This window comes from Pseudochrobactrum lubricantis, from assembly GCF_041929865.1.
GTDB classification, from domain to species: domain Bacteria; phylum Pseudomonadota; class Alphaproteobacteria; order Rhizobiales; family Rhizobiaceae; genus Pseudochrobactrum; species Pseudochrobactrum saccharolyticum.
In genome coordinates this window covers 173,853-289,195 of record NZ_JBHEEE010000003.1, presented here as the reverse complement: position 1 = coordinate 289,195, position 115,343 = coordinate 173,853, and the positions used below count along the sequence as shown (strand labels likewise).

The 115,343-nt window shown below is 51.5% G+C and carries 95 protein-coding genes and 1 tRNA gene (2 of these 96 cut by a window edge); 56 read left to right on the top strand and 40 right to left on the bottom strand.

All coding sequences use genetic code 11. The annotated features are described in order from the left end of the window. The 5 genes from ertB to JNC80_RS08430 form a co-directional block, all read right to left on the bottom strand. Window positions 1–841, bottom strand: the 5' portion of a protein-coding gene (ertB, locus tag JNC80_RS08450) for a thiourocanate hydratase (protein WP_376710053.1). Its footprint begins 806 nt before the window's first position; 841 of the gene's 1,647 nt are visible here — the first part of the coding sequence; its start codon is at window positions 839–841; its stop codon lies off the left edge, out of view. A gap of 24 nt (window positions 842–865) precedes the next feature. Further along, window positions 866–1,954, bottom strand: coding sequence for a thiohydantoin desulfurase (ertC, locus tag JNC80_RS08445; protein WP_376710052.1), 1,089 nt, complete (start codon window positions 1,952–1,954; stop codon window positions 866–868). Window positions 1,955–1,966: 12 nt separating this feature from the next. Continuing rightward, a complete protein-coding gene (gene ertE / locus JNC80_RS08440) occupies window positions 1,967–3,253 on the bottom strand; it encodes an N-carbamyl-l-glutamate amidohydrolase ErtE (protein ID WP_376710051.1) in 1,287 nt (428 codons plus the stop codon). Beyond that, a complete protein-coding gene (gene ertD / locus JNC80_RS08435; RefSeq protein ID WP_376710049.1) occupies window positions 3,253–4,614 on the bottom strand; it encodes a hydantoin-5-propionate amidohydrolase in 1,362 nt (453 codons plus the stop codon). Before ertD ends, ertE begins: the two co-directional genes overlap by 1 nt. A gap of 66 nt (window positions 4,615–4,680) precedes the next feature. Further along, a complete protein-coding gene (locus tag JNC80_RS08430; RefSeq protein ID WP_376710048.1) occupies window positions 4,681–6,363 on the bottom strand; it encodes an HAL/PAL/TAL family ammonia-lyase in 1,683 nt (560 codons plus the stop codon). Window positions 6,364–6,774: 411 nt separating this feature from the next. Between JNC80_RS08430 and JNC80_RS08425 the strand changes: the two genes are divergently transcribed. Beyond that, entirely contained in the window at window positions 6,775–8,370 is a 1,596-nt protein-coding gene (locus JNC80_RS08425) for an amidohydrolase (protein ID WP_238481594.1), read from the top strand. A 55-nt stretch (window positions 8,371–8,425) separates the two neighbouring features. Here JNC80_RS08425 and JNC80_RS08420 read toward each other — a convergent pair whose 3' ends face one another. After that, window positions 8,426–9,103 carry a helix-turn-helix transcriptional regulator gene (locus tag JNC80_RS08420; RefSeq protein ID WP_376710047.1) on the bottom strand — a complete coding sequence of 226 codons (678 nt, stop codon included), beginning with the start codon at window positions 9,101–9,103 and terminating at the stop codon, window positions 8,426–8,428. A 157-nt stretch (window positions 9,104–9,260) separates the two neighbouring features. On the opposite strand from JNC80_RS08420, the gene JNC80_RS08415 reads away from it, so the two are divergent. Next, window positions 9,261–10,685 (top strand): MFS transporter, encoded by a 1,425-nt coding sequence (locus JNC80_RS08415; protein ID WP_376710046.1) that lies wholly within the window; start codon window positions 9,261–9,263, stop codon window positions 10,683–10,685. Window positions 10,686–10,733: 48 nt separating this feature from the next. Here JNC80_RS08415 and msrQ read toward each other — a convergent pair whose 3' ends face one another. From msrQ to gltX, 4 genes are all read right to left on the bottom strand, one after another. Then, a complete protein-coding gene (gene msrQ, locus JNC80_RS08410) occupies window positions 10,734–11,408 on the bottom strand; it encodes a protein-methionine-sulfoxide reductase heme-binding subunit MsrQ (RefSeq protein WP_376710045.1) in 675 nt (224 codons plus the stop codon). A 13-nt stretch (window positions 11,409–11,421) separates the two neighbouring features. Then, complete coding sequence (gene msrP / locus JNC80_RS08405) at window positions 11,422–12,375, bottom strand: protein-methionine-sulfoxide reductase catalytic subunit MsrP (protein WP_376710044.1); 954 nt, start codon at window positions 12,373–12,375, stop codon at window positions 11,422–11,424. A gap of 226 nt (window positions 12,376–12,601) precedes the next feature. Further along, window positions 12,602–13,894: a citrate synthase gene (gene gltA, locus JNC80_RS08400; protein ID WP_022712432.1), complete on the bottom strand. Its 1,293-nt coding sequence runs from the start codon at window positions 13,892–13,894 to the stop codon at window positions 12,602–12,604. Window positions 13,895–14,275: 381 nt separating this feature from the next. After that, entirely contained in the window at window positions 14,276–15,694 is a 1,419-nt protein-coding gene (gene gltX, locus JNC80_RS08395) for a glutamate--tRNA ligase (RefSeq protein WP_376710043.1), read from the bottom strand. 257 nt (window positions 15,695–15,951) lie between these two features. Here gltX and JNC80_RS08390 point away from each other — a divergent pair, with 257 nt between their 5' ends. After that, window positions 15,952–18,495 (top strand): ComEC/Rec2 family competence protein, encoded by a 2,544-nt coding sequence (locus JNC80_RS08390; protein WP_376710041.1) that lies wholly within the window; start codon window positions 15,952–15,954, stop codon window positions 18,493–18,495. A gap of 221 nt (window positions 18,496–18,716) precedes the next feature. On the opposite strand, the gene lexA is transcribed toward JNC80_RS08390, so the two are convergent. From lexA to JNC80_RS08360, 6 genes are all read right to left on the bottom strand, one after another. After that, the gene (lexA, locus tag JNC80_RS08385) at window positions 18,717–19,439 is read right to left on the bottom strand and encodes a transcriptional repressor LexA (RefSeq protein WP_376710039.1); all 723 of its coding nucleotides are present in this window, start codon (window positions 19,437–19,439) and stop codon (window positions 18,717–18,719) included. A gap of 206 nt (window positions 19,440–19,645) precedes the next feature. Continuing rightward, window positions 19,646–20,866: a molybdopterin molybdotransferase MoeA gene (locus JNC80_RS08380; RefSeq protein WP_376710038.1), complete on the bottom strand. Its 1,221-nt coding sequence runs from the start codon at window positions 20,864–20,866 to the stop codon at window positions 19,646–19,648. Between the two features lie 32 nt (window positions 20,867–20,898). Beyond that, window positions 20,899–21,375, bottom strand: coding sequence for a cyclic pyranopterin monophosphate synthase MoaC (gene moaC / locus JNC80_RS08375; protein ID WP_225687705.1), 477 nt, complete (start codon window positions 21,373–21,375; stop codon window positions 20,899–20,901). Window positions 21,376–21,378: 3 nt separating this feature from the next. After that, on the bottom strand, window positions 21,379–22,176 hold the full coding sequence (trpC, locus tag JNC80_RS08370) for an indole-3-glycerol phosphate synthase TrpC (protein ID WP_376710037.1): 798 nt from the start codon (window positions 22,174–22,176) through the stop codon (window positions 21,379–21,381). A 1-nt stretch (window position 22,177) separates the two neighbouring features. After that, window positions 22,178–23,200 (bottom strand): anthranilate phosphoribosyltransferase, encoded by a 1,023-nt coding sequence (trpD, locus tag JNC80_RS08365; protein WP_376710036.1) that lies wholly within the window; start codon window positions 23,198–23,200, stop codon window positions 22,178–22,180. Window positions 23,201–23,253: 53 nt separating this feature from the next. Then, the gene (locus tag JNC80_RS08360; RefSeq protein ID WP_376710035.1) at window positions 23,254–25,143 is read right to left on the bottom strand and encodes a SurA N-terminal domain-containing protein; all 1,890 of its coding nucleotides are present in this window, start codon (window positions 25,141–25,143) and stop codon (window positions 23,254–23,256) included. A gap of 292 nt (window positions 25,144–25,435) precedes the next feature. On the opposite strand from JNC80_RS08360, the gene tpiA reads away from it, so the two are divergent. From tpiA to kdsA, 5 genes are all read left to right on the top strand, one after another. Next, window positions 25,436–26,200, top strand: a complete 765-nt coding sequence (tpiA, locus tag JNC80_RS08355; protein WP_376710034.1) for a triose-phosphate isomerase — start codon at window positions 25,436–25,438, stop codon at window positions 26,198–26,200. Between the two features lie 112 nt (window positions 26,201–26,312). After that, the gene (gene secG, locus JNC80_RS08350; protein WP_022712421.1) at window positions 26,313–26,696 is read left to right on the top strand and encodes a preprotein translocase subunit SecG; all 384 of its coding nucleotides are present in this window, start codon (window positions 26,313–26,315) and stop codon (window positions 26,694–26,696) included. A gap of 240 nt (window positions 26,697–26,936) precedes the next feature. After that, the gene (locus JNC80_RS08345) at window positions 26,937–27,587 is read left to right on the top strand and encodes a L,D-transpeptidase (RefSeq protein WP_122093222.1); all 651 of its coding nucleotides are present in this window, start codon (window positions 26,937–26,939) and stop codon (window positions 27,585–27,587) included. 359 nt (window positions 27,588–27,946) lie between these two features. Further along, the gene (gene pyrG, locus JNC80_RS08340; protein WP_022712419.1) at window positions 27,947–29,575 is read left to right on the top strand and encodes a CTP synthase; all 1,629 of its coding nucleotides are present in this window, start codon (window positions 27,947–27,949) and stop codon (window positions 29,573–29,575) included. A 176-nt stretch (window positions 29,576–29,751) separates the two neighbouring features. Beyond that, window positions 29,752–30,594: a 3-deoxy-8-phosphooctulonate synthase gene (gene kdsA / locus JNC80_RS08335; protein ID WP_213597632.1), complete on the top strand. Its 843-nt coding sequence runs from the start codon at window positions 29,752–29,754 to the stop codon at window positions 30,592–30,594. A gap of 83 nt (window positions 30,595–30,677) precedes the next feature. On the opposite strand, the gene JNC80_RS08330 is transcribed toward kdsA, so the two are convergent. Together JNC80_RS08330 and JNC80_RS08325 are read right to left on the bottom strand one after the other, a co-directional pair. Further along, window positions 30,678–32,999: a TonB-dependent hemoglobin/transferrin/lactoferrin family receptor gene (locus tag JNC80_RS08330; protein WP_376710033.1), complete on the bottom strand. Its 2,322-nt coding sequence runs from the start codon at window positions 32,997–32,999 to the stop codon at window positions 30,678–30,680. A 154-nt stretch (window positions 33,000–33,153) separates the two neighbouring features. After that, on the bottom strand, window positions 33,154–33,591 hold the full coding sequence (locus JNC80_RS08325; RefSeq protein ID WP_028233989.1) for an Lrp/AsnC family transcriptional regulator: 438 nt from the start codon (window positions 33,589–33,591) through the stop codon (window positions 33,154–33,156). A gap of 172 nt (window positions 33,592–33,763) precedes the next feature. Here JNC80_RS08325 and rocF point away from each other — a divergent pair, with 172 nt between their 5' ends. The 3 genes from rocF (at window position 33,764) to JNC80_RS08310 (ending at window position 36,402) form a co-directional block, all read left to right on the top strand. Further along, window positions 33,764–34,687: an arginase gene (gene rocF, locus JNC80_RS08320; RefSeq protein WP_376710032.1), complete on the top strand. Its 924-nt coding sequence runs from the start codon at window positions 33,764–33,766 to the stop codon at window positions 34,685–34,687. 103 nt (window positions 34,688–34,790) lie between these two features. Next, on the top strand, window positions 34,791–35,858 hold the full coding sequence (gene ocd / locus JNC80_RS08315) for an ornithine cyclodeaminase (protein WP_022712413.1): 1,068 nt from the start codon (window positions 34,791–34,793) through the stop codon (window positions 35,856–35,858). 103 nt (window positions 35,859–35,961) lie between these two features. Then, a complete protein-coding gene (locus JNC80_RS08310) occupies window positions 35,962–36,402 on the top strand; it encodes a DUF1489 family protein (protein WP_376710031.1) in 441 nt (146 codons plus the stop codon). Window positions 36,403–36,415: 13 nt separating this feature from the next. Here JNC80_RS08310 and JNC80_RS08305 read toward each other — a convergent pair whose 3' ends face one another. Both JNC80_RS08305 and JNC80_RS08300 read right to left on the bottom strand, forming a co-directional pair. Then, entirely contained in the window at window positions 36,416–36,703 is a 288-nt protein-coding gene (locus JNC80_RS08305; protein WP_022712411.1) for a hypothetical protein, read from the bottom strand. 222 nt (window positions 36,704–36,925) lie between these two features. Then, window positions 36,926–38,515: a D-alanyl-D-alanine carboxypeptidase gene (locus tag JNC80_RS08300; RefSeq protein ID WP_376710030.1), complete on the bottom strand. Its 1,590-nt coding sequence runs from the start codon at window positions 38,513–38,515 to the stop codon at window positions 36,926–36,928. Between the two features lie 757 nt (window positions 38,516–39,272). On the opposite strand from JNC80_RS08300, the gene clpS reads away from it, so the two are divergent. Both clpS and clpA read left to right on the top strand, forming a co-directional pair. Beyond that, on the top strand, window positions 39,273–39,623 hold the full coding sequence (clpS, locus tag JNC80_RS08295; protein ID WP_376710029.1) for an ATP-dependent Clp protease adapter ClpS: 351 nt from the start codon (window positions 39,273–39,275) through the stop codon (window positions 39,621–39,623). Window positions 39,624–39,629: 6 nt separating this feature from the next. Next, window positions 39,630–42,089: an ATP-dependent Clp protease ATP-binding subunit ClpA gene (gene clpA, locus JNC80_RS08290; protein WP_376710028.1), complete on the top strand. Its 2,460-nt coding sequence runs from the start codon at window positions 39,630–39,632 to the stop codon at window positions 42,087–42,089. A 65-nt stretch (window positions 42,090–42,154) separates the two neighbouring features. Here the strand turns inward: clpA and scpC are convergent, their stop codons facing one another. Beyond that, entirely contained in the window at window positions 42,155–43,648 is a 1,494-nt protein-coding gene (scpC, locus tag JNC80_RS08285; protein WP_376710027.1) for a succinyl-CoA:acetate CoA-transferase ScpC, read from the bottom strand. 527 nt (window positions 43,649–44,175) lie between these two features. On the opposite strand from scpC, the gene JNC80_RS08280 reads away from it, so the two are divergent. Both JNC80_RS08280 and JNC80_RS08275 read left to right on the top strand, forming a co-directional pair. Continuing rightward, window positions 44,176–44,844, top strand: a complete 669-nt coding sequence (locus tag JNC80_RS08280; protein ID WP_225688412.1) for an AzlC family ABC transporter permease — start codon at window positions 44,176–44,178, stop codon at window positions 44,842–44,844. Continuing rightward, window positions 44,841–45,188: a branched-chain amino acid transport AzlD family protein gene (locus JNC80_RS08275; RefSeq protein ID WP_225687730.1), complete on the top strand. Its 348-nt coding sequence runs from the start codon at window positions 44,841–44,843 to the stop codon at window positions 45,186–45,188. Before JNC80_RS08280 ends, JNC80_RS08275 begins: the two co-directional genes overlap by 4 nt. Window positions 45,189–45,218: 30 nt before the next feature. On the opposite strand, the gene JNC80_RS08270 is transcribed toward JNC80_RS08275, so the two are convergent. The 4 genes from JNC80_RS08270 to JNC80_RS08255 all read right to left on the bottom strand — a co-directional run bounded on the left by JNC80_RS08270 (window position 45,219) and on the right by JNC80_RS08255 (window position 48,168). Beyond that, window positions 45,219–45,641 (bottom strand): HIT family protein, encoded by a 423-nt coding sequence (locus JNC80_RS08270; RefSeq protein ID WP_376710026.1) that lies wholly within the window; start codon window positions 45,639–45,641, stop codon window positions 45,219–45,221. A gap of 10 nt (window positions 45,642–45,651) precedes the next feature. Then, the gene (locus JNC80_RS08265) at window positions 45,652–46,821 is read right to left on the bottom strand and encodes a GNAT family N-acetyltransferase (protein ID WP_376710136.1); all 1,170 of its coding nucleotides are present in this window, start codon (window positions 46,819–46,821) and stop codon (window positions 45,652–45,654) included. A 136-nt stretch (window positions 46,822–46,957) separates the two neighbouring features. Continuing rightward, window positions 46,958–47,698 (bottom strand): glycerophosphodiester phosphodiesterase, encoded by a 741-nt coding sequence (locus JNC80_RS08260; RefSeq protein ID WP_376710025.1) that lies wholly within the window; start codon window positions 47,696–47,698, stop codon window positions 46,958–46,960. A gap of 2 nt (window positions 47,699–47,700) precedes the next feature. Further along, on the bottom strand, window positions 47,701–48,168 hold the full coding sequence (locus JNC80_RS08255) for a RidA family protein (RefSeq protein WP_022712400.1): 468 nt from the start codon (window positions 48,166–48,168) through the stop codon (window positions 47,701–47,703). 305 nt (window positions 48,169–48,473) lie between these two features. On the opposite strand from JNC80_RS08255, the gene JNC80_RS08250 reads away from it, so the two are divergent. The 15 genes from JNC80_RS08250 to lpxB all read left to right on the top strand — a co-directional run bounded on the left by JNC80_RS08250 (window position 48,474) and on the right by lpxB (window position 65,464). Next, the gene (locus tag JNC80_RS08250) at window positions 48,474–49,316 is read left to right on the top strand and encodes a cell envelope integrity EipB family protein (RefSeq protein WP_225687736.1); all 843 of its coding nucleotides are present in this window, start codon (window positions 48,474–48,476) and stop codon (window positions 49,314–49,316) included. Between the two features lie 186 nt (window positions 49,317–49,502). Continuing rightward, on the top strand, window positions 49,503–50,603 hold the full coding sequence (locus tag JNC80_RS08245; protein ID WP_376710024.1) for an alkene reductase: 1,101 nt from the start codon (window positions 49,503–49,505) through the stop codon (window positions 50,601–50,603). 283 nt (window positions 50,604–50,886) lie between these two features. Then, entirely contained in the window at window positions 50,887–51,654 is a 768-nt protein-coding gene (gene rpsB / locus JNC80_RS08240; RefSeq protein ID WP_028233986.1) for a 30S ribosomal protein S2, read from the top strand. A gap of 356 nt (window positions 51,655–52,010) precedes the next feature. After that, entirely contained in the window at window positions 52,011–52,934 is a 924-nt protein-coding gene (gene tsf, locus JNC80_RS08235) for a translation elongation factor Ts (RefSeq protein ID WP_022712396.1), read from the top strand. Between the two features lie 418 nt (window positions 52,935–53,352). Continuing rightward, on the top strand, window positions 53,353–54,075 hold the full coding sequence (pyrH, locus tag JNC80_RS08230) for a UMP kinase (RefSeq protein WP_022712395.1): 723 nt from the start codon (window positions 53,353–53,355) through the stop codon (window positions 54,073–54,075). Between the two features lie 199 nt (window positions 54,076–54,274). Further along, the gene (gene frr / locus JNC80_RS08225; RefSeq protein ID WP_022712394.1) at window positions 54,275–54,835 is read left to right on the top strand and encodes a ribosome recycling factor; all 561 of its coding nucleotides are present in this window, start codon (window positions 54,275–54,277) and stop codon (window positions 54,833–54,835) included. A 317-nt stretch (window positions 54,836–55,152) separates the two neighbouring features. After that, a complete protein-coding gene (locus JNC80_RS08220) occupies window positions 55,153–55,917 on the top strand; it encodes an isoprenyl transferase (protein ID WP_376710023.1) in 765 nt (254 codons plus the stop codon). Window positions 55,918–56,084: 167 nt separating this feature from the next. After that, a complete protein-coding gene (locus JNC80_RS08215) occupies window positions 56,085–56,897 on the top strand; it encodes a phosphatidate cytidylyltransferase (RefSeq protein ID WP_075655422.1) in 813 nt (270 codons plus the stop codon). 54 nt (window positions 56,898–56,951) lie between these two features. Further along, window positions 56,952–58,091, top strand: a complete 1,140-nt coding sequence (gene rseP, locus JNC80_RS08210; RefSeq protein WP_022712391.1) for an RIP metalloprotease RseP — start codon at window positions 56,952–56,954, stop codon at window positions 58,089–58,091. A 260-nt stretch (window positions 58,092–58,351) separates the two neighbouring features. Further along, complete coding sequence (bamA, locus tag JNC80_RS08205; protein WP_151159256.1) at window positions 58,352–60,697, top strand: outer membrane protein assembly factor BamA; 2,346 nt, start codon at window positions 58,352–58,354, stop codon at window positions 60,695–60,697. 67 nt (window positions 60,698–60,764) lie between these two features. Further along, window positions 60,765–61,811, top strand: coding sequence for a UDP-3-O-(3-hydroxymyristoyl)glucosamine N-acyltransferase (lpxD, locus tag JNC80_RS08200; RefSeq protein ID WP_033316251.1), 1,047 nt, complete (start codon window positions 60,765–60,767; stop codon window positions 61,809–61,811). 1 nt (window position 61,812) lies between these two features. Beyond that, window positions 61,813–62,274 carry a 3-hydroxyacyl-ACP dehydratase FabZ gene (gene fabZ / locus JNC80_RS08195; protein ID WP_022712388.1) on the top strand — a complete coding sequence of 154 codons (462 nt, stop codon included), beginning with the start codon at window positions 61,813–61,815 and terminating at the stop codon, window positions 62,272–62,274. Window positions 62,275–62,370: 96 nt separating this feature from the next. After that, entirely contained in the window at window positions 62,371–63,201 is an 831-nt protein-coding gene (lpxA, locus tag JNC80_RS08190) for an acyl-ACP--UDP-N-acetylglucosamine O-acyltransferase (RefSeq protein ID WP_376710022.1), read from the top strand. A gap of 1 nt (window position 63,202) precedes the next feature. Beyond that, window positions 63,203–64,081 (top strand): LpxI family protein, encoded by an 879-nt coding sequence (locus JNC80_RS08185; protein ID WP_376710021.1) that lies wholly within the window; start codon window positions 63,203–63,205, stop codon window positions 64,079–64,081. 207 nt (window positions 64,082–64,288) lie between these two features. After that, window positions 64,289–65,464, top strand: coding sequence for a lipid-A-disaccharide synthase (lpxB, locus tag JNC80_RS08180; RefSeq protein ID WP_376710020.1), 1,176 nt, complete (start codon window positions 64,289–64,291; stop codon window positions 65,462–65,464). 182 nt (window positions 65,465–65,646) lie between these two features. Here the strand turns inward: lpxB and JNC80_RS08175 are convergent, their stop codons facing one another. The 8 genes from JNC80_RS08175 to moaA all read right to left on the bottom strand — a co-directional run bounded on the left by JNC80_RS08175 (window position 65,647) and on the right by moaA (window position 73,229). Next, window positions 65,647–66,462, bottom strand: a complete 816-nt coding sequence (locus JNC80_RS08175) for an ABC transporter permease (RefSeq protein WP_245257358.1) — start codon at window positions 66,460–66,462, stop codon at window positions 65,647–65,649. Between the two features lie 14 nt (window positions 66,463–66,476). After that, window positions 66,477–67,211: an ABC transporter permease gene (locus tag JNC80_RS08170; protein ID WP_022712383.1), complete on the bottom strand. Its 735-nt coding sequence runs from the start codon at window positions 67,209–67,211 to the stop codon at window positions 66,477–66,479. 102 nt (window positions 67,212–67,313) lie between these two features. Next, window positions 67,314–68,096: a transporter substrate-binding domain-containing protein gene (locus JNC80_RS08165; RefSeq protein ID WP_374828081.1), complete on the bottom strand. Its 783-nt coding sequence runs from the start codon at window positions 68,094–68,096 to the stop codon at window positions 67,314–67,316. A gap of 530 nt (window positions 68,097–68,626) precedes the next feature. Then, a complete protein-coding gene (locus tag JNC80_RS08160; protein ID WP_022712381.1) occupies window positions 68,627–69,436 on the bottom strand; it encodes an ABC transporter substrate-binding protein in 810 nt (269 codons plus the stop codon). A 323-nt stretch (window positions 69,437–69,759) separates the two neighbouring features. Continuing rightward, entirely contained in the window at window positions 69,760–70,269 is a 510-nt protein-coding gene (gene mobB / locus JNC80_RS08155; protein WP_225687748.1) for a molybdopterin-guanine dinucleotide biosynthesis protein B, read from the bottom strand. Then, a complete protein-coding gene (gene mobA, locus JNC80_RS08150; protein ID WP_376710019.1) occupies window positions 70,266–70,967 on the bottom strand; it encodes a molybdenum cofactor guanylyltransferase MobA in 702 nt (233 codons plus the stop codon). Before mobA ends, mobB begins: the two co-directional genes overlap by 4 nt. A 32-nt stretch (window positions 70,968–70,999) precedes the next feature. Then, window positions 71,000–71,932, bottom strand: coding sequence for a DMT family transporter (locus JNC80_RS08145; RefSeq protein ID WP_213597673.1), 933 nt, complete (start codon window positions 71,930–71,932; stop codon window positions 71,000–71,002). Between the two features lie 259 nt (window positions 71,933–72,191). Beyond that, entirely contained in the window at window positions 72,192–73,229 is a 1,038-nt protein-coding gene (moaA, locus tag JNC80_RS08140; RefSeq protein ID WP_376710018.1) for a GTP 3',8-cyclase MoaA, read from the bottom strand. 157 nt (window positions 73,230–73,386) lie between these two features. Between moaA and JNC80_RS08135 the strand changes: the two genes are divergently transcribed. Further along, a complete protein-coding gene (locus tag JNC80_RS08135; RefSeq protein ID WP_113943225.1) occupies window positions 73,387–73,755 on the top strand; it encodes a gamma-butyrobetaine hydroxylase family protein in 369 nt (122 codons plus the stop codon). Window positions 73,756–73,851: 96 nt separating this feature from the next. Here the strand turns inward: JNC80_RS08135 and JNC80_RS08130 are convergent, their stop codons facing one another. After that, entirely contained in the window at window positions 73,852–75,471 is a 1,620-nt protein-coding gene (locus tag JNC80_RS08130) for a fumarate hydratase (RefSeq protein ID WP_075655406.1), read from the bottom strand. Window positions 75,472–75,763: 292 nt separating this feature from the next. Here JNC80_RS08130 and JNC80_RS08125 point away from each other — a divergent pair, with 292 nt between their 5' ends. From JNC80_RS08125 to JNC80_RS08075, 11 genes are all read left to right on the top strand, one after another. Beyond that, complete coding sequence (locus JNC80_RS08125) at window positions 75,764–77,842, top strand: L,D-transpeptidase family protein (protein ID WP_376710017.1); 2,079 nt, start codon at window positions 75,764–75,766, stop codon at window positions 77,840–77,842. A gap of 295 nt (window positions 77,843–78,137) precedes the next feature. Then, window positions 78,138–79,415: a phosphopyruvate hydratase gene (eno, locus tag JNC80_RS08120; RefSeq protein WP_075655404.1), complete on the top strand. Its 1,278-nt coding sequence runs from the start codon at window positions 78,138–78,140 to the stop codon at window positions 79,413–79,415. A gap of 317 nt (window positions 79,416–79,732) precedes the next feature. Then, entirely contained in the window at window positions 79,733–80,062 is a 330-nt protein-coding gene (locus JNC80_RS08115; protein WP_022712372.1) for an FtsB family cell division protein, read from the top strand. Window positions 80,063–80,193: 131 nt separating this feature from the next. Beyond that, a complete protein-coding gene (gene pdhA, locus JNC80_RS08110) occupies window positions 80,194–81,234 on the top strand; it encodes a pyruvate dehydrogenase (acetyl-transferring) E1 component subunit alpha (protein ID WP_022712371.1) in 1,041 nt (346 codons plus the stop codon). Window positions 81,235–81,246: 12 nt separating this feature from the next. Beyond that, window positions 81,247–82,656: a pyruvate dehydrogenase complex E1 component subunit beta gene (locus JNC80_RS08105; protein WP_022712370.1), complete on the top strand. Its 1,410-nt coding sequence runs from the start codon at window positions 81,247–81,249 to the stop codon at window positions 82,654–82,656. A 14-nt stretch (window positions 82,657–82,670) separates the two neighbouring features. Further along, entirely contained in the window at window positions 82,671–84,029 is a 1,359-nt protein-coding gene (locus JNC80_RS08100; protein ID WP_376710016.1) for a pyruvate dehydrogenase complex dihydrolipoamide acetyltransferase, read from the top strand. Window positions 84,030–84,088: 59 nt separating this feature from the next. Next, window positions 84,089–84,727, top strand: a complete 639-nt coding sequence (locus JNC80_RS08095; protein WP_376710015.1) for an SGNH/GDSL hydrolase family protein — start codon at window positions 84,089–84,091, stop codon at window positions 84,725–84,727. A 118-nt stretch (window positions 84,728–84,845) separates the two neighbouring features. Further along, window positions 84,846–86,309: a dihydrolipoyl dehydrogenase gene (gene lpdA, locus JNC80_RS08090; RefSeq protein ID WP_376710014.1), complete on the top strand. Its 1,464-nt coding sequence runs from the start codon at window positions 84,846–84,848 to the stop codon at window positions 86,307–86,309. A gap of 125 nt (window positions 86,310–86,434) precedes the next feature. Beyond that, window positions 86,435–86,632, top strand: a complete 198-nt coding sequence (locus tag JNC80_RS08085) for a hypothetical protein (RefSeq protein WP_028233977.1) — start codon at window positions 86,435–86,437, stop codon at window positions 86,630–86,632. Window positions 86,633–86,811: 179 nt separating this feature from the next. Next, complete coding sequence (gene lipA, locus JNC80_RS08080) at window positions 86,812–87,780, top strand: lipoyl synthase (RefSeq protein ID WP_022712365.1); 969 nt, start codon at window positions 86,812–86,814, stop codon at window positions 87,778–87,780. 12 nt (window positions 87,781–87,792) lie between these two features. Continuing rightward, window positions 87,793–88,266, top strand: coding sequence for a type II toxin-antitoxin system RatA family toxin (locus JNC80_RS08075; RefSeq protein WP_376710013.1), 474 nt, complete (start codon window positions 87,793–87,795; stop codon window positions 88,264–88,266). A 6-nt stretch (window positions 88,267–88,272) separates the two neighbouring features. Here JNC80_RS08075 and JNC80_RS08070 read toward each other — a convergent pair whose 3' ends face one another. Both JNC80_RS08070 and JNC80_RS08065 read right to left on the bottom strand, forming a co-directional pair. Then, entirely contained in the window at window positions 88,273–88,770 is a 498-nt protein-coding gene (locus JNC80_RS08070; RefSeq protein ID WP_376710012.1) for a CinA family protein, read from the bottom strand. Window positions 88,771–88,840: 70 nt separating this feature from the next. After that, window positions 88,841–90,070, bottom strand: a complete 1,230-nt coding sequence (locus tag JNC80_RS08065) for a bifunctional 2-C-methyl-D-erythritol 4-phosphate cytidylyltransferase/2-C-methyl-D-erythritol 2,4-cyclodiphosphate synthase (protein WP_376710011.1) — start codon at window positions 90,068–90,070, stop codon at window positions 88,841–88,843. Between the two features lie 282 nt (window positions 90,071–90,352). Between JNC80_RS08065 and dusB the strand changes: the two genes are divergently transcribed. The 13 genes from dusB to lon all read left to right on the top strand — a co-directional run bounded on the left by dusB (window position 90,353) and on the right by lon (window position 108,043). After that, window positions 90,353–91,372, top strand: coding sequence for a tRNA dihydrouridine synthase DusB (dusB, locus tag JNC80_RS08060; protein ID WP_376710135.1), 1,020 nt, complete (start codon window positions 90,353–90,355; stop codon window positions 91,370–91,372). Beyond that, window positions 91,372–92,493, top strand: a complete 1,122-nt coding sequence (locus tag JNC80_RS08055; RefSeq protein ID WP_376710010.1) for a two-component system sensor histidine kinase NtrB — start codon at window positions 91,372–91,374, stop codon at window positions 92,491–92,493. Before dusB ends, JNC80_RS08055 begins: the two co-directional genes overlap by 1 nt. Before the next feature lie 48 nt (window positions 92,494–92,541). Beyond that, window positions 92,542–94,008 (top strand): nitrogen regulation protein NR(I), encoded by a 1,467-nt coding sequence (gene ntrC / locus JNC80_RS08050; protein ID WP_510186704.1) that lies wholly within the window; start codon window positions 92,542–92,544, stop codon window positions 94,006–94,008. Window positions 94,009–94,086: 78 nt separating this feature from the next. After that, window positions 94,087–94,491: a UCP034077 family protein gene (locus JNC80_RS08045; protein WP_022712358.1), complete on the top strand. Its 405-nt coding sequence runs from the start codon at window positions 94,087–94,089 to the stop codon at window positions 94,489–94,491. A 93-nt stretch (window positions 94,492–94,584) separates the two neighbouring features. Beyond that, complete coding sequence (locus JNC80_RS08040; RefSeq protein WP_376710009.1) at window positions 94,585–96,837, top strand: sensor histidine kinase NtrY-like; 2,253 nt, start codon at window positions 94,585–94,587, stop codon at window positions 96,835–96,837. A gap of 93 nt (window positions 96,838–96,930) precedes the next feature. Next, window positions 96,931–98,292: a nitrogen assimilation response regulator NtrX gene (gene ntrX, locus JNC80_RS08035; protein ID WP_022712355.1), complete on the top strand. Its 1,362-nt coding sequence runs from the start codon at window positions 96,931–96,933 to the stop codon at window positions 98,290–98,292. 2 nt (window positions 98,293–98,294) lie between these two features. Then, window positions 98,295–99,671 carry a Trk system potassium transporter TrkA gene (gene trkA, locus JNC80_RS08030; RefSeq protein WP_075655375.1) on the top strand — a complete coding sequence of 459 codons (1,377 nt, stop codon included), beginning with the start codon at window positions 98,295–98,297 and terminating at the stop codon, window positions 99,669–99,671. A 29-nt stretch (window positions 99,672–99,700) separates the two neighbouring features. Further along, a complete protein-coding gene (locus JNC80_RS08025) occupies window positions 99,701–100,504 on the top strand; it encodes a glycosyltransferase family 32 protein (protein ID WP_028233973.1) in 804 nt (267 codons plus the stop codon). Between the two features lie 362 nt (window positions 100,505–100,866). After that, window positions 100,867–101,103 carry an RNA chaperone Hfq gene (gene hfq / locus JNC80_RS08020; protein ID WP_022712353.1) on the top strand — a complete coding sequence of 79 codons (237 nt, stop codon included), beginning with the start codon at window positions 100,867–100,869 and terminating at the stop codon, window positions 101,101–101,103. Between the two features lie 263 nt (window positions 101,104–101,366). Continuing rightward, the gene (gene hflX, locus JNC80_RS08015; protein ID WP_376710133.1) at window positions 101,367–102,788 is read left to right on the top strand and encodes a GTPase HflX; all 1,422 of its coding nucleotides are present in this window, start codon (window positions 101,367–101,369) and stop codon (window positions 102,786–102,788) included. 182 nt (window positions 102,789–102,970) lie between these two features. Then, entirely contained in the window at window positions 102,971–103,597 is a 627-nt protein-coding gene (locus tag JNC80_RS08010) for an ATP-dependent Clp protease proteolytic subunit (protein ID WP_022712351.1), read from the top strand. A 345-nt stretch (window positions 103,598–103,942) separates the two neighbouring features. Further along, a complete protein-coding gene (gene clpX / locus JNC80_RS08005) occupies window positions 103,943–105,217 on the top strand; it encodes an ATP-dependent Clp protease ATP-binding subunit ClpX (protein WP_075655371.1) in 1,275 nt (424 codons plus the stop codon). A 402-nt stretch (window positions 105,218–105,619) separates the two neighbouring features. After that, window positions 105,620–108,043 carry an endopeptidase La gene (gene lon / locus JNC80_RS08000; RefSeq protein ID WP_075655370.1) on the top strand — a complete coding sequence of 808 codons (2,424 nt, stop codon included), beginning with the start codon at window positions 105,620–105,622 and terminating at the stop codon, window positions 108,041–108,043. Between the two features lie 51 nt (window positions 108,044–108,094). Here the strand turns inward: lon and JNC80_RS07995 are convergent, their stop codons facing one another. The 3 genes from JNC80_RS07995 to JNC80_RS07985 form a co-directional block, all read right to left on the bottom strand. Beyond that, window positions 108,095–108,499 (bottom strand): hypothetical protein, encoded by a 405-nt coding sequence (locus JNC80_RS07995; RefSeq protein WP_376710008.1) that lies wholly within the window; start codon window positions 108,497–108,499, stop codon window positions 108,095–108,097. Between the two features lie 262 nt (window positions 108,500–108,761). After that, window positions 108,762–109,991 (bottom strand): hypothetical protein, encoded by a 1,230-nt coding sequence (locus JNC80_RS07990; RefSeq protein WP_376710007.1) that lies wholly within the window; start codon window positions 109,989–109,991, stop codon window positions 108,762–108,764. Between the two features lie 209 nt (window positions 109,992–110,200). Beyond that, window positions 110,201–111,718: a VOC family protein gene (locus JNC80_RS07985; RefSeq protein WP_376710006.1), complete on the bottom strand. Its 1,518-nt coding sequence runs from the start codon at window positions 111,716–111,718 to the stop codon at window positions 110,201–110,203. A gap of 688 nt (window positions 111,719–112,406) precedes the next feature. Here JNC80_RS07985 and JNC80_RS07980 point away from each other — a divergent pair. Then, window positions 112,407–115,199 (top strand): autotransporter family protein, encoded by a 2,793-nt coding sequence (locus tag JNC80_RS07980; protein ID WP_376710005.1) that lies wholly within the window; start codon window positions 112,407–112,409, stop codon window positions 115,197–115,199. 125 nt (window positions 115,200–115,324) lie between these two features. Here the strand turns inward: JNC80_RS07980 and JNC80_RS07975 are convergent. After that, window positions 115,325–115,343, bottom strand: a tRNA-Lys gene (locus JNC80_RS07975) (it continues 157 nt past the right edge of the window).

The window sequence follows — 115,343 nt, the reverse complement described above, 5'->3', positions numbered from 1 at the left end:
TGCGCATCGCGCGGGCTTCAGCCAGAGAGCGGGTTGCCGGTACATAGCCGTAAACCAGATCATGGGCGGAAGTCTGGTCAGTCACGATATCCGGAATGATATTGCGTGCCAGAATTTGCTCATAAAGATCAGCGGCATTGCCGTAAACGCCGATGGAGACAGCGCGTTTCTCGGCCATTGCTGTTTTGACCTGCGCCAGCGCATCGTCCAGATCTTTGGCAATCACGTCAAGGAAGCCGATATCCTTGCGTTTCTGAATGCGTTCCTGATCGATTTCAACGCAGAGGGTTACGGCACCGGCCATACGGCCTGCCAGCGGCTGTGCGCCGCCCATGCCGCCAAGACCGGCGGTGAGGATCAGACGACCGGCCAGATCATTGTTGAAGCTCTGTTCGGCAATGCGCATGAAGATTTCATAGGTGCCCTGAATAACGCCCTGCGAGCCGATATACTGCCAGTCACCGGCAGTAAGACCACCCCAGCAAATCAGGTTCTGCTTTTCCCATTCATAGAAATTTTCAGCCTTCGCCCACTGACCAACCATATTACAGTTGGCCATAATCACGACCGGTGCCTGTTTATGGGTTTTCAGAATGCCGATCGGCTTGCCGGACTGTACGACGAGCGTTTCGTCTTCTTCAATCTTGTGCAGGCTTTCAACGATCTTGTCATGGGATGGCCAGTCGCGTGCAGCTTTACCGAGTGCAGCATAGACCACCAGATTATCCGGGTCTTCACCCACAGCCAGCACGTTTTCCATCAAACGCAGCAGGCCTTCAGCGCGCCAGTTCTTACAGCGCAGCTCGGTGCCGGATGTGACGTTAAATTGTTTCTTGGACATAATAATACTTTCTAAACCGCTAACTCAGGCCAGTGCGTAATCGGCAAGCGAGATACCGAGTGCCTTTTCGACGATCGGATAAACGCTCGGATCTTTGACCGAGGCGCTGAGCGGGATTTCTGTCTTGTTGATGTGGAACACCAGAATTTCCATGCCTTCATGGACATTGCCGACACTGACAGGGCTGCCATTGGTATCGAGCGTGGTGATCACGTCAGGGAAGGTGGCAAGACGCTGACCGTCACCGTCATCCACGGCCATATATTCGTTCATCACATGCAGGATCACATCGCGGTTGCCGTCACGCACGGTGATGGTACCGATGTCGAAAGCTTCCTGCGTGTAATGCACATTCTTGGCGGTGACTTTGCCCTGCGCGAGAATACTGCCATTGGTGGTTTTGCAGATCGCATCAATCACCGCAGCCGCGCCTTTGTTCCGGGCAGCGCGAATAGCTTCACCAAGGGTCAGAGCGCGGGAAATACCGCCGAGCGCTGCATTCTTGCGCACATAGGAAGCACGCAGCGGATTGCGGCAGCTGGCGATGAAACCACCGGACATATCGGAGGCTTTGCGCAGGATCGGTGAGATTTTGGCTGTCGCGCCGCGTGTGACCAGCTCGATATAGGAGTTGGAATCGCGGTGACCGCCAACAGCTGTCTGGATCATCTGCTCAGGGCTGTTGGCCATGCCGATGGAGCCCATGTCACCGGTCGGATGCGCGCGGATATCGCCCACAGCATCAATCACTTTGGTGCCGAGAACAGCAGAAGGCAGCCATGCATTCATGGTGCTGGACATGCCGTTCTGGCCGATCATCAGGCCATAGACTTCGTCGCCCAGCTCATATTGCAGCAGTTCAACGGCTTTTACATAGTCGATGCCGAGCATTTCCCACTGGGTAGTGCTGGCCGGTGCACCGATCGCAGCGGCTGTGGCAATCCATGCGTCATCGGATACTTCTTCCATATCCACCAGTTCAGGCCGGCCAATGGTGACCGCGGTGGTGCCCAGCATACGGCCATGCTCGACCCAGCCGCCGCCACCGGCTGCAAAGACCGAACCGCCTGCAATTGCGGATTCCACGTCATCCAATGTTAAAATACGCCCCATAATGGCCTCCTCTTAAATGCTGTTATGCGTTTGATTGGTAACCGGAGTGCGCTCGTCAAAACGGCGCACTGCCGCAAACATTGCTGCAGCACCTGCTGCAATGTCGTATTTTTCTGCCCATTCTTCCGGTGTGTGGCTGCGTCCGCCAAGACATGGCACAAAGACCATGGCTGCCGGTGCCAGCTGACCGATAAAGGCCGCATCATGTCCCGCACCGCTGGCGAGTTGCAGATGGCTATGGCCGAGTGCATCGGCGCTTTTTGCCAGATCATCCAGCAGGCCTAAGTCACAATCCATCGGCATGGTATCGGAAAGGGTCTTGAAGTTGCTGCGTTCCACATTGGCTTTCGCGGCAGCAAGTTGTGTTACCGCATCAATGCTTTCCAGAAAGCGCAGGGTCTTTTCACGCTTGCCGGTGCGGATATCAACAATCACCTTAGTCTGTTCCGGCACCACATTGGCACCGCCCGGTTCTAGGGTGAGAATGCCGACAGTGGCAACAAAATAGCCGTCCGGTTCAGATGCCAAGGCTTCTGCTTGTTCACGGATTGCAGTGACGGCTTGCGCTGCCGCATAAAGCGCATCGCGGCGCATATGCATCGGCGTGGTGCCTGCATGGTCAGCAGCACCCTGAAAAGCGATTTCCAGACGGGTGATGCCGACAATACCGGTCACCAGACCCAAATCCGTTTTGCTCTGTTCCAGCACAGGGCCTTGTTCAATATGCAGTTCCAGATAGGCGGCAATATCCTGACGTACAGCCTCTGGAAGCTTGGCCGGATTACCGCCGACACGGATCAGCGCATCGCCGAGACGCTCATCCTGCGGGCCGGTAAAGTCGAGCATGGCATTGGTCAGCTGACCGCTCATGCCACGGCTGCCGACACAGGATAGACCATATTCACTCGGCTCTTCAGCGAGAAAATCCACCACTTCCAGATTGTGCTGCAATTCAATACCGGCATCGCGCAGGGCGCGGGCAACTTCGAGTGCCGCCACCACACCGGCAATGCCGTCAAAGCGCCCGCCGGATGGCACAGTATCACTATGCGAACCCATCATAATGGTTTTGGCGTGCGGCTTGGCACCGGCACGGCGGCCGATCAGATTGCCTGCGGTATCAATGCGCACCTCAAGACCGGCGGCTTTGAACTGCTCAATCAGATAGGCACGGCCAGCCAGAAAACGCGGCGTAAAGGAACGGCGTGTGTAAGGCTTGCCCGGCTCGGTAATATCGGCCAGCGCCATAATATCCTGCCAGAGCCGGTCACTATCGACGAGCGTGTTGGAGGCCGCCATTACGCGGCTCCTTTACGCAGAGCAGGGCGTACAAAGCGACCGGAACCTGGTTCAGCTGTGACCACACCTTCAGCCATGGCACATTCACCACGCACAAATGTATGGGTGATGCGGAACGGCAGCTTGATGCCGTCATAAGGGCTCCAGCCAACAATATTATTGCCGCTTTCTGCCGCTTTGTAAGTGTATGGATCACGGCGTGCCAAGACGATATCGGCATCAAGACCGGCACCGAGCGCGCCCTTGGTTTGACCGAGACGGAACAGGTTCGCCGGATTATGCGCCAGCAGGCGGGCAGCATGGCTGAGCGACAGACCGCGTTCATCCAGACCTTTGAGCAGCAGCGCATAGAGCGCTTCCAGCCCCGGAACACCGGATGCGTTTTTCAGCATATTCTCATCGTTTTTACGATCAAGCGACCAGCTCACATGATCGGTGGAAACAATGGTCACATTACCGGCGGCTAGTTGCTGCCAGATGGCTTCACGCTCGGCGCGATTGCGTACCGGCGGGTTGATCTTGGCGCGGCCGATCAGGCGGCTGACATCATCTTCTTCGCACAATGTCAGATAGTGGATGCAGGCTTCAACCGTTGCCGCATAACCTTGTGCGCGATAACCCGCAGCCAGTTCATAGCCACGGCCAACGGAACAATGCACCACATGGGTGGCGCAACCGCTCATCGCGCCGATTTCATAGACTTCAGCCATCGCCAGAGTTTCAGTCACCGGCGGGCGGCTCATGCTGTGGGTCAGATAATCAGTGCGGCCGCTTTTCTCCACCTGATCGATGTAATAGCGCACCATTTCATCATTTTCATTATGAATACCGGCAATCAGACCGTGACGGGCAATCGCCGAGAAACACTCATAAAGCATCTGCGGGGTGATGCGCGGAAAGCGCTCCGGATGCGTACCGAAGGTAGAGAATTTGAAACCGGTCGCACCGGCCTCCACCAGACCGTCAATATGTTTGGTGCCGTCTGCCGGATGCGCCGTGGCATAAAGCGCGAAGTCCACGCGCGCTTCCTTGCCAGCGGATTCCACCTTGCGGGTGAAGCGCTCCGGCGTGGCGATCAGGTCGCCGTCGTCATAGGGCATATCGACAATCGTCGTCACACCACCTGCAGCGGCCGAACGGGTCGACCAGATAAATTCTTCCTGATTTTTCTGGCTGCGGCTGTGTACCTGACCGTCAATGGCACCCGGCAGCACCAGATAATCCGCACCGCCGTGGCTTTCACCTGCAGGGGCTGTGCCCTGACCGGTCTGGACAACGCGGCCGTCGCTGACCAGCACCCAGCCATTGTCAATGACCTGATCGGGCAGAACCACTTTACCTTTGAAGACTTTATCCTGCATTGCGGCATTTCCTCATTCTGGCTGCCTGCATCACTTTGCAATGCAGGCAGTTATGCGATTTAAAAATTACTTGGTGGCTGGCTGCGTGAAAGCGTGCAGCACCTGCACACCGGCTGCAAAATCCGGCGTGTATATGCGATCCTGATCGACGAATTTGACCTGTGCGCGATAGGTTTCCAGCAGTTTTGCGGAGGTTTTTCCGAGTGCAACTTTACCACGCAGATCAACCGCCTGAGCCGAATGCAGCAGCTGAATGGATGACAGGCTGTACATATTGCCGAGAATGCGCTGCAGGTTGCTCACGGCCAGCGGGGCATTATTGCCGGTATCTTCAATATTGCCTGCCATGGCGAATGTATCGAGCGAGACTGGCATGGCCAGCTGACGGTTTTCCGCATAGAGCGCAACAAGCGGCTTCTGCATGGCACCGAAAGCATGGCCTTCATTCTCAGGACCGGCAAGGAAGCGCGGCAGTTTGGTGAAATCCGGATTTTCCGTGCGGATGGTCTGCATCACAATATTCTGCGCCAGACGGGTGAGGGCGACATTCAGATTTTCCACACGAGTGGCAACTGGCAGCATGTCGAAATTGGCGGTCGGATAAATCGCGCCATGTACATCGCCTGCCACCTGATATTTATGCAGCTGGTTATGACTGTCAGCCGCTTTTTCCGCAGGCTTGTCGGAAGCCACAGCGGCCGGATTGTCATCGCTGGCATTGATATGGATATGCAAAGCTTCTTCGAGTGCGGCCTGCGCTTCCCATGCATTGCCGAGCGCATAGGCCATCGTGCGGTAAGAGAGCGGATCCTGTAAAGCGCGGCCATCAGACTGCTGCCAGAGATAGGAGCCATCCAGCGCTTCACGAATATCTGCTGCCGCCTTCACCATACCCGGAAACGGGCGCAGTTCGGTTGTCTCAGCCAGGAAAGGCGCGACATTGCCGTTATAACCTTCAAGCGACAGGGCGAAAACGGCTGTGGCGGCTTCCAGATAATGGCGGGTTTCTTCAGCAAGCAAAGCGGCCTGACCGGCAGTCAGTGCATTGGTGCTGAGAATGGAAAGGAAGTCTTTGCCGACCGGTTCAATCGGCTTCAGACCGGCCAGTTTCAGAGCTTCTGCCGCAGACATACGCTTGCCCTGATAATCCACAAACCATTCGCCGATCATTGCCAGACCAATATGGGAGGCGAGCGTAATATCAGCTTCACCGACAGAACCTTTTTCCGGCACAACGGGGATGATGTCGTGATTGAGGAAATCGCGATAGGCTTCTACCACGCTCAGCTGCGTTCCGGTTTCACCGCCGAGCATTTCATTGAGGCGGATCAGCATACCGGCGCGCACTGCCTGCGCAGGCATAGCCTCGCCAATACCGCCACCATGGGCATGAAGCGAACTGGTGTTGAAGCGGCGGGAAAGTGCCAGCAATTCTTCATCCAGCGTGCGGCGGCCTTTAACCTCTTTGAAAACCGGCTTGTCCTTGTTCCAGCCCACGCCGACATTCAGCCCGTAAACGGCGGTGCCTTGCAACGCGGCTTCCATTACCAGTTCAAAACTATGGCTGACTTTTTGTGCAGCTTCCGGAGCGATTTCGACTTTTTCATTTGTGTTCGCTGCGAACTTTGCCACCTGCGCAGTGGTGAGCTGCGTACCGTTAAGCTGCAAACTTTCAGCATAGGCGGCAGAAGACGACAGGAGGGCAAGTGTCAGAAGGCTGAGTTTGGACAGGCGGTTGAGCTTTTTCATACTGGGTTCCCGTTTGCCTTTTCCCTCTGAATGAGGGTGCTTATGGATGCGGCAAATTATGGGTCAGTATAGAAATTGCTTGAAAGGCTGAAACGGCGAAAGTTGCGAAACCGGCAATAACAAAAAGCTAAATCCTGCCGGTATCAGAGAATAGTTTTCTGAACAGTCCGGATTGTGGCCTTACGCATACCGGCTTTCATTTCGCAGCGTAATGAAAAGGATTGCGTGTAACTGAAAGGCTGGTTTTGGGAAATGAAACTCGATATTCAGTGATTGTTAAAATGACAATAAATACTGTAAAATCAAAAGCTTGTTATTGTTATTTTAAGGGTTGTGTATGGCGTTTTTATGATGAATTGTCTGCGGGTAACTGTCACATAATCTCAGGCAAATTCAGTAACGGAGTTCTACATGTCTTGTACTCTCTCGTCTAAAATTGCACTCAGCCTTATGATGTCGGCCTCTTTGCTCAGTCAGGCCGCAGCACAAAAATCAGAACAGGATGTCAAAGCCTATAAGCAGCAAGTAACAGCGGGTGTGGAGAGCCGCGCCAAGCTTGCGCAGGAGATGACGGATTCAATTTTCAGCTTTGGTGAGCTGGCCTTTCAGGAAGTGGAAACTTCAAAATACATCACGGATATTCTGGAAAAGAACGGCTTTACTATTGAGCGCGGCGTTGCCGGTCTGCCGACCGGCTGGGTAGCACGCTGGGGTTCCGGTAAGCCTGTGATTGCACTGGGTAGTGATATTGATGGTCTGCCAAAAACGTCCCAGATGCCCGGCGTTGCCTATCGCAAGCCGATGATTGAGGGCGCACCCGGTCACGGGGAAGGACATAATTCAGGACAAGCTGTGAATGTGGTCGCAGCCTTGGCGATGAAAGACCTGATGGAGAAGGAAAAACTCTCCGGCACGCTGGTGCTCTGGCCGGGGGTGGCAGAGGAGTTGCTGGGCGGCAAAGCCTATATGGTGCGTGACGGCGTGTTCAAGGATGCGGATGTGGTGATGTTCACCCATGTCGGCAATAATCTGCAAACCTCGTGGGGCGCAGCCAATGGCACCGGTATGGTCTCGGTCAAATATACATTTGCCGGTGAGTCTGCCCATTCTGCCGGTGCGCCGTGGCGCGGACGCAGTGCGCTTGATGGCGTAGAGCTGATGAATATCGGCTGGAATATGAAGCGGGAGCATTTGCGGCCTGAACAGCGCTCGCATTATGTGATTCCTGACGGCGGCGATCAGCCGAATGTGGTGCCGTCTGTTGCCAGCGTGTGGTATTTTATCCGCGAAACGGATTTTGAGAATATCGCCAAGAATTTTGCGATAGCCAATACAATGTCTGAAGCAGCGGCAAAAATGTCTGACACGGCAGTGGAACGGCAGATTATCGGCACCGCAGCACCGCGCCATTTCAACAAGCCGATGGCAGAGGCAGCCTATGCTAATATTTTGGAGGTTGGCCTGCCGAAATGGACTGACGATGAAAACAGCTTTGCCAAAGCTGTGCAGAAGGCTGTGAAAGGCAAGGAAGACGGGCTGGCGACAGAGCTGAAGAAACTGGCACCACCGCCGGAAAAACCTGAAAGCGGCGGCTCGGATGATATCGGCGATGTGTCATGGATTGTGCCGACAATCACGCTGAACTATCCGTCGAATATTCCGAACCTTCCGGGGCATCACTGGTCGAATGCCATGTCTATGGCCACACCGATTGCTCATAAAGGTGTTGTCGCCGGATCGAAGGTCATTGCTATGACCGGCGTTGATCTTCTGACCAAGCCGGAACTGGTATCTGCGGCACAGGATTATTTTACCAATGTGCAGCAGAAGGATCAGAAATATCTGCCGATGCTTGGTGCGGATGACAAGCCGCAAATTCAGCTGAATACGGAGATTATGCAGCAGTTTCGCCCTGAAATGCAGAAGCTCTATTACGATGCTGAGAAATATCCGACTTATCTCGATCAGCTCGGCGTCAAATTTCCTGAGTTGACTGCGCCACAATAGCAGAACTGTATAAACATGATGAAGGCGGTTCGGCATTTAGCCGGATCGCTTTTGTTTATCCGGTTTGAGTTATACGATAGGCGCAGCGTCGTGCGCCGAGTAAAATATGCTCGCAGCGCTCGATCTTGCAATTGTCACCGAGAATGGCCTGAAAAATATTGAGTTCGGAACGGCAAAAGCCGCGGCAGGCTGTGGCCGCAGCGCAGATAGGGCAGTGGTTCTCAATCAACAACCATGAACCGTCCGGCTGCTTTGTCCATTCCGACATATAGCCTTCCTGACTGCGTAATCGGGACAGACAGTCTATACGTTGTTCCAGCGCTGTCATATCCTGCATGGCTGTGCGGTAGTTATTGAGTATTTCCTGTTCGCGCAAGCTGATCACGCGCTCAGTCAGATCTTCACCCAGACTGCTCATATGGCGCAATAAACTAACGGTCAGCTCCGCATGACTGTCAGGAAACCGGCTGTTGCCTTTCTCCGTCAGATGCCAGAACTGCACAGGTCGTCCGGCTTTTGGTTTTTTTTCTGTGGCATAGGGTTCAATCAGGCCTTCTGTCACAGATTTTTGTAATTGCTGGCGTATATTTTCCGCACCCGTGCCTGCGAGTCGTGCAAGTTCCGATATTGTTTGCGGGCCACGGGTTTTAAGAATAAACAGCAGACGATCAGCGGTGCTTTGTTGTGCAGCGCTGTTCATTTCATCCGAAGTGATAATGTCAGAACTTGACATTTGATCTCCTGCTGAATATTCCAAGTTTATGCTTGCATAATTAACGGCTCCCTCAGGGATTTGCAACCCGACCGGTATGTTCCGGTTAAAATTGATGAGAAACACAGGCGCATTCCCGCCGGAACTCATGGTTTTTGATAGCTGTCCGGAGATTGAAATGTCTGACCCGGCATCGCTCACCAGCTACCACAAAGTTGGCTGGGGAGATTTGTTGACTGGCAAAAATGCCATTCGTTCCATGGCGCTCGCAGGTGGCGTCGCGCTTCATGCTGTTAATGTTTACATTGCTACAACCATTCTGCCTTCCGTCGTTTCGGATATTGGCGGGCTGGATTATTATGCGTGGAACACCACTCTTTTCGTCGTTGCATCCATTATCGGCTCAACGCTGGCTGTGAAATTGCTGCGTAAAACCGGCCCGCGCAAAGCCTATGCCATTTCGGCCAGTGTTTTTGCTCTCGGCACCCTGATTTGTGCTGTTTCACCGACAATGCAGGCTCTGCTGGTCGGTCGTTTCATTCAGGGCTTCGGCGGTGGTTTCATGCTGGCTTTGTCCTATGCCATGATCCGTATCGTATTTCCCGAAGCGCTGTGGCCGCGCGCTATGGCGCTGATTTCCGGCATGTGGGGTGTTGCCACACTGGTAGGCCCTGCTGTGGGCGGTATTTTCGCTGAACTCGGCGAGTGGCGTGCTGCTTTCTGGTCGGTTGTTCCTGCAGCGCTGCTTTTTGCTGTAATGGCGCTGTTTGTGTTGCCGGATGTACGCCATGAAGAGGAAGACACAAATCGTCTGCCTTTTGCGCAGCTCGGCCTGCTGACACTTGCAGTCTTTGCGGTATCGCTTGGCAGTGTCAGTTCTGAAGTGATCTGGAATGTGATTGGTATCAGCACGGCGATCCTGTTGATCGGTCTGATGATCCGTCTGGAAGCCACCAGTAAAAATCGTCTGTTGCCGCGTGGTTCTTTCAGTTTCAGCCAGCCGCTGGGGCCTGTGATCGTAACCATGTCTTTGCTGGCGCTGACGGTTACATCGGTGGAAGTGTTTATTCCGCTGTTCCTGCAGGTGCTGCATAATCAGTCACCATTGGTTGCCGGCTATCTGGCTGCGCTGATGGGCGCAGGCTGGACACTCGGCTCAATCATGAGCTCGGGGATTTCATCGCGCCGTGTGCGTGATGTGATTATTATCGGCCCGCTGGCCTCTTTTGCCGGTATGGTTTTGTTGCTGCTTCTGCTGCCATTTTCCAGCAATGGTACCTATCTGGAATTGCTGCCGCTCTGCGCCGGTTTCATCGCTGTGGGCTGTGGCGTGGGTATGACATGGCCGCATCTGCTGACACGGGTGCTGAAAGTTGCACCGACTGATGAGAAGGATCTGGCATCAACTGCGATTACCACTGTGCAGCTGTTCTCTGCCGGTCTCGGTGCGGCAATGGCCGGTATGGTCACCAGCCTTGGCGGTTTGACTGTGCCGGGTGGTATTGCCGGTACATCCAGTGCTGCATTCTGGCTTTTCCTGAGCTTTGGCGTGGGGCCGTTACTGGCTTTCCTATGCGCTTCACGCATGGTGAAACGCTGGTAAAATCAGCTGCTTACGTTAAAAAGATAGAGCTGCCCGGTTATTGTCCGGTCAGCTTTTTTTATAGGTGAGATAGGGCTGGCGTACAAAGCGCCACAAAACCAGTGTAATGATAATCAAGCCGTAAATCAGCGGCTCAGGTGGCCAGCTTTTAACCGACATCAGAAAGTGCAGGCTACCGGCGAGAGCGATGACATAAATCAGCCGGTGCAGGTTCTGCCAGTTATTCTTCAATTTGCGAATTGACCATTGGTTTGAAGTTATTGCCAGCGGAATCAGCATGACAAAGCCGATAAACCCGAAAATAATAAACCAGCGTTGTGTTACATCTTTCACGATATCCGGCCAGTTCAGGCCACGGTCGAGAATGATATAAGTCGCGAAATGCATGGCCACATAATAAAACGCCAGCAGACCAAGAGCGCGGCGATAGGGCAGGAAATTCAGCCGGAACAAATCGCGCAGCGGTGTGACGAGCAAGGTTAGGATTAAAAAGCGCAATGCCCATATGCCAAGAAGATGCTCGAACTCTTTGACCGGATTCGCGCCGAGCTGATTGGTAGCAGCCAGCCAGAATGGCCATGCTGCCGGTGCAAGGCCGACAACATAAATACCCCAGCGCAGCCAGGGATTATTGGGGATTTTGACCGGCGGCTTACGCGCGGCTGTTTGTTTACCGGTTGTGCGGGGCATAGCGATGGTTTGCGCAGCGATATCTGGTTTCATGCCGGTTCCCGCTCTAATAATTCTTGGTCAGATCCATACCGCTATAGAGCTGGGCAACATGCTCGCCATAGCCGTTAAATGGAAGCGTATCGCGTCTGTCAGGCGAGAAGAAACTGCCGCTGCCAATCCGTGTTTCAGTCTTCTGGCTCCAGCGCGGGTGATCTACTGCCGGATTAACATTGGCATAGAAACCATATTCCGAAGCGTTCTGCATTTTCCATGCAGTCACCGGCTCTTTATCTGTCAGTGTGATTTTGACAATCGATTTGATGCCTTTAAAACCATATTTCCACGGCACAACAAGGCGCACCGGTGCACCGTTCTGATTGGCAAGGTTCTCACCATAGAGGCCGGTTGCCAGCAATGTGAGCGGGTTCATCGCTTCGTCAAGACGCAGTCCTTCACGATAAGGCCAGTCAAGTACCGCAAATGCACCGCCGACACCCGGCATTTCTTTTGGACGTAGAGCTGTTTCAAAGGCCACATATTTGGCAGATCCCAGCGGCTCAACACGTTTCAGCAATTCTGACAGCTGAAAGCCCTGCCAGGGAATAACCATCGACCATGCTTCAACGCAGCGCATCCGGTAGATACGCTCCTCAATGCTCATCGTCTTAATCAGGTCATCAATGTCGAAAGTCGCAGGCTTTGCTACCATGCCGCCGACTTCGATTGTCCACGGGCGCGGTTTGAAACCGCCGGAATAGCTGGCAGGGTCGGATTTGCCTGTGCCGAATTCATAGAAATTATTATAGGTCAGCACTGAGTCTTTTGGTGTCAGCGTCTCATCGGTTTTAAAGCCGTCAGCACTGTCTTTGGCTGAGGCAATATCCGGCAGCAGGCCACCGAGAGACAAACCAATACCGGCAGCAATGCCTGTCTTGATAAAATCCCGTCGCCGCAAATAAAATGACTGACTGGTGATTTCAGAGGATGCGATACCGGATTTAAAAAATGACTTAGACATAGCACTTGCTCCCTGCTGACTTATGTCAGTGCAATTATAGGGGAATAGGGCGGAATTAATATCGGGTAATATATTAGAGAAAATCTGTGGTGGAATTTAGTTTATAAAACGCGCTTTGTGAGATTTGAATATTGTGAAACAATAAAAAAGGCTCCCGAAGGAGCCTTTTTTATTCGTAAGAACCGAATATTGATCTGAGATAGCGCTCTCAGATATCCGGCACAGATTATTTGCGTTTTGCCAGCGGTACGAAATCGCGCTGTGCGTAGCCTGTGTAAAGCTGACGCGGACGGCCGATTTTCTGCTGCGGGTCTTCGACCATTTCTTTCCACTGGGCAACCCAGCCGATGGTACGGGCAACGGCGAACAGAACTGTGAACATTTCTGTCGGGAAGCCGAGAGCCTTCAGTGTGATACCGGAATAGAAGTCGATATTCGGATAGAGCTTCTTCTCGATGAAATATTCATCGGTCAGTGCAATATTTTCCAGTTCCATCGCAACATCGAGCAACGGATCATCTTTGATGCCGAGTTCACCGAGAACTTCATGCGTGGTTTTCTGCATGATGCGGGCGCGCGGATCGTAGTTTTTGTAAACGCGGTGACCGAAGCCCATCAGACGGAACGGATCGTTCTTGTCTTTTGCCTTGGCGATATATTCAGGAATACGGTCAACCGAGCCGATTTCAGCCAGCATGTTCAATGCAGCTTCGTTGGCACCGCCGTGAGCAGGACCCCAGAGGCAGGCAATACCGGCAGCGATACAGGCAAACGGGTTCGCGCCCGAAGAACCGGCGAGACGAACGGTCGAAGTCGAAGCGTTCTGCTCGTGGTCCGCATGAAGGATGAAGATACGATCCATAGCGCGTGCCAGAACCGGATTGACCTTATATTCTTCGCAAGGCACGGCAAAGCACATGCGCAGGAAGTTGGAAGCCAGATCAAGATCATTCTTCGGATAAACGAAAGGCTGACCGACATGATATTTATAGGCCATTGCAGCCAGTGTCGGCATTTTCGCCAGAAGGCGGATCGAAGCAACCATACGCTGATGCGGGTCAGTAATGTCGGTTGAGTCGTGGTAGAAGGCGGACATGGCGCCAACGCAGCCAACCATAATGGCCATCGGATGCGCATCGCGGCGGAAGCCGGTAAAGAAGCGCGACATCTGCTCATGCACCATAGTATGGCGGGTCACGCGGTAGTCAAAGTCTGCTTTCTGGGTCTTGGTTGGCAGTTCGCCGTAGAGAAGCAGGTAGCAGGTTTCAAGGAAATCGCCCTGTTCGGCGAGCTGTTCGATCGGATAGCCGCGATGCAGGAGAACGCCTTCGTCACCGTCAATATAAGTGATTTTGGATTCGCAAGAAGCGGTTGAAGTGAAACCAGGATCGTATGTGAAGGAATTTGTATTCTTGTAAAGCGGGCCGATTTCGACGACATCTGGTCCGATTGTACCTTTGCGGACCGGCAATTCGGTCGAATTGCCATTTAGCGTGATTGTCGCTGTCGTATTAGACATACTGGTTCCTTTCATCATCGCGCTCACTGCTCGTGGATAGCAGTAAATTTGGAGCATAATGCCGAAAACGGGTGTTTCGGTTTAGTCTTATGCATAGAAACATACAGTTAGGGTATTTTTACCGGCGCTGCCAGTTTGAAAAATATCCTTAAGCCGCTGTCACTCAAAATTCATGATATTTGTGAATGACGGCCTGCAAAATTTATGGCTCAAACTATCGTAAATGTTGGAGGTTGCAATGTGGAAATTTGCGTTTTTCTGAACAAATTTCTGTCAATTAGCCATTCTTACGACAGAGGCGGGTTTTTGAAAATCACACTCCTGTGTTCAGGGCGTGTTTGAAGCCGTATTCTGTTGAAAGAACACGGCTTCTGACAGGCTTTATACGGCCTGATCCTGAATACGTCCGAGCGCTTCTTCGCGACCCAGAACCACCAGAACGTCAAAAACGCCCGGTGAAGTGGCGCGACCGGTGAGGGCAGCACGCAGAGGCTGGGCAATTTTGCCAAGTTTCAGGCCGGTTGATTCCGCATGAGCGCGGACAACGGTATCCAGCGCATCAGCATTCCACTCGGCAGCTTCCAGCTTCGGCAATACATCTTTGAGGATTGCGCGGCCTTCATCATTGAGCAGGCTGGCAGCTTTTTCATCCAGCGGCAGCGGGCGGGAGACGAACAGGAATTTCGCGCCGTCAGCCAGCTCTACCAGTGTTTTTGCACGATCTTTGAGACCCGGCATTGCTGCAACAAGCTGTGCACGGCGTTCATCGGTCAGCAGAGCCTGCAGTTCCGTACCGCCTTCAATATAAGGCAGAACATCGATCAGTGCTTTGGTAAGCGTTTCTGAATCACTGGCGCGGATATGATGACCGTTAATGGCTTCCAGTTTCTGGAAATCGAAACGAGATGCGCCTTTGTTGATGTCTTTGGTATCAAACCATTCAATCATCTGCTCGATGGTCATGATTTCATCATCACCATGGCTCCAGCCAAGACGAACCAGATAGTTGCACAGTGCTTCAGGCAGATAGCCCATTGCACGATAGGCCTCAACGCCGAGCGCACCGTGACGCTTGGAGAGCTTGGCACCATCCGCACCATGGATCAGCGGGATATGGGACATTTTAGGCACATCCCAGCCCATTGCCTGATAGATAACTGTCTGGCGGGCAGCATTGGTCAGATGGTCATCACCACGGATAATATGGGTAACGCCCATATCATGATCGTCGACCACAACCGCATGCATATAGGTTGGCGCACCGTCGGAACGCAGAATGATGAAATCATCCAGATCCTTGTTCGGGAAGCGCACTTCGCCCTGCACATCGTCCAGCACAACGGTTTCGCCTTCGCGCGGGGCTTTAATGCGGATAACCGGTTTCACACCTGCCGGTGCTTCTGACGGATCGCGGTCACGCCAGCGGCCGTCATAGCGCGGCGGGCGGCCTTCTGCACGCGCCAGTTCACGCATCGCATCCAGTTCTTCCGGTGAGGCATAGCAATAATAGGCTTTACCGGCTTTCACCAGTTCTTCAGCAACTTCGCGATGGCGCGGTGCGCGTTCCCACTGGGAGATGGCATCGCCGTCCCATGTCAGGCCGAGCCATGTCAGACCTTCAAGAATAGCTGCCGTTGCGGCCTCGGTGGAACGCTCGCGGTCGGTATCCTCAATGCGCAGCAGCATCTTGCCGCCGGTATGTTTGGAATAAAGCCAGTTAAACAACGCTGTACGTGCGCCGCCGATATGCAGATAGCCGGTCGGTGAAGGCGCAAAGCGGGTAATAACGGGTGATGACATCGGTCGCTCCGTATCTGCGGCAAGGTTACAGGATCTTACGCTTATATCCGAATATATCGGCTAAAGAATGTAACTGGCCGCCTCTCGATTTCTTGTGCTGTTCATGTAGCATAGGCAGCACAACGTGCAAGACTTGATGCAAAAATCAAAGCGCAGAACCGGTGTTTAACGCCGCTCGATGCAAGATTCCTGCGTGAAATAGGCTGTTTTGGACGTATAATTGTGCAGCTGTCAGGTGCGGGGGCAATTCAGACAGCATGGCGAATGGTTATGGCGGTGAATGTGGCCATCAGGCAAGCAAGACTGAGTCCCGTCACGATGATGGCGGGTCAGGGAGCACGGCTGACCGGACGAAACATAGCAGCGGATTAACTGCCGAGCAATTCATGCTCGGTTTTGCTCCGGTGCCGGATGCAGAGATTATCCCCGATGATGGTGCTGTTTATAGCGGACGAAAGCGAGCACGGATCATCTGGCTCAATCTGCGGGAATATTGGCAGCGTTTTCTGGATAATATCTGTGATGCTCTGCTGTTTGAATATGAACGCGGGACGGTTTTCCTGTTGTTGGCCGTTGCGAGTGGAGCAGGGGCGGTTCATTATTTTTCCCTGAAGGCCGAACCATACTGGATAGAGCTGTTTGCACCGGCAAGCCTGTTCGGCTGGCTGCTGTTTTTGCTGCGTGACACGCTGATAAGGCGCATCAGCCTTATACTGATATTAGCCTTTATGACCGGTATGCTGGCTGCGAAATGGGAGACGCAGCGTTATGCAACACAAATGCTTGGCAGTTCTGTTTCAACCACTTTGACAGCGCGGATTGTCTCGCTCGAGCAGGAGGCTGAAGACAATGGCAAAGCCGGACGCTGGCGTATTGTTGCCGATGTGCTGACAACGGAAAAACCGCATCTGCGCTATGCGCCGCAGCGGTTGCGGCTCTCTGCCCGTGACTTACCTGCACAGGCTGAAACCGGTTCTGTTCTGAAAGGGGCGGTGCGATTGCGTCCCCATGGCGGGTCGGTACGTTCCGAGCAATATGATTTCGCATTTCATGGATATTTTCGCGGTATTGGCGGTAATGGCTTCTATCTCGGCGTGCCGAAACTGGTCGATGATGAATTTTCCGGTGATGCAGTATCAAAGAACTGGACTGCATCCGTTGAGGCGCTGACCGGTCAGTTGCGGGCGATGATCGGCGGGCGGATTATGCAGGCACTGTCCGGCGAAGAAGGGGCGGTGGCTGCAGCGCTGATCTCCGGCCAGCGGGCAGGGATCAGCGAGACAACCAATGAGGCGCTGCGCATTGCAGGATTGGCGCATATTCTTTCAATTTCCGGCCTGCATCTGGCGCTGGCAGCAGCTATTGTTATGGTGAGCCTGCGTGGCATTGCCGGACTATTCCCTTCTTTAGCGCTCTATTATCCGGTGAAGAAAATCGCCGCACTGATTTCGCTGTTTTATTCGGGTTTTTATCTGGCTTTGTCGGGTGCAGATGTGGCGGCACAGCGTAGTTTTATCATGCTGGCCGTGATGCTTTGTGCGGTGATTTTAGATCGTAAAGCTCTGACCTTGCGCAATCTGGCGATTGCAGCGCTGTTCAGTATTCTTGTGACACCGCATGAAATTCTGGGGCCGAGTTTTCAGATGTCCTATTCTGCGACCGGCGCGCTGATTGCAGGCTTTGCATGGTGGAAATTACGCAAGAGACAAAGCAATGAACAAGCGACGCGGCAGACGACATTGGGGGGTAAGCTCAGGATTTGGCTTGGCGGGATTGCGGCGACTTCGCTTTTAGCCGGTACGGCCAGCGGGCTTTTTGCAGCCTTTCATTTTAACAATATGGCACCGCTTGGCATGTTGGGAAATGCACTGGCATTACCAGTGATCTCGGTGCTGATTATGCCTTTTGCTGTGCTATCTCTGCTGCTGATGCCTTTAGGACTGGAATGGCTGCCTTTACAGGTGATGGGGAAAGGCATTGAACTGGTTAAATGGATTGCACATTTTGTTGCCGGACTTTCCCCTGATCTGATCCCCGGCCTGGTGCCCGTGCCGGTATTGTTGCTTTGGACGGCGGCAATGCTTTCGGCGATGATCTTTACCAGTCATTTGCGACTGATATCGCTGTTCTTTCTGATCCTTGGCGGAATTGTACTGAGTATGAACACTTTGCCGGATATTATTATCTCGGAAGATGCCAGACTGGTTGCAGTCCGCCAGAACAACAGTCTCTATGTAAACCGTGCACGACCGGCTGCCTTCACAATCGATAACTGGCGCAAAGCCTATAGAATCCATGAGGTTAAAACGCCGGATAATAGCAGCGCGACAGGTTCAGAAGGTTTTGTCTGTGAGGACGGGTTATGCAGCTTTGATCTGCAAAACGGGCAGGTGTTGGCCTATGCCGAGAACCGGCCTGCGGCAGATGTCGCCTGTACTATCGGTGATATTATTATTCTCGCTTATGCAGGAAACCTGTCTTGCCCCGATAGAAAAGCCAGCAATATTACAGGCACAGTAACGCAAAATGCCCCTGCCATCATCACCCGCCAGCAGCTGGCACTACGAGGCGTGGCAGAGATTTATCTGGAACCCGATAGCCGCAGATATACAGATACAGCACAAAGTCTTTTTCCGGCTATGCTGCAAAGCGCGACTATAAAGGCGCAAGAGCATCAAACTGGTTTGGCATATCGGCCGGAACAGACTCAGGTCGTGTTTGCAGTGGGAGAGCCGCAACGACCATGGCATAGCTACCGTCTCTGGTCCCGTGCTGCCCGCAATCTGGAAGATCCGAAATAAGAGCCGTCGTACTTTTTGATGATCGTAGCTAATATGAATGTGTAGTCACAGCATAATAGTGCAGCGAAACATAGGCTTGTAGGGCGTTTGCTGTATTGTCTTGTCGGGAGACGCACTACTTAAATGACCCGTTATTGCCCATGCAAGAATATGCAGCAGGAGCAATAAACTGCCTGAGGTCGAAAAACGGCAGTAATGCCGGTTTTCGCTCCGAAGGCATATTAGTAGCGGCGTACCAGACCAACCAGCTTGCCCTGAACACGTACGCGGTCAGGACCGAAAATACGGGTTTCATAGGCCGGATTGGCTGCTTCAAGCGCAATAGATGCCCCTTTGCGGCGGAAGCGTTTCAGTGTCGCTTCTTCATCATCGACCAGAGCCACAACGATTTCACCGGCATTGGCGGTATCACCACGGCGGATAATCACTGTATCGCCGTCGAGAATACCGGCTTCGATCATCGAGTCGCCTTTGACTTCCAGCGCATAATGCTCACCGCTGCCAAGCATTTCCGGCGGCAGGGTAATCATATGGGTCTGGGATTGGATCGCAGAAATCGGTACACCGGCTGCAATACGCCCCATCACAGGAACGCTGATACCGGCAGGTGCATCAGATTCTGCTGCTGGAGCAGCCTTTTTAGGCAGTTCGGTGACATTCTTTTTGCCGAGATCGCCTTCAATGACACTTGGTGAGAATTTCTTCTGGCTGTTGAGACCTGGTGCAATCGAGTCCGGCAGACGCACAACTTCCAAAGCACGCGCTCTGTTTGGCAGGCGGCGGATAAAGCCGCGTTCTTCCAGAGCAGTAATCAGACGGTGAATACCAGACTTGGAAGCGAGATTGAGCGCTTCTTTCATCTCGTCAAACGAAGGGGGAATGCCGCTTTCCTTCAGGCGGTCATGGATAAACAGCAATAATTCATGTTGTTTACGCGTCAGCATTATACGCTCCCAAAGCCTTTATATTATCTGCCGGTTACTGAAATTATGGTGGCAGATAATGAAGTCGTGCGGACTAAACGCATTACCGCATGCACGGGGCGCGGTTGCGAGAATCAATTTTTAAAACAAACCCAGAACGAACACTATATGTTCCAGTATTGTTCTGCAAGGCTTTAAAAGTGATTAATCCGATTGTTTAAAGGATTTCAGCGTATCATCAGGATTTGACAGCGATCACCGGCTTTGGCTGCCTCAGCAAAAGGCTCACGGATCAGCAGAGCATCCGCACGGGTAATCACGGTCAGCATGGAAGAATCCTGCACCGGCAGGGGCGTTGCCAGTAACTCGCCATCGCTGTTGCGGGTTAGTGCTGCGCGGGCATAATCGCGGCGGTTGCCATTGGCAGCCATGTCCTGTGCCAGTCTGGCGCCGGCAATATAGGTGGTCGCGGCTTTGCCTGCCAGACGCGCAACCAGCGGCGCCAGAAACACATAGGAACAGACGAGACTGGAAACCGGATTACCTGGAAGACCAAGAACGAGCAGGGGCGATTTGCCTTCGCGTTCCAGTTGGCCGAACATCAGCGGTTTGCCCGGACGCATGGCGATTTTGTAAAAGCCGAGTTCAACGCCGCAATTGGTCAGTGCTTTATGCACCAGATCATGATCGCCAACGGATGCGCCGCCCAGCGTAATCAGAATATCGGCATCCGAAGCTGCAACATTGCGAATGGATTGTTCGATAAGTGCCAGATCATCCGGCACAATACCCAGATCATCTGCCGTGCCGCCATTGCGCCGTACAATTTCTGCGACACCATAACTGTTGGAGCTGACGATCTGATCTGCCGCAGGAACAGTCCCCGCAGGCACCAGCTCATTGCCGGTAGCAAGAATAGCTGTTTTAGGGCGTTTATAGACCTGCAATTGCGCATGGCCGGACGCTGCAGCCAAAGAGAGCGATGCCGGATCAAGCAGATGGCCGGTTTGCAGCAAGCATTCTCCGTCTTTGAAATCCAGCCCGCTGAAACGGATGTGACGGTTTTTGTCCACATCCCGTAACAATGTGACCAGATTGCCTTCCTGCAGCGTGTCTTCCTGAATGACAATCGTGTCGGCACCGGCAGGCATTGGCGCACCTGTGAAAATACGCACAGCCTCACCGGATCGGACTGTGCCATCAAAGCCTTTGCCAGCTGCAGATTCACCGATGACTTTCAGTGTCACCGGCAGCTGTTCTGCATCGGCAAAGCGAATGGCATAGCCGTCCATAGCCGAGGCATCAAAGGGCGGTTGATTGAATGAGGCAAAGATTGACGTGGCGAGAACACGGTCACCGGCTTCATGCAGAGCGACTTGCTCATGGCCGGAAGGCATTTTATCCGCCAGCAAAAGCCGCAATGCTTCATCAACCGGTAATAATGCCATGAAACCTACCCCGTAAAAATAAGAGCGATCTGCTAAGAGCGCTGCCAGTCGCCGGACTTGCCGCCGGTTTTGCTGTCGACGGCGATATTGCCGATGATCATGCCTTTATCGGCAGCTTTTGCCATATCATAAATCGTCAGGCAGGCGACGGAGACAGCCGTGAGTGCCTCCATTTCCACGCCGGTTTTGCCGGTGAGTTTGACGGTTGCACTGACCCGCAAGCCGGGCAATGTCTCATCCGGCTCAATATCAACCGAGACTTTACTCAGCATCAGCGGATGGCAAAGCGGAATAAGATCAGAGGTCTTTTTCGCAGCCATAATACCGGCAAGACGGGCGGTGCCGATCACATCGCCTTTGGCAGCATTGCCGGAAAGGATCAGCTCAAGCGTCTGCTTTTGCATCGTGACACAGCCCGAAGCCGTGGCAATGCGCACAGTCTCGGCTTTGTCGCCGACATCGACCATATTCGCAGCGCCGCTTTCATCGAGATGTGTCAGCTTGCTCATAGCTTACTCTTTGCCGGTCAGGAGTTTGCGGGTTGCACTGGCCACATCCTGCTGGCGCATCAGGCTTTCACCGATCAGGAAGGTGGAGATGCCGGATTTCTGCAAACGCAGGCAATCATCATGCGTGAAGATACCGCTTTCACCAACCAGAAGACGGTCATCCGGCACCATGGCTGCCAGACGTTCAGAAACTGCGAGATCGACTTCGAAAGTACGCAGGTTACGGTTGTTGATGCCGAGTAGACGCGAGGACAATTTGAGCGCCCGTTCCATCTCAGCTTCATCATGCACTTCGATCAGTGCATCCATACCAAGCGAAAAGGCGGTTTCTTCCAGCTCTTTAGCCATAGCATCATCAACGCTTGCCATGATGATGAGAATGCAATCCGCACCCCAATGACGCGCTTCATAGACCTGATAAGGATCAAACAGAAAGTCTTTGCGTAGCGCTGGAAGGGAGCAGGCAGCGCGTGCCAGTTGCAGGAATTCCGGAGCACCCTGAAAGCTCGGTGTATCTGTCAGAACAGAAAGACAGGCAGCGCCGCCATCTTCATAGGCTTTTGCCAATGCAGGCGGATCAAAATCCGGACGGATCAGACCTTTGGACGGGCTGGCTTTTTTGATTTCCGCAATCAGACCGAAAGAACCGGCAGCCTGCTTTGCTTCCAATGCTTTAAGGAAACCACGGGCAGGTGACTGATCGGCCGCAGCTTTTTTCACGTCTGCCAATGGCAAACGGACTTTGGCTTCTGCAATTTCAACAAGCTTATAGGCTTCGATCTTTTTGAGAATATCGGTCATTTTATTCACTTGTTTTGCTGTTCGATACAGCAATCAGCTGATCGAGTTTGGCTTTGGCCGCGCCGCTGTCAATCGACTGTGCAGCAAGGGCAATACCTTCTTTGATATCTTTGGCCTTGCCGGCAATCACGAGTGCAGCACCGGCATTGAGCAGCACGATATCGCGATAAGCACCGGCTTCACCGCCAAGAACGCGAAGCAAAGCCGCAGCATTATGCTGCGCATCGCCGCCTTTGAGAGTGTCAAAAGCAACGCGCTTCAGGCCGACTTCTTCCGGTGTGATTTCAAATTCGGTGATTTCACCATTATGCAGCGCTGCAATATTGGTGGTGCCTGCGGTGGTCATTTCATCCAGACCATCGCCATAAACAACCCAGACATGATCTGATCCGAGCTCTTTCAGCACTTTGGCGATCGGCAGTACCCAGTCGCGGGAGAAAACGCCGACGAGCTGATGTTTAACACCAGCCGGATTGGCGAGCGGGCCAAGCAGGTTGAAAATTGTACGGGTGCCAAGCTCTACACGGGCAGGGCCGACATGGCGCATTGAAGAATGATGCATCGGCGCGAACATAAAGCCAAGACCTGCATCATGAATGCAGCGGCTGATTGTTGCCGGATCGGCCTCAATATTAATGCCCAGTTCTGCCAGTGTATCTGCTGCACCGGAGCGTGAGGACAGAGCGCGGTTGCCGTGTTTGGCAACGATAACGCCTGCGCCCGCAGTCACAATGGCTGCACAGCTGGACACGTTATAGGAGCCGGACTGATCGCCGCCGGTGCCGACAATATCAATTGCACCGGCAGGTGCATCGACGGGGATCATTTTCGCACGCATTGATTCCACTGCGCCTGCAATTTCCGCAACGGCTTCACCGCGCATGCGCAGAGCCATCAGAAAACCGCCGATCTGGGCAGGGGTGGCGGAACCGGACATCATAATGTCAAACGCTGCTTTGGACTCCGCCTGAGTTAAAGGTGTGCCTGTAACAGCTTTGGCAATGTAGCTTTTGAAATCTGACATAGTGTACTCGAATCTTTAGTGAGGCTCCGCCTGCCTTCAAAGGTGAGAAGGCGTTAGAAGGAAAGAGCCTGATCCATCAGGGTCTGATTGATTTTAACCGGATATTCGCTCTGCAGACGGCCGACGAGCTGTTCCAGCAGGTCGTCGCCAATGCGTGAGGAAATCGCATCGCGTGTGCCCTGAGGCAGGCTTTCCGCGCTGACACCGGCAGGCTCAGTTGTCTCAATCACTTTGAACAGGATCTGGGTTTCTTTATTAATGCCGCTTGCAACGCCTGTGAGATTGTCCGCGCCGCCGAAGATCTGCGCAACCGCAGCCTCGGCCAGTTCAGAATCTGTAGCAGTACGGGTCAGGCCGCGTTTGGTCTGTTTTTCAACGCCGGCTTCCTGAGCAAGAACATCCAGAGTTTCACCGGCTTCAAGACGCTTACGCAGCTCTTCAGCTTTGGCTGTCAGGCGCTTTGCTGCTTCATCCTGTTTCCACTCGGCTGCAACCTGATCTTTGACTTCATCAAATGTTTTGTCGCGGGCAGGTGTCACGCCATCCAGCTGATACCAGATATAGCCACGGGTCGGGGTTGGCAGTGCATCATTATCAATGCCCTGATCCGACTGGTAAACAGAAGTCAGGAAGGAAGGCAGCTGCGGCAGATCGGCAACCGGCTTACCGTCCGGAGCATTGCCGTTCACATCAACAGCTTCAACAGTTTTAACTTTGAGCTTCAGCTTTTCAGCAGCCTGCGCCAATGTTGCGCCATTACCGCGTTCTTCTTCAAACGAGTCATGAACCGCATTCAATGAGGTCAGCGCCTGTGTCAGAGCCAGAGTTTTGCGGATTTCCGGTGCAACTTCTGCTTCTGTTTTCACAGCTGCAGGCTCAATTGCGCTGACATGCAGCAGTACAGGGCCGAATGCGCCTTTTACAACATCGCTTGTGCCATTGGCAGGCAGAGCGAAAGCCGCATCAGCAATCACTGCATCCGGCAAATCGCCTTTTACAAATGTTCCGAGTTTAACATCTTCTGGCTTTTTGCCGCTCTGGGTAACGAGATCAGCAAAGCTGGTGCCGGACTTGATTTTATCCGAAGCCGCTTTTGCTTCCTCTTCATTGGCGAAATTCAGCTGTTCAAGAGTACGCTTTTCTTCAGTCGAGAAACGGGCAATGTTCTTTTTGTAATATTCCTGAATCTCTTCCGGCATAACATCGGCTTCGTTGACAATGTCCTGCGCTTCAAGCGGCACATAGCTGACTTTGCGATATTCCGGTGCGCGGTAATTGCCGAGATGCCCATCATACCATTTTTTCAGTTCAGCATCATCAGGTGTCGCGATTGTGTCGGCTTTTTCCTGAGTTAGGGTAATGTAATCAACCGTGCGGCTTTCACCGTCATAAAGCGCCAGCGCCTTGAACAATGTGTCCGGTGCGCTCATGCCGTCTGACACAGCTTCAACGATCTGCTGACGCAGCGCATATTTGGTGCGGCTGTTGAAATAGTCCTGTGCGCTCATACCGGCCTGACGCAGCACTGCGTTAAACTGGTTATTGGAGAAGCGGCCGCTGGAATCCAGAAATGCCTGATCTTCACCGGTGAGGCGGGCGAGGTGATCTTTCGACATGCCCAGTCCCATCTGACGCGCCTGTTCATCAAGCAGAACGCCTGCAACCAGCTGGCCGGTTACCTGTGACGGTATACCGAGCGCTTTAGCCTGATCGCGGGTCAGCTGCTGACGCAGCTGGTTGGAAACAGCAATCACCTGACGGTCATAGGCCAGACGATATTCAGTCGGCGATACGGATGAGCCTCCGGCTTCCAGAACAGCATTGCCGCTGAAACCTTCACGGAACACATCTGCGATACCCCATGCGGCAAAAGAGAGGACGAGAAGACCGAGAAAGAATTTCGAGACCCATGATTTGGATGCAGTGCGCAAGCTGTCAAGCATAGAAGTACCTTTGTGGAGTAAACTCACTTTGTTAAATAAGGGGATAGCCGCCGATGATAATGCAGTCAAACGGAAACCTGCCTTCAGGGCACTAAGAACGAAAAGAATTGTGGCATTATTGCCGTTAAAGCCATGTTGAGCGATGCGTTTGGGGATTTGCTTTCAGGTCTGAATTTGCTAGAGCGGTTTCAGTTTTGGGCACGAACCGGCTCTGCCGCACCGGTCTAAACCGGCGAGGCCGTGTCAGAAGCCGCTATGCAATGCGGCTGAAATCATTGGTGAGGAGGGTGTAATGACCCCGGAAATACGTCCGCTTGTTGCGGGTAACTGGAAGATGAACGGCACCGGCGAACAGCTGGGTGAACTGCGCGCAATCGCTGCCAATCTCAGCACGGATATCGGCCGCAAGTTCGATGTGGTGATCTGCGTACCTTCCACTCTTATTTCGCGTGCTGCGGCTACACCGGAAACCGATGCTATCGGCGTTGGCGGTCAGGATTGCCATGCAGCAGAATCAGGCGCGCATACCGGTGATATTTCTGCACTGATGCTGAAAGAAGCAGGCGCAAGCCATGTGATCCTCGGTCATTCCGAGCGCCGCACAGATCATCATGAGACCAGTGAAGCCGTTTGCGCCAAAGTACAGGCCGCTTGGAAAGCCGGCCTGACTACGATCGTCTGCGTTGGCGAAACCGCTGAACAGAAGCAGGCCGATCAGACACTCGAAATCGTTGGTCAGCAGATTGCAGATTCGCTGCCTGAAGGTGTGACACCGGAAAATACCGTTGTTGCCTATGAGCCTGTCTGGGCAATCGGCACCGGTCTGACACCAACCGTTTCGGATGTGCGCACTGTACATGCTTTCATCCGCTCGAAGCTGATTGAGCGTTTCGGTACCAAAGGCGCGCATCTGCGTCTGCTCTATGGTGGTTCGGTCAAGCCGAATAATGCTGTTGAATTGCTCGGTGTTGCTGATGTGGATGGCGCGCTTGTCGGCGGTGCCAGCCTGAAAGCCACAGATTTCCTCGCAATTTGCGACGCCTATCGCGTGCTCTGAATTTGAATAAATATCAATCCCTTGCAAGCATTCGGTTGCAGGGGGTTGGATTGTCGGATAAATCCGTGTAGAAAGCCGTTTCTACTCCTATAAGAAAGCAGTCCGGAAACCCATGCAAACCGTTCTTATTGTTATACATCTCCTGATCGTTCTCGCACTTGTCGGCGTTGTGTTGATTCAGCGCTCCGAAGGTGGTGGTCTTGGTATCGGTGGTGGTTCAGGTTTCATGACTGCGCGCGGTGCAGCCAATGCTCTGACCCGCACAACTGCAATTCTGGGTGCAGGTTTCTTTGCAACTTCGCTGCTTCTGGGCATTATCGCTATGAACGGCGAACGTCCGACAGATATTCTCAATCGTATCCCTGCCGGCAGCTCACAGACTGCACCTGCAGGCGGCAACGGTATTCTGGATCAGCTTGGCGGTGGTACAACAACACCGGAAAGCACACCGGCACAGCCTGCCGCACCTGCAAGCCCGGTTCCGAGCTCCCAGTAAGAGCCGGATTTATGCCGGATTTACGAATGATAAAAAGCCTCCTTCGCGGAGGCTTTTTTATTTTAAAGGTTTTGCAATAAAAGTGTTGCAGGCTTGCCATAGACGACGGGATTAGCTTGTGGGTAACATATTGCCCGTTGAGAGATCAGTGAGTTTGGCCTATCAGCAAGCAACCTGTTTACACCTCATCTTCGGCTCATCGTGCTGATGAGACATAAAAGAGTGTTTTGAGAAAGCCCCATGATTTCATCCCGTGTTCTCATCGCCGGTTTTGCCGGTTTGTGCTTAAGTTTCTCCGCTCTCACCGGTCAGGCTGCCGCCCAGACGGCTGCTGCGGCCGCATCAACGGATACGACGGCTAAAGCCGCCAAGCCGGAGAAGAAGAAAGCCACAACCCAGAAGGCTGCCAAAGGCAAATATAATATTGATCCGAGATATCAGGCACAGACAGTTGCCTTCTCGGGTTATCCGGTAGGGACAATCGTTGTCGATCCGGCAAAATATTTCCTTTATCTGGTAGAAACACCAACCACAGCCCGCCGTTACGGTATTGCTGTCGGTAAAGTCGGTCTGGAATTCAAAGGCAGCGGCACGATCAACGCGAAGCGGGAATGGCCGCGCTGGATTCCGACCGCAGACATGGTCAAGCGCAGCCCTGAACATTACGGCCGTTTCAAAAACGGTATGGACGGTGGTCTGGGTAACCCGCTGGGTTCACGCGCGCTCTACCTGTTTCAGGGCAATAAAGACACCTATATCCGTATTCACGGCACGGTACAGCCTTGGACAATCGGCAGCTCGGCTTCAAATGGCTGCTTCCGTATGACCAATGAAGATGTCATGGAACTCTATGAGCGTGTAAATCTTGGAGCGACTGTCGTCGTTCTCTGATTATGCCGACATAAAACAAAAGCCGGCTCAGGCCGGCTTTTTGCGTTTTTGTGAAGTAAATTTAGTTTTACAAAAAGTTTTTCAGGACAAGCGAATAAGCAGTGGCAATTTGTTTGTCGAAGCACTATCTGTTTGCTCAGAGCTGCGGAGCAGATTTCCGTAGCGCGTTTTCAACGCAGGTTTTGTAATTTCCGCACTGTCAGGAAAATTCCTTACGGTGGTGTTGTTGCGTGAAATTGGGTTTTACCAAAAAATCCCTCATGGATTTGACGGTTAAATGTTAAGAATAATGAAAAATCCGTTACGAAAGTCATTTTTTAGTGGCGGAATCAATCAGGAGAGTCTAACGACATAAGCCCATGGCGCGATATGTATTCATCACAGGCGGCGTGGTCTCTTCCCTTGGAAAAGGCATAGCTGCAGCAGCACTGGCGGCTCTTCTTCAGGCACGTGGTTACCGCGTGCGGATCAGAAAGCTCGACCCTTATCTCAACATTGATCCGGGCACGATGTCTCCTTACCAGCATGGTGAGGTATTTGTGACCGATGACGGTGCGGAAACCGATCTTGACCTCGGTCATTATGAGCGTTTCACCGGTCGTTCTGCGACAAAGCAGGACAATATCACTACCGGCCGCATCTACCAGAACATCATCGAGAAAGAACGCCGCGGCGATTATCTCGGTGCGACGGTTCAGGTCATTCCGCATGTAACGGATGAGATCAAAAACTTCATTACGGAAGGTAATGAAGATTATGATTTCGTGCTTTGCGAAATCGGCGGCACAGTCGGCGATATCGAAGCAATGCCGTTTCTGGAAGCCATCCGTCAGCTCGGCAACGAATTGCCGCGCAACACAGCCGTTTATATTCACCTGACATTGATGCCGTATATTCCGGCAGCGGGTGAGCTGAAAACCAAGCCGACACAGCATTCGGTGAAAGAACTGCGTTCTATCGGTATTGCACCGGATGTTCTGCTGATCCGTGCGGATCGTGAAATTCCGGAATCCGAGCGCAAGAAGCTTTCGCTGTTCTGTAATGTCCGCCCGAGCGCGGTTATTCAGGCGCTGGATGTTAAGTCGATTTATGATGTGCCGATGGCTTATCATAATGAGGGACTGGATTCAGAAGTTCTGGCTGCTTTCGGCATTGAACCGGCACCAAAGCCGCAGATGGAACGCTGGGAAGAAATTGCCAACCGTATCCATAATCCGGAAGGTGAGGTTACTATTGCAGTTGTCGGTAAATATACCGGCCTGAAAGAAGCCTATAAATCGCTGATCGAAGCTCTGACCCATGGCGGCATTGCCAACCGTGTGAAAGTCAATCTCGACTGGATCGAAGCGGAAGTGTTCGAGAGCGAAGACGCTGCACCTTATCTCGAAAAAGTTCACGGCATTCTGGTGCCGGGCGGCTTTGGCGAGCGTGGTGCCGAGGGCAAAATTCTCGCGGCAAAATTTGCCCGTGAGCATAAAGTTCCTTACTTCGGTATCTGCTTCGGTATGCAGATGGCATGTATTGAAGCCGCGCGTAATCTTGCCGGTATCAAAGATGCTTCTTCTACAGAATTCGGTCCTGCGAAGGAACCGGTTGTCGGTCTGATGACGGAATGGCTCAAAGGCAATATGCTGGAGAAGCGTTCTGCGTCCGGTGATCTCGGCGGTACGATGCGTCTGGGTTCTTATGAATCCATGCTGAAAAGCGGCACCCGTATTGCTGATATTTATGGCTCGACAGATATTCATGAGCGTCATCGTCACCGCTATGAAGTCAATATTGACTACATGGAAAAGCTTGAAAAAGCCGGTCTGACCTTCTCCGGCCTGTCACCTGACGGTGTTCTGCCGGAAACCATCGAATATGCTGATCATCCGTGGTTCATTGGTGTGCAGTATCATCCGGAGCTGAAATCGCGTCCGTTTGAGCCGCATCCGCTGTTTGCTTCCTTTATCGAGGCAGCGGTCACTCAGAGCCGTCTGGTTTAAGATCTGAAGCGGGCACTTTAACAGTGCCCGTTTTGCTTTTATCAAAAGGACTGGATATTGCGGTTTGCAATGTCCATATGCTGAAAATGAAACCGCGCTGCGGTTTTCTGCGCAAATTTACCTGCGCCATTATTTATTGGGAAAAGTCAGGTACTTTTCAATTTTGAGGAACAGATATGACTGCCAATCCTGTTGTTGAGGTTAAGGCGCCGTCAGGCAATGTAGTGTTTTCCAACAAGGGCGCATTGTCGATCATTGCCGGCCCGTGCCAGATGGAAAGCCGTGAACACGCCTATGATATGGCTGGTGCCTTGAAAGAAATGACAGATAAGCTCGGCATTGGTCTGGTTTATAAATCGAGCTTCGACAAAGCCAATCGTACTTCGCTGAAAGGTCAGCGCGGTATCGGCCTCGAAAAGGCTCTGGAAGTTTTTGCTGATCTTAAAAAAGACTTCGGCTTTCCGGTACTGACGGACGTGCATACTGAAGAACAATGCGCTGTTGTCGGTGAAGTTGTTGATGTGTTGCAGATTCCGGCATTCCTCTGCCGTCAGACTGATCTGCTGATTGCTGCGGCTAATACCGGCCGTGTGGTCAATATCAAGAAAGGTCAGTTTCTGGCACCTTGGGACATGAAAAATGTCATGGCCAAAGTCGTGGAGAGCGGCAATCCGAATGTGATGCTGACCGAGCGTGGTGCATCTTTCGGCTATAATACACTCGTGTCGGATATGCGTTCCTTGCCGATTATGGCGGGTCTTGGCGCACCGGTAATTTTTGACGCGACTCATTCGGTTCAGCAACCGGGCGGTCAGGGTGGCAGCACCGGCGGTCAGCGTGAATTTGTTGAAACACTCGCCCGTGCATCGGTCGCGGTCGGCGTTGCCGGTGTTTTCATTGAGACGCATCAGGATCCGGACAATGCGCCTTCCGACGGCCCGAATATGGTGCCTTTGAAAGATATGCCGCGTCTGCTCGAAACGCTGATGGCTTTCGACAAACTGGCAAAATCCCTTTGATCTTGCCGGTTGCCAATTAGCAAAAACTCTCTGAGATAATTACCCAATAAAAAGCCCCGCATTATGCGGGGCTTTTTTGTGTCTCAGAACTTCTTGCTAAGGCTGACTTTGAAATTACGGCCAGGCATGGCGGTAATGCCGTCGCTCAGATAAGGTTCGTATTTCTTGTCAAAAATATTGTCGAGACCGATATCCAGCTTGGTATCTTTCATCATACCGCTTTGCGGTGCCCATGTCAGAAACAGATCATGGATACCATAGCCTGCGCTTTCAGGGCGGGCATATTCGCCGCCATTCTGATTATGCGGTGTCTTGGACTGTCTGGCGACAAAAGTCCCTGTCCAGCCCAGCGTCAGATCATAATCAGGTACTTTCCAGACCAGCGTTGTCACCAGTGTCGCCGGTGCCAGATCTTTGAGATAGGTGTTATAGCCATAGATATTATTCAGCGCACCATGACGGCTGCCATGCATTGTAGAGAAGGCCGCATCGGCAAACATATAAGTTGTGTCGTAATGGGCTGAAATCTCGATACCGGCAGAGTAGTAGGACGGCATGTTCCAGTAAGTGTCACCATCTCCGCGTTTTTCAGGCATGTTTTTAGTACCAAAGCGCCGGTTAATCGGATTGGTAACATGGTTATAATAAGCTGTTGCCCGCACTTTCAGCTGATCATCACTGGTGAAAAGCTGGTTGTGAATGGTTTCAACGCCAATCTGGAAGTTGTTGTTGCGTTCCACTTCAAGGTCACGGCTGGTGCGTGGCAGGCTGCTGCTGGCACTTTGTGTGGAGTAGAGCTCATCAATATTCGGCATACGCATTGCATAGGCCCAATCAGCAAACAGACGGAGATTTGAGGTTGCGTCATAGGTCATGCTCAGACCCGGTGTCAGGCCGTCATGGCTGACTGCGCTGTAATCATGACCGGCAGCAGGATTATTATAGGTCTTTGCTGCGTTAGGCTTGCCTGTTGATCGCACATAATCATAACGCAGACCCGGAATAATGGTCAGCTGATCGGTCAGGGCAATCTTATCAATCACAAAAGCGCTGAAAGTTTCCTGCTTGCCTTCAGGCATATTATACGGAGCAAAATAGCCGTAATTGTAATTGGCATTATTTTTGTAAGTATCGGCATACATGACAATATCACGGTTGTGACGCTGTAGCTGAATGCCGTAATTCAGGCTGTGATTAAAACCGCCAAGCGTGAAATTGGATGTGTTTTCCGCTTCGATCCGCAGGTCGGAATATTTGGATTCGTTCCACTTGCCGCCAAGCGATGCAGACGTGCTCACACCATCAGGGCGCTCGGCATAAAGCGATGTAAAGGCATAACTCACCATCAGGCGCGTATTGACCAGATCGCTGTCACCGGAAAATTTATGCTCAACGGATGAGCTGAAATCTTTCAGATCGCGCCAGGCGAGGCGGCGGCGGATCGCTTCATAATAACCGTATTTTTTGACATCACTGCCAATCGGTTCAACCTGTCCGCGAATAGCTGCGGGCGGACCCCAGTTCTCGCTCATGCCGTAGCTTGCAGTCGCTTTCAGCTCATGGCCGTCAGCGCTGGCACTGCCTTTGGCAGAGAAGGATGTGAGCTTGCTGTCGGAGAAATTATAACGCTCACCTCCGCCGATACGCATGTCCTCAGTCTTGCGCCATGTGGCGGCTGCAAGACCGTCAAAATTGATGCCGCTATAATTTGTGCGGCCATAAATAGCGCCGCTCTGTACCCAGCCTTTATTGGCTGTCTGATAGCCGGTCTTGGACCAGAGACCCCAGTTCTCACCTTCGCGCAACATATCGGCTGCGTCTTTGGTTTCCATCTTGATAGTGCCGCCGAAACCGCCATTCCCATATTTGATGGAAGTCGCGCCTTTTTCGATCTCAACGCTTTTAAGCAATTCCGGCTCGATAAAGACGGTTCCCTGATCGTAGCGCTCGAAATTCTTCTGCGCGCCGTCCATGACAATACGCACATCGGTCTGACGGGCGAAACCGCGAATGGCAATGCTCTGACCCTGAATACGCACACCGCCGAGCATGGTCACTCCCGGTGTCTGTTTTACCAGTTCCGGCAGGCTGGCAGCCTGAACACGGTCAATCGTCTCGCGGTCGATGGTGACAATATTCGGGGCATCTGTGCCGTAGCTGCCGGAGCCGACTGTGCCGGTGCCGACAGTAATTGTGTTCAGCTGTAATGTGCCGCATGCATTATCCGCCTGCTGTTTTTCCGTTTGTTTTTTGGGCTGTGCCGTTTGGGCGAGAGCCGCAGGCGTAAGGTTCAGAAATGCAGCAGTGCTTAAAACCGTTGTTGTAAGAAAGAAAAGTGAAAATTTATGCAGGCATGAAAAATTGCGTGCACCGGTGGCAGAACCACCAGCAGCATAAGCAGACATCAGCGCAACTCCTTGGGAGGATGGTTGTTTAAGCTTTGTTAATAGATATGCGCTGCCATAGGAGGATTTATCGTATTTTGCAAATATGTAATTTAATAATTGAGTAAATTAATCATATTTAATCAAAGATCGGATTGATACTGTGTCTGTGTGGTTACAGCCGTGCTCTGGTACTGCGCGGTGTGGCCAGCAACAGATTGGTTTCGCTATTGGTAATGCCCGGAACCAGACGGACACGACGCAGCACACTGTCGAGGTCGCTCAACGTATCGGCATTGATTTCGGCAATCAGATCCCAGCGGCCATTGGTGGTGTGAATTTCTGAAATCTCGGAGAAGCCGCCCAGCGCTTTCACCACGCGTTCTGTCACATGGCCTTCAATTTCGATCATCATAATGCCGCGAACAGCCTGCTCAACAGTGTCCGCACGCAGAATAACTGTATAGCCGAGAATATGGCCGTCTTTTTCCAGACGCTCCAGACGGGCACGGGCAGTGGCACGTGAGACACCAGCATCAAGGGCGAGATCAGAGATGCTGCGGCGTGCATTATGACGGAGCAGGGTGATGAGTTTCTGGTCGAGTTCGTCCACTGTGTTACCATTTTGTTCATTTAACTGCGCAATCTGATAAAGCATCTGTGGAGATTTGCCAATCTTCTCTGTCCACTCTGCCAATGTTTCGTGGTTTTATACCGGAAAATCACCGCTCTGATTGCGCTTTGCAGTCATGGCGGCAGACAATTTACAGTCGTGAGGAACATATATGCATTGTAAGCTGATTGGTGCACCTGTGCAGGACGGAACCGGACGTATGGGCTGCGAAATGGGGCCGAGCGCGTTTCGCGCCGCCGGACTGACACAGGCTCTGGAAGAGCTGGGTCATGATGTTACCGATCTGGGCAATGTGGAACCGTCTGCAAAACGCAATCTGACCCATTCCAATCCGGTTCTGAAAAATCTGCCGGAAATCGTGGCATGGATTGAGGCGCTGGATAAAGCTGCCTATGACGCCAGTGCTGATGGTTTCCCGATTTTCCTCGGCGGCGATCACGCTTTGGCTGCCGGAACGGTTTGCGGTCTGAGCCGTCGCGCCAAAGAGCAGGGACGTCCGCTTTTTGTGCTGTGGCTTGATGCCCACACGGATTTCCACACGCTGGAAACCACCACAAGCGGCAATCTGCATGGCACGCCTGTGGCCTATTATACCGGCCAGAAGGGTTTTGAAGGCACTTTCCCTGAAGTGCTGGCTCCGGTTGATCCGGCCAATGTCTGCATGATTGGTATCCGCTCGGTTGATCCGGCAGAACGTACAGCGATCCGCAAGACTGAAGTGACTGTCAATGACATGCGTATGATTGACGAGCACGGCGTTGTTGCACTGCTCAACCGCTTCCTGAAGCGCGTTGAGGAAGCCAATGGCCTGCTGCATGTCAGCCTTGATGTGGATTTCCTTGATCCGAATATCGCACCGGCCGTTGGCACCACAGTTCCGGGCGGCGCGACATTCCGTGAAGCCCATCTGATTATGGAAATGCTTCATGACAGCGAGCTGGTGACAAGTTTTGAGGCGGTCGAACTCAATCCGTTCCTTGATGAACGTGGTCGTACAGCCTTCCTGATGGTCGATCTGATCGCCAGCCTTATGGGGCGCAGCGTGATGGATCGTCCGACCCGCAGCTTTGCATAAAGCTGACAAGATTTACAACCAAAGCGCTTCAATTGTTCCTGATGGGCATGAAGCGCTTTTCTTAGTTTAACAGGTTCCGGCAAGACCGGAGGGAGAAAACCTGATGCGTGACAGAACAACTTTGAACCTCGTACCATTTGTCAGTGTTGACCACATGATGAAGCTGGTTCTGAAAGTCGGTATTGAAGAATTCCTGAAAGAACTCTCTGCCTATGTGGAAGAAGATTTTCTGCGTTGGGAAAAATTCGACAAGACCCCGCGTGTTGCTTCCCACTCCCATGACGGCGTGATTGAGCTGATGCCGACCAGTGACGGTGCGCTTTACGGCTTTAAATATGTCAACGGCCACCCGAAGAACATGAAAGACGGTCTGCAGACCGTTGCTGCATTCGGCATGCTGTCCGATGTGGATACCGGCTATCCGATGCTGTTGACCGAAATGACCATTCTGACAGCGCTGCGCACTGCTGCGACTTCAGCCGTTGTTGCCAAATATCTGGCACCGGAAAATGCGCAGACCATGGCGATCATCGGCAATGGTGCACAGTCCGAGTTTCAGGCGCTGGCATTCAAGGCGCTGCTCGGCATTAAGTCCCTGCGTCTCTATGATATTGATCCGTCTGCCACTGAAAAGTGCAAGCAGAATCTTGCAGGATTCGGTTTTGAAATCGTCACCTGCACCAGTGCGGAAGATGCAGCGCAGGGCGCTCAGATCATCACCACTGTGACCGCAGACAAGCAGAATGCCACGATCCTGACCGACAATATGATTGGTAGCGGCATTCACATCAACGGCGTTGGCGGTGACTGCCCGGGCAAGACAGAAATGCACAAAGACATTCTGCTGCGCTCCGATATCTTCGTTGAATATCCGCCGCAGACCCGTATTGAGGGCGAAATCCAGCAGCTCGATGCCGATCATCCGGTTATCGAAATGTGGCAGGTGATGAACGGTACTGTTCCGGGTCGCCGTGACCAGAACCAGATCACCCTGTTTGACTCGGTTGGTTTTGCGACCGAAGATTTCTCGGCACTGCGCTATATTCATGACAAGCTGAAATCCACAGGTCTCTATGAAAATCTCGATCTGCTGGCAGATCCGGATGAGCCGCGCGACCTGTTCGGCATGTTGCTGCGCTGCGAAAAGAAGCTTGCAGGCGAAGCAGCTTAATTCGTAAAATATCTGAGAGACGGGCAGGAGCAATCCTGCCCGTTTTTGTTTGTGCAATCGCTGAATGCTGGACATCGCTAAAACAACGGAGTAATTGCCGCTCATGGCTCTGCATCTTGTAAAACTCTGTGTGGGATGTGATTCCCTTGAAGATCTGGCAGCGTGGATTGATTTCCGCCTTGAGGAATGCCGTGCAAACGGCGTGGTGCCGGAGCAGTTTCATACAACACGAATGGTACCGAAACGACAGGCAGAGCTGCTTGACGGTGGTTCACTCTATTGGGTGATCAAGGGCAATATTCAGGCGCGTCAGCGTTTGCTGGAAGTGCGCACATTTACCGGTGAAGACGGTATCGGCCGTTGTCATCTGGTGCTGGAACCGAAAGTGATCCCGACTGTCTGGCAGCCACGCAGAGCGTTTCAGGGCTGGCGTTATATTGCGGATGAAGAAGTGCCGCAGGATGACAGAGCCGGAACGGGCGGCGGTATGCAGGCTTTGCCTGTGGAGCTGCGCCGCGAACTGGCGGCGCTGGGTCTTATTTAATCAATAAACAATATCAGCGCAGTTTAAGGCGGATTGCTGTGCGTCCGTTTACATTGCCTGTCGCAATGCGCAGGGATGCTTCCGGCAGGCTGATACGACGGCTGCGCTGTGCATTGCAGACCAGAAGCCCTACAAATTCACGCGTATTCAGGGATGCGCCGTCAGCGCGCAGATCGGCAAGACGGGCAGCAGCACTACGCAGGGCGTGGACGCTGAGCAAAGTGGTTTTGCCTGGCTTTTGTGAGTCGGATTCCACCGGATCAACATTGGTGAAACCAAACAGATTGAGCATATTCGACATTGTAAACCCTTTACACAATACTCATTGGGTTTGCAGATGGCCTGCCTGAACTATACCGGCGAAACACAAAGCCGGATAATATCGGATATTAAGGTCTTAGAGCGCCATGCGCCCCATTGGGTGCATAAAGGTCGCTCTAACACTTTGAAATTAGAGCATAGTTTTAACTTAAACTGATTCAAATTTAAGAAATTATGCTCTAAACGGTGCGAACCGCGCGCATTAGCGCGCAATTGCATAGCAGCTGAAGTTCTTTTTCTTCAGGGCAGCACAGGCATCCCATGCGGCAGTTTTGGTGTCAAAACCAACAAAACGTGCACGGTAGAATGTGTTGTTACCCTTGTTGAAAGTCTCAGTCATCGGGGAGGTTGCACGCAGGGTGCTGCCTGCCTGCTGGGCGGCTTTATTCAGCATTTCCTGTGCCTGATTTTCGCTCGGCAGGGAGCCGATCTGAATAGCCCATGCACCGGAAACATCAGCTGCGGCGGCCATGGCAACGGCAGTCTGTTGCGGCTGCTGCTGGCGGGTATTTTCCTGCGGTACAGCAATCGGTTCATTGCGCACAGCAGCAACAGGCTTTGGTGCCAGACCCATACGGGAAGCAGCTGTATTGGCGGAAGCTGTGGTAACCGGATCAACATTCGGGATCGATGCTTTAGGCGTTGGAATAGCCACAAGCTGGGAAGATACCGGAGCGGAAGGACGCGGTGTCGGTGCTGCCAGAGCCAGCATTTCAGGCTGCTGGGCAGGAACCGGCTTCTGACGGGCGATTACTGCGCTGATTGCATCCTGTGCGCTGCCTGCGGAGCCGGAAGCATCAGCAACCAGAACCGGCTGGTCGGCACGTTCAGCCGGCAGCGGAACCGCACGCGGCAGAGGAGATGGTTCAGCCGCAACTGCAGGGCCTGCAGGTGCATCATTGCGGGCAATCAGCAGGGCATCACTGCCACGACGCGATGGTGTTGCTTTTGGCAGATGCGCCTGAATAAGGCGGGTCATTGCTGCGTCACGCGATGCACCACTGCTGCCGCCCATTACAACGGCGACGATGCGACGGCCGTCACGGTTGACGGAAGTGACAAGATTATAGCCGGATGCGTTTACATAGCCGGTTTTAATGCCGTCAACGCCTTCAACGCGGCCGAGCAGACGGTTGTGACCATTGATCGTGCGGCCACGGAACTGGAAGCTGGAGCGGCCGAAATAGCCGTAATATTGCGGGTAATGCTGACGCAGCGCGATACCGAGAATCGCCATATCGCGGGCAGTGGTCTGCTGGTTCGGGTTTGGCAGACCGGAAGCATTACGGAATGTGGTGGAGCGCATGCCGAGACGACGTGCCTTGGCTGTCATCATCTGTGCAAAACGTGGCTCGGAACCGCCGAGATATTCACCAAGAGCAGCTGCAGCATCATTGGCTGAGCGGGTAATCAGCGCCATAATCGCATCTTCAACGCTGATTGTCTGGCCTGCCGGCACACCGATTTTTGTCGGCGGACGGGTTGCTGCATATTTGGAGAACGGAATTTTGGTGTTTTTGTTGATGCGTCCGGCCTGCATCGCCTCGAAGACCATATAAAGGGTCATCATTTTGGTGAGGGAAGCGGGAAAACGCTTGGCATCTGCGCTTTCTGCAAACAGGGTTTTGCCGGTATTGGCATCAATCACAATCGCGGCATGACGCGGGTTCTTTGCTGCCTGAGCGGAACCTGTCGTGATGGTAAGAGTGAGGGCGCCGGCCATTGTTACTGCTAACAATGAGCGGGCCGCAATCTTGATGCCGGATGCGGCGTGACGGAACGCATGATACACGGTGACTTACCTACCTGGACTGCCAATTTTCAGGTGTGGCGCAAAGGACACGCCACGAACATTTCCGTGATCATATTGCCAACAGCCTTACCAATCCGTTTATAGACGGGCAAATCATGATCTTTTTTTGATTTTTATGATGCTTTTTTAGCTGGCGGGCATGTCAGAACGGCCATCCGGTCTGTCTGCAACGTGTTAAGTACCTGCTAATAAATAAAAAATTTATGAGGTGTTTCTTTTCAAGCCAGCTTCAAGAAAATGTGAGTCTTATGAAAATTTTGCTCTGCAAAAGCGTATTTTCCTGTTTGTAACGCATCTTCTGTCCTGAAACTGTTAACAATCAGAGCTAAGGGACTAAGGCATTACGGGCTGCAATTTACCGGCCCTGATGAGAGTGATTTGGTTGAATCACTTGCCAGTCTTCAGGCCGATATTGAGACTGGTATTTAAAATGCAGAAACGGGGACAATTTTGCGTGCTTAATTAATTTACCCCTGTGCGGTTTGCGGAAATCTTTTCTTAAATGATGTGTTTCATGCTGGTTTTTTCCTGCAGGCGCGATACTCTGGACGTGAATGAGGACGTGTCGGGCTTTGTGTTCTGCGGGGCTTAACATTGCCGCGTTTCAACCTACATAATAGGTCTACGATGTGTGGTTTCCCGCCATACAGCGTGACTTCAGAAAATACAGATACGATCAGGACGGATACGATCAGGAATGTGTGCAGCAGACCATTTTTTACAGGTTACTCCTTTTATGCAGGCCAAGTCTCCTGCGATGGGGAGTGACGATGGTGACCCGAAGGACCCGGGTAATGGTACAGCTGTTATTACGCGGACGAAAACCCGCTTAAAACGGCCAAGCCTGTACAGGGTGCTGCTGCTGAATGATGACTATACGCCGATGGACTTCGTTATTCATGTGCTGGAGCGTTTTTTCCAGAAAAACCGTGAAGATGCGACACGCATCATGTTGCATGTCCATAATCACGGGGTCGGTGAATGCGGTATCTATACTTATGAAGTTGCCGAAACCAAAGTGACGCAGGTGATGGATTTCGCCCGTCAACATCAGCATCCGCTGCAATGCGTGATGGAGAAAAAGTGAGGTACAATGCCAACATTCTCCCAAAGCCTTGAAAAAGCACTTCATCAGGCGCTGACCATCGCCAATGAACGTCATCACGAATATGCCACGCTCGAGCATCTTCTGCTTGCTCTGATTGATGACAGAGATGCCGGCGCGGTTATGCGTGCCTGCAATGTCGATATTGCGCAGCTTAAAAAGACTGTCACCGACTATATCGACCGCGAGCTGGATAATCTGGTGACCGGTTATGATGAGGATTCCAAGCCGACAGCCGCTTTCCAGCGGGTGATTCAGCGTTCGGTAATCCATGTGCAGTCGTCAAACCGCGATGAAGTGACCGGCGCCAATGTGCTTGTCGCAATCTTTGCCGAGCGGGAAAGCCATGCGGCTTATTTCCTGCAGGAACAGCAAATGACCCGCTATGATGCGGTCAATTATATTTCTCATGGTATTTCCAAGCGTTCGGGTGTCAGTGATGATCTGACCGAAGGCAAGGCGCATAGTGCTGAAGATTCAGCGCAGCCTGAGAATGAAGAACAGAGCAAAAAGAAAATTGATGCGCTGACCGCCTATTGCGTCAATCTCAATGAAAAAGCCAAGGCCGGTAAAATCGACCGTCTGGTTGGACGCGAAAGCGAAATCAACCGTACTATTCAGGTTCTGTGCCGCCGCTCCAAGAATAACCCGCTTTATGTGGGTGATCCGGGCGTGGGTAAAACCGCGATTGCCGAAGGTCTGGCCAAGCGCATTGTTGACGGCGATGTGCCGGAAGTTCTGCTCAATGATACGATCTTCTCGCTCGATATGGGCAGTCTTCTGGCCGGTACCCGTTATCGCGGTGACTTTGAAGAGCGTCTGAAGCAGGTCGTTAAGGAGCTGGAAGATTATCCGGGTGCCGTGCTGTTTATCGATGAAATCCACACCGTTATCGGTGCGGGTGCCACATCCGGCGGCTCAATGGATGCGTCCAATCTGCTGAAGCCTGCTTTGTCTTCCGGTCAGATTCGCTGCATCGGCTCAACGACTTACAAGGAATTCCGCCAGTTCTTTGAAAAGGACAGGGCACTTGTGCGTCGTTTCCAGAAAATTGATGTGGCCGAGCCCACTATTCCGGATGCCATTGAAATCATGCGCGGTCTGAAGCCTTATTTTGAAGACTTCCATAAAGTGAAGTTCTCCAATGATGCGATCACTGCCGCAGTAGAACTGTCTGCCCGTTATATCACTGACCGTAAATTGCCGGATAAGGCGATTGACGTGATTGATGAAAGCGGTGCCAGCCAGATGCTGCTGCCGGAAGCCAAACGCAAAAAGGTTATCGGCATCAAAGAGATTGAAGCGACCGTGGCGACCATGGCGCGTATCCCGCCGAAGACTGTCTCCAAGGATGACGAGCAGGTGCTTGCCAGTCTGGAGAAAGATCTCAAGCGCGTGGTCTATGGTCAGGAACTGGCGATTGAATCGCTCAGCTCTGCGATCAAACTGGCGCGTGCGGGCCTGCGTGAGCCGGATAAGCCGATTGGTTCCTATCTGTTCTCCGGTCCGACCGGTGTGGGTAAGACGGAAGTTGCCAAACAGCTTGCCAGCACATTGGGCGTGCAGCTGCTGCGTTTCGACATGTCCGAATATATGGAGCGTCATACCGTATCGCGCCTGATCGGTGCACCTCCGGGTTATGTCGGCTTTGAGCAGGGTGGTCTGCTGACTGATGGCGTGGACCAGCATCCGCATTGCGTGTTGCTGCTCGACGAAATCGAAAAGGCCCATCCGGATCTGTTCAACATTTTGTTGCAGGTTATGGATCATGGCCGCCTGACAGATCACAATGGTAAGCAGATTGATTTCCGCAATGTCATTCTGATTATGACCACCAATGCCGGTGCGGCAGATATGGCGAAAGCAGCAATCGGCTTTGGCTCCACCCGTCGCGAAGGCGACGATATGGAGGCGATCAACCGTCTGTTCACGCCGGAATTCCGTAACCGCTTAGATGCGATTATTCCGTTTGGCCCGCTGCCTGTTCCTGTTATCCATAAAGTGGTGCAGAAATTCATCATGCAGCTGGAAGCCCAGCTGGCTGATCGCGGCGTGACCTTTGAACTGGATAAGAAAGCTATCAACTGGCTGGCTGACAAGGGCTATGATGAACGCATGGGTGCACGCCCTCTGGGTCGTGTTATTCAGGAATATATCAAGAAGCCTCTGGCCGACGAGTTGCTGTTTGGCAAGCTCAAAAATGGCGGCACGGTCAAAGTCACAACCGGCGAAAAACCGGATGGCAAGACTGGTCTGGTGATGTATGTGGTGAAGGCCAAGCCGGTCAAGCCGCAGAAAGAACAGCCTGATGAGGAGGTTGCGGAAGCTGCAGCCAAGCCGGAAAAGAAACCGGCCAAAGTTGCAGCAGATAGCAGCTCTGCTCCGGAGACGACGGAACCGAAGCGTAAATCGGCTTCTGTGCCGAAGGTTCCAAGAACGAAGGAATAAAATAAAAAGCGCCCGTTTCAAACGGGCGCTTTTTTATTAGAGAAATCTATGTGCTGAAAGCCGGATCAGCTTTTCAACATCGTACCGGTTTTCTCTTTCAACGCATACCATGAGATGGCTTCTTCAAGAATATGCGGGGTTTGACCGCCACGCTCACAGGCGCGGGCAAAGTAGTCGCGCAATTGCGGGCGGTAATCCGGATGGGCACAATTCTCGATAATCACGGATGCGCGTTCACGCGGAGCAAGGCCGCGCAGATCGGCAAGGCCGTGTTCTGTCACCAGAATATCCACATCATGTTCCGTATGGTCGACATGCGGCACCATCGGCACGACTGAGGAAATCGCACCATTCTTGGCAACCGATTTGGTGACGAAAACCGACAGGAAGGCATTACGTGCAAAGTCGCCCGAACCGCCGATGCCGTTCATCATATGTGTACCGGCCACATGGGTGGAATTCACATTGCCGTAAATGTCGAATTCCAGCGCGGTGTTGATACCGATAATACCAAGGCGGCGGATAACTTCCGGATGATTGCTGATTTCCTGCGGACGCAGCACCAGCTTGTCTTTGTAGCGGTCGAAATTACCGAAAACGCGCTCGCCGCAAGCCTGACTGAGTGTGATCGAAGAGGCCGAAGCAAAGCTGAGCTTACCTGCATCCATCAGATCGAATGTGCTGTCCTGCAACACTTCGCTATACATGCGCAAATGATGGAAGGGACTGTCCACGAGGCCGGTCAGAACCGCATTGGCAATCGTGCCGATACCGGCCTGCAACGGGTTAAGAGACAGGTCAAGGCGGCCTTTTTCTACTTCACTTTCAAAGAAATGAATCAGGTGTCTGGCAATGGCTGATGTTTCGCTGTCTGCCGGTTCAATCAGTGAAGCACTGTCCGACTGTTCCGTGATGACAATCGCTGCGATTTTTTCAGGCGGGATCGGAATATAAGGCGTGCCGATGCGGCTTTCACAGGACACAACCGGAATCGGATCGCGGGACGGGCGCTTGGTCGGAATATAGACATCATGCAGCCCCTCCAGTGCCAGAGAGTGGCTGAGATTGATCTCAACAATCACTTTCTTTGCCAAAATGGCGAAACTGGCCGAATTACCAATAGAGGTTGTCGGGATCACACCGCCGTCTTCATTGATGGCAATGGCTTCAATAACCGCATAATCAACCGGCCCGATCTGATTGGAGCGCAATTGCTCAACAGTTTCAGAAAGATGCTGGTCGATAAACATCACTTCACCGCGGTTGATGGCGGCGCGCAAAGTGCGGTCAACCTGAAACGGCATACGGCGGGCAAGTACACCGGCTTCGGTGAGGATTTTATCGACATCATGGCCGAGCGATGCACCGGTAAGCAGGGTGATTTTGAATGGTGTGTCTTTAGCCTGCGCAGCCATGGCAACCGGCACGGCTTTGGCATCGCCGGCACGGGTAAAACCGCTCATGCCGATTGTCATCCCGTCTTTGATAAGGGCTGCGGCCTCGGCAGGTGTCACAACTTTATCTTGCAAGGAGGAATTGCGGATACGATCTTCTAGCATGGGAAACCTATATTCGAAGGATCTCTGACAGGGAGGAGTCAGAGAGTTAGTCGCATATGTATTGTATGCTGTTAATACGCAGTATCGGCGTAAGAGCAGAAGTTGAAGATTAACCTAAACGTAAACTGCTCTGCCAAAAGGGCTTATCTCTTACCGGAGGCTTTTGCCAGCTTTGTCTTTGATAAGGTCATTCTGTCGCGATTTTACATTCATGTGTCTTGAACGGACTATGCATAACAGGCTTGACGATAAGAACTTCATGCCTGTTACGAATGACTGCTTTTGACAGCATTGCAAAGCACATGGGCTGGGTCTAACAATAATGTCATATATGCTGACATTTATATGTAAGATAGTTTCCCATGCCAGATCATCAGCCGCCTGTAAGCCAGTCTGCGCCGCAGTTACTAAAAGCGCATCATAATGCAAATGGCTATAATGCGGATGCCGTTTCATCCTTTACGGAGCGGTTGCAATGGTTCGGACGTGGTGCGCGCAACATATTCAGCATACCGGCGCTGCTGCTGATCAGCTCATTTATCGGCTTTTCCGGTCTGGCCATTGAGAGCGGTATTACCATGGGGCAGGCAGTGTTTATGACGCTGACGATCTGGGCTCTGCCCGCCAAAGTGGTTCTGATCGGTGCGATCTCTGCTGGAAGCTCAATGGCTGCCGCTGCATTGGCTGTGGCACTGTCCTCCGTGCGTCTGATGCCGATGGTTGTGGCCTTGTTGCCAGAGCTTAAAGGGCCGCGTTCGCGCAAGATCACTTTGCTGTTTCTCTCGCATTTTGTGGCGGTGACCGCATGGGTCATGGCAATGGAACAGTTGCGCCATATTCGCCGTGATCTGCGCACCAGCTATTTTGCCGGTATCGGTGTAACACTGGTGCTGACCAATGCGGCTGTTGTAGCGCTGATTTATCTGCTTTCTGCCAGTTTTCCGCCGCTGCTCTTTGCAGCGCTTTTCATGCTGACACCGATGTATTTTCTCACTTCGCTCTGGCGCTCATCGCGTGAGCAGGCGGGCAAAGCGGCCTTGCTGAGCGGCTTGCTGATCTTTCCGGTGATGCATGCCATTGCACCGGGATATGATCTGTTGCTCACCGGCCTGACCGGTGGTGCGATGGCCTTCGGCTTTCATCTCTATGTGCAGAATTTGCGCCGGAAAGAGGCTCAGAAAGAAGTGCTGTCATGAATTTCGCAAGCTTTGATACATGGTGGTGGCCATATTTATTCATCCTGATCGCCGGTGCGCTGGCGACGGATATCTGGCGCTTTCTCGGCGTGTTGGTTGGCGGCAAAATGCGCGAGGATTCGCAAGCTCTGGTGCTGGTGCGCTGTGTGGCGACAGCCTTGGTGGCGGGCGTTATTGCCCAGCTTATTCTCTATCCGACGGGAGAACTTGCGAATTCGCCGATGTGGCTGCGGGCTGGTTCCGCCATTCTTGGCTTCATTGCGTTTCTGCTGGCGGGGCAGCGTATTCTGGTCGGTGTGCTGACCGGTGAAGCCCTGCTGCTCGCAGGACTTCTTATTTTATAATGCTCTGTGCAGAGATATAAGTCTTATAGATTAAAGGCTTGCGATAATCTTCTGACAGTTTTCAGCAAGCACAGCCTGATCTTCCATCTTGCCGGTATGACCGGTCAGGGCAACGCCTTCAAAACGCGGAATGACATGGAAATGCAGATGGAAAACGGTCTGACCTGCCGCCGGTTCGTTAAACTGCATGACGGTTACACCATCAGCATCAAAAGCCTTCTTCACCGCAACGGCTATTTTCTGCGTGGCAGCAGCCAGCTTGGCCAGCACGGCGCTGTCTGCATCGAGAAGGTTGCGTGAACCCTGTTTCGGGATGACAAGGCTGTGGCCTTTGCCCTGCGGCATCACATCCATAAATGCATAGACATCATCATCTTCATAGATTTTATGGCTCGGAATTTCGCCGCGCAGGATCTTGGCGAAAATATTGTCGCTGGCATAAGGCGTGGTCATGGATGGCTCCCTATTCAGATTGATGGAATTTGCGGAACGGACTGTGTTCCGCATAATAGCTGTTATTCATTTCGACTTCGCGGACCTCGCGGCGCAAATATTGCGCCACAGCATCACGAAAGCCGGGATGGCTGATATAATGGGCGGAATGGGTGGTCACAGGTTCATAGCCGCGTGCCAGCTTATGTTCACCCTGTGCGCCAGCCTCTACCACTGATAATTTATGTGCAATCGCATAATCAATTGCCTGATGATAGCAGACTTCAAAATGCAGAAACGGGTGATCTTCGATACAGCCCCAGTGACGGCCGAACAGCCGGTCACCACCGATGAAATTGATCGCACCGGCAATATAGTGCCCGTCGCGCTTGGCCATAATCAGCACAATATCATCGCCCATGCGCTCGCCGATCAGCGAATAGAATTCACGGTTGAGATATGGACGCCCCCATTTGCGGCTGCCGGTATCCATATAGAATGCGTAGAACTGATCCCAGATGTCTTCTGTCAGATCGGAGCCGGTCAGCCAGTCAATGGAAATGCCATTGCTCAGAGCTTCGCGGCGTTCGCGCTTTAAGGCTTTACGTTTGCGGGAAACAAGTTCTTCCAGAAAATCACTATATTCCTGAAAGCCATTGTTTTTGAAATGAAACTGCTGATCCTTGCGATGCAGGAAGCCGGTCTCAGTCAGAGCCTGAATATCCGGCACTTCAGCAAAGGTTACATGTGCGGATGACAACTGGTTCTGATTGGTGAATTGCGCAACGGCACTGGCAAGCAGGCGGCGCAGTTCAGGATTATTCTCTGTAGTCAGCAGGCGTGCGCCCGTTGCCGGAGTGAACGGAATACCCAGTTGCAGCTTGGGATAATATTGACCACCGGCACGCTCAAAGGCTTCAGCCCAGCCGTGGTCAAAAACATATTCACCCTGACTATGGGATTTCAGATAGGCAGGAGCTGCGGCCAGCAATACGCCCTGTTGTGTTTCAAGGCGCATATGGCAGGGCAGCCAGCCGGTATTTTCACCGACGCAGCCGGAATCTTCCAGCGCGGAAAGATAGGCATAAGAGAGAAACGGATTATAGGATTTGTTCGCAGCAATACCGTCTGTGGACGTGGCTGCGGAATGTTTGCTGGTTTCAGAAAATTGCGCCCATGCCTCAGGGCTGAAACCCTGCATGGAGCTGACGTTACGCAAAATAATGCTGGTTTCTTCCTCTGCTTCCTCACGCATAGCAATCAACCATTCCCACCCGTTTTGTCATGCCTGGTTTTTACCGGCGCATCACATTATGCGCCGGTAAGATATTGTTTTATCAAGCAAGAACGCTATCCGGTACAAAGCCTTCAAATGTAATCTGCTGTGCATGCATGTCGCTCACGGCCTTTTCCTCCGCGCTACGCACTGTCCATGTGATGACAGGACGGTTGAGCACGGTGCGGAAGAAGCTGATGAACGGGTTTGGCAGATGGTGGAAATTGTAAGAAACAAAATCCACATCATGCGCGAGCATGGCAAAGTGCTTTTCCATATCGGCGGCACTTGTACCTTCTGCCGTCAGACCGGCAACAACACCCGGTGCATCGCTGCGGAAACGGCGGATGAGGTGATGGTCGAAGGACATGATCGCCGCTTCGCCCTGATAGGTTTTCAGCTCTTTGGCAACGGCGGCAACCAGACCTTCATCCTGACCTTCAATGCCTTTGAGTTCGATAACCAGCGGCACGCGTCCGGCAACCAGATCAAGCATCTGGCGAAGCGACGGAGCGTGATCCTGTGTGGTGCCGATGGTCAGTGACTGAGCCTCGGCCAGTGTCAGATCACAAATGCGGCCTTCGCGGCCGGCAAGGCGATCCAGCACATCATCATGAAACACGATGACTTCACCGTCTTTGGTCAGATGCACGTCACATTCAATGGCATAATTGCCTGCAATGGCTGCACTGAAGGCCGGGAGAGTATTCTCCCAGACCTTTTTATTCATATCGTGCAACCCGCGATGGGCAATCGGCCGGCGGGTAAGCCATTTCAGTTCATCACGAGGCGCAGCGCTCATAATCAGGCAACCTCAATCACGGCTTCGATTTCAACCGGTGCATTCAGCGGCAGACCAGCCATGCCAACAGCGGAGCGGGCATGTTTGCCTGCATCGCCGAGAACGTCGATGAATAGCTGAGAACCGCCATTGGCAACAATGTGCTGATCGGTGAAATCAACAACAGACGCAACAAATACAGTGATTTTAACAATGCGCTTGATGCGGGAAAGATCGCCGCCAAGAGCCGCTTTTGCCTGTGACAGCACATTGATCGCGCAATATTTTGCAGCTTCCTGTGCTTGTTCAATGGTCAGGTCGCGGCCAACCAGACCGGTGGAAACGAGCTTGCCGTCTTTCAGTGGCAGCTGGCCGGAGGTGAACAGCAGATTACCGCTCTGGGAAAAAGGCAGATAGGCTGCAGCCGGTGCTGCGGATTCTGGAATTGAAATGCCGAGATCTTTGAGGCGGGTTTCGATTGTCGAGGTCATGGCGCTCTTTCCGGTTTTATTTTATCGTCACATCAGAGTGGACGGCAAACAATAAGGTCATTTTGGGGCGGTTTATATTCCGCAGGGATTCTTTAACAGTTTGCCCTTCATTGTCGGTTCCGAATGTCGGCCCTGAATTGTTGGGATGAATGTTTATGCGTGATCTGTGTGTTTTAGGTGTCATGCATATACAAAAATAAAGTTCAAACTGACAGAATCAGTGGAGCATAGCAAAAGCTGTGATTTTTGCCTCGCTTCCGCCATGAGTTATTTTAACATGGCGATAAATTTATCGGAGAATCTTTATGCGTTTTTTGCAGGCCCCCATTTTGCAGGCCCTTGTGTTCGGATCTGGTTTTGTTGTTCCTGCAGTGCTGAGCACCGTAGCTTATGCAGGAAGCACACTTCTGCCGCATCGCGCAGTTTATGATCTGACACTGGAACGCGCCGATGAAAAATCCGGCATTGCCGGTGTAACCGGACGTATGGTCTATGAGTTCAACGGCTCGGCCTGCGAAGGCTATACAACAAATTTCCGCTTCGTGACCCGTATCGATATGGAAGGGCAGGATCAGCGGGTTACCGATCAGCAGACCACTACTTTTGAAGCCGGAGACGGCAGCCGATTCCGTTTCGTCAATAAAACCTTTGTCGATAAAGAGCTGATTAAAGAAGTGCGCGGGAATGCGGCGCTTGGCGACAAGCAGATGGATGTGGCACTGACCAAGCCTGAAAAACAGGATTTGAAACTGGCACTCTCGCAGTTTCCGACCCGTCATATGGAAGAACTGCTTGTTCGCGCGCAAAAGGGCGACACTTTTTATCAGACGACAATTTTTGACGGTTCCGATGATGCCAATAAGATTATGGCGACCACAGCCGTGATCGGGAAAGGGCAGGTGCTGCCTGAAGACACCGAAACGAAAGTCATGGGTGAGGTGGCCAAGCAGGAAAGCTGGCCTGTGACCGTCGCTTATTTTGATGATGAAGAGAGCGACGAGGGGCTGCCGGTCTATCGCGTGAATTTCAAACTCTACCGCAATGGTGTGACCCGTGATCTGAACATGGATTACGGTGATTTTTCCATGAAAGGCACCTTGGTCAATCTGGAAATGTTTAAACCGGCAGCGGCGGCAACCTGCGAATAATCCGGCATAATTCTACAGGTTTCGATGACAAGGCGGCACTTCCGGAAACGGATTTGCCGCTTTTTTCATTTTATTGAATTTCCGTGCCTTGTATTCTGTAGTCTTGACTATAAATATCTCTGTGACTGAGATTGATCCGTGCGTGCTGCGGCGGCGCGGATAATTTTTACAAGCAAAGGTATTATAATGTCCGATCTTTTTTCTTCCTATGACCTCAATGGCCTGCCGCTTAAAAACCGTGTGGTGATGGCGCCTATGACACGCGCACGTGCCGTTGATACGGTGCCGAATAGCGACACGGCATTATATTATGCCCAGCGTGCCGGAGCAGGCCTGATTGTGAGTGAAGGAACGCCGATCTCTGATGAGGGGCGCGGCTATCTCTATACGCCCGGTGTATATTCTGCCGAGCAGGTTGAGGGCTGGAAAAAAGTAACGGATGCCGTTCATGCGCAGGGTGGTAAAATCTTCTCACAAATCTGGCACGTCGGACGTGTTTCCCATGTTTCCGTACAAAAGAACGGTATTGCGCCTGTTGCGCCGGTTGCTGAAATTGCAAAAGACTCAAATGTTTTTGCCCTTGGTGAGGGCGGAACACCGGGGCTGGTTGCCCCCAGCGCACCGCGTGCATTGAATGCTGACGATATTGCCCGCATTACCGGAGAATTTGCCGATGCCGCGGATAATGCCGTTAAAGCCGGTTTTGATGGTGTCGAAATTCACGGTGCAAACGGCTATCTGATTGAGCAGTTCATCAATGCCGGTTTCAATAAGCGTGAAGATGGCTATGGCGGCGCGACAATTGCCGGACGTATCCGCTTTGCGCTGGAGGTTGTTGATGCGGCCGTTGCACGTATCGGCTCTGCCCGTGTCGGTATCCGCCTGACACCTTTCAGCCGCCTGTTTGATCTTCATGCCTTTGACGGGGAGGAAGAAACATGGCTGACACTGGCTGCTGAACTCTCCGCCCGCAAACTGGCTTATATTCATATCGGCAATGCCGGTGGTTTGCTGGCAAAAGAAGAAGGCCGTGAATTCCTGAAGAAGTTCCGTGAGGTTTATCAGGGCACATTGATCTTTGCCGGCGGCTATACGCAGGAAACGGCTGAGCGTGTTCTCGATGAAGGGCTTACAGATCTGGTGGCTTTCGGCCGGCCATATATCTCAAATCCTGATCTGGCCGAGCGTATGCAGCGCGGCTGGCCGCTGGCACCGGCCGATCACACAACTTTCTATGGCGGTGCGCAAAAGGGTTATACCGATTATCCGGCCTATGAAGCTGTTTAAACGCAGATAAGGGCAGGGATGTTTCCGCCGCAGAACAAGAGTTCCGGCGGGAATGTCCCTGTGCTATAGTCTTATGGCTGTGTAATATCTGATAATGAAGGCTGCGTTCCGGCTTCCGGCGGTTTTTGACCGTTCAGGGCTTGCATTTTCTTCATTCATCGTTTACCAGCCGCATTATTCCACACACGGGATTTGGGTTATGGGCGGGAGAAATCCGCACAACGCCTCCGGTGGCACATTTGTGCCTCAGCCCGTGGAGGTTCAACCGGAAAAGGAAAATACAATGGCATTGCCTGATTTCAGCATGCGCCAGCTTCTGGAAGCTGGTGTTCACTTCGGTCACCAGACACATCGCTGGAACCCGAAAATGGCACCTTTCATCTATGGTGCACGTAACAACATCCACATTCTTGACCTGGCTCAGACCGTTCCTCTGCTGCACAATGCACTGAAGGTTGTTTCGGATACTGTTGCTCGTGGCGGCCGCGTTCTGTTCGTTGGCACCAAGCGTCAGGCTTCGGAAATCATTGCTGACGCTGCTGGCCGTTCGGCTCAGTATTACGTCAACTCCCGCTGGCTCGGCGGTATGATGACCAACTGGAAAACCATTTCCAACTCGATCCAGCGTCTGCGCAAGCTTGACGAACTGCTGTCGAGCGAAGCTCAGGGCTATTCCAAAAAGGAACGCCTGACTCTGGAACGCGAACGCGAAAAGCTGGACCGCGCTCTCGGTGGTATCAAGGATATGGGCGGCGTTCCTGACCTGATGTTCATCGTCGACACCAACAAGGAATCGATTGCAATTCAGGAAGCCAAGCGTCTTGGTATCCCTGTTGTTGCTGTTATCGACAGCAACTGTAATCCAGACCAGATCGATTTCCCGATCCCAGGTAACGATGATGCTGCTCGCGCAATCTCGCTCTATTGCGATCTGATTGCTAAAGCTGCTCTGGACGGCATTATGCGTCAGCAGGGCGCTCTGGGCATCGATATCGGTGCGCAGGCTGAAGCTCCTGTTGAGCCAGCTCTGGAAGCTGCTGAAAACGCTTAATTCGTTTTTTTGTCTGCCGGATCTGTTTTCAGATCCGGCAGATATTCTGCTTAAAAGACACAATTTGCCGTGTTTGCAGAGCTTCAAAAAACTGAAGTTTTAAACCGGTAAATATCTGAAACGGGTGAGTCGTTTCTGATTCCGTCTGCGCACGGTGAAATCTGTGTCTTATTTAATTCGAGCCTTTTCGGCTCCTGCTATCCCGTATGTATACAGTTGACGCTTTGCAGAAATTGCAATGCGGGCTGTAATGATTAATCGGTCATTGGATAAAAGACAGGTCCGCTGTCTGAACAATGATCCATAGCGGGCATGCCGCTTTGCCGGATGTCTGCTGCTTTCTCTGAGAGGCGACAATGAGCATTACCGCAGCAATGGTTAAAGAACTTCGTGAACTCAGCGGCGCAGGCATGATGGACTGCAAGACCGCTCTGAACGAAAATAATGGCGATATGGAAGCTGCCATGGACTGGCTGCGCAAGAAGGGTATCGCTAAAGCTGACAAGAAAGCCGGCCGTACAGCTGCTGAAGGTCTGGTAAGCGTTGCCAGCGAAGGCAAAAAAGCTGTTGTTGTTGAGGTTAACTCCGAAACAGACTTCGTTGCCCGTAATGCTGCTTTCCAGGAAATCGTTCTGAACGTAACCAAGGTTGCTCTGGGCACCGACGGTTCAACTGATGCCGTTGCAAACGCAACCTATCCGGGTTCGGAAAAGACTGTAACTGACACCATTAAAGATGCTGTTGGCACCATCGGTGAAAACATGGCATTCCGTCGTTCCGCTGCTCTGAGCGTGGAAAACGGTGTTGTTGCTTCTTACATCCACAACGGCGTTGCAGACGGCCTCGGCAAGCTGGGCGTTCTGGTTGCTATCGAAACAACCGGTGATGCAGAAGCTGCTGCCGCTATCGGTCGTCAGATCGCTATGCACGTTGCTGCAACCAACCCGCTGGCTCTGACTTCTGCTGAAGTTGATGCTGCTGCTGTTGAGCGCGAAAAAGCAATCTTTGCTGATCAGGCCCGTCAGTCCGGCAAATCGGAAGAAATCATCGCCAAGATGGTTGACGGCCGTATGCGCAAGTTCTTTGAAGAAGTTGTTCTTCTGTCGCAGGCTTTCGTTATCAACCCAGACCTGAGCGTAGAAGCTGCGCTTAAAGAAGCAGAAAAAACAATCGGCGCGCCTGCTAAGGTAACCGGCTTTGTTCGCTTCGCTCTGGGCGATGGCATTGAAAAAGAAGAAACCGACTTCGCTGCTGAAGTTGCTGCCGTAAACAAAGGCTAATTCTTTACAGGCGCCTCCTGAATTGCGATGCGCCTTTCAGAATGTGGGTTTACTGCCCGAATTTAAAATGCCGGTCTGACTCTGTCAGGCCGGCATTTTTACGACATGCGTAAAACAAGAAAACAGAGCGGGCGCTAAGCATTCCATAAAATGCAACAGGCTCTAAAAACTTGTCAGTTATGAAAGGGCATCGCGTGACAATGCGATGCCCTTGATGTATGCGAAACATATTCATGCTTTTTCTTGTCATCTGCACCGGTCATGCAATTATGCTTGGCGACGGTTGCTCGCGGCAGAAAATCATTCTGTGTTCCGGCTAAAAATGTGAATATCTGCAAGTTCATGTGCACCGGACTATTTAAAAACCATGTCCGCTTGCCGGTGGGGAAGTTCGGACCGAAATCAAAAAAGGGATCCCATGGCTGGTAAGACACTGTATAAACGGGTTCTCCTCAAAGCGTCAGGTGAGGCGCTGATGGGTGAGCAGGGATTTGGCATTGACGTGTCCGTTGCTGACCGCATTGCAAGTGATATTGCCGAAGCGCGTGCGCTCGGCGTTGAAGTCGGCGTGGTTATCGGCGGTGGTAATATTTTCCGCGGGCTGGCTGTTGCCTCCAAAGGCGGCGACCGCGTAACCGGCGATCATATGGGTATGCTGGCTACAGTGATTAACTCGCTGGCTCTGCGCACCTCTCTGGTCAAGCAGGGCGTTGATGCAGTTGTGCTTTCGGCGATTGCTATGCCGGAACTGTGCGAGAGCTTCTCGCAGCGTCAGGCAACCGCCTATATGGATCAGGGCAAGGTTGTAATTTTTGCCGGTGGTACCGGTAATCCGTTCTTCACAACCGATTCTGCGGCTGCTTTGCGTGCTGCTGAAATCGGTGCGGATGCCTTGTTTAAAGGCACGCAGGTTGACGGTATTTACAGTGCTGATCCGAAGAAAGATCCGTCTGCCACGCGTTTCGACCGTCTGACCCACAAGGAAGTGCTGGATAAAGGTCTGGCTGTGATGGATGTGACGGCAGTGGCTCTGGCACAGGAAAACCGCATTCCGATCGTGGTTTATTCCATTCATGAAGCAGGCGGCTTTGCGCAGATTTTGCAGGGCAAAGGCCGCAGCACGGTTGTGACAGACGCCTGATAAGCACCGGTTCCTGAATTGAATCTGTGTGTGTACACAGATTCAATTCAGCAAAGCTTTGATTTTGTGCTTATCATTTGCGTCAAGCTGTTCTAAACAAAAAGCGAATTGTGTGGTCTGAAACCTGTTTCCGACTATCAGGCAGTATTATGCGCTGTAAAAGCGCAAGATGTTTGGTGTACGCCCAAGGAGAGATATTATGAGCGACGCTCTGGATGTAAATGATCTGAAACGCCGTATGGATGGTGCGATTCAGTCCTTCAAACATGATTTGGGTGGTCTGCGTACCGGACGCGCTTCAGCAAGCCTTCTGGAGCCTCTGACGATTGAAGCCTATGGTTCGACCATGCCGATCAATCAGGTGGCGCAGATTACTGTTCCTGAAGCCCGTATGCTGTCTGTTTCCGTTTGGGACAAGAGCATGGTCGGTGCGGTTGAACGTGCAATCCGCGACAGCGGTCTGGGTCTGAACCCGATTACTGACGGTATGACACTGCGTGTGCCGCTGCCGGAACTGAACGAACAGCGCCGTAAGGAACTGGTTAAAATTGCGAACCAATATGCCGAAGGTGCTAAAGTTGCCGTTCGTCATGTGCGCCGCGATGGTATGGATCAGTTGAAGAAACTGGAAAAAGACGGCACCATCAGTCAGGATGACAGCCGCACCCTGTCTGACAAAGTGCAGAAAATGACTGACGAAACCATTGTGGAAGTTGATAAGCTTCTGGTTTCCAAAGAAGCGGAAATTATGCAGGTCTAAGGCACCATTCGCCCGATCGGGGGCATAAAGGTCGCTCTAAACTGTAAGAACAGGCATCAGAGTGGTTCAGTATCAATTAACCACTCTGATATCTGAGACTGCCGTATATCTCCGGTGAAAAGAATATATCCGCGAATACGCATAGTGAATGCCGGAGTGGCCGTGCAAAAGACATTTTGCGGATTCTATTATAGTACAGAATAATTATGCATGTTGTTGCTGGTTGCAGTCTGATGCTGATAATTCTCTAAGTTCTTAAACCGGATAAGCATGGCGCCTGACGGCAGCCGTTTTGTCAAAAAAAGGAATATGCCTGAATGTCCGATCCGCGCCACATCGCCATTATTATGGATGGCAATGGTCGTTGGGCTAAAGCACGCGGTCTGCCGCGTGTTGCCGGTCATAAAGCGGGTGTGGATGCTCTGCGCGGCATTGTGCGTGCTGCAGGGGATAAAGGGCTGGAATTTCTTACCCTCTTTGCATTTTCTTCCGAGAACTGGTCGCGTCCGAATTCCGAAGTCACGGAACTGATGGGATTGCTGAAGCTGTTCATCCGCCGCGATCTGAATAAGCTTCACAGTCAGAATGTCCGTGTACGTATTATCGGCGCGCGTGATGACCTTGCCTCCGATATTTGTGTGCTTCTGAATGAGGCCGAAAAACTGACCGCAGCCAATAGCGGTCTGACGCTTGTTATTGCCTTTAACTACGGGGCGAGGGACGAACTGGCGCGCGCAATGCGTCAGATTGCCGAAGCTGTTGCGGCAGGGCAGATGAAGCCGGATGCGATCACGGCTGAAATGATTTCTGAAAGGCTTGATACAGCAGATATTCCGGATCCTGACCTGATTATCCGTACCAGCGGCGAAATGCGGCTGTCCAATTTTCTGCTCTGGCAGGCTGCTTATTCAGAATTTCTGTTCGCTCCGGAATATTGGCCGGATTTCAAGCCTGCGCATTTATTTGCTGCGATTGATGAATATCGGAAGCGGGTTCGCCGCTTTGGCGGGCTGGAAGCTGATGACATGCAAAATTTGTCCGGTGAAACGGACGTGGTACCTTTGCGGCATAATGCGGGTTAGGTTCGTGCTGTGCGTTTCAGCTTGGCCGGATCATAAATAGACAGACTTAGAGCGCATCCCGAAAAGTGCGAAGCGGTTTTCGGAGCAAGATGCGCGTAAAATCAAACAGATAGAGCATTTGTAATGATTCAATCTAAACTAAAAATGCTCTAGGGGCGAGGGTTTTCGTGTCCAATCTTCAATTGCGTATCATGACGGCAGCAGTGCTTGCGCCCGTTACAATTCTGCTGATCTGGCTGGGCGGTATGAGTTTCCGTGTGCTGGCTGTGGTGATTGGCTTCGCGATTTTCTATGAGTGGACAACGCTGAGCGCCTCGAAGCAGACACGCTCCGGCCTGACGGCAGGCTGGGCGGTGCTCTCGGTTGCTGCGGGTCTTATGCTGATACAGGTTCCGGCAATTCAGATTCTGGCCATTCTTGCAGCCGGTGCGGTTTTCCTGATCCAGCGCTCTAACTGGACTGCGGCAGGGCTGATCTATGCCGGTGTGCCGATGGTCTGTCTGGCGGTTTTGCGCGGCGAAACCACCTCAGGTCTGATTGCAATTATTTATCTCTTCGCACTGGTCTGGGCGACGGATATTTTTGCGTATTTCACCGGACGCAGCCTCGGCGGGCCGAAGCTGGCTCCGCGCTTTTCTCCGAATAAAACATGGTCCGGCGCAATTGGCGGTGTTGTGGCAGCAATGATTGCTGCAGCGGCGGTCAGCTATTTCAGCTTTGACCGCGTGAAATATCCGATGGTTATTCTGGCTATTGCGCTCTCGGTTGCCTCACAGATGGGCGACCTCGGAGAATCATGGGTCAAGCGCCGCTTCGGAGCCAAGGATTCCGGCAAGCTGCTGCCGGGGCATGGCGGGGTGATGGATCGCGTGGATGGCCTGATTGTGGCGGCTGTCATGCTCTATATTATCGGTGCTCTGGTGACAGGGCCGGATTCACCTTCAGCAATGTTTATCGGCATTGTTTTGCAGCCTTTGTAAGTAGCGCTGCGGTAAAAGCATATTTTGAGACTTTGAATTACGGGAGTTAGAGTTTTGGGTGATCCCCTTGCATATTTATTCGGCGGCGACAGCCTGCTGGTTGGCACATTACTTCCGTTTATTCTCGTTCTGGCTGTTGTTGTTTTTGTTCATGAGATGGGACATTTCATCGTCGGCCGTCTGTGCGGTATCGGCGTTCAGGCCTTTTCTATCGGATTCGGACCGGAGCTGATCGGTTATACAGCGCGTAACGGTACACGCTGGAAGCTCTGTGCGATTCCTCTTGGCGGCTATGTGAAGTTTGCCGGTGATATGAATGCCGCCAGTGCGCCGGACGGCGAGGGTCTGTCCGCCATGACTGAAGCCGAGCGCAAGGTTGCTTTTGCGACGCAGCCGGTCTGGAAGCGTGCTGCAACCGTTTTTGCAGGCCCGGCATTCAATTTTCTGCTGACAATTGCCATTCTGAGCTTCTTCTTTGCCAGCTACGGACGCCTTGTTGCTGATCCGACTATTGCAGAGGTTAATGAAGGCAGCCCTGCCGCTGTGGCAGGCTTTAAACCGGGTGACCGTTTCATCAATGTGGAAGGTACGCAGATCAATAGTTTTGCCGATGTGCAACGTATTGTGAACGGACGCAGCGGTGATGAACTGTCTTTCACGGTTGAGCGCGACGGGCAGGAAATCAACCTGAAAGCTGTTCCTGAAATTATGGAACAGACGGATGCGCTGGGTAACAAAATCAAGCTCGGTGTGATCGGTGTTACGATCACCAAAGACACAGGCAATTACCGCAAGGTTGAATATTCCCCGCTCGAATCGGTGGGTGAGGCTGTGGTCGAAACCGGACATATCATCAGCCGTACCGGTACTTTTATGAAGAGACTGGTAATGGGGCGTGAAGATAAATGTCAGCTGGGCGGACCCGTAAAAATTGCTAATATGGCCGGACAAGCGGCGCAACACGGCTTTGAATGGCTTGTTCAGCTGATTGCTATGCTGTCGGTTGGCATTGGATTGTTCAATTTATTTCCGCTTCCCCCTCTTGATGGCGGGCATCTGGTGATTTATGCGGGAGAGGCTGTTTTGGGACGTCCTGTTCCGGTGGCAGTACAGGAATTATTCTTCCGGCTTGGTTTCTTTGTCGTTCTCGGCTTTATGGGATTCGTCTTTTACAATGATCTCTTTGGCTGCTAATCTGAACTGGACAAGGCTCAAGCCTTTGAATTAAAACATTAACGAATTGTGTAAAATACGAGGGGATTATACAAGAAAAGCAATAATCTGTTTACCATGCTATTGGATTTGCGTGGCACCTGTGCCACGTTCGGGAATGAAGTAAACAGATTTTAATAGTGAAGCTTGCTTGTATATGAAAACTGGTTATTACAGTTTGCATTATGCGCTATTTTCCCGGATTACGGCCCGGGGCAACGAAACGAAGGTTAAATAGACCTATGACGGCAAATTCAAAGTTCTTTGGTGCTGCTTCTGCGGTCGCTATGTCGGTAGCTATGGTTGCTGCCGGAACGTCAGCGATCTCATTTGCTACTGTGAGTGTTGCACAGGCAGCAGTCGTTAGTCGTATTGACGTTCGCGGTAACAAGCGGGTTGATGCATCGACAATTCGTGGTGCCATCGGCATTAAGCCTGGCAAGTCATTCACCAATGCTGATATTGATGCGGCTGTAAAAAGCCTTTTCAATATGGGCCTGTTCTCTGATGTTCGTATCAGCCAGTCGGGCGGTGCACTCGTTGTCACTGTTTCCGAGTTCTCGGTTGTTAACAACGTACTCTTCCAGGGTAACAAGAAAGTCAAAGATGCTGATCTCGGTCGTGCGGTAGAGCTGAAGGCGCGTAGCCCTTTTGATCCTGCACAGATGGAATCAGATCGTCAGGCCATCATTCAGGCTTACCGCAATGTCGGTCGCAGCGACGCTGTTGTGAACGCCCGTACGGTTGATCTCGGTCAGGGTCGTGTAAACGTTGTTTATGAAATCACTGAAGGCGGCCGTACAAAAATCGCCAATATCGATTTCGTAGGTAATGAAGCTTTCGGTGGTCGTCGTCTGCGTGACGTGATCTCCACCAAGCGTACCAATCCATTGTCATGGCTGACACGCGGCGACATTTACAGCGAAGATCGTCTGCAGGCAGATGAAGAAGCGCTGCGTCGTTTCTACTACAACCGTGGTTATGCTGACTTCCGCGTGATTTCGTCCAATGCGGTTCTGGATCCTGCGACAAACGAATATACGATCACCTTCACTGTTGAAGAAGGTCAGCGTTATACATTCGGTGATGTTCAGGTTGAAAGCTCAATCGCCGGTGTTGATACAGAAGCGCTCGGCGGCATGCTGAAGACCCGCGCAGGTAAAGTTTATAGCGCCAACGACGTTGAAAAGTCGGTTGAAGCTGTAACTGAGCGCGTTGCCGGTAGCGGTTATGCTTTCGCTAAGGTTGAGCCACGTGGCGACCGTAACTTCGAAAACCGCACAATCTCGGTCGTTTATAACGTGGAAGAAGGTCCGCGCGCTTACGTGCAGCGTATCGAAATCCGCGGTAACGATAAGACCCGTGATTATGTTATCCGTCGTGAATTCGACATGAGCGAAGGCGATGCTTTCAATCAGGTTATGATTACACGCGCCAAGCGTCGTCTCGAAGCTCTGGACTTCTTCCAGACAGTTAACATCTCGACCGCTCAGGGTTCTGAGCCGGATCAGGTTGTGCTGATCGTTGACGTTGTTGAAAAGCCTACAGGTGAGTTCTCCATCGGTGCAGGTTATACATCGGGTGGTGAAACACCGGGTGCTTCGGTTGAAGGTTCGGTTGCAGAGCGCAACTTCCTCGGTCGTGGTCAGTATATCCGTATTGGTGCAGGTGCCGGTCAGGATGATGCGCGTAACTATTCGTTCTCGTTCACCGAGCCTTATTTCCTCGGTCAGCGCGTTTCTGCAGGCTTCGATATTTTCCGTAAGTCGTATCGCGTTAAAGATCAGTATGACGTAGAACAGACCGGTGGTACAATCCGTTTTGGTCTGCCGATTACCGACAATTTCGGTGCGAGCATCGGTTATAACCTGGTTCAGGAAAAGTATAAGCTCAAGAGCGAAGATATGGCGATCTACGCTCCGGCTTTGATTGAAGCTGCTGCACAGAGCCCATGGCTGCGTTCGTCGATTTCTTATGCTTTGACTTATAATACGATCGATAACCCGAACAATCCGCATGACGGTATCTATGTTCGCTTCGGTCAGGAATTTGCTGGTCTCGGCGGCGATGCCAAATTTATGAAGACAACTGCAAAAGCAAGCTATTACAAGACCTTGCTGCAGGAAGCTGATGTTGTTGGTGTGCTGACTGCCGGTGGTGGTTACATTCACTCCTTCACCGATGACGGTCTGCGTATCTTTGATATGTTCAAAGGTAACACTGATATGATCCGCGGCTTTAAATATAACGGTATCGGTGCCTATCAGGATTCTTCTGATGGTAGTGAACGTTACTGGCTCGGTGGTACAACTTACTTCAACGCCAGCGCTGAAGTTCAGTTCCCGATGCCGGTTGTTCCGGAAAGCCTTGGTATCCGTGGTGCGTTCTTCGCAGATGCTGCAACGCTCTATGGTAACAAGACTGAAGGTGCAATGGGAACCGGCAGTGCACTGCGAGCTTCGGCTGGTGTAAGTCTGATGTGGGCTTCTCCGTTCGGTCCGCTGCGCTTTGACTATGCTATTCCTATTAAGAAAGAAGATTCCGACAAAGTTCAGAACTTCAATTTTGGTATGTCGAGCAAGTTCTGATAAATTTGCTTTTTCCTGAGGCGTAATCTCTGAAAAGAAGATCCGCCTCAGGAGAGAAAGTATGTTGATGGCAGATCCTGTATTTTATACGCTGTCCTGTGCACTCAACGTCGCTGATATTGCTCAATTTACCGGTTCAGAATTGCTGACAAAGCAATATGCCGACCGGAAAATTGAGCATTTGGCGTCTTTGGATAATGCAACACCGGATTCTCTTGTTTTCCTTGAAGGTAAGAAAAACGAAGCTGCTCTGAGCTCGCTCAAAGCGGCCGCTGTGCTATGCGCAGAAGCGCAGGCATCATTGATTCCTGAGGGCGTTGCGATTCTGGTGAGTAAATCGCCGCAGCGGGATTTTGCTGCTGTCGGCCGTAAGCTTTATGCGCAGGCTGTGCATCCGCGCTCATTGCTGGGTGTTCCTGGTATTTCTGAAAATGCCACGATTCACCCGAGTGCTGAAATTGAAAGCGATGTTACGATTGAGCCGGGCGCTGTCGTCGGTGCCGGTGTATCTATCGGTTCAGGTACAACAATCTGTGCGAATAGTGTGATTGGCGCAGGCTGTAAAATCGGCCGCGATTGTATCATCGCGCCGAATGTTTCCCTGACCTATGCGCTGATCGGTAATCGTGTTTATCTGCATCCGGGTGTTCGCATCGGGCAGGATGGTTTCGGTTATGTGCCGGGTCCTGCAGGACTTGAAAAAGTGCCGCAGCTTGGTCGCGTCATCATTCAGGATGGTGTGGAAATCGGTGCGAATACCACGATTGATCGCGGTTCATTGAGTGATACTGTGATCGGCGAGGGCACCAAGATCGATAATCTGGTGCATGTTGCACATAATGTAAAAATCGGGCGGCATTGTATTGTGGCCGGTCACTGCGGAATTTCCGGCAGTGTTACCATCGGCGACATGACAATGCTTGGCGGGCGTGTCGGCCTTGCAGATCACATCACAATCGGTTCGCGCGTGCAGATTGCTGCTGCGAGCGGTGTGATGAATGATATTCCCGATGGTGAGAGATGGGGTGGTCTGCCAGCCAGACCGCTGAAGCAGTGGTTCCGCGATATTGCGACGTTGCGCAGTATCGGACAGTCTAAAAAGGAGAAATCCTGATATGAGTGAGAATGTTGAGCAGAACAGCCTTGGTTCAGCAGATATTCAGAAGTTGCTGGCAGTTCTGCCGCATCGTTATCCGTTTCTTCTTATCGACCGTATTGTCGATATTGACGGTGATGATTCCGCGACCGGTATCAAAAATGTGACATTCAATGAACCACATTTTACTGGACATTTTCCTGCGACCCCTATTATGCCCGGTGTATTGATCATTGAAGCTATGGCGCAGACTGCCGGTGCGATTTCAATGCTCAAAATGGGCCTTGAAAATGCAGGAACCGTATTTTTGCTGACAATTGATAACGCAAAATTCCGTCGTCCTGTTGTTCCGGGTGATCGCATGTTGCTTCGTGTTAAAAAAGTGAAGCAGCGCGGAAATATTTCAAGATTTGCATGTGTCGCTGAAGTTGACGGCGTTAAAGTTGCCGAAGCGGATGTCTCTGCAATGACCGGTGCGTAAGCAGACAGTCTGATACAGGCGATCCTGCAAACAAATACATTAATTTTCAAAGTCCGGTTCGGGCTTTGACATAACTGAAGAAAAAGCGTGATTTGAATGCGTGAAACCTCTATTCACCCGACAGCCTGCGTTGAACCGGGCGCCAAACTTGGTAAGGGTGTTTCTGTCGGCGCTTTCTGCCATGTTCAGGCAGGCGCAGAGATTGGTGATAACAGCGAGCTGATGAGCCATGTTGTTGTCACGGGGTTTACGACACTTGGTGAAAACGCCAAAGTTTTCCCGCACGCTATTCTCGGTTGCGAACCGCAAAACGGTAAGCATAAAGGTGGCCACACCAAGCTGCTGGTCGGCAAAAATGCGATGATCCGCGAAGGCGTAACCATGCATCGTGGTTCCGATACCAGCCGCGGCTATACCAATGTCGGCGATAATTCCACATTTCTTGCTTATGCCCATGTCGCCCATGATTGCGATGTCGGTAATCACGTTACTTTTGCGAATAATGTGATGATCGGCGGCCATTGTGAAATCGGCGATCATGCAATTCTCGGCGGTGGCGCTGCTGTGCACCAGTTTGTCCGCGTCGGCCATCATGCTTTTGTTGGCGGTATGGCGGCTGTTGTGCAGGATGTTATTCCGTTCGGCATGGCCATTGGCGTTCATGCGCATCTTGGCGGCCTCAACATCATCGGCATGAAACGGTCCGGTCTGGAACGTAAAGAAATTCATGCTGTGCGCCGTGCAACACGTATGTTGTTTGACCGTACAAAACCGGTGAAAGAGCGCGTGGAAGACGTGCGCATTGAGTTTGCAGATTCACCGGCAGTGGGCGATCTGATTGCTTTCATCACAGCCGATGCCAAGCGCAGCTCGTTCACGACACCGCTTCTGCATGGCAAGCACGGTCATATTGAAGACCATTCATAATATGACGAAAAGCGCTGTTTCTGTCCGGGCCGTAGATGCTGAAGCCAGAACCGCTATTATTGCCGGTAACGGGCTTTTGCCGCAAGTTGTGGCAGAGGCTCTTGAAAAGAAAGGCAATCCGCCCTTTGTCATCTGTCTGAAGGGCGAGGCGGATGAAAGTCTCAAACGGTTCGACCATGAAACTGTTTCAGTGGTGGAATTCACCCGTCTGATTAAGGCGCTGAAACAAGCCGGTGCGAAGAATGTTATTCTGGCGGGCGGTGTCCGCCAACGCCCGCATTTAAGCGATATACGTTTGGATATGACAACCATCCGTGCTCTGCCGCGGGTGTTTAAAGCTTTGGGCAAAGGCGATGATGCCTTGCTTCGTGCTTTTATCGGGCTTCTGGAATCCTACGGTTTCAATATGGTCGGTGCACATCAGATTGTGCCCGATATTCTGGCACCGGCATCATCCGTGCTGACTGCGGTTAAGCCGGATAAAAAAGAACAGCATAATATCGATCTTGCACGTGAGGCTGCCTTCATATTGGGCAAGCTGGATGTCGGGCAGGGTGCCATTGCGGCCGGTGGTCGTGTTGTGGCGCTGGAGGGTGCTGAAGGCACCGACAATATGATTGAGCGTGTGCGCCAGTTGCGTCAGGAAGGCCGCATCCCGCGTCAGGGCGGAGTGCTGGTTAAATGCGCAAAACCTGCACAGGATGAGCGGGCTGATCTGCCGACAATCGGTATTGATACGGTGACCAATATTGCAGCCGCAGGGCTTGCAGGTATCGCCATCGAGGCTGGCCGTACTGTGATGTTGTCCTATCATGACACAGTTCAATCCGCCGATGCTCAGGGCTTGTTTATTGTAACTTTTGACAGTCCGCGCGAATAATTTTTCAAAACCTGTATAGCTCTGCCGCTGTTCAGCAACTATGCTGCAGCTCTTGCAACCGAAGCACTTTCGTTTAATCGGTGCAGGGTAAAGCATTGCACAGTCAACTTGACGGCAGCTGTAATGCGACCAGATAAAGAGATAATACGGTTCCAATGATTTTGCTCTGACCGGAACCACTTTAATCCAAAGGATGCCGGTTTGAATATGAGTGAAAAACTTCCGTTGAAAATTGCTGTTGTGGCCGGTGAGGAATCCGGAGACCTGCTTGGGGCGGATCTCGTGGATGCGCTGCGTACGAAAACGGATCGCCTGATCAGCCTTGTGGGCGTTGGCGGCACACATTTACAACAGCGCGGATTGCAGAGCCTGTTTGATCCTGATGAGATTGCCCTGATGGGTATTGGAGCAGTGCTGGCACGTTTGCCGAAATTGATTATGCGGATCAGCCAGACAGCCAAAGCGATTGTGGCTGAAAAGCCGGATTGCCTGCTGATTATCGACAGTCCGGATTTCACTCACCGCGTGGCGAAGAAGGTGCGTCAGGCCGATCCGTCGATACCGATCATCAAATATATTGCCCCGACGGTTTGGGCATGGCGTCCGCAGCGCGCCAAGGAAATGCGCAAATATATTGATCATGTGCTGACGGTTCTGCCTTTTGAGGTAGAGGTTATGCAGCGCCTTTCCGGCCCGAAATCGACTTATGTCGGCCACCGGCTGAGCAGCTATCAGCCATTGCTGGATGTGGCTAAAGCGCGGAAAAACCGCAAAGCACCGGCAGAAGATGCCGAGAAAACCATTCTGCTTTTGCCGGGGTCCCGCCGGTCTGAAATACAGGCTTTGCTCAAAGAATTTGGCACAACATTGCAATTGCTGAATGAGCGTAACGGAACTGTGCATGCAATTCTGCCCACACCGGAACGCCATGAAGCCTATGTGCAGAACCTGACGAAAGACTGGCCGGTTAAGCCGGTTATTGTTACCGGTGAGGCTGCGAAATGGGATGCCTTTGCCAAGGCCGATGCGGCATTGGCTGCTTCCGGTACTGTGTCGCTTGAACTGGCGCTGACCAAAATTCCGGCAGTGATTACCTACAAGGCCGATCTCTTCAGCAGATTATTCATCACGCGGCTGATAACCATCTGGAGCGCATCACTGCCGAATATTATTGATGATACGCCGGTCATTCCTGAGTTCTTTAACGAGTTTGTCCGTGCAGGCATGCTGTGCCGTCAGATTGAGCGTTTGCTTGAAGATGGTTTGGTGCGACAGGCACAGATTGATGGTTTCGAGCGGATTATCACTAGAATGCATACGGATAAGCCTGCCGGTGAAATGGGGGCTGATGTGCTGCTGGAGCTTCTATCAAACAACAACTGATCTGATTTGTTCGACCAATTAAAAAGCCTGCCTCTGAGATCAGAGGCAGGCTTTTTTGTTTGTCAAATGCCTTATCTTTTAAAGCATGTCGCGGAAAAGTGGGTACCGGTTTTCCGATAACGACATGCGTAAAAACAAGAAGATAGAGCGAGCGTAGTGGCTATGATTAAACGCGACACGCTCTATCGGATAAGATGGACAGTGATCCGGCGCTCAATCCATTCAATGATATTGCGCAGCACCTCTACAATCGCCAGATAAATGATTGCCGCCCACAGATAGGTCTGGAAATCAAATGTACGGGAATAGGCGCGGCGGGTTTCGCCCATCAGGTCATAAACCGTGATGATTGCAACAATGGCGGAGCCTTTAATCATCAAAATGATTTCATTGCCGTAAGGACGCAGAGCAACAATCAATGCCTGAGGCAGGATGATCTTGCGGAATGTCTGGAATTTAGACAGGCCGAGCGCATGTGCACCTTCCCACTGGCCTTTAGGCACGCTGAGGATTGCACCACGCAGAATTTCAGCCTGATAAGCGGCTGTATTCAGCGTAAATGCCAGAACTGCGCAATACCATGCTTCGCGGAAGAAGCCCCAGAGTCCGATAGTTTCCAGAAACGGGCGGAAGGTTCCCAGACCGTAATAGATCAGGAAGATCTGCGCCAGCAATGGTGTGCCACGGAAGAAATACACATAGGCATAGGCGATGCCTCCCAGAATACGGTTGTCCGACATGCGAGCAAGCGCAACCGGCAGTGACAGCAAAGCGCCAAGCACAATCGACAGCGCAACCAGAATAAGGGTCGTTTTCAGACCGTTCCAGTAACGCGGTGCATAGGTTTCAACCAGATCAATCTGCCATGAATTATACAGATAGATTGCAAGACCGGCGAATAGCGCAAGCCAGATAGCAACCAATATATGGCCGGTAATGCGTGCGCCTGTCCACGGACGGGGCGGCTCAGCAGGGCGGAAAACGCGATCAGTTTGCATATTGCTTATTGTTGTCATTGACGCACCACGCTTGCTGCCGGCTGTTTGCGGCTGCCTTCAGCCCATTTTTCAATGCGGGCGATAAAGTAAGAAGAGATAATTGCAAGTGCCAGATAGATCAGGCAGGCCACGCCGTAGAACAGGAACGGTTCTTTGGTGACGCGCGCAGCAACCGAAGTCTGACGCAGAATATCTGTCAGGCTGATAACCGATACCAGCGATGTATCTTTGAGCAGAACCATCCAGAGATTGGCGAGACCCGGCAGAGCAATTTTAATCAGCTGCGGGAAGATAATCTTGCGCATGGTCTGAAAATTGGTGAGGCCGATGGCGAAAGCGCCTTCATACTGGCCTTTCGGTATGGCGCGAAACGCGGACAGGAACACTTCACTGGAATAGGAAGAGAAAACAAAGCCCAGAGCGATCATACCGGCGGCAAAGGCATTGACCTCTACTGAACCCTGAAAGCCGATCAGCGCAAAAACCTTCTGAACTGCAAGAGAGCCGCCGAAATACACCAGAAACAATGTGAGCAGCTCAGGCAGTCCGCGGAATATCGTTGTATAAATATTGGAAGCAAGGCGCAGCGATGGCTCTGCCGATTGCTTTCCTAAAGCCACAAGGAAACCGAGTAACAAACCGATTGGCAAAGTGGCAAGCGCCAGCAAAACGGTCGTCAACAGCCCCCATGCTATGCTCAGCCCCCATCCGTCCGGACCAAAGCCAATTAACACAGCATATTTTTCCATTTAGTCTATCCCTGTGAGGACGGGTGGCAAATCCGGTTTGTCACCCGTCAAGATCAGTTTATTAAAATACCGGCCAGACGGATCTGACCGGTTTCTTCGGAATTATTCGCCGTAAATATCGAAATCAAAATATTTGTCGTTGATTTCTTTGTATTTACCGTTGTCACGGATGGCGAGAATAGCTGTGTTGAATTTCTCAACCAGTTCTTCACGACCTTTTTTGATGGCAACGCCAACACCCGGACCGTGAATTTCAAGATTCGCCTTCACTGGTCCAACCAGTTTGCAGCAGGCACCTTCCGGTGTCTTGAGCCAGTCAATCAGCGATACGATATTGTCGTTCACAGCATCAACACGACCGGCAACCATATCCATACGCGCTTCATCCGAGCTGCCGTAATTGTTAATGGTGCTGTCGGAATAGGTTTGTTCAGAAAACACAGCATGAACAGTTGAGGACTGTACGCCGACTGTTTTGCCTGCGAGGTCTTCTTTTGTTGTGCCTTTGATATCAGAATCTTTTGGCACGGCGATTGCCGCAGCAGGATTGTAATATTTATTGCTGAAATCGACCTGTTCTTTACGGGCCGGAGTGATCGACATGGAGGAGATCACAACATCAAGCTTGCCGGACTGAAGGGCGGGGATCATACCATCCCAGTCCTGCACAATGATTTGACATTTGGCTTTTAATTCTTCGCAAAGTGCGTTGGCGATGTCGATTTCAAAGCCTGCAACCGTGCCGTCAGCCTTGACGAAATTGTAGGGAGGATAGGCGCCTTCCGAACCGACTTTCAGTGTAAGCTGCTCCTGAGCATGCGCGGATGCGGTCAGTGCTGCAACGGCAGTGATTGTCACCACACCGGCAGTTGCCAGCCCGCGCAGAGCTTTGCTGAAACGACGGTTTGCTCCCGTAATTTTATTCATTCTTCTGATACCCCCATAAGTCCCATTGTAAGAAGCATTGTTGTTTTTTTCTTCTCTTCGCTGGCGTTTTTTTAGCGCATTTTCTTTACGAAGAAAAATTTGTTAACGGCGATATTCCCATCATTCCGGCGTTAAAGGCAAGTATCAAAAATCATGTTTTGCCCGCACACGGAAAAATAAAGCTCTGGACATGGTTTAAATCACTCTTATCTGCAGGTAATCAGACGGTATTCTTGATATAAAATATTAAAAATCAACATATTATGGTGATAATTTAATATTGTGGATTTCAAAAATTTCTTTCTTCTCTATCAGTCACGCACCCGCAAAACACTCGTATTTACGACATGCAGGTGACGGCTTTCAGATGATTATGCATATGTTGATGTGGTTTTTGCATTAAATCGGGATCAATGGCAGCAAACATAAAAAAGCTGCATCACAAGGATGCAGCTTTAAGAGAGTTTCAGCCGGTAAACCCGACGATATTAGTCTGTTTCCGCGCCATAAGCGTCGAATTCAAAGTATTTGTCGTTGATTTCTTTATATTTGCCGTTCGCACGAATAGCTTTAATCGCATCATTGAATTTGGCGATCAGCTCAGGATTGCCTTTTTTGAAGGCTACGCCAGCGCCCGGACCATGAATTTCCAGAACCGGAGCCCATGTGCCAACCATTTTACAGCAAGCGCCGTCTTCGGTTTTCAGCCACTGGGACAGGGTCACGCTGTCATCGCTTGCGGCATCAAGACGGCCATTGGCCAGATCAAGACGATATTCTTCCGCAGTCGGATAAGCTTTGATGGTGCTGTCCGTGAAGGTTTTTTCTGCGTAATTGGCATGGGTTGTGGAGATCTGCACGCCGATGGTTTTACCGGCCAGATCTTCTTTGGTTGTGCCTTTAATGTCGGTATCTTTCGGAGCAGCAAGACCCGGAGGGGTGTTGTAATATTTGTTGCTGAAATCAACCTGCTTTTTACGCTCATCGGTGATGGACATGGAAGCGATGAAAGCATCAAATTTACCGGCCTGCAGGCTCGGAATAGCGCCATCCCATTCAATGGTGATGAACTTGCATTCAGCCTTCATTTCTTCGCAGAGCGCGCGGCCGATATCCACGTCAAAACCGGACAGCTCGCCGGAAGCGCTGATGAAGTTAAACGGAGGATAGGCACCTTCGGTTGCAATTGTCAGCTTCAAAGGTTCCTGTGCCTGTACTGCTGTGGCAGTCAGGGAAACTGCACCGGTCATGACCATGGCAGACAGCGCGGTTCCGATAATTTTCTTGTAATTTTTCATGTACTTTTCACCCGTTTAACCCATCCAAAAGTTGCAATCATAATGTCAGAACTACAAAGCCGGTTTATTCTAATCGGTTTATTTTTTACCGGATTCTGACGTAATAATTGTTCGCTGGATATTCCCACCATTTTTGCGAGAAAGGCAAGGGTAAAAAAGCGTTTTAAAACAATGTGAGCAAATGTGAAAATTACTGCTCAGCAGTTCGCGAGCATTCTTGAGGTTGATTTTTTAATTTATGATTTTAAATCAATAGATTGTTTGGATAATTTAATGTTTTAATTTCATTGTTGTAATCCGTTCTCAAACCCTGTTTTCCGGTTTCAGTTTTTCAATCCGCAGTAGTTTTCGACAAAATCGCTGACGGCAGCAATATTATTCAGATCCAGAACCGGTACGCTCTGATCTCTCAAACCCTCATCAGTGGCGATGGCCACGATCGAATATTGCTCTGCATTGAGGGGGATTTGAGTCGGACTGTCTTTGCGCCGCACTTCAATTTTTGGATGTTTATCGTTCTTGTAACCCTCAACCAGTATCAGGTCGCAGGGCGCCATACGACCGACAATTTCCTCAAGCGCAGGCTCCTGAGCATCGCGCAATTCATGCATCAATGCCCAGCGATTGAAAGAGACAATGGCAACCTCAGCAGCTCCGGCTTGACGGTGGCGATAGGAATCCGTTCCCACTGTATCAATGTCAAAACTGTGATGGGCATGTTTGATTGTTGAGATTTTATAGCCGCGTTTGGTTAGTTCGCGCACCACACATTCCGCAAGTGTGGTTTTGCCGGAGTTTTTCCATCCGGTGATGCCGAAGATTTTCTGAGTCATGATTCACGCTCCTGCCAGCCGCTCATATCCTGCAATTGCCAGGCTGATCTGGCCAGCGCCAGTTCCGTTTGTGTGTTTATGTTAAAAAACGGATCAAGACCGCTGATTTTATCAGTTTCGCTGAAATCTGCATAGGCAACAGTGTGATTATTCGCGAAAACGCGAATGCTGCGTCTTTTGGTTTCTGAGAGCCAGTTTTCCAATGAGGCAGCAATATTGGCAGGCCACAGTGCAAAGGTCGGATGCGCACCAAAATCCGAGCGTGCAAATATAATTGTGTCCTCCATGGGGGAAGCTGCGCCAGCCAAGGTTTGCGCAAAGCGGTGCAACAAATCGGGTGGGAAAAACGGTGTATCCGCGGCCACGCTCATTACATGGCTGCAACCAAGCTGGGTTGCATAATGACAACCGGCGAGTATACCGGCCAGCGGGCCGCTGTTTAGCCATTTCCCGTCATTGATAACCGGATAGCCGAAACTTGCGAAAAAGGCAGGATCGCTATTGGCGCTGAGAATGATCTGATCGGTTTGCGGCTTCAGGCGCGCGCATACCTGATGAAGAATAGTATGATCTCCGAGCGGGCGCAGGGATTTGTCGCCGCCGCCGAGACGCTGGCTGCTGCCGCCTGCCAGAATGAGCCCCAAAACATTTTTACCTGTCAGCACTTGTTTGCCGGTAGATATGATCGGGACAGACATGACTGACGCACCTTTGATTGAAAAGCCGGATTTCAGGGAGAAATACTGCTTCCGGCATTTTGCCGCCGCAACTCCCTACGCATCCGGTAGCCCGTAATTGCTTCACGATAAAGCATATAGCAACCGCTGGCGACCACGATTGCAGAGCCGATCAGCGTATTCTGATCCGGTATCTGATTGAATACAATATAGCTCAGCGCGATTGCCCAAAGCAGGCTGGTATAGCGAAACGGCGACGCAAAGGACATGTCACCGGCGCGGGTGGCAAGGATAATGCAGTGATAGCCGATGATGAGCAGCACAGCAGCAATGCTGACATGGATAATATCTGTCGTTGTCGGCTGCACCCAGCCGGTATCCGTCTGCATGATAATGAAACCGGTAATGGTAATCATAATCGAAGTCATGGCAGAAATCAGAATGGTCGGGATCTGCATATTGATGCGGCGGGTCGAGAGATCGCGCATGGCAGTAAAGCAAACACCAACAAGCAGCAGCAGGGCATAGGCATTCATGCCGGTACCGTCGCCGTCGCCACCGGGGCGGATGATAATCAATACGCCAATAAAGCCGATGCCAATTGACAACCAGCGCCGCCAGCCGACTTTTTCACCGAGAAACAGCACTGCACCCAGCGTTACTGCCAGCGGCACGGCCTGATAGACCGATGAGACAAAAGCGAGGGATAGATGTGTGAGTCCTACCAGATAAAAGGTCGTCGCGCCGACCTCACCAAAGCCACGCAGGATGGTGACTTTGTCCAATGCATCGCGCCAGCGGCTGAGCACGCCTTGTCTTGCGGCAATAAAGGCCAGCAGGAGAATGCATAATAATCCGCGCATAAACATGAACTGCCCGAGATTGAGCGTCTGCGTGGAATATTTGGTCAGGGCATCGCCGATGGCGAAAACACCCATGCCGAGCATCATATAAAGACTGGAGCGGATATTAGCTGAAAGTGCCACGGTCATATTCCTGCAGGAAAAGCTGAAGAGCTTTTCATTTAGAGCATCGTCCTGCGCAAAAGGCTCACGCACTTTTGCCGGAAATGCTTTTATGCCGGACTTATAACAAGTATTTATGCGACATGGTCACCCGTTTGCGTCATGCACAGCAAAATAATGATATAAAAATCAAGATAATGCCGGTTTATGATCCGGATTAGGCCATGTGCACATCGCATGGTCGCGGGCGTTAAATGAGTGCACTTAACGCTGATGCGCTTTAGCCGCCGGTGACACTCATATGGCGCGAGACTGCAGGGCGGTTATGTCGCCGGTCGATGATGAAGTCATGGCCTTTTGGCTTGCGCAAAATTGCATTGTCGATTGCTTCCGACAGCAGCGCATTATCAGCACTTGCCCGCAGTGGTTCACGCAGGTCGGCCGCATCTTCCTGACCAAGGCACATATAAAGTGTGCCGGTGCAGGTGATGCGCACGCGGTTGCAACTTTCGCAGAAATTATGAGTCATCGGCGTGATGAAGCCGAGGCGGCCGCCGGTTTCCGCAATCTGCACATAACGGGCAGGCCCACCTGTCTGGTAGGGAATATCAGTCATGGTGAACTGGCGTGCAAGCGTAGCACGCAGCATGGAGAGCGGCAGATACTGATCAGTGCGGTCGAGATCAATCTCACCCATCGGCATGGTTTCAATCAGTGTCATATCCATGCCGCGGCCATGCGCCCAGCGCAGCATGTCCGGAACCTCATGATCGTTAAAACCTTTGAGAGCCACGGCATTGAGCTTGATATGAATGCCTGCTTTTTGCGCGGCATCAATACCACGCAGAACCTGCGCCAGATCACCCCAGCGGGTGATTGTCTTGAACTTTTCCGCATCCAGCGTGTCGAGCGAGACATTGATGCGTTTGATACCGCAGGCTGCCAGTTCCTCTGCGTAGCGGGAGAGCTGCGAACCATTGGTGGTCAGTGTCAGTTCATCAAGCGCACCGGCTTCAATATGGCGCGACAGACTGCCGATGAGGTGCATGATATTTTTACGCACCAGCGGCTCACCACCGGTGAGGCGGATTTTGCGCACGCCTTTATCAATAAAAATTGAACAAAGGCGGTCGAGTTCTTCCAGCGACAACAGATCTTTCTTCGGCAGAAAGGTCATATGTTCGGCCATGCAATAGGTGCAACGGAAATCACAGCGGTCAGTTACAGAAACGCGCAAATAGGTAATTGCCCGTCCGAACGGGTCAATCATAGGTGCTACCGGCGTTGTTTTTTGGGCATTCAGTGCTGTTACGTCCATATTACCTGTATATCGGCTTCTTCAGTCATCGCTTCTATATAAGAGAGATAAGTTCAACATATGGTGCTGTCCAGTACCATTATGTCACGCAGGCTCTTGCCCGTCAGTGTTTCTGATATTACCACGTAAGGCAGACGTGAATATGGTGGATCATTCAATGAGCGATATCTGGCCGGAAGAGTTGCGGGTTTCTCAAGACCGCAAAACCCTGTCTGTGACATTCAATAACGGACATAATTATTCATTTCCGGCGGAGATGCTGCGTGTCTTGTCGCCGTCAGCGGAAGTGCAGGGACATTCGCCCGAGCAGCGCGTGACTGTGCCGGGTAAGATCAATGTTGGCATTATGAAGATTGACCCGGTTGGCAATTATGCGGTGCGCATCAGTTTTGATGATATGCATGATACCGGCCTGTTCACATGGATTTATCTGCATCAGCTCGGTGAGGAATATGAAACCCGCTGGCAGGGCTATCTCGATGAGCTGAAAGAGAAAAATCTCAGCCGCGAACCGAAGTTTCATTAAAGCAGTTTCAGAAAAAGTGGTCGCCGGTTTTTCGTTCGAAACTGCGTAATTCTAAAAGCAAGAAAGCCGGAGTTTCCTCCGGCTTTCTTTTTGGTTTTATGAAAGATTGAGTTCTTTGAAGAAGTCATTGCCCTTGTCGTCAATGACGATGAAGGCAGGGAAATCTTCAACTTCAATGCGCCAGATGGCTTCCATACCGAGTTCCGGATATTCGACCACTTCAACTTTCTTGATGCAGTCCTGAGCCAGACGTGCAGCGGGGCCGCCGATGGAGCCGAGATAGAAGCCACCATGCTTGCCACAAGCATCACGCACCTGACGGGAACGGTTGCCTTTGGCCAGCATGACCATGGAGCCGCCGAAAGACTGGAACTGATCCACATAGGAATCCATACGGCCAGCGGTTGTCGGGCCGAAAGAGCCTGAAGCGTAACCGGTTGGAGTCTTGGCAGGGCCTGCATAATAAATCGGATGATTTTTGAAATAATCCGGCATGCTATCACCGTTTTCCAGACGCTCGCGGATTTTCGCATGTGCAAGATCACGTGCCACGATGATGGAGCCGGTCAGCGACAGGCGGGTCTTCACCGGATGCTGCGACAGGGTCTTGAGAATCTCTTCCATCGGCTGGTTGAGGTCGATTTTCACCACGCTGTCAGAGAGCTTGGCTTCATCAATGTCAGGCATATATTTCGCCGGATTGGTTTCCAGCTGCTCAAGGAAGATACCGTCTTTGGTGATCTTGCCTTTTGCCTGACGGTCGGCCGAGCAGGAAACGCCCAGACCAATCGGCAGCGATGCGCCGTGGCGTGGCAGGCGGATAACGCGAACATCATGGCAGAAATATTTGCCGCCGAACTGGGCACCCACGCCGAGAGACTGGGTGAGTTTGTGGATTTCCTGTTCCATTTCCAGATCGCGGAATGCATGTCCGTCTTCCGAGCCTTTGGTCGGCAGGCTGTCGAGATAGCGGGTGGAGGCTAGTTTAACAGTCTTGAGATTCTGTTCCGCCGATGTGCCGCCGATAACGATCGCCAGATGGTATGGCGGGCAGGCTGATGTACCAAGCGTCAGGATTTTCTCTTTAAGAAACTCGATCATCCGGTCATGAGTCAGCAGGGAAGGTGTGCCCTGAAACAGGAATGTCTTATTGGCTGAACCGCCGCCTTTGGCGACAAACAGGAATTTATAGGCGTCTTCGCCTTCCTGATAAATGTCGATTTGTGCAGGCAGGTTGTTTTTGGTGTTCTGTTCTTTGAACATTTCCAGCGGTGCCAGCTGGGAATAGCGCAGGTTCTTTTTGAAATAGGCATCCATCACACCGGAACCCAGCGCGCTTTCATCGCCGCCTTCAGTCCAGACGCGACGGCCTTTTTTGCCCATAATGATCGCGGTGCCGGTATCCTGACACATCGGCAGCACGCCGCCAGCGGCAATATTCGCGTTTTTCAGAAGATCATAGGCAACAAAACGGTCATTATCGGTTGCTTCCGGATCTTCCATAATATTGCTGAGCTGCTGCAGATGACCCGGACGCAGCAGATGGTTGATGTCGGCAAAAGCAGCTTCGGCCAGCAGACGCAGGCCTTCCTGTTCAACAGTCAGGATTTCCTGACCTTTGAATGTATCGACCGAGACATAATCAGATGTCAGTTTGCGATAGGGGGTTGTGTCCTCACCAAGCGGAAACATTCCGGTATTTACTTGCTCAGCCATATATCACCTTGTTCGCCGGTTTTGCCGCTGAGGTTTCAGCAGGCAGCCGGTCAGACGTAAGTTATCAGATGACGGGCTTTTAACGCTTGTGGCCGCTATTGCCACTGCGGCAGATTGATCTTTTTCTAAGTTTTGACGGGAGGAGGGGCTTTGTCCGCTAAAATTATATTTATTGTTAAAAGTTTCTAAATCACAATGGCACACACTATTGGGAATGAATCATTGCGGTGCCGGATCATTTCGCCGTCCACTGCCTGCATAGCTTGTTTTGCTCGAGAACTGACGGACAGATATGACACTTTCGCTGAAATCCTTTCCCCTGATCGTAAGTTCTTCCATGCGCAATGCATTTTTTACAACGGCTATCACCGCTGTTACCGGTATTTCTGTGCTGGCTCCGGTGCAGTCTGCCAATGCAGCCAGCAATCTGATGGATTTGTTCCGTGAGAAGCGTGAGGCGCGTGAAATGCAGCGCCAGCAAATACAGCAGCCTGTTCAGCAGGTGCCGCAAGCCACGGGCGCAGCACGCACTGCCAAGCCTGCCGGTGCCGCGCAGCCTGCCAAAAGCGTAACTGCGCCTGTTAAAGCTGTTTCGGTTAAAGGCCCGCAGATTTACGATTACAAGCCTGAAAAGCTGGTGAAAGTGGATTTCACCGCAGTTGATATGCAGCTGACCGCAGCCATTTTTGAGGATGAGGGTGGCTTGCTGCCGTCTGAACTTTATGCTGAAGCTGCGGATTTTATCAGCACTCTGCCCCAGCGTGCCGATGGGCTGATTAATCCGGTTGCCAAAAAGACCGCAGTGCAAACGGACACAGCTCTGGTGACTGCAGTTCTGGATGCAATGAAAGCCACAGATGTTAAGGCTGAACAGTCTGTTGCAGAGGCAATTGTGTCCTTCTATGCAACCGAGCAGGCACTTCTGTGGTCTGACGGTCTGAATGTTTCTTCCCGCGCTGAAGATGTGCTGGCGCTGTTCGAACGGGCAGAAGAAGACGGGCTGGTTCCTGCTGAATATGCGGTGAAGGTGCCTGATCTGGCCTTTGACGCTGCGCAAAAAGATCAGCGCATTCGTGAAATGGCAGCATTTGAAATCAATCTGACCGCACGGGCATTGCGCTATGCGCTGGATGCCGGTGAGGGACGGGTGATCGCCAATCGCCTGAGCGGTTTCCACGATCTGCCGCGCAATCGCATCAAGCCGGAACTGGTGCTGAAGGCTCTGGCTGCCGATGCTGAACCTGCGGAAACCTTGGCCGCTTTCAACCCGCAAAACAGCTATTATCAGAAGCTGAAAGCGCAACTGGCTTCGATGAAGCCGGAAACAAAAAACACTGTGAGTATTGCCGCGGATACACTGATTAAACCGGGTCAGGACAATGCGGAACTGCCTAAAATTCTGGCGCTGATCGTTCAGAAAGCACCGGCCGGTTATCTGAATAGCTATCAGGAGATGTTTGACCGTCACAAAGACGGGACTCTTTATGATCCTGAACTGGTGGCTGCGGTCAAAGACTATCAGAAACTGATGGGAAAAACGCCGGATGGTGTGATTGGTCGCGCGACCATCGCAGGTTTGCAGGGCGAAACATCTTCGGTCAAACGCGAGCGTATTCTCTATGCAATGGAGCGCCTGCGCTGGCTGCCGCGTGACTTCGGTCAGCGCTATGTCTTCGTCAATCAACCTGCCTATCGTGCGCAATATTTCGATCAGGGCAAAGAACAACTGGCAATGGATGTGGTGATCGGGTCACCGCGCAACCAGACGCATTTTTTCTATGACACAATCAGCACTGTGGTATTTAACCCGTCATGGGGCGTGCCGCGCTCTATTGTAATGAATGAGATGATGCCGCGTATTCTGGCTGATTCCGGCTATCTTGACCGCAATAATTATGAAGTGATTGCCGGTGGCAAGCGCGTGGCTTCATCCTCGGTCAACTGGTCTGCGGTTGCCCAAGGCAAAGCACATGTGGGTGTGCGCCAGAAGCCGGGCCCGAATAATGCGCTGGGTGAATTGAAAATTTTGTTCCCGAACAGCCACGATATCTATTTGCATGACACACCGTCAAAAGCAGCGTTCAAGCGCGATATGCGGGCGATCAGCCATGGCTGTATCCGTCTGGCTGATCCGCGTGCCATGGCTTCTGCGGTCATGAGTACCGGTGAGGAAAACCTGACCAAATATTTCGGCAAAAATGAGCGCGGTATTAAGGTGCCGTCCGGCGTGCCGATTTACCTGACCTATTTCACCGCATGGCCGGACGAAGCGAGTGGTAAAATCCGTTATTATGACGATGTTTATGCGCGTGATGAAGGTCTGGCTAAGGCTTTCCAGAAAACGGAACAGAGTCGGGTAGCGGCAATGTAAATGTAAAAAAGGAGCAGTTCATTTGCTCCTTTTTTATTTTGTGGGCGGGATTTTTGCCGCTGTCGCAAACTCTTCACTTTAATATCGTTTGAAAATCCGGAAATTAACATCTGATTGGCCGAAGTCCTTTGCGTCCGGCAATCTGATTGGTTATCAATAGCGCGAAATTTCTGTAATACCGTTTCGGCTGATGAGGGCGGCGCGGTGTTGGCTCTACCGGTTTGTTTTACGCATTGTCTTTACGCAAAACCGCTTCGTCATTTTGCCGGACATGCTTTATGGAAGGATACTCCCAATGACAGCGATCATCGATATTGTCGGTCGTGAAATTCTCGACAGCCGCGGCAATCCGACTGTTGAAGTTGATGTGACACTGGAAGACGGTTCTTTTGGCCGTGCGGCTGTACCAAGCGGTGCATCAACCGGCGCTCACGAAGCAGTTGAACTGCGTGATGGCGGTACCCGTTACTTAGGTAAAGGCGTTGAACAGGCCGTTGAAGCCGTCAATGGTGCGATTTTTGATGCGCTGGCCGGCCATGAAGCGGAATATCAGATCGAAATCGACCAGACCATGATTGATCTGGACGGTACGCCAAACAAAAGCCGCCTCGGCGCCAATGCTATCCTCGGCGTTTCCCTTGCAGTTGCCAAAGCTGCTGCACAGGCTTCCGGTCAGCCGCTTTATCGCTATGTTGGCGGTGCCAATGCCCATATCCTGCCGGTGCCGATGATGAATATCATCAATGGCGGCGCACATGCGGATAATCCGATTGATTTTCAGGAATTCATGATTCTGCCGGTCGGCGCATCTTCTCTGCGTGAAGCTGTGCGTTACGGTGCGGAAGTGTTCCACACACTGAAATCCCGCCTGAAAGCTGCCGGTCACAACACCAATGTCGGTGACGAGGGCGGTTTTGCTCCTAACCTGCTGAGCGCGGAAGCGGCGTTGGATTTCGTTATGGAATCGATTGCAAAAGCCGGTTTCAAACCAGGTGAAGAAATCGCAATCGGTCTGGATTGCGCCGCGACGGAATTCTTCAAAGGCGGTAATTACGTCTATGAAGGCGAGGGCGTAACCCGCACACCGCAACAGCAGGCTGAATATCTGGCCAAGCTGGCCACAGATTATCCGATCATCAGCATTGAAGACGGTATGTCGGAAGATGATTGGGCAGGCTGGAAGACCCTCACCGATCTGACAGGCAAGAAAACCCAGCTCGTTGGCGATGATCTGTTCGTAACCAATTCCGCACGTCTGCGTGATGGTATCAAAATGGGCGTTGCCAATTCCATTCTGGTTAAAGTCAACCAGATCGGTACGCTGTCTGAAACCATGGATGCCGTGGAAACCGCTCATAAGAACGGCTACACCGCTGTGATGTCGCACCGCTCGGGCGAAACAGAAGATTCCACTATTGCGGATCTCGCTGTTGCCACCAATTGCGGCCAGATCAAAACCGGCTCGCTGGCACGTTCAGACCGGTTGGCAAAATACAACCAGCTGATCCGTATTGAAGAAGAGCTCGGCACACAGGCACGTTATGCCGGTCGTTCGGCTTTTAAAGGCCTGTAAGATCCTGCTTAGAGATAAATTAAGGAGAGGCCTGCATGAAAATGCAGGTCTTTTTTGTATTCGAGCGCCGTGTGCCCGATTGGGCGCACAAAGGTCGCTCGAACACTTTAAAATGAGAGCATAATTTTAACTTGAATTGATTCAGATTTAAAAAATTATGCTCTAAGTGCAGCTTTTCTCTGGTTCCGTAAGTCTCTGTTAAGGCTAATATGCTTTAAATAAATATCGGGTGGAATTTATCGTGTGTTGATAATTCCAGTCCTTATTTACGGGCAGATATCCGCGTATCGGATGCGTATTGCTCCAGAGGTGTGAGTATGTGGACAAAACAAAAGCGTAAAAGCATTAAAGGCCGCCTGATTGTGCCGGTTCTGGCTACGGCTTTTTTGTCCTATTTTGGTTTTCATGCTTATAATGGTGCCTATGGTATCTATTCCAAGGAACAATTGCTGGCGCAAACCGTTTCGCTCAATAAGCAGCTGACTGATCTGACCGAGCAGAGAGAGTCTCTGGAGCGACAGGTTTTGCAGCTTCGTGACGGTTCAATTGATAAGGATATTCTGGATGAGCAGGCGCGTCGCGCATTGAATCTGTCTCATGCGGATGAGGTTACAATTATTGTCGATCGCGGCAAAAAGACCAATTAACTGAATTGCAGTTAATTGGATGTTTTCTTATTATTTTCAATAGCTTAAATAGTGCAAAATTAGCTGTTTAGACATATTGTAAGTTTGGCTGATGAGGTTTATTCTGCGCCCACCATAACAGGGAGCAAAATATGGCACCTAGGGCACAAAAAACTGCTGCGGGTAAATCGCAGGCAGCTCTGTCTAACACTCTCAAGGCACCCCAGCCTAACCAGTTCACCAAAGAAGAAGATCTTCACGCTTACCGTGAGATGCTGCTGATCCGTCGCTTCGAAGAAAAAGCCGGTCAGCTCTATGGTATGGGTTTCATCGGCGGTTTCTGTCATCTTTACATTGGTCAGGAAGCTGTTGTTGTCGGCATGCAGAAAGCTATGCAGGAAGGCGATCAGGTTATCACTGCCTATCGCGACCACGGTCACATGCTCGCAGCCGGTATGAGCGCGCGCGGCGTGATGGCTGAGCTGACCGGTCGTCGCGGTGGCTTGTCGAAAGGCAAGGGCGGCTCGATGCATATGTTCTCGAAAGAGAAGCATTTCTACGGCGGTCACGGTATTGTTGGTGCGCAGGTGTCGCTCGGTACCGGTCTGGCTTTTGCAAACCGCTATCGCGGTAATGACAGCGTTTCCATCACCTATTTCGGTGACGGCGCTGCCAACCAGGGTCAGGTTTACGAAAGCTTCAACATGGCATCGCTGTGGAAGCTGCCTGTTGTATTTGTAATCGAAAACAACCGCTATGCGATGGGTACTGCTGTAACCCGCGCTTCGGCTGAAACCGATTTCTCCCGTCGCGGTCTGTCCTTCAATATTCCTGGTATTCAGGTTGACGGTATGGATGTGCGCGCTGTGAACGCCGCCAGTGAAGAAGCACTGGAATGGGCACGTTCCGGCAAGGGTCCGATCATTCTCGAAATGCAGACCTATCGTTACCGTGGTCACTCGATGTCCGATCCTGCGAAATACCGCAGTAAGGATGAAGTGCAGAAAATGCGCTCCGAGCATGATCCGATCGAGCAGGTTAAATACCGCATGATGGATAATGGCTGGTTCTCGGAAGATGACCTGAAGGCGATTGATAAGGAAGTTCGTGACATTGTTGCTGATTCAGCAGACTTTGCACAGAATGATCCGGAGCCGGATGCATCTGAACTCTACACTGATATTCTGCTGTAAGGAGCGAGCGCTATGCCTGTTGAAATTCTTATGCCAGCGCTCTCCCCGACAATGGAAGAGGGCAAACTCTCCAAATGGCTGAAAAAGGAAGGCGACAAAGTCGCTTCCGGTGATGTCATTGCTGAGATTGAAACCGATAAAGCAACCATGGAAGTGGAAGCTGTTGACGAAGGCACTATCGGCAAACTGCTGATTGCTGAAGGTACTGAAGGCGTTAAGGTAAACTCAGTGATTGCTGTGTTGCTGGCTGACGGTGAAAGCGCTGACAGCATTGGCGCAGCGGCTCCTGCTGCCGCGCCTGCCGTTGAACAGCCGACCATGGTGACTTCGGAAGCACCAGTTGTTGCCGGTGAGAAGCCAGGTGCTTCAACACCTGCCGCTCCTGCTGCACCTAAAATCGAAGTTGCCAATGATCCGGATATTCCGGCTGGTACAAAGATGGTGCCGACCACTGTTCGTGACGCTCTGCGTGACGCAATGGCCGAAGAAATGCGCCGCGACCCTGATGTATTCGTTATGGGTGAAGAAGTTGCTGAATATGAAGGTGCCTATAAGGTAACCAAAGGCCTTCTGGCTGAATTCGGTGACAAGCGCGTTGTCGATACACCAATCACCGAGCACGGCTTTGCCGGTATCGCTGTTGGTGCTGCTTACACTGGTCTGCGCCCGATTGTTGAATTCATGACCTTCAACTTCGCCATGCAGGCGATCGACCAGATCATCAACTCTGCTGCCAAGACATTGTATATGTCCGGTGGTCAGATGGGGGCGCCTATGGTGTTCCGTGGTCCTTCAGGCGCGGCAGCGCGCGTTGGCGCACAGCACTCCCAGTGCTATGCGGCATGGTACAGCCATATTCCGGGTCTGAAGGTCATCATGCCTTATTCGGCTGCTGATGCTAAAGGCCTGCTCAAGGCTGCAATCCGTGATCCGAACCCGATCATCTTCCTTGAAAACGAAGTTATGTATGGCCACACATTTGATGTGCCGGACATTGAAGATTTCGTGCTGCCAATCGGCAAAGCCCGCATTCATAAAGTCGGTAAAGATGCGACCATCGTGTCCTTCGGTATTGGCATGACCTATGCGATCAAGGCCGCTGAAGAGCTGGCTCAGCAGGGTATTGACGTTGAAATCATCGATCTGCGTACCATCCGTCCGATGGATATGCCGACTGTGATTGAATCGGTCAAAAAGACCGGCCGTCTGGTTACTGTTGAAGAAGGCTTCCCGCAGTCTTCCGTGGGTACAGAAATTGCAACCCGCGTGATGCAGCAGGCTTTCGACTATCTTGATGCGCCGATTATGACCATCGCCGGTAAAGACGTGCCGATGCCATATGCCGCCAACCTTGAAAAGCTGGCACTGCCATCGGTTGCGGAAGTTGTTGAGGCTGTTAAAGCTGTCACCTACGCTCGTTAAGGGGAAGATTAAACATGGCTATCAAAATCACGATGCCGGCTCTTTCTCCGACAATGGAAGAAGGTAATCTGGCAAAATGGCTGGTCAAAGAAGGCGATAAAGTCTCCGCTGGTGACGTTATTGCCGAGATCGAAACCGACAAGGCAACTATGGAAGTAGAAGCCGTTGATGAAGGTATCGTAGCCAAGCTGGTTGTGCCTGCCGGAACTGAAAGCGTGAAGGTCAATGCCCTGATCGCTGTTCTGGCGGAAGATGGTGAAGATGTTGCTGAAGCTGCGAAAGCAGCTTCAGGCGATGCACCTGCCGCAGCGCCAAAAGCTGAAGCCGCTGCACCGGTTGCTGCTACACCAGTATCCGCACCGGCACCGGTTGCTGCTGCTCCGGCAGCGACACCTGCACCTGCGGCTGCTCCGGCTCCTGTTGCTAAAGGCGAGCGTCTGTTCGCTTCGCCGCTGGCACGTCGCGTTGCCAAGGATGCAGGCGTGGAACTGGCTGCTGTTTCCGGCACCGGCCCGCATGGCCGCATCATCCGCAAGGATGTTGAAGCTGCGATTGCTTCCGGCGTTAAAGCTCCTGCCAAGCCGGTTGCTTCTGCTGCTGCACCTCAGATTGCCGTTTCCGGCGCTTCGGATGAAGCCACCCTCAAAATGTTTGAGGAAGGTTCATACGAGCTGGTACCACATGACGGTATGCGCAAAACCATTGCGCGCCGCCTGATGGAATCCAAGCTGACTGTTCCGCATTTCTATCTGACGATTGATTGTGAACTGGATGCTCTGCTGGCGCTGCGTTCACAGCTCAATGCTGCGGCACCAATGATCAAAACCGAAAAAGGCGAAGTGCCTGCTTACAAGCTTTCGGTCAATGATCTGGTCATCAAGGCAACGGCTCTGGCACTGCGCGATATTCCGGAAGCCAATGTTTCCTGGACTGATGCAGGCATGGTCAAGCACAAACATGCGGATGTCGGCGTTGCCGTTTCCATTCCGGGTGGCCTGATTACGCCAATCGTTCGCGGTGCAGAAACCAAAGCTCTGTCTGCCATCTCCAATGAGATGAAAGATCTGGCCAAGCGCGCCCGCGACCGTAAGCTGAAGCCTTCGGAATATCAGGGCGGCACCACTTCGGTGTCCAACCTCGGTATGTTTGGCGTTAAAGACTTCGCAGCGATCATCAACCCGCCACATGCAACAATCTTTGCAGTTGGTGCCGGTGAACAGCGCGCAGTTGTCAAAAACGGCGAACTGGCTGTAGCAACCGTAATGTCCGTCACGCTTTCCACTGACCACCGCGCCGTTGATGGTGCGCTGGCTGCGGAACTGGCGAAGGTTTTCAAGAACTATATTGAAAACCCGCTCGGTATGCTGGTCTAAGAAAAGACAGGCGCCTCAGATTTCTGGGGCGCCGTTGCTTTCCCGCAAAAGGCGCGAACATGAAATCAGTTTTATGTTTTGGTGATTCACTGACATGGGGCTATCAGGCACCGGATGGTGCACGTCTGCCGCATGAGGATCGCTGGCCGTCTGTTTTGCAGAAAGGCCTTGGTGCTCAGGCGCATGTGATTGCTGAAGGGCTGAACGGCCGCACCACTGCTTTTGACGATTATACCGCGCCGGAAGACCGCAACGGTTCACGCATTCTGCCGACATTGCTGGGTACCCATGCGCCGCTTGATCTGGTGATTATCCTGCTCGGCAGCAATGATATGAAACCGCAGGTCGCAGGTGATGCTTTTTCCAGCCATTGCGGTATGCGCAGGCTGATCCAGCAAATTCGCAGCCATCCGTATCGCGAAGGCTATGCGGTACCGGATATTCTGATTGTGGCTCCGCCGCATATCACTGAGAGTGCTGATCCGTTTTTTGCCTCGCTCTTTGCCGGTGGTATTACGGAATCGCGCAAGCTGGGGCTGCTCTTGTCAGATCTGGCGGATGAAATGGAATGCAGCTTCTTTGATGCATCCGGCGTTGCGAAAACCACGCCGCTGGATGGTGTGCATCTGGATGCGGAAAATACAAGGGTTATCGGCAAAGCACTGGAGCCTGTCGTGCGCCTGATCTTGGGTTTGTAGTTATAAGAGCGTATCCCGAAAAGTGTGAAGCGGTTTTCGGACAAGATACGCGAAAGCCAATAGATAAAATGAATGATGCGCCGGTAACCGGCATAGAAACCATTCAAGGAGAATGAGCGTGTCCAACAATTACGACGTTATCGTGGTCGGTTCCGGTCCCGGCGGTTATGTAACTGCTATCCGTGCCGCTCAGCTCGGACTTAAAACCGCGATTGTTGAACGTGAGCATCTTGGCGGTATCTGCCTCAACTGGGGCTGTATCCCGACCAAAGCTCTGCTGCGCTCGGCTGAAATTCTGCATTTCGGTGAAAATGCCAAGGATTACGGCCTGATGCTCGAAGGTAAAATCAGCGCAGATGTGAAGGCAGTTGTTGCCCGTTCGCGCGGTGTGTCAGCGCGCCTCAATGGCGGCGTTGCCTTCCTGATGAAGAAGAACAAGATCGATGTGATCTGGGGTGAAGCTAAAGTCACCAAAGGCGCATCCGCCGGTAAGCCTGCTGAAATCGTGGTTTCCAAAACCACCAAACAGCCGATGCTGCCACAGAATCCGGTACCTAAAGGGGTTTTGGGTGAGGGTACTTACTCTGCCAAAAACATTATTCTGGCAACCGGTGCGCGCCCTCGTGCGCTGCCTGGCATTGAGCCGGATGGCAAGCTGATCTGGACCTATTTCGAAGCAATGGTTCCGCAAGAACTGCCAAAGAGCCTGCTGGTTATGGGTTCCGGTGCTATTGGTATCGAATTTGCTTCCTTCTACCGCACTATGGGCGTTGACGTGACTGTTGTTGAAGTCATGAAAAACATTATGCCGGTTGAAGATGCAGAAATCTCGACTTTTGCCCGTAAGCTGCTTGAAAAGCAGGGCATGAAGATCATCACCGAAGCCAAAGTGACCAAAGTGGTCAAAGGCGCGAATTCAGTCACCGCCAGCGTTGAAACCAATGATGGTAAGGTGCAGGAAATCACTGCTGATCGCATGATCTCGGCTGTCGGTGTTGTCGGCAATATTGAAAATCTTGGTCTTGAAGCACTCGGCGTTAAAACTGATCGCGGTTGCGTGGTGATTGACGGTTACGGCAAGACCAATGTCGAAGGTATTTATGCAATCGGCGACGTTGCCGGTCCTCCGATGCTGGCACATAAAGCCGAGCATGAAGGTGTTATCTGCGTTGAGAAGATTGCCGGTGTGCCGAATGTTCATGCGCTGGATAAGGGCAAAATTCCGGGCTGCACCTATTGCAACCCGCAGGTTGCTTCCGTTGGTCTGACCGAAGCCAAGGCCAAAGAACAGGGCTTTGACATCCGCGTTGGCCGCTACCAGTTTGCTGCAAACGGTAAGGCGATTGCGCTGGGCGAAGATCAGGGTCTGGTTAAGACCATTTTCGACAAGAAGACCGGCCAGTTACTCGGCGCGCACATGGTTGGCGCTGAAGTCACTGAACTTATTCAGGGTTTTGTGATTGCAATGAATCTCGAAACCACTGAAGAAGAACTGATGCATTCCGTATTCCCGCATCCTACCTTGTCAGAAATGATGAAGGAAAGCGTGCTGGATGCCTATGGTAAAGTTCTGAACGCTTAATATCTATTCCGGCCTGATGATAAAATTCAGGCCGGTTTTACTCTTGAGAAGGATCGCAATTGCCGCTGATTAAAGACGGATCACCCTATCGCAAAGCCGCGCTGACAGTGCTGAAATATTCAACACTGATTGGTCTGGGGCTTGGTTTTGGTGTGTCGACGCTCAGCTTTCTGTCCGGCAATGTGATTTCAATCAATGGCTATGCACTCTCGGGCTGGTATGGCGTGTGGAGTGTAACACTGGCGCTGGGGCTGGCCGGATTTTGTTTCGGCCTGATCTGGGCACTGGTATTCAAGGCAATCGGTGAAGCGGCGCGACGTTGAGACCGGTTGTATATAAAAGCTGACGGCTTATATGAGCTGTTATCAGTTTTGATAAGAGCAGGGTTTGAAGCTTGTAGTTTACCTTGTTCGTCCTGCCTGATAAACAGGCGCAATATTCTGGCCGGACTTTCCGGTGTTACGAAATCTGAAGGCCGCAACGGCCGTTTTGGGAAAGACATATGGTTACGCTTCTGGACACCGTTAACGACGACAGAAAACGCCTTCGTCATCCTGAGAAGGCCAACCGGCCCGACACAGCACTTTTGAAAAAGCCTGACTGGATTCGCGTGAAAGCTCCGACTTCGCGCGGTTATGGCGAGACCCGCGATATTGTGCGCTCTAACAAGCTTGTCACAGTATGCGAGGAAGCCGGCTGCCCGAATATCGGCGAGTGCTGGGATAAGAAACACGCGACATTCATGATTATGGGTGAAATCTGCACCCGTGCCTGCGCGTTCTGTAACGTATCGACCGGTATTCCGACCAATCTCGACCCGAATGAGCCGGAAAATGTGGCCAAGGCTGTGAAGCAGATGGGGCTGACCCATGTGGTTATCACCTCCGTTGACCGCGATGATCTGGCCGATGGCGGTGCACAGCATTTTGCTGAAGTTATTCATGCAATCCGTGCAGCCAGCCCGCAGACTACGATTGAAATTCTGACACCGGACTTCCTGCGTAAGGAAGGTGCTCTGGAGATCGTTGTTAAGGCGCGTCCGGATGTGTTCAACCACAATCTGGAAACAGTGCCGTCCAACTATCTGAAAGTGCGTCCGGGTGCCCGTTACTTCCACTCCCTGCGTCTGTTGCAGCGCGTGAAAGAACTCGATCCTACCATTTTCACGAAATCCGGTATCATGGTTGGTCTGGGTGAAGAGCGTAATGAAGTGCTGCAGCTGATGGATGATCTACGCTCGGCTGATGTGGATTTCATGACCATTGGTCAATATCTGCAGCCAACCCGTAAGCATCATGCGGTTATCCGTTATGTGACACCGGATGAGTTCAAGTCTTTTGCCACAATCGGTAAAACCAAAGGCTTCCTTCTGGTTGCTTCCAGCCCGCTGACACGCTCTTCGCACCATGCGGGCGATGATTTTGCCAAGCTGCGCGCTGCTCGTGAAGCGCTGATCGCCAGCCGTAACTAAAACTTATAGATCATGCCGCAATTTACTGCCACACGTCAGGTTCAGCACCGCGCGGAGCAAATGTTTGCTCTCGTCGCGGATGTTGAAACTTATCCGCAATTTGTCCCGATGTGTGAAGCATTGACCATCCGCTCGCGTAAAGAGCGCGATGGCAAGACATTACTGGTGGCCGACATGACTGTCGGCTACAAACTCATCCGTGAGACATTCACCACGCAGGTGCTGCTCAAGCCGGATGAATGGGTGATTGAAGTCAAATATATTGATGGCCCGTTCCGCTATCTCGACAATCGCTGGACATTTGTACCGGTCGGTGATGGTACGCATAGCGATGTGGATTTTTTCATTGATTATGAATTTAAGAGCCGCACGCTTGGTCTGGTAATGGGCTCAATGTTTGATCTGGCTTTCCGCAAATTTGCGGAAGCTTTTGAAAAACGCGCCGATCAGATTTACGGCATTGAAGCCGGTAATGCGATTAAGTAATTAAAATTACTCAGTCAGTCTTTGCAGAACCAAATCCAGTGCAGCATGCACTGTGGCTAACCGGATAGCTTCGCGCGATTGGTCGCCGAAGCGGCATTCCAGATGCAAGGTTTCAAAACCATGTCTTGCACAGGCAATATGTACCAGCCCGACCGGTTTTTCGGCACTGCCGCCGGAAGGGCCTGCAACGCCGGTGACTGCAATGCTGATACCAGCCTGCGGGGCATGTTTCAGTGCACCTTCAGCCATGGCGATGGCGACTGGTTTGGATACGGCACCAAATTCAAGCAATAGACTGTGAGAAACACCGATCAGTGAAGCTTTGGCTTCATTGCTATAGGTGACAAAGCCGCAATCAACGACATCGGACGAACCGGCTATGTCGGTTAGTGCGGCGGCAATCATGCCGCCGGTACAGGATTCGGCAGTGGTAATCATGAGTTGCGCCTTGCGGCAGGCATCAAGAACGGCGAGGGCCTGCTCTGTTGATTTATTATTGCACATGTTCTTGTCCCAAAACCGCTGCCCACTTTTGGGGAACATGTTGTGCAATCAAACTCATGATCTTCTTCCTTTATGCGGGCACTTCACCCGGATAGATAACGCTGACAGTCACGATAGAGGCGATGCCTTCCTTGCGGCCGACAAAGCCCATTTTCTCATTGGTCGTGGCTTTGACCGAAACACGGTCGGCGCTCACGCCAAGCATATCGCTGAGTTCTGCGGTCATAGCTTCCCGATGCGGGCCAATTTTCGGTTCTTCGGCAATCAGTGTAATATCGGCGTTAGCGATACGTCCACCGGCTTCGCGCACAGTTTTAACTGCAAACTCAACAAATTGCCGTGAGGCAGCACCTTTCCACTGCGGATCAGACGGGGGGAAATGCGTACCGATATCGCCTGCACCGCGGGTGGCGAGCAGGGCATCCGTCAGCGCATGCAGCGCCACATCGGCATCGGAGTGGCCATTGAGTTTATGTGTATGCGGAATTTTCACGCCGCAAAGCCACACATGGTCGCCCTCTTCGAAACTATGCACGTCATAACCATTGCCCGTGCGGATGTCCGGAAATGCAACCATATCCTGACGCAAGCGCTGATCTGCCATTTCAATATCCTTTGCCCATGTAATTTTAGTATTGTCGGCTGAGCCTTCGACAACACGAACAGGAATGCTCTGCCATTCTGCAATGGCGGCATCATCGGTGAAATCTGTGCGTCCCAATGCAAATGCTGCATTATGCGCATCGAGAATTGGGGCGAAGGGAAAACTCTGCGGTGTCTGCGCAGCAAAAAGGCCTGCGCGCGGCACGGTTTTGGTGACCAAAGCATCGCCGCCAGCCTGTTTCAGCGTATCGGACACGGCAAGGGCAGGCAGCACGCCGGTTTGCGGGTGCAGGGCAATCATGATGCGCTTGAGTAGATCCTGCGTGATGAACGGGCGCACGCCGTCATGAATCATCACATAATCCGGTGCATCCTCGCACAAAGCGAGCAGGCCGAGACGGGTGGATTCCTGCCGTGTCGGGCCACCGGTAACAAGGCGGATACGCGTGGCATCAATATCAGCGCGTTGCAGCGCAGCATGATAAAGATCGTGATCGTCGGAATGGATCACCACCACCACAGGTGAAATCTGCTCGCAGGCCAAAAAAGTACGTAAAGTATGCGCCAGAACGGCCTGACCGCCGATGCGGCGATATTGTTTAGGGCCTTCGGTGCTCTGACCGGCGCGTTCTCCGCGTCCTGCGGCGACTATAACTGCTGCTGTGCGAATGAGAAAAGCCTTTCCGAGCTGCCACACCTGTGTTTATAGCGAATACCGCCTTGATAAACGAAATGCTAGAGCATTTCACAGTCAAGTTTGTACAGCTTGACGACAGTGATAATGCGATCATTAAAGAATCTAGAGCGACCTTTGTGCGCCCAAGAGGGCGCAGGGCGCTCTAGTGATGTTTTTTTGATAATGGATTCATCGGTTAATCGCATTGCGACGAATCCGCTTTTTCTTGCATGAAGATGATAAAACCTATAAATCTGCTTAAAGTTTAAGCGTTTTTGATATTGCACAATTTTTAGGCTGATGATGACGACTGCAACCCTGCCATTGAAAATCGGACCGGTGGAAATCCGCAATCGCGTATTTCTGGCGCCGATGTCCGGCGTATCCGATTTGCCGTTTCGTCGTCGGGCGTGGGAGGCCGGTGCAGGTCTGGTGGTCTCCGAAATGGTAGCCAGTGCGGAGTTGTGCAATCATCATTCTGAAAGCCGTAAGCGGATGGAACGCGGTGATCTGCAAACCCATGTGGTGCAGCTTGCAGGCCGTGAAGCGCATTGGATGGGTGAGGCCGCCAAGATCGCTGAAGGTGAAGGCGCGGATATTGTTGACATCAATATGGGCTGCCCTGCCAAAAAGGTAACCGGCGGTTATTCCGGTTCGGCGCTGATGCGTGATCTCGACCATGCGCTGACACTGATTGAAGCCACTGTGCAAGCGGTGAAAGTGCCGGTGACGCTGAAAATGCGGCTTGGCTGGGATCAGGACTCCATTAATGCGCCGGAACTGGCGCAACGCGCTGTCGATGCCGGTGTGCAGATGATTACCGTGCATGGCCGCACGCGCTGTCAGTTCTATACCGGTCATGCCGATTGGGATGCAATCCGCGCCGTGCGTGAGGTGATCTCTGTGCCACTTGTTGCCAATGGCGATGTTGGCAGTGCTGCGGATGTGCAGGAAATTATGCACCGCTCCGGTGCCGATGCGGTGATGATCGGCCGTGCCGCCTATGGTCAGCCTTGGCTGGCGGGGCAGGTCGCAAGCGAACTGAATGGTTTGCCACATGGTGCCGCGCCGCTAAACTTAAGCGATTATATTCTAGCGCATTATCATGCCATGCTGGAGCATTATGGTGAGAAAACCGGTATCCGCCATGCCCGTAAACATCTGGGCTGGTATATGGAGCGCCATACGTCAAATGTGCCGGATACGGTCAAGAAGGCGCTGATGACCTCAGGCAATGCGCAGGAAGTATCAGACATTCTTACGGATATTTTTACCGGCCTGTCACCGGTCGCAGGGACAAAATCCCTGAAGGATGCCGCCTGATGGACGCTGCTGCATTCTCTTTGTCCGATCATGTGCTGAATACATTGCCGCAAGCGGTGATAATGGCGGATGCTGCGGGACAGATTATTTATGCCAATGCGCAGGCTGAGGTGTTTTTCCGCTCCAGTGCGGGAATCTTGAAGCGTCATGGTCTCAATTATTTTCTGCCGCCTGCAAGTCCGCTGATCGGACTGATTGCGCAGGTTATTCAAAGCGGTACAGCGGTTAATGAATATCATATTGATCTGTCATCGCCGCGTATGGGCACTGAGCGCATGGTGGATGTGCAGGTAACACCGATCAGTGAAATGCCGGATCAGGTTGTTATCCTGTTTAAAGAAACAGCTATGGCGGAGAAACTCAATCGCCAGATGAGCCATCGCGGTGCGGCACGCTCGGTCACAGGTCTGGCGGCAATGCTTGCGCATGAAATCAAGAACCCACTTTCGGGTATTCGCGGTGCGGCGCAATTGCTGGAAATGTCAGCACGCGATGCAGCCAATGAGTCCGACTGCGAACTGACACAGCTGATCCGTGATGAAGCTGACCGTATTGTTGCGCTTGTTGACCGGATGAATGTGTTTTCTGACGAACGCCCGATTGAGCGCTCTGCGGTCAATCTGCATACGGTACTGGGGCATGTTAAAACGCTGGCCAGCCACGGTTTTGCATCTCATGTCACGATCCGCGAGGATTATGATCCGTCCTTGCCGCGTGTCTGGGGTAATCGCGATCAGCTGATACAGGTATTTATCAACCTGATTAAAAATGCAGCTGAAGCGATTGAGCCGGAAGAACGCACGGGGCGCAAAGGCGAGATCCTGCTGACCTCTGCCTATAAAGCGGGCATGCATATGATTGTGCCGGCGACGGGCGAGCGCCTGTCTCTGCCGCTGGAATATTGCGTGATTGATAATGGCGGCGGTGTCGCACCGGATATTCTGCCGATCCTGTTTGATCCGTTTATCACGACCAAAACCAATGGCTCAGGTCTGGGTTTGCCTTTGGTTGCCAAGATCATTGCCGATCATGGCGGTATGATTGAATGCGAAAGTTTCTCCGGAAAAACCATTTTCCGTATTCTGTTGCCGATATGGAAACAGGACAGTTCTCTCGTTTAAATTTAAATATTAAAATATCGATCTAATATCATGTAATATAATATTTATATGTGTGGGAGTGAGGCATTGAATGAACCGGTAATCATCGTTGCAGAAGATGATGCAGCCATGCGCACAGTGCTTAATCAGGCGCTGAGCAGAGCAGGTTATGCTGTGCGCCTTGCCAGTAATCGTGCCGCGCTTTGGGGGCTTGTCACGGGTGGCGAAGGTGATCTGGTGATCAGCGACGTGAATATGCCGGATGGTTCTGTTTTCGAAATTTTGCCGCGTATCCGCAAAGCGCGCCCCGATCTGCCGGTAGTGGTGATGAGTGCGCAGAATACTTTCATGACCGCTATCCGCGCCTCCGAAGCCGGTGCCTATGATTATCTGCCAAAGCCTTTTGACCTGAGCGAGATGGTGAGCCTGCTGCGTCGTGCGCTGTCCGAACCAAAGCCGGTGCAAGCAAAGCAGGATGTGGACGATCAGGCAGAGAATATGCCGCTCGTTGGTCGCTCGGTGGCGATGCAGGATGTCTATCGTGTGCTGGCACGCATGATGCAGACTGATTTGACTCTGATGATTACCGGTGAGTCCGGTACGGGTAAGGAACTGGTTGCCCGCGCTTTGCATGAATATGGCCGCCGTCGTAACGGGCCTTTTGTGGCGATCAATATGGCAGCTATCCCGCGTGATCTGATTGAATCCGAATTATTCGGCCATGAGAAAGGTGCCTTTACCGGCGCGCAGCAGCGTTTTTCAGGGCGCTTTGAACAGGCCAATGGCGGTACGCTGTTTCTCGATGAAATCGGTGATATGCCGATGGAAGCGCAAACGCGTTTGCTGCGCGTGCTCCAGCAGGGCGAATATATGACCGTTGGCGGGCGCACGCCGATTAAAACCGATGTGCGTATTGTGGCCGCGACCAATAAAGATTTGCTCAAAGCAATTCACAAAGGTCAGTTCCGCGAGGATTTATACTACAGGCTCAATGTTGTACCGCTGCGTATGCCGCCATTGCGTGAGCGCAGCGAGGATGTGCCGGATCTGGTGCAGCATTTCTTCCGGCTGGTGGAAAAAGAAGGTCTGCCGCCAAAGCAGATCAGTGCCGAGGGTTTTGCTGCGCTGCGTCATTACACATGGCCGGGCAATGTGCGCGAACTGGAAAATCTGGTGCGCAGACTTGCAGCACTCTATCCGCAGGATGAGATTAATGCCGAGATTATTCGTCACGAATTGCAGCATCTGCCGCCGTCATTACAGGCTGATGAAACAGGGCTCAAAGCCGATCAGATCACTAATTTACGTGAAGCTACAGAGATTTATCTGCGGCAGTATTTTGCCTCCTTCAACGGTGAATTACCGCCGCAGGGGCTCTATGACCGGATTTTGCACGAGATTGAATATCCGCTGCTGGCTGCAAGCCTGACAGCCACATCCGGCAATCAGATCAAGGCCGCAGAATTGCTGGGTTTGAACCGTAATACGCTGCGCAAAAAAATCCGCGACCACGACCTCAATATTTTTAGGGGTTGATGGAAATTTGTTTGATTTTTAAAGTAAAAATTTCAAGAGGTGTATTTAAGTAATTATAATATATAGGGAAAATATTTTATGGGTATTATAAGAACGCTGCTGCTTGCATCGATTTCGCTTGTGTTTGTAGTTCCAGTAGCTGCTTTTGCGGAAGACAGGCGTTGTAATGATCGTAAGCCGGTGAATTCAATCAATGAAATGTTTTCGGCTCTTTATGCATGCTGGCAACCACCGAAAGGAACTGCGGGTATGAGTATTACATTGCGATTTTCTCTGCGGCGCGATGGAACTCTCATAGGCAAGCCACGCACAACTTTTACCGAAAAAATAAACAATGATGAGCTTTCAAAGGCCTTTGTGGCTTCTATTTTAGAGGCGCTTAACAAGTCCTTGCCTGTACCATTTACGGAAAGTATGGGGGGAGCGGTTGCTGGCAGACCTATGACTTTGAGATTTATATCCCAAGAAATTCGCGACCTTTAATAAAGCTATTATATTTTAATTCGCACAGCGATAACGTTGCATATGTGCAACATTCTGTTGCATGACGGCAACGGTTTATAATAGATTAATGGAATGGATAAGACGAGTCTGCTTGAGTGGTTGCGCGAATTTAAACCTGCACGGGTGAGTGAACAAAGACGTTTGCTGGCTCTGCCGGGTGTGATCATTGTTGTCCTGTCGATTATTGCATCACTTGTCTCCTTTCTGATTATGATCGGCGTCACGCCGATTGTTCCTGATCTGCATGTGACGCTGACGCTGATTATCATCAATGTGGTTCTGGTCGTCAGCCTGCTGGCACTGATTATCCGCGAGATTTTCCGCATCACACAGGCGCGCCGTCATGGCCGTGCTGCCGCGCGTTTACATGTGCGCATTGTGGCGCTGTTCTCACTGATTGCAGCGGTTCCGGCGATTGTTGTGGCGATTGTTGCCAGTGTAACGCTCAATCTCGGGCTGGATCGCTGGTTTGAAACCAATACGCGCAATATCGTCAATTCATCGATCAGTCTTGCCAATGGTTATATCAATGAAACCGCGCGCAACCTGCAAAGCACCACCTATTCCATGCTGCAGGATATGGATGCGCAACGCACGCTCTATAGTCTCGACCGTAACGGTTTTGTGCAGCTGATGACCTTGCAGGCGCTGGGGCGCGGTTTGCTCGGCGCGCAGTTATTGCGCGAAGACGGCTCTGTTGCCTTGCGCAGTGAGCAGGGCGGCGCAAATCTGCCGCAACCGCCTTCTGAGGCGGTTGAAACGGCACGGGACGGCAATCCGGTGATTATTCCGCCGGGTCCGACCAGTAACTTCGTTGGCGCAATTATCAAGATGCGTGAGATACCCGATGTGTATCTCTACACCGTACGTGCTGTTGATGCGCAAATTCTCGATTCCATGCGCCTGATGGAGGCCAATACCAAGCGCTATCAGGATATGGAGGCGAACCGTATCCCGACGCAGGTGATCTTTGCGCTGCTCTATTTCGGCCTGATGCTGATTGTTTTGCTGCCGGCGATCTGGACAGGTATTGCTGTGGCAGACCGTCTGGTGCGACCAATCCGCCAGCTGATTGGTGCTGCTGATGAAGTGGCTGTCGGTAATCTGGATATTTCCGTGCCGGTGCGCTCCAGCGATGGTGATCTCGGCGCATTGTCCGGCACTTTCAATAACATGGTTGCCGAGCTGAAAAGCCAGCGCACCGATCTTTTGGCCGCTAAAGACCAGATTGATGAGCGCCGCCGCTTCTCCGAGGCTGTGTTGTCCGGTGTTACCGCCGCGGTGATCGGGGTGGATGCACTTGGCCTGATTAATATCGTCAACCGCTCGGCAGAGCAGATGTTCTGCCTTGAGCCGGATGAGGTTATCGGCACAAGCCTGAGTACGCATATTCCGGAAATCGGACAGGTTTTTGAAGTGGCGCATGATTCCGGCCGTGCGGTTTACCGCGAGCAGGTCTCGATGATGCGTGGCGGGCTGACCCGTACCTTCAATGTGCAGATCACGATTGAGGACGGCACAGGCGATGAACGCTCCTATGTGGTTACAATTGATGATATTACTGATCTGGTACAGGCACAGCGCTCAACGGCATGGGCCGATGTGGCGCGGCGTATCGCCCATGAAATCAAGAATCCGCTGACACCGATCCAGCTTTCTGCCGAGCGTATCCGCCGCCGTTATGGCAAGGTTATTACTGAGGATCGTGAGGTTTTCGACCAGTGTGTGGAAACGATTATCCGTCAGGTTGGTGATATCGGTCGCATGGTGGATGAATTCTCGTCCTTTGCACGGATGCCGAAGCCGAAAATGGAAACCATTGATTTGCGGGATTCGCTGAAAGAAGCCGCATTCTTGGTGGAAGTCAGCCGCAGTGAGATCAGTTTTGAGCAGCAATTGAGTGAAGTGCCGCTTTATGGCCATTTTGACAGTCGTCTGCTTGGACAGGCTTTTGGTAACATTATCAAGAATGCCAGCGAGGCTATTGAAGCGGTTGCTGATGAAGATAATTATCACGGACATATTCTGCTGAAAGCCTATCAGGACAAGGATCAGCTGATTGTCGATGTGATTGATAATGGCAAAGGCCTGCCCGGTGATAACCGGCAGCGGCTGCTGGAGCCTTATATGACAACGCGTGAAAAAGGCACCGGCCTTGGCCTCGCTATTGTCAGAAAAATCGTTGAGGATCACGGCGGGCATATGGAACTGCATGATGCACCGGCTGATTTCTATCAGGGCAGAGGTGCGATGATCCGTATGGTTTTCCCTGCAACACCGCCGGAAATGGCAGGGACACAGACAAATGAGGAGTTGCAGGCATGACAGACAGATGCAGGCAGCTGAATGATAAATACCTGCGGATAGATCACTTTGTGGTAAATCTGCAGGATAATGGGAACAAGGCAGGTGGATTAAATGGCTTCTGATATTCTCGTCGTTGATGATGAAACGGACATCCGTGATCTGGTTGCTGGTATTTTAAGCGACGAAGGTCACGAAACCCGCACAGCTTTTGATGCGGACAGTGCATTGGCTGCGATCAATGATCGTGTGCCGCGGCTGATTTTTCTGGATATATGGTTGCAGGGCAGCCGTCTGGACGGGCTGGCATTGCTGGATGAAATCAAGAAACTGCATCCGGATCTGCCGGTGGTGATGATCTCAGGTCACGGTAATATTGAAACTGCTGTCTCGGCTATCCGTCGCGGCGCTTATGATTTCATTGAAAAGCCGTTCAAGGCAGATCGTCTGATCCTCGTGGCAGAGCGGGCATTGGAGACATCAAACCTTAAGCGCGAAGTTTCTAACTTACGTAAACGCTCCGGTGAGACATTCGAACTGCTTGGCAATTCGCTGGCGATGAACCAGTTGCGCCAGACTATCGAACGCGTGGCTCCGACCAACAGCCGTATCATGATTACCGGCCCTTCGGGTTCGGGTAAGGAAATGGTGGCACGTGCCATTCACGGACAGTCGAGCCGTGCTAACGGGCCTTTCGTGACGGTGAATGCCGCTGCTATTACACCGGAACGTATGGAAATCGAGCTTTTCGGCACCGAAATGGATGGCGGGGAACGCAAGGTCGGCGCACTGGAAGAGGCGCATGGCGGTATTCTCTATCTCGACGAAATTGCCGATATGCCGCGTGAAACCCAGAACAAGATTTTGCGTGTTCTGGTTGACCAGCAGTTTGAACGTGTTGGTGGAACCAAGCGTGTGAAGGTTGATGTGCGTATCATTTCTTCGACCGCGCAGAATCTTGAAGGTATGATTGCCGAAGGTCTGTTCCGTGAAGACCTGTTCCATCGTCTGGCCGTTGTTCCGGTGCAGGTGCCGCCATTGGCACAGCGCCGCGACGATATTCCATCGCTGGTATCCTTCTTCATCAATCAGGTGGCTGAACAGGCCGGTATCAAGCCGCGCCGTATCAGCGATGATGCAATGGCGGTTCTGCAATCCCATAGCTGGCCCGGCAATGTGCGTCAGCTGCGTAACAATGTGGAACGCCTGATGATTTTGGCGCGCGGCGATGATGTGGATGCGCCGGTAACGGCTGATCTGCTGCCGGCGGAAATCGGTGATACGCTGCCGCGCACACCGACTGATTCCGATCAGCATATTATGGCGCTGCCGCTGCGCGAAGCGCGTGAAATGTTTGAAAAGGAATATCTGGTCGCACAGATCAACCGTTTCAGCGGTAATATTTCACGCACGGCTGAGTTTGTGGGTATGGAGCGTTCCGCTCTGCACCGTAAACTCAAGTCGCTCGGAGTGTAATTATGCGCATCATTATCTGCGGTGCCGGTCAGGTCGGCTTCGGTATTGCTGAGCGGCTCGCTGCGGAACATAACGATGTATCGGTGATTGATACATCGGAAAAGCTGATCCACGCCGTGCGTGATCTGCTTGATGTGCGCGGTTTTGTCGGTCACGGCTCGCATCCGGATGTGCTGGAAGCGGCCGGTGCCGATGAAGCGGATATGATTATCGCTGTCACGCTTTACGACGAGATCAATATGGTGGCCTGTCAGGTTGCCCATTCGCTGTTTAATGTGCCGACCAAAATTGCCCGTATCCGTGCGCAGACCTATCTGCAAAAGCAGTATCAGGAGATGTTTTCGCGCGATAATATGCCGATCGATGTGGTGATCTCGCCGGAACTGGAAGTCGGCGACATGGTGCTGCGTCGTATCGCTTTGCCGGGTGCTTCCGATGTGTTGCGCTTTGCCGATGACAAAGTGGTCGCGTTTGCCATTGAGTGTATGGAAGACTGCCCGATCATCAACACGCCGCTGAAACAGCTGACTGATCTGTTCCCTGATCTGCCGTCAACGGTGGTCGGCGTGGTGCGTAATGACAAGCTGTTTGTGCCGCATTCCGAGGATCATCTGCTGGCAGGCGATCTGGCCTATGTGGTGACAACGGTAGAGCAGGTGCGCCGTACGCTTGGCCTGTTCGGGCATGATAAGCCTGAGGCGCGGCGGATCATTATCGCCGGTGGCGGTAATATCGGGCTCTATGTTGCGAAAAAGATGGAAGAGCGCCAGCCGCATACACGGCTGAAGATCATTGAACATAATCGTGAGCGTTCAGCCTTTGTGGCTGATGAGCTGGATAAGACAATTGTTCTGAACGGCAGTGCACTGGATCAGGAATTGCTGCGCGAGGCGGAAGTTCAGGATGCTGATCTGATGGTGGCACTGACCAATCAGGATCAGGCGAATATTCTGTCCGGCATTATGGCCAAGCGCCTTGGCTGCAAGTCGAATATGGTGCTGATTAATAATTCTGCCTATCAGGAATTCATCCATACGGTTGGTATTGATTCTTATGTCAGCCCGAAAAATGTGACGATTTCCAAAATTTTGCAGCAGGTGCGGCGCGGACGCATCCGCTCGGTGCATAGTGTCTATGACGGGCGGGCGGAGCTGATTGAGGCGGAAGCCCTTGAAACTTCACCATTAGTCGGCGCGCCATTGCGCAATATCGACCTGCCGGCCGGTTTGCGGGTGGGGGCGGTTTACCGTGACGGAAAAGTTATTAAGCCGCATGGCGATCTGCATATTCGCCGCAATGACCGCGTAGTGATGTTTGCGACAAGTGATGCGGTGAAGCACGTAGAACAGATGTTCCGCGTGAGTCTCGATTTCTTTTAAGCGCCTCATTTTAAAATTGAGTATGTTTTATGGATATTTGTACATTCTGGTACGGCAGCCAATTACGGCCGGTGGATCATATGTGCCTGACTTCCATGGTCAGAACCGGACAACGGGTTAAGCTGTTCAGCTATCAGCCCGTCGAAAATCTGCCGGAAGGTGTGGAGCAGCATGATGCTGCAACGATCATGCCGATTGAATCATTTCGCCGTCTTGATCCCGGTTTTCCGAACCTGAAAGATAATCTGACGATTGTTCAGTTCAGCGATATTTTTCGCATCAATCTGATGAAGCATCGTCAGGGTGTGTGGCTGGATACGGATGTCTATCTGCATAAGCAGTTCCATCCGGATGCATCCAAACCCTATCTGGCGCGTGAAAACAGGGAGCGCGTCGGCGTTTCGGCTTTGTATTTCCCGCCCGATCATCCGGTGATTGCCGAATTTGATGCCTATATGGCCGGTGATTATCCGCTGCCGAAATGGCTCGGTTTGCGCAGACGGGTTTTGCGCCCGCTCTGGTACCGCCTCATTGGCAAGGAAGTAACGCCTGCAATGATCGGCATTACCATTTTTGGCAATGACGGTATTTCAAGGCTGGCCAAGAAATACGGCTGTTTCAACGATGCGGCGCCCAAAGAAAGTTTTTACTACTGGACGGCGCGTGACTGCCTGAACATTTTTGATCCGAAATATGGTCTTGAACCGCTGAATCATCCTGAATTTATCGGTTTTCATGTGCATCGCAAAAGCCCGGAAGAACTGGTTGCGCGCAAGGGCAGCTTTTATGAATGGATGCTGAAGCAGACAGGTGAGCTGACGGAGGCTGATTAAGCGTCATGAATTGTCAGAATACAGGTCAGATACAAAATATATTTGGCCTGAATGGCATAGTTCTGACTGTGCGGCAGCTAATCATCCGGCAGCATACAACATTTTGACGTTGCGCAAAAAATAGCGGCCTGTTAACCCTTTGCGGAATGTGGGATTATTCCCGCAACTATTGATTCTGTATCAATATACAGGTGCAATATCTGGGGCAGATGATAAAACCGGATGACAGGGGGATTTTTTCTGCTGTTTCTTCGGAAATGAACTGTTTACGGGCTATGCGCTTCAGGCGGCATATTTGTAAACAGGGTGGATGTCTCCCCGAAATCAGTGCTGGTTGCGGATCGAAATAAAGGAATAAAAAAATGGCTGAACGATCGCAAAATCTTCAGGATCTCTTTCTGAATTCTGTACGTAAGCAAAAAATCTCTCTGACGATCTTTTTGATTAATGGCGTTAAGCTGACAGGTATTGTCACATCCTTTGATAACTTCTGTGTCTTGCTGCGCCGTGACGGACATTCACAGCTGGTATATAAACATGCCATCTCAACCATTATGCCAAGTCAGCCTGTGCAGATGTTTGAAGGCGAAGAAGAGTAAGCATTACAGGTCATTACGACTGTTTGCTGAAATTTCGGAATGTTTTTATATCCGCAGTGCCTCAAGGCCTGCGGATATATTTGTTTGTAAATACGGGAATAATTATCTGAGGCGCGCTCATTGATGCAGGCAGCCCTGATGATTATCTGATGGGAACAGAAGCCGTTCCGGACAAAGATGGTCGGTTATGGCGATACATAAATCAGGATACACATTTGAAAAAACGCAATGATCCGGCAGCTGATCTGACGCCAGAAACAGAGATGCCAGAAACATATGAATTATCATCCGATGATAATTATGATGACGGCGCCAAACAGAAAAGCAGCAGAAAGCCTTTCACAACAAAAGTAGAAGATACACGGGCTTTTGTTGTCGTGCCGATTTTGCCGGAACGTTACGCGCTGGTCGTCGATCAGGATGAGAGCGAACGCCCGAAATATCGCCGGAGTGATGAGGCGCGGCTTGAAGAAGCTGCGGGACTTGCACGGGCGATTGATCTGAAAATTATCGACAGTTTTCTGGTGCAGACCTCCCAGCCGCGTCCGGCCACTTTGCTTGGCACGGGTAAGGTTGAGGATATTGCCGAACGCATCGAGCGTGAAGAAATCGAGCTGGTGATTGTCGATCATCCGCTGACACCGGTACAACAGCGCAATCTGGAACGCGAATGGAAGGTCAAGGTTATTGACCGTACCGGTCTGATTTTGGAAATTTTCGGCCGCCGCGCGCAGACCCGTGAGGGTAGCCTGCAGGTTGAGCTGGCACATCTGAACTATCAGAAAGGCCGTCTGGTTCGCAGCTGGACGCACTTGGAGCGTCAGCGTGGTGGTGGCGGCTTTATGGGCGGTCCGGGTGAAACCCAGATCGAGGCCGATCGGCGTATGCTGCAGGAGAAAATCCTGCGGATCAAACGCGAGTTGGATACGGTTGTGCGTACCCGCCAGCTGCATCGCCAGAAACGCCGTAAGGTGCCGCATCCGGTGATTGCACTGGTCGGCTATACCAATGCGGGCAAGTCTACTTTGTTCAATCGTCTGACCGGTGCTGATGTGCTGGCGGAAGATATGCTTTTTGCCACGCTTGATCCGACTTTGCGTCGTCTGCGGCTGCCGCATGGCGATATGATTATCCTGTCCGATACGGTTGGTTTCATCTCCAACCTGCCGCACCATCTGGTGGCCGCATTTAAAGCGACACTGGAAGAGGTAATTGAGGCTGATCTGATCCTGCATGTGCGTGATATGTCTGACACTGACAATGCGGCGCAGGCTGAGGATGTGGAGACAATTCTCAGTGGTCTCGGCATTAAAAAAGGCGATGAGCGTGTCATTGAACTCTGGAACAAGATCGACCGTTTGAGCGAGCCGATGCAGGACAGCGCGGAAAATCTGAGCAGCGGCAGTCATGAAGATGCACGGCCTTTGCCGCTGTCTGCGCTGACGGGGCAGGGTACGCCTGAATTGCTGGCTTTGATCGAAAGCCGTATTTCCGGTGCGATGGAAAAGGTGCAGGTCAGCCTGCAGCCGGATCAGTTCGGTCTGATTGACTGGATTTACCGTCATGGCAGCAATGTGCGTCGTCAGGATGAGGAAGACGGTTCGGTGATTATCGATGTGGATATGACCGCCGGTTCCGCGCAGAAATTCCGCGATAAATATGCTTCCGTAACAAAACGCAGCTAAGGATGTGCAGCAGTCTGCCGCCATTTAGATTTCGGTAAGCATGAAAGATTAGACAGGGGCGGAATAGGGCGTTTATAGCGCAACACCTTGCGAAACGGGTACGCCTCGCCCTATGTATTGAGTATTACGAATCCTGACGGCAGTGTTTCGCTCCGTTCTCCGATAGCCAAAGGCAGTTAATGATGAGAGATCCAATTGAAACCGTTATGAATCTGGTCCCGATGGTGGTTGAGCAGACTGCACGCGGTGAGCGGGCCTATGATATTTTCTCGCGTCTTCTGAAAGAACGCGTGATTTTCGTGAACGGTCCGGTTGAAGACGGCATGGCTATGCTGATCTGTGCGCAGCTTCTGTTCCTTGAAGCGGAAAACCCGAACAAGCCGATTGAAATGTACATCAATTCGCCAGGTGGCGTGGTCACTTCCGGCATGGCGATTTATGACACGATGCAGTTCATCAAGCCTCCGGTTTCCACGCTCTGCATGGGGCAGGCGGCATCCATGGGGTCGCTGCTGCTGACAGCCGGTGCAACCGGTCAGCGTCTGGCACTGCCGAATGCACGTATTATGGTTCACCAGCCATCCGGCGGTTTTCAGGGGCAGGCTTCCGATATCGAGCGTCATGCGCAGGATATCATCAAGATGAAGCGCCGCCTCAATGAAATCTACGTCAAACATACCGGCCGTGATTATGAAACTATCGAGCGTACGCTCGACCGCGATCATTTCATGACCGCTCAGGAAGCGCTCGAATTCGGCCTGATCGATAAAGTGATCGAATCACGCGATCTCGGCGAAAAGAAAGACTGATAAACCGGATTCTGATCCGTTTTGCCTGAAAAACGGATCAGTTTTCTGAAGACCGGAATTTCGTGACAAGTGGTTTTCCGGCAGAAATCTTCGGCATTGTATAATTTTAGCCACATTTTTTCTGCCATTACCGCTTTTACTGTACTGTCGCATAAAACAGTGCGGTAGACAGGTTGTAAAACTGTCTTTTGCCTGTTTATGCTGAATGCTGTGTTAAGTGATTGTTTGGGTCTTGTGCCTAAAAAGACGACTGCCGTTCATGTCGGTTTCGGTCGGGAAGACATAACGGTTAGAACTTGGTGCCTGTTGCGGACAGCGGGCGGCCATTACTGAAAGGAAACTGCGATGAGCAAAGTCAGCAACGGCGGTGGCGATTCCAAAAATACGCTCTATTGCTCCTTTTGCGGAAAAAGCCAGCATGAGGTGCGCAAGCTGATTGCGGGGCCGACCGTTTTTATCTGTGATGAGTGCGTCGAGCTTTGCATGGACATCATCCGCGAGGAAAACAAATCCTCGATGGTGAAGTCGCGTGAAGGCGTTCCGACCCCGCAGGAAATTATGGCGGTTCTCGATGATTACGTCATCGGTCAGAGCCATGCCAAGCGTGTTCTGTCGGTTGCGGTTCATAATCACTACAAGCGTCTGGCTAACCAGCCAAAGAGCGGTGATGTTGAGCTGGCAAAATCCAATATTCTTCTGGTTGGCCCTACCGGTTGCGGTAAGACCTATCTGGCACAGACACTGGCGCGCATCATTGATGTGCCGTTCACCATGGCTGATGCCACGACACTGACCGAAGCCGGTTATGTCGGTGAAGATGTTGAAAATATCATTCTCAAACTGTTGCAGGCTGCCGACTACAATGTCGAGCGTGCGCAGCGCGGTATCGTCTATATCGACGAAGTGGATAAAATCAGCCGTAAGGCCGATAATCCGTCGATTACCCGTGACGTATCCGGTGAGGGCGTACAGCAGGCTCTGCTGAAGATCATGGAAGGCACTGTGGCTTCCGTACCGCCGCAGGGCGGGCGCAAGCATCCGCAGCAGGAATTCCTGCAGGTGGACACAACCAATATCCTGTTCATTTGCGGTGGTGCATTTGCCGGTCTCGACAAGATCATTTCGTCCCGTGGCGAAAAGACTTCCATCGGCTTCAGCGCGACTGTAAAAGCGCCGGATGAACGCCGTATCGGTGCGATTTTCCACGAGCTGGAGCCGGAAGATCTGGTGAAATTCGGTCTTATTCCGGAATTTGTCGGTCGTCTGCCGGTTATTGCAACACTGGAAGATCTGGATGTGGCCTCTCTGGTCAAGATCCTGTCTGAGCCGAAAAACGCTCTGGTGAAGCAATATCAGCGCCTGTTCGAGATGGAAAATGTTGAGCTGACATTCCATGAAGATGCGCTGCTGGCAATTGCTGGCCGTGCGGTAGAGCGTAAGACCGGTGCCCGTGGTCTGCGTTCGATCATGGAAAAAATCCTGCTTGATACCATGTTTGACCTGCCGACACTGGAAGGTGTTCAGGAAGTTGTTATTTCCGGCGAAGTCGTGGATGGCAAAGCGCAGCCGCTTTACATCTATGGCGACCGTAAGGAAGAAAAAGGCACGGTTTCCGCTTAAGGAAACAAACAGCCTGTCAGCTGTGACGAAAATCAAAAACGCTCAGGAGCAATCCTGAGCGTTTTTCGTTTAAAGATACGCTCCAGAGCCCACGTCCCTATATTTATGAGTTAAAAGATCATATTTTATTGTGCTGGATTGTGGACGATAGGGGAAACACGGCAAAACCGGCACTTTAGGCGTTTCTTTAACCGCGAAACCGCTTTAAAAGATGGGTATGAAAATTGCATTTTGATCCGGTGGTCATAAATGCGCTGATTTATTCTGCTGTATGAAGCATAAACAGTGCTTGAAATAGCGGCAACGGGTGGCCAATTATACAGTCGATGCACGCAGTGATTTGCTGATGAAACGGGGGTCATTGTGTGGCGATCGGGTGGTTAACCCGGGAAAGGACTTAAAATGACGGATACAGAGTTGAAGACATCGGTGGGTGGTCAGGACGGGCTCTATGCCGTATTGCCATTGCGCGATATTGTTGTCTTCCCGCATATGATTGTGCCGCTTTTTGTTGGCCGCGAAAGATCAATCCGTGCGCTTGAAGAAGTGATGGGCGTTGATAAGCAGATCCTGCTTGCCACGCAGAAAAATGCTGCCGACGATGAGCCGGCCAATGACGCGATTTATGAAATCGGTACAGTTGCCAATGTGCTGCAGCTGCTGAAACTGCCTGACGGCACTGTAAAAGTGCTGGTCGAAGGTATTGCACGCGCCAAGATTTCCAAATTCAGCGACCGTGAAGATTATCACGAAGCCTATGCTGACATTCTTGAACTGCCGGAAGAAGAGCCGGTGGAAATCGAAGCGCTGTCCCGCTCGGTGATGAGCGACTTTGAAAATTATGTGAAGCTGAACAAGAAGATTTCGCCTGAAGTTGTCGGCGCGACCAGCCAGATCGACGACCATTCGAAACTGGCCGATACGGTAGCCTCGCATCTGGCGATCAAGATTGCTGAAAAGCAGGAAATGCTTTCGATCCTGTCGGTTCGTGAGCGTCTTGAAAAAGCTCTGGAATATATGGAATCCGAAATCTCGGTTCTTCAGGTTGAAAAGCGCATCCGCTCGCGTGTTAAACGCCAGATGGAAAAGACCCAGCGCGAATATTATCTGAACGAACAGATGAAGGCGATCCAGAAGGAACTGGGCGACGGTGAAGACGGCAAGGATGAACTGGCCGAGCTGGAAGAGCGCATTGCCAAGACCAAGCTGAGCAAGGAAGCTGCGGAAAAAGCGCAGGCTGAAATGAAAAAGCTGCGGTCGATGAGCCCGATGTCGGCGGAAGCCACAGTGGTGCGCAACTATCTCGACTGGCTGCTGTCCCTGCCGTGGAACAAGAAGTCCAAGGTCAAAACCGATCTGGCTTTTGCCGAGGAAGTGCTGGATACAGAACATTTCGGTCTGGATAAGGTTAAGGAGCGTATTGTCGAGTATCTCGCGGTACAGTCACGCGCTGCCAAGATCAAAGGCCCGATCATCTGTCTCGTAGGCCCTCCGGGGGTTGGTAAAACCTCGCTGGCGCGCTCGATCGCCAAGGCAACCGGTCGTGAATATGTGCGTATGTCGCTTGGCGGCGTGCGTGATGAGGCTGAAATCCGCGGTCACCGCAGAACCTATATCGGCTCCATGCCGGGCAAGGTTGTGCAGTCGATGAAGAAAGCCAAGAAGTCCAACCCGCTGTTCCTTCTCGATGAGATTGACAAGATGGGGCAGGATTTCCGTGGTGATCCGTCATCGGCTATGCTGGAAGTGCTGGATCCGGAACAGAATGCAACCTTCATGGATCATTATCTGGAGGTCGAATATGACCTGTCCAATGTAATGTTCGTGACGACTGCAAACTCGCTGAATATTCCGGGCCCTCTGCTTGACCGTATGGAGATCATCCGTATTGCCGGTTACACCGAGGATGAAAAACTTGAAATTGCCAAGCGGCATTTGCTGCCAAAGGCAATCAAGGAACATGCTTTGCAGCCGAATGAATTCTCGGTTGATGAAGCGGCCATTCTTGCTGTGATCCAGCACTACACCCGCGAAGCCGGTGTGCGTAGTCTTGAACGTGAAATGATGAAACTGGCGCGTAAAGCTGTCACGGAAATCGCACGTAAAAAGACCAAGTCGGTTCATGTGACCAAGGATAATATTTCTGATTATCTCGGCGTCATGAAGTTCCGTTACGGACAGATCGATGGTGAAGATCAGGTTGGTGTTGTTACCGGTCTGGCTTGGACGGAAGTGGGCGGCGAATTGCTGACCATTGAAGGCGTGATGATGCCGGGTAAAGGTCGTATGACTGTTACCGGTAATCTGCGTGATGTGATGAAGGAATCCATTTCGGCTGCGGCATCCTATGTCCGCTCCCGTGCGGTGGATTTCGGCATCGAGCCTCCGCTGTTTGACAAGCGCGACATCCACGTGCACGTACCGGAAGGTGCGACACCGAAGGATGGACCGTCTGCCGGTACAGCAATGGTAACCGCAATTGTTTCTGTGCTGACCGGTATTCCGGTACGCAAGGACGTTGCTATGACCGGTGAGGTTACATTGCGCGGTCGTGTTCTGCCGATTGGCGGCCTGAAAGAAAAACTGCTCGCAGCTCTGCGCGGCGGTATCAAGAAGGTGCTGATTCCGGAAGAAAACGCCAAGGATCTGGCTGAAATTCCGGACAATGTGAAAAACGCATTGGAAATCATTCCGGTTTCTTATGTCGGTGAAGTGCTTGAACATGCACTGATCCGCAAGCCGGAGCCGATCGAATGGGTTGAACCGGAAGTATCAGCCATTGCCAAAACCGGCGATGATGATGCTGTTGTGGGCATGGCTCACTAAGCATCTGCAATAAAAATCAAAAGCCCCGCAAGTCTGACTTGCGGGGCTTTTTTATTTCACAATGATAGTAAGGGTTTTCTCTTCCAAAACACCGTCTGAATATGCAAATCGTAATTTAATAGTATCTGTTCCCTTAAATCCTGAATTGGCCGTGTAATAGGCGACAGGCCCGTTAACTTTAGTAGACCGACACCGCTTATAAGCTGTATCGCTTGGGAATATGCGCTTCGTACCAAGATCGACTTTGCCATTTTTAGGTGCAGAAATTACTTGAATAATAGGGAGGCCAAAGTTTTCGCAATCTGGTTGTATGTGCCAAAGCGCTGCAATCTCGATCCTTTTACCTGCGATTGTGTATTTCGTACTATTAAATTGCTTTATTCCGGGTGCGGATACACATCCGGAAAAAATAAAACCAACAACAATCAGCAGCCAGATTTTATTCAACTGCCTCATACATCCCTCCGATAATTCCCAAATCTAAGATGTAATGTATCTGGAAATACCACTCACGCAAAACCAACTAAGTGCTAGCAAAACAATGTTAAATCGCTTTTTTGGCGTCCGTCGCTTAATTATCCGTGCCTGTTGCTTTGACGGTTTCGAGCGCTTTGTTGTCGAGCAGATTGCCCTTGCCGTAAGCAGTGAACATCCGAATAGCAAATATAAAAAAGACCAGTATCAAACTGGTCTTTTCATTTTGTGAGGCTTTTTATTTTTAGTGTTCTGCGCCTGAGCCGCCGACAGCAACAATGCTGAATGGCTGATCGGCCACAGGTATGGTGCGGTCTTCTTTGAGGCTTTCAATATTAATCAGGCGTACCAGACTATGGCGCGGATCGGTAATCGCAATATGGTCACCCGCAACGGCCAGACGCGGGCGCGGATCACGCCAGTGGCCGTCTTTGCTGTAAGGCTCGGTCACTTTCGCAGAACGGGTGATTGAGCCATCCAGAATATTGATGAGATGCAGCTGGCCGTCTTCCGTCAGCACATAGGCATTTTTCAGACGGGCAGGGTCGAGCGCAAAATCCACACGACGGGTCGGCAGATCAATGAGGCGGTAAGGCGTATCACTTTCCGGATCGATCAGCGCAATCTTGTCCTCACCGTAATTGCCGAGGAAGAACTGCATCGCCTTGCTGCCGATGAGCGTGCTGACTTTGCCCTTTGGCAGATCGGCACTATAGGTCAGCATTTTCAGCTCGGCTTTTTTGTCTTTGGACGGGCTGGCGATCAGCACGCCTTCCTCACAACCAAACGCAGCGAGACTGGCGGAGAAGGCTTCGCCATGCAAGGCTGTGCAGGTTGCAACATCGCCGGTCTGCGTGCCATCAGCTTCAAGAACACGCAGGCCGAGGCGTGGCGGCAGGGCGTCGGGCTTGGTTTCTGCTTCCAGATTTGGCACGGAAGCCAGATATTGATTGCCGAAAGGCACAATCACACCATGATGCGGCGCAGTTGCATCAATGATTTTTGCCTGCGGCTTGCCTTTCAGAATATCCTGCTCGGACAGTTCATGGCCTTTGCCTTCCTTGTCGAAGAACAGCACAACACTGTCACCATGCATCACCGCATGAACCGGACGTTTGCCTTCAAATTTCTCATCCCGCAAAGCTGTGTCCGAAACTTCCAGATCGCGATGATCGCCATGATCGGAAAGGCTGATGCCGGTTTTAATGACATTCACCTGATCGGCATCGGATTGCACGGCGAATACAGTTTCACCGGATGCACTCGCCGTCAGACCGGCATAGCCTTTGATATCAAATTTTCCGAGTTCTTTGCCGCTCTCCAGATCAATCGCCCGAACCACCGGCTTGGTATGATCGGCAACAAACAAACGCCAGACTTGCTTGTGTTCCTCATCTGCACCGGCATGACCGGCAATCAGTAGGGAACCTAATATGCCGAGCGCCGTTGCGCATTTTAGCTGTTTTAGCATCATAAACCTCAAGTCGAAATGTAATAACATTACGATTGATAGATGCGTTTATTTGACATGTCTATGCCGCAAAAGAAATTATTGTAATTTTATAACATAAATAGAGCGGTCTGATTGAAACTTAATCGTCAGAACCGCCCTATCTTTTTTATCCTCGCATTGTCCGACGCAAACCGCTTCGCACTTTGTTGGAAATGCTTTTATGGCTGCGTTTATAAATGCAGCCATTCCTTTGCACGGGCAATATCATCCTGCGAGAGCTGATGACCTGCATTGAGTGTCTCTGCCGTTAAACTCGCACCGCTATTACTGAGCCATGTATTCAGCGCTTCAGCATATTTGCCGTAAGGATCAGATTTTCCGGCCAAAGTCAGCACCTCTGTGCCGGACAGGTCAGCCTGCGGTACATCTTCCAGCACATGCATCGGGCGGCACAGAATAGCGCGGCGGATCAGTTTCGGGAAAAGCGCCATCACTGCAGCGGCAAAATTTGCACCATTGGAATAGCCGAGCACGGTGATATCTTCAGCTTTCAGGCCATAGGAGGCAATTGCCCCTTCAAAGAAGGCGTTAAATGCCTCAGCCTCCGAGCGGATATCCGCCTGATCGAACTGCGTGGCGCCAAAGCGGCGGAACCAGCGGGCAGTTCCTTCCTCATGGCTGCGTCCGCGCACGCCGAGCAGGGTAGCGCGCGGGTTGATGCGATGCGCCATCGGCATCAGATCGGCTTCATTACCGCCGGTACCGTGCAGCAGCAGAATAACACTGCCATCGGGATTTTCCGGTGTGTAGAAGCGATGCACAAAGGGCAGGTCACGCATGGCAATTCTTTCCTCTCCGGGCATTGCAAATTGCGGCATTATCACTTTCAGATCCTGCGCGCGCTCCTGATTATGCGGTGGTACAAATAGTGTTTCGCCCAGATGCTCCGGTGTTTCATCAATGGTAAAACCCGGTCCGTCGGTTGCCAGCTCAATCAGCGTTCCGCCCGGTTCACGCACATAAAGTGAGGTGAAATATTTGCGGTCATGGAAATTGGTGATCGACGAATTGAGGCGAGACAATTCCGCTTCAGACGCTTTGACTGCATCGACATCTTTGGCGCGGAATGCCACATGGTCGGCAATGCCGGTTCCGGGAATGCCCGGCACAAAGCCGCTGACATTGCGAACATCCACGAAATCCGTATCGGAAACCATGCGCAACACAGTTTCTTCACGTTGACCTTCACTATAGCCGAAACGCTTGATGAAAGCTGCGGTTTCTTCCTGCATTTCAGTGAAAAGGGTAACGCTGTGAAGACGGGTGGGGGCAGAATTCCACGGATGTGCAGCAGGCATGTCATGACCGACCAGTTTGACGGTAACGCCATCGGGATCTTTGAGGCGTAATACCGGTTCGCCGAATTCACGCTTTGGCCCTTCAACGCGAATCTGCTGGGACAGAGCGCGTGTTAGCCAGTCACCGATTGATTCCGGCGGGACTGCGAGTGCAATTTCCGCAACCTGACCATGGCCGACACGGCCGCGCGCACCTTCTTCCCAAACAAGAAATGTAATCAGCGAACCCGGAGAGCCAAGGGCATCACCGTAAAACAGGTGAAGCTGCTCACCGTCTTCAAAGCCGCCGGTTTGCTTGACCAGACGCAACCCCAGAAAACCTGCATAAAAATCAATATTGGCCTGCACATTGCGGGTGATAAGGGTCACATGATGGATACCGGAGGTCATATTGGCCTTTCTGATACTGATAAAGCAGAGAATGAAATCAATCTCTGCCGAACTGTTCTGTGTTTCGCATTATATTATCGTAGATTTGTATTTTTGTAATATGGGCAGGGTGAACACTGTATCAACACCGTTCAATTCCCGAAAAGTTGATTTATCTCACATGGCATAAAAAGACCCCGCATTGCAGAGCAATACGGGGCAGATATCGAGTAGGTATCATGAGGAGATCAACTTGGTGAAAATATCATCTGTTGACAGTCCAACTATACGCATGAGTGCATATTAAAATAGTCCAAGAACGGACTGGCAATTTGTTGTTATTCTAGCATTCTGATTTTTATGAAATCATCGTAAGTGTGTGAAAAATACAACTTATGATGTTGTTTTGGTGCGTACTGCACGTTACGTACTTTATTTTTTGTGTTCTTATATAAGTATATTCACACATAATAAATGTGGAGGTGCTTATGAAAGAGCTCTTATTAGCAAGTACAGTACTTAGCGGTGCATTTATTTTCAGTTCTGCTGCGAATGCCGCACCATGTGTAGTCAATGCAAACGGAACCTTTACCGTTAACACGGCAATAATCAAAACGGATGTTCTGTATCATCTGTCCAAAATATAATTGGTAATACATCTTCAGGAAATATCGGTTTTCTCATTTACAGTCAGAGACTTAATCGTGTTTTGACAATTGAGAATGATTTCACAACGACGGTTAAGGGAGCTGTAGGTATCTCAGCTTATGGTACGTCTCCTGATTTTACCTCAACATTTGACGCCGCCGGTAAAACAATTAATCTAACAATTGAAAATACTGATGCAAACTCTGCAGCGCCTGCCGGTGATAATATTGCCAAGAATGGTGTCGGGGTGACGCATGGTGGTACCGTGAGAATCGGTACATTGAATTTAAAAATGTTGAATTTGCCAAGCCGTGGTTTTTTTGAACATTATGGTGTGGTGGCCGGATCGACAAATAATGCCGGTGAAACATCCGCATTTAATGGTATGCGCTCAAGCGCGCTTTTTGATAATCTTGATATAAAAATGCAATCCGGACCGTATATTTTTGGCTACCCTCTTTTAGTCGGTATTCGTGCTATACAGGGTGCGCATCAGCAAAGCGGAAACGGATCTGCAGGATATGTGGAAGTAAAAGGTAATCTGGCAATCGATATTGATGCGGCATCAAATGATGCTATCGGTATTTATGTATCAGGCTCAGAGCAAAACCGCAGGGTTCCTGAAGTCAGGCTAAACAACAGCAATATTAAAATTAAAAGTACATCCGGTCGTGCCAATGCAATCCGTCTGGGTAAAACTGCTAATGTTGGCACAGGTGAAGGCCGCCTGACCTCACTTGGTCACATGGAAATTGATACAACGGCTGCCGCCAACAGTTCCGCCATCGCTGTTATTTGGCAAGGGGCTGTTTTGGATGCCAATACCGATGCTTCAAGTACGACCATTAAAGCAGGCCGTGAAGCCATTAATATCAGCGGTAATTTCAACCAATCCAATGCACAGACCGACACGATGTTTAATAATCTTGTTGCGTCTACAACTTCAACAACGGCGAACCTTGTTGAAGTTGCAAGTAATCAGCAAAGTTATTTTCTGACTGTGCGTGGCACGGATAGTTTGCTGACAGCTGCCAGTGGCGGATATCTGCTTAATGTCGGCGGAACTGCTCTTGCCCCAAGTATGACCACATTCAATTTTTCAGAAGGTACAATGCTTGGCCTGACCAATAAGGCAGCTGTATCAACTTTGAATCTGAATCTTGATAAGAAGGCAAAATGGGTTTTGCAGGAGAAAACCGGTTCTGCGCCTTCAACGACGGCTGCATTCACCAAGCTAGATCTTAAAAATGCTTCCGAAGTTGTAGCTTACGGATCAGGCGGCGCTCCCGCTGCTTTTACATTGCAGGGAGACATCAACAGCATTGGCGGTCTTATTAACCTGTCAGATAGTAAAACCGGCGATCAGCTGATTTTGCAGGGGCAATATATGGGCTCACAGGGGGCTGTTGCCCATCTGGATACATTCCTTGGCGCCAGCGGCTCAGCTTCTGATATGATTGTGAATGATGGTGGTTCAATTTCCGGACAGACTTTGCTGCGTATTAAAAATACAGGGACTGATCCTGATGGGGCAGATACTGAGCCGGGGCATGGCATTAAACTTGTAAATTCCATGAATGGTGGCACAACAACAGCTGATGCTTTTATGCTTGATGCAAGTGCAGCCAATGCCTATCAGTTTAATGGCAAGACTGTTGTTGGTGCCGGTGCCTATGCCTATTCCTTATATAAAGGCCCAAATACCAAATCCTCCTCCGTAGCTGATGACTATTCAGACAGTGAGATTACGGATGACTGGTATTTACGTTCTCAGCTCGACAAGAAAGATCCAGTCGATCCGGTAGATCCAGTCGATCCGCAGTTTACACAAGGTGTGCCTGTCTATGCGGCTTATCCGCAGGTTCTGTTGGCTTTGAACAGTCTGCCGACACTCCAGCAGCGCGTCGGTAATCGTTACTGGAGCAATGCCGGTAATATTATGATTGAGCAGGGCGCAGACGTGATCGGTACTCCGGCTGTTCCAGCGGCTGAAGCCGGAAGTTTTACCGAACGTAATGGCATTTGGGGGCGCATTGAAGGTCAGCACCTGAAGTCCAAGCCGGCCGTCACCACATCAGGCACGCAATATGATGCTGACATCTTTAAAATGCAGGCCGGTCTTGATGGCGTTTTAACAGAGACTGACAATGGTCTGCTGATTGGCGGTATCACAGTTCATTATGGTCATGCATCGGCGGATACCCGTTCAGAACATGGTCTTGGTAAGATCTCGACAGACGGTTATGGTTTTGGCGGCACGCTGACCTGGTATGGAAATAACGGTTTCTATGTCGATACACAGGCACAGGCAACTTGGTATGACAGTGATCTGAGTACCAGAGGCGGAAGTGCTGTCTCTCTCGTCGATGGTAATAACGGCTTTGGTTATGCTTTATCTGCCGAAACCGGTAAACGGATTACGCTGAATGACCGCTGGTCGGTTACACCTCAGGCGCAGCTCGTTTATTCCAATGTCGATTTTGATAATTTTACCGATCAATATAGTGGTGCTGTTTCCCTTCACAAGGGCGACAGTCTTCAGGGACGTATCGGTATTTCCGCAGATTATCAGAACTCCTGGTACAATGATAAAGGCATGATAAACCGTTCTTATGTCTACGGTATTGCCAATCTGTATTATGAATTCCTCGATGGCTCAGCAGTTGACGTATCGTCTGTGCGTTTTGCCAGCCGCAATGACCGTTTCTGGGGCGGAATTGGACTGGGTGGCAGCTATAATTGGGATAATGATAAATATTCCATCTATGGCGAGGGGTCGGTAAATACCAGTCTCAATAATTTCGGAGACAGCTACGCCTATAAAGGAACCATCGGACTTCGCGTCAAATGGTAACAAGTTTGAAGATCTTTTAAAAACATTGAAAGCCCTGGAGACATCCGGGGCTTTTTTTTATTCAGCAAGCATTTGATAATGCGAAGCGATTAAGGGAAATATCTGTAAGCTATTTGAGGGGAAAGTGGTGAGCGCGCACGGGTT

Bases quoted from the DNA above. Each gene is read 5' to 3' on its own strand.
- JNC80_RS08310 (WP_376710031.1), top strand. From the start codon at position 35,962: ATGGCTCTGCATCTTGTAAAACTCTGTGTGGGATGTGATTCCCTTGAA.
- JNC80_RS08260 (WP_376710025.1), bottom strand. From the start codon at position 47,698: ATGAGCGCTGCGCCTCGTGATGAACTGAAATGGCTTACCCGCCGGCCG.
- frr (WP_022712394.1), top strand. From the start codon at position 54,275: ATGAGCGACGCTCTGGATGTAAATGATCTGAAACGCCGTATGGATGGT.
- JNC80_RS08345 (WP_122093222.1), top strand. From the start codon at position 26,937: ATGATTTCATCCCGTGTTCTCATCGCCGGTTTTGCCGGTTTGTGCTTA.
- lpxB (WP_376710020.1), top strand. From the start codon at position 64,289: ATGAGTGAAAAACTTCCGTTGAAAATTGCTGTTGTGGCCGGTGAGGAA.
- clpA (WP_376710028.1), top strand. From the start codon at position 39,630: ATGCCAACATTCTCCCAAAGCCTTGAAAAAGCACTTCATCAGGCGCTG.
- fabZ (WP_022712388.1), top strand. From the start codon at position 61,813: ATGAGTGAGAATGTTGAGCAGAACAGCCTTGGTTCAGCAGATATTCAG.
- JNC80_RS08055 (WP_376710010.1), top strand. From the start codon at position 91,372: ATGGACGCTGCTGCATTCTCTTTGTCCGATCATGTGCTGAATACATTG.
- hflX (WP_376710133.1), top strand. From the start codon at position 101,367: ATGCCAGAAACATATGAATTATCATCCGATGATAATTATGATGACGGC.
- JNC80_RS08075 (WP_376710013.1), top strand. From the start codon at position 87,793: ATGCCGCAATTTACTGCCACACGTCAGGTTCAGCACCGCGCGGAGCAA.
- JNC80_RS07995 (WP_376710008.1), bottom strand. From the start codon at position 108,499: ATGAGGCAGTTGAATAAAATCTGGCTGCTGATTGTTGTTGGTTTTATT.
- kdsA (WP_213597632.1), top strand. From the start codon at position 29,752: ATGACTGCCAATCCTGTTGTTGAGGTTAAGGCGCCGTCAGGCAATGTA.
- JNC80_RS08255 (WP_022712400.1), bottom strand. From the start codon at position 48,168: ATGACCTCGACAATCGAAACCCGCCTCAAAGATCTCGGCATTTCAATT.
- ertD (WP_376710049.1), bottom strand. From the start codon at position 4,614: ATGCAGGATAAAGTCTTCAAAGGTAAAGTGGTTCTGCCCGATCAGGTC.
- JNC80_RS08275 (WP_225687730.1), top strand. From the start codon at position 44,841: ATGAATTTCGCAAGCTTTGATACATGGTGGTGGCCATATTTATTCATC.
- JNC80_RS08390 (WP_376710041.1), top strand. From the start codon at position 15,952: ATGGCGAATGGTTATGGCGGTGAATGTGGCCATCAGGCAAGCAAGACT.
- JNC80_RS08045 (WP_022712358.1), top strand. From the start codon at position 94,087: ATGGGTATTATAAGAACGCTGCTGCTTGCATCGATTTCGCTTGTGTTT.
- JNC80_RS08115 (WP_022712372.1), top strand. From the start codon at position 79,733: ATGTGGACAAAACAAAAGCGTAAAAGCATTAAAGGCCGCCTGATTGTG.
- pyrG (WP_022712419.1), top strand. From the start codon at position 27,947: ATGGCGCGATATGTATTCATCACAGGCGGCGTGGTCTCTTCCCTTGGA.
- trpC (WP_376710037.1), bottom strand. From the start codon at position 22,176: ATGACCGATATTCTCAAAAAGATCGAAGCCTATAAGCTTGTTGAAATT.
- pyrH (WP_022712395.1), top strand. From the start codon at position 53,353: ATGGCTGGTAAGACACTGTATAAACGGGTTCTCCTCAAAGCGTCAGGT.
- rocF (WP_376710032.1), top strand. From the start codon at position 33,764: ATGCATTGTAAGCTGATTGGTGCACCTGTGCAGGACGGAACCGGACGT.
- trpD (WP_376710036.1), bottom strand. From the start codon at position 23,200: ATGTCAGATTTCAAAAGCTACATTGCCAAAGCTGTTACAGGCACACCT.
- JNC80_RS08125 (WP_376710017.1), top strand. From the start codon at position 75,764: ATGACACTTTCGCTGAAATCCTTTCCCCTGATCGTAAGTTCTTCCATG.
- JNC80_RS08330 (WP_376710033.1), bottom strand. From the start codon at position 32,999: ATGTCTGCTTATGCTGCTGGTGGTTCTGCCACCGGTGCACGCAATTTT.
- JNC80_RS08220 (WP_376710023.1), top strand. From the start codon at position 55,153: ATGTCCGATCCGCGCCACATCGCCATTATTATGGATGGCAATGGTCGT.
- dusB (WP_376710135.1), top strand. From the start codon at position 90,353: ATGACGACTGCAACCCTGCCATTGAAAATCGGACCGGTGGAAATCCGC.
- eno (WP_075655404.1), top strand. From the start codon at position 78,138: ATGACAGCGATCATCGATATTGTCGGTCGTGAAATTCTCGACAGCCGC.
- tpiA (WP_376710034.1), top strand. From the start codon at position 25,436: ATGACCCCGGAAATACGTCCGCTTGTTGCGGGTAACTGGAAGATGAAC.
- lipA (WP_022712365.1), top strand. From the start codon at position 86,812: ATGGTTACGCTTCTGGACACCGTTAACGACGACAGAAAACGCCTTCGT.
- lon (WP_075655370.1), top strand. From the start codon at position 105,620: ATGACGGATACAGAGTTGAAGACATCGGTGGGTGGTCAGGACGGGCTC.
- secG (WP_022712421.1), top strand. From the start codon at position 26,313: ATGCAAACCGTTCTTATTGTTATACATCTCCTGATCGTTCTCGCACTT.
- msrP (WP_376710044.1), bottom strand. From the start codon at position 12,375: ATGTCTAAGTCATTTTTTAAATCCGGTATCGCATCCTCTGAAATCACC.
- mobB (WP_225687748.1), bottom strand. From the start codon at position 70,269: ATGACTCAGAAAATCTTCGGCATCACCGGATGGAAAAACTCCGGCAAA.
- JNC80_RS08270 (WP_376710026.1), bottom strand. From the start codon at position 45,641: ATGACCACGCCTTATGCCAGCGACAATATTTTCGCCAAGATCCTGCGC.
- JNC80_RS08010 (WP_022712351.1), top strand. From the start codon at position 102,971: ATGAGAGATCCAATTGAAACCGTTATGAATCTGGTCCCGATGGTGGTT.
- lpxD (WP_033316251.1), top strand. From the start codon at position 60,765: ATGGCAGATCCTGTATTTTATACGCTGTCCTGTGCACTCAACGTCGCT.
- JNC80_RS08135 (WP_113943225.1), top strand. From the start codon at position 73,387: ATGAGCGATATCTGGCCGGAAGAGTTGCGGGTTTCTCAAGACCGCAAA.
- JNC80_RS08025 (WP_028233973.1), top strand. From the start codon at position 99,701: ATGGATATTTGTACATTCTGGTACGGCAGCCAATTACGGCCGGTGGAT.
- JNC80_RS08040 (WP_376710009.1), top strand. From the start codon at position 94,585: ATGGATAAGACGAGTCTGCTTGAGTGGTTGCGCGAATTTAAACCTGCA.
- JNC80_RS08105 (WP_022712370.1), top strand. From the start codon at position 81,247: ATGCCTGTTGAAATTCTTATGCCAGCGCTCTCCCCGACAATGGAAGAG.
- JNC80_RS08245 (WP_376710024.1), top strand. From the start codon at position 49,503: ATGTCCGATCTTTTTTCTTCCTATGACCTCAATGGCCTGCCGCTTAAA.
- hfq (WP_022712353.1), top strand. From the start codon at position 100,867: ATGGCTGAACGATCGCAAAATCTTCAGGATCTCTTTCTGAATTCTGTA.
- bamA (WP_151159256.1), top strand. From the start codon at position 58,352: ATGACGGCAAATTCAAAGTTCTTTGGTGCTGCTTCTGCGGTCGCTATG.
- JNC80_RS07990 (WP_376710007.1), bottom strand. From the start codon at position 109,991: ATGATGCTAAAACAGCTAAAATGCGCAACGGCGCTCGGCATATTAGGT.
- mobA (WP_376710019.1), bottom strand. From the start codon at position 70,967: ATGTCTGTCCCGATCATATCTACCGGCAAACAAGTGCTGACAGGTAAA.
- JNC80_RS08175 (WP_245257358.1), bottom strand. From the start codon at position 66,462: ATGCAAACTGATCGCGTTTTCCGCCCTGCTGAGCCGCCCCGTCCGTGG.
- JNC80_RS08070 (WP_376710012.1), bottom strand. From the start codon at position 88,770: ATGTGCAATAATAAATCAACAGAGCAGGCCCTCGCCGTTCTTGATGCC.
- JNC80_RS08305 (WP_022712411.1), bottom strand. From the start codon at position 36,703: ATGTCGAATATGCTCAATCTGTTTGGTTTCACCAATGTTGATCCGGTG.
- JNC80_RS08250 (WP_225687736.1), top strand. From the start codon at position 48,474: ATGCGTTTTTTGCAGGCCCCCATTTTGCAGGCCCTTGTGTTCGGATCT.
- tsf (WP_022712396.1), top strand. From the start codon at position 52,011: ATGAGCATTACCGCAGCAATGGTTAAAGAACTTCGTGAACTCAGCGGC.
- JNC80_RS08425 (WP_238481594.1), top strand. From the start codon at position 6,775: ATGTCTTGTACTCTCTCGTCTAAAATTGCACTCAGCCTTATGATGTCG.
- clpX (WP_075655371.1), top strand. From the start codon at position 103,943: ATGAGCAAAGTCAGCAACGGCGGTGGCGATTCCAAAAATACGCTCTAT.
- JNC80_RS08160 (WP_022712381.1), bottom strand. From the start codon at position 69,436: ATGAAAAATTACAAGAAAATTATCGGAACCGCGCTGTCTGCCATGGTC.
- ocd (WP_022712413.1), top strand. From the start codon at position 34,791: ATGCGTGACAGAACAACTTTGAACCTCGTACCATTTGTCAGTGTTGAC.
- ntrC (WP_510186704.1), top strand. From the start codon at position 92,542: ATGTGTGGGAGTGAGGCATTGAATGAACCGGTAATCATCGTTGCAGAA.
- JNC80_RS08265 (WP_376710136.1), bottom strand. From the start codon at position 46,821: ATGCAGGGTTTCAGCCCTGAGGCATGGGCGCAATTTTCTGAAACCAGC.
- scpC (WP_376710027.1), bottom strand. From the start codon at position 43,648: ATGCTAGAAGATCGTATCCGCAATTCCTCCTTGCAAGATAAAGTTGTG.
- JNC80_RS08130 (WP_075655406.1), bottom strand. From the start codon at position 75,471: ATGGCTGAGCAAGTAAATACCGGAATGTTTCCGCTTGGTGAGGACACA.
- lpxA (WP_376710022.1), top strand. From the start codon at position 62,371: ATGCGTGAAACCTCTATTCACCCGACAGCCTGCGTTGAACCGGGCGCC.
- ntrX (WP_022712355.1), top strand. From the start codon at position 96,931: ATGGCTTCTGATATTCTCGTCGTTGATGATGAAACGGACATCCGTGAT.
- ertE (WP_376710051.1), bottom strand. From the start codon at position 3,253: ATGGCGGCCTCCAACACGCTCGTCGATAGTGACCGGCTCTGGCAGGAT.
- trkA (WP_075655375.1), top strand. From the start codon at position 98,295: ATGCGCATCATTATCTGCGGTGCCGGTCAGGTCGGCTTCGGTATTGCT.
- JNC80_RS08185 (WP_376710021.1), top strand. From the start codon at position 63,203: ATGACGAAAAGCGCTGTTTCTGTCCGGGCCGTAGATGCTGAAGCCAGA.
- lexA (WP_376710039.1), bottom strand. From the start codon at position 19,439: ATGCTGACGCGTAAACAACATGAATTATTGCTGTTTATCCATGACCGC.
- JNC80_RS08170 (WP_022712383.1), bottom strand. From the start codon at position 67,211: ATGGAAAAATATGCTGTGTTAATTGGCTTTGGTCCGGACGGATGGGGG.
- JNC80_RS08095 (WP_376710015.1), top strand. From the start codon at position 84,089: ATGAAATCAGTTTTATGTTTTGGTGATTCACTGACATGGGGCTATCAG.
- ertC (WP_376710052.1), bottom strand. From the start codon at position 1,954: ATGGGGCGTATTTTAACATTGGATGACGTGGAATCCGCAATTGCAGGC.
- rpsB (WP_028233986.1), top strand. From the start codon at position 50,887: ATGGCATTGCCTGATTTCAGCATGCGCCAGCTTCTGGAAGCTGGTGTT.
- moaC (WP_225687705.1), bottom strand. From the start codon at position 21,375: ATGAGCAAGCTGACACATCTCGATGAAAGCGGCGCTGCGAATATGGTC.
- JNC80_RS08430 (WP_376710048.1), bottom strand. From the start codon at position 6,363: ATGAAAAAGCTCAACCGCCTGTCCAAACTCAGCCTTCTGACACTTGCC.
- JNC80_RS08380 (WP_376710038.1), bottom strand. From the start codon at position 20,866: ATGGCATTATTACCGGTTGATGAAGCATTGCGGCTTTTGCTGGCGGAT.
- pdhA (WP_022712371.1), top strand. From the start codon at position 80,194: ATGGCACCTAGGGCACAAAAAACTGCTGCGGGTAAATCGCAGGCAGCT.
- JNC80_RS08360 (WP_376710035.1), bottom strand. From the start codon at position 25,143: ATGCTTGACAGCTTGCGCACTGCATCCAAATCATGGGTCTCGAAATTC.
- msrQ (WP_376710045.1), bottom strand. From the start codon at position 11,408: ATGAAACCAGATATCGCTGCGCAAACCATCGCTATGCCCCGCACAACC.
- JNC80_RS08100 (WP_376710016.1), top strand. From the start codon at position 82,671: ATGGCTATCAAAATCACGATGCCGGCTCTTTCTCCGACAATGGAAGAA.
- JNC80_RS08420 (WP_376710047.1), bottom strand. From the start codon at position 9,103: ATGTCAAGTTCTGACATTATCACTTCGGATGAAATGAACAGCGCTGCA.
- gltX (WP_376710043.1), bottom strand. From the start codon at position 15,694: ATGTCATCACCCGTTATTACCCGCTTTGCGCCTTCACCGACCGGCTAT.
- JNC80_RS07985 (WP_376710006.1), bottom strand. From the start codon at position 111,718: ATGACCTCCGGTATCCATCATGTGACCCTTATCACCCGCAATGTGCAG.
- JNC80_RS08415 (WP_376710046.1), top strand. From the start codon at position 9,261: ATGTCTGACCCGGCATCGCTCACCAGCTACCACAAAGTTGGCTGGGGA.
- gltA (WP_022712432.1), bottom strand. From the start codon at position 13,894: ATGTCTAATACGACAGCGACAATCACGCTAAATGGCAATTCGACCGAA.
- clpS (WP_376710029.1), top strand. From the start codon at position 39,273: ATGCAGGCCAAGTCTCCTGCGATGGGGAGTGACGATGGTGACCCGAAG.
- moaA (WP_376710018.1), bottom strand. From the start codon at position 73,229: ATGGACGTAACAGCACTGAATGCCCAAAAAACAACGCCGGTAGCACCT.